This window comes from Desulfuromonas sp., assembly GCA_002869615.1.
Taxonomy (GTDB): domain Bacteria; phylum Desulfobacterota; class Desulfuromonadia; order Desulfuromonadales; family UBA2294; genus BM707.
The window spans coordinates 1-115343 of record PKUH01000095.1; the positions used below are offsets into that span (position 1 = coordinate 1).

General features: G+C 49.7%; 114 protein-coding genes, 3 tRNA genes, 5 pseudogenes and 1 riboswitch (1 of these 123 running past the window's edge). Of the genes and pseudogenes, 23 read left to right on the forward strand and 99 right to left on the reverse strand.

Going from position 1 to position 115343, the window contains the following annotated elements; genetic code table 11:
• The 22 genes and pseudogenes from C0623_09330 to C0623_09435 all read right to left on the reverse strand — a co-directional run.
• Positions 1-246: hypothetical protein (locus C0623_09330; GenBank protein ID PLX99273.1), on the reverse strand; the 246-nt coding region annotated here is incomplete at its 3' end.
• On the reverse strand, positions 243-929 hold the full coding sequence (locus tag C0623_09335; GenBank protein PLX99274.1) for a hypothetical protein: 687 nt from the start codon (positions 927-929) through the stop codon (positions 243-245). The genes C0623_09335 and C0623_09330, both read right to left, overlap by 4 nt.
• 456 nt (positions 930-1385) lie before the next feature.
• Complete coding sequence (locus C0623_09340; GenBank protein ID PLX99275.1) at positions 1386-2669, reverse strand: hypothetical protein; 1284 nt, start codon at positions 2667-2669, stop codon at positions 1386-1388.
• A 75-nt stretch (positions 2670-2744) separates the two neighbouring features.
• Positions 2745-3512, reverse strand: a complete 768-nt coding sequence (locus tag C0623_09345) for a hypothetical protein (protein ID PLX99276.1) — start codon at positions 3510-3512, stop codon at positions 2745-2747.
• Positions 3509-4015 carry a hypothetical protein gene (locus tag C0623_09350; GenBank protein ID PLX99277.1) on the reverse strand — a complete coding sequence of 169 codons (507 nt, stop codon included), beginning with the start codon at positions 4013-4015 and terminating at the stop codon, positions 3509-3511. Before C0623_09350 ends, C0623_09345 begins: the two co-directional genes overlap by 4 nt.
• Before the next feature lie 6 nt (positions 4016-4021).
• Positions 4022-4099, reverse strand: a riboswitch (cyclic di-GMP riboswitch).
• Positions 4100-4242: 143 nt separating this feature from the next.
• Positions 4243-4626, reverse strand: a complete 384-nt coding sequence (locus C0623_09355) for a hypothetical protein (protein PLX99278.1) — start codon at positions 4624-4626, stop codon at positions 4243-4245.
• 6 nt (positions 4627-4632) lie between these two features.
• Complete coding sequence (locus tag C0623_09360; GenBank protein ID PLX99279.1) at positions 4633-6216, reverse strand: DNA methyltransferase; 1584 nt, start codon at positions 6214-6216, stop codon at positions 4633-4635.
• A gap of 164 nt (positions 6217-6380) precedes the next feature.
• On the reverse strand, positions 6381-7814 hold the full coding sequence (locus C0623_09365) for a hypothetical protein (protein ID PLX99280.1): 1434 nt from the start codon (positions 7812-7814) through the stop codon (positions 6381-6383).
• Positions 7815-7885: 71 nt separating this feature from the next.
• Positions 7886-9595, reverse strand: coding sequence for a hypothetical protein (locus tag C0623_09370; protein ID PLX99281.1), 1710 nt, complete (start codon positions 9593-9595; stop codon positions 7886-7888).
• The gene (locus tag C0623_09375; protein PLX99282.1) at positions 9592-12504 is read right to left on the reverse strand and encodes a type III restriction endonuclease subunit R; all 2913 of its coding nucleotides are present in this window, start codon (positions 12502-12504) and stop codon (positions 9592-9594) included. Before C0623_09375 ends, C0623_09370 begins: the two co-directional genes overlap by 4 nt.
• 135 nt (positions 12505-12639) lie before the next feature.
• On the reverse strand, positions 12640-13410 hold the full coding sequence (locus C0623_09380) for a hypothetical protein (GenBank protein PLX99283.1): 771 nt from the start codon (positions 13408-13410) through the stop codon (positions 12640-12642).
• A gap of 330 nt (positions 13411-13740) precedes the next feature.
• Positions 13741-13820, reverse strand: a tRNA-Val gene (locus C0623_09385).
• Positions 13821-13882: 62 nt separating this feature from the next.
• Positions 13883-14605, reverse strand: coding sequence for a hypothetical protein (locus C0623_09390; GenBank protein PLX99284.1), 723 nt, complete (start codon positions 14603-14605; stop codon positions 13883-13885).
• On the reverse strand, positions 14590-14922 hold the full coding sequence (locus C0623_09395; GenBank protein ID PLX99285.1) for a hypothetical protein: 333 nt from the start codon (positions 14920-14922) through the stop codon (positions 14590-14592). Before C0623_09395 ends, C0623_09390 begins: the two co-directional genes overlap by 16 nt.
• 205 nt (positions 14923-15127) lie before the next feature.
• Positions 15128-15202: transfer RNA gene (locus tag C0623_09400), tRNA-Val, on the reverse strand.
• Positions 15203-15213: 11 nt separating this feature from the next.
• Positions 15214-15651, reverse strand: coding sequence for an acyl-CoA thioesterase (locus C0623_09405; GenBank protein ID PLX99286.1), 438 nt, complete (start codon positions 15649-15651; stop codon positions 15214-15216).
• A complete protein-coding gene (locus C0623_09410; protein PLX99287.1) occupies positions 15641-16930 on the reverse strand; it encodes a Fis family transcriptional regulator in 1290 nt (429 codons plus the stop codon). The genes C0623_09405 and C0623_09410 overlap by 11 nt, the downstream gene beginning before the upstream one ends.
• 55 nt (positions 16931-16985) lie before the next feature.
• The gene (locus tag C0623_09415; protein ID PLX99288.1) at positions 16986-17549 is read right to left on the reverse strand and encodes a hydrolase; all 564 of its coding nucleotides are present in this window, start codon (positions 17547-17549) and stop codon (positions 16986-16988) included.
• Between the two features lie 190 nt (positions 17550-17739).
• Positions 17740-18531, reverse strand: a pseudogene (locus C0623_09420) (4Fe-4S ferredoxin).
• Positions 18532-18660: 129 nt separating this feature from the next.
• Positions 18661-19023, reverse strand: a complete 363-nt coding sequence (locus C0623_09425; protein PLX99289.1) for a nitrous oxide-stimulated promoter family protein — start codon at positions 19021-19023, stop codon at positions 18661-18663.
• A 130-nt stretch (positions 19024-19153) separates the two neighbouring features.
• Positions 19154-19831, reverse strand: coding sequence for a Crp/Fnr family transcriptional regulator (locus tag C0623_09430; protein PLX99290.1), 678 nt, complete (start codon positions 19829-19831; stop codon positions 19154-19156).
• Between the two features lie 311 nt (positions 19832-20142).
• Positions 20143-20901 (reverse strand): hypothetical protein, encoded by a 759-nt coding sequence (locus C0623_09435; protein ID PLX99291.1) that lies wholly within the window; start codon positions 20899-20901, stop codon positions 20143-20145.
• Positions 20902-21367: 466 nt separating this feature from the next.
• Here C0623_09435 and C0623_09440 point away from each other — a divergent pair, with 466 nt between their 5' ends.
• Complete coding sequence (locus tag C0623_09440; GenBank protein ID PLX99292.1) at positions 21368-21646, forward strand: hypothetical protein; 279 nt, start codon at positions 21368-21370, stop codon at positions 21644-21646.
• Positions 21647-21689: 43 nt separating this feature from the next.
• On the opposite strand, the gene C0623_09445 is transcribed toward C0623_09440, so the two are convergent.
• Positions 21690-21776: transfer RNA gene (locus tag C0623_09445), tRNA-Leu, on the reverse strand.
• A 224-nt stretch (positions 21777-22000) separates the two neighbouring features.
• Between C0623_09445 and C0623_09450 the strand changes: the two genes are divergently transcribed.
• From C0623_09450 to C0623_09460, 3 genes are all read left to right on the forward strand, one after another.
• The gene (locus C0623_09450) at positions 22001-23290 is read left to right on the forward strand and encodes an O-acetylhomoserine aminocarboxypropyltransferase (protein ID PLX99293.1); all 1290 of its coding nucleotides are present in this window, start codon (positions 22001-22003) and stop codon (positions 23288-23290) included.
• Between the two features lie 117 nt (positions 23291-23407).
• Positions 23408-24295 carry a hypothetical protein gene (locus tag C0623_09455; GenBank protein PLX99294.1) on the forward strand — a complete coding sequence of 296 codons (888 nt, stop codon included), beginning with the start codon at positions 23408-23410 and terminating at the stop codon, positions 24293-24295.
• Position 24296: 1 nt separating this feature from the next.
• Positions 24297-24773: a tRNA (uridine(34)/cytosine(34)/5-carboxymethylaminomethyluridine(34)-2'-O)-methyltransferase TrmL gene (locus C0623_09460; protein ID PLX99295.1), complete on the forward strand. Its 477-nt coding sequence runs from the start codon at positions 24297-24299 to the stop codon at positions 24771-24773.
• Here the strand turns inward: C0623_09460 and C0623_09465 are convergent.
• Positions 24766-25266: a cysteine methyltransferase gene (locus tag C0623_09465; GenBank protein PLX99296.1), complete on the reverse strand. Its 501-nt coding sequence runs from the start codon at positions 25264-25266 to the stop codon at positions 24766-24768. The two genes, C0623_09460 and C0623_09465, sit on opposite strands and share 8 nt — an antisense overlap.
• Positions 25263-26828: a murein biosynthesis integral membrane protein MurJ gene (gene mviN / locus C0623_09470; GenBank protein PLX99297.1), complete on the reverse strand. Its 1566-nt coding sequence runs from the start codon at positions 26826-26828 to the stop codon at positions 25263-25265. The genes C0623_09465 and mviN overlap by 4 nt, the downstream gene beginning before the upstream one ends.
• Positions 26829-27064: 236 nt before the next feature.
• On the opposite strand from mviN, the gene C0623_09475 reads away from it, so the two are divergent.
• Positions 27065-27328, forward strand: coding sequence for a 30S ribosomal protein S20 (locus tag C0623_09475; protein PLX99298.1), 264 nt, complete (start codon positions 27065-27067; stop codon positions 27326-27328).
• A gap of 75 nt (positions 27329-27403) precedes the next feature.
• On the opposite strand, the gene holA is transcribed toward C0623_09475, so the two are convergent.
• The 21 genes and pseudogenes from holA to rnc all read right to left on the reverse strand — a co-directional run bounded on the left by holA (position 27404) and on the right by rnc (position 48934).
• Positions 27404-28405 (reverse strand): DNA polymerase III subunit delta, encoded by a 1002-nt coding sequence (holA, locus tag C0623_09480; protein ID PLX99299.1) that lies wholly within the window; start codon positions 28403-28405, stop codon positions 27404-27406.
• Positions 28405-28926, reverse strand: a complete 522-nt coding sequence (locus C0623_09485) for a hypothetical protein (protein PLX99300.1) — start codon at positions 28924-28926, stop codon at positions 28405-28407. Before C0623_09485 ends, holA begins: the two co-directional genes overlap by 1 nt.
• The gene (locus C0623_09490; protein ID PLX99393.1) at positions 28923-31475 is read right to left on the reverse strand and encodes a leucine--tRNA ligase; all 2553 of its coding nucleotides are present in this window, start codon (positions 31473-31475) and stop codon (positions 28923-28925) included. The genes C0623_09485 and C0623_09490 overlap by 4 nt, the downstream gene beginning before the upstream one ends.
• A 119-nt stretch (positions 31476-31594) precedes the next feature.
• Positions 31595-31813 (reverse strand): translation initiation factor IF-1, encoded by a 219-nt coding sequence (locus tag C0623_09495; protein PLX99301.1) that lies wholly within the window; start codon positions 31811-31813, stop codon positions 31595-31597.
• A 32-nt stretch (positions 31814-31845) separates the two neighbouring features.
• Positions 31846-32220 carry a response regulator gene (locus C0623_09500; protein PLX99302.1) on the reverse strand — a complete coding sequence of 125 codons (375 nt, stop codon included), beginning with the start codon at positions 32218-32220 and terminating at the stop codon, positions 31846-31848.
• A 16-nt stretch (positions 32221-32236) separates the two neighbouring features.
• Positions 32237-33067 (reverse strand): diguanylate phosphodiesterase, encoded by an 831-nt coding sequence (locus C0623_09505; protein PLX99303.1) that lies wholly within the window; start codon positions 33065-33067, stop codon positions 32237-32239.
• A gap of 84 nt (positions 33068-33151) precedes the next feature.
• Positions 33152-34216, reverse strand: a pseudogene (locus C0623_09510) (chemotaxis response regulator protein-glutamate methylesterase).
• A complete protein-coding gene (locus tag C0623_09515) occupies positions 34213-35091 on the reverse strand; it encodes a chemotaxis protein CheR (protein PLX99394.1) in 879 nt (292 codons plus the stop codon). The pseudogene C0623_09510 and the gene C0623_09515 overlap by 4 nt, the downstream one beginning before the upstream one ends.
• Positions 35092-35098: 7 nt before the next feature.
• Positions 35099-37123 carry a hypothetical protein gene (locus C0623_09520; protein PLX99304.1) on the reverse strand — a complete coding sequence of 675 codons (2025 nt, stop codon included), beginning with the start codon at positions 37121-37123 and terminating at the stop codon, positions 35099-35101.
• Between the two features lie 9 nt (positions 37124-37132).
• The gene (locus C0623_09525; GenBank protein ID PLX99305.1) at positions 37133-38062 is read right to left on the reverse strand and encodes a hypothetical protein; all 930 of its coding nucleotides are present in this window, start codon (positions 38060-38062) and stop codon (positions 37133-37135) included.
• Between the two features lie 27 nt (positions 38063-38089).
• Positions 38090-38620: a chemotaxis protein CheW gene (locus C0623_09530; protein ID PLX99306.1), complete on the reverse strand. Its 531-nt coding sequence runs from the start codon at positions 38618-38620 to the stop codon at positions 38090-38092.
• Positions 38617-38988: a two-component system response regulator gene (locus tag C0623_09535; GenBank protein PLX99307.1), complete on the reverse strand. Its 372-nt coding sequence runs from the start codon at positions 38986-38988 to the stop codon at positions 38617-38619. Before C0623_09535 ends, C0623_09530 begins: the two co-directional genes overlap by 4 nt.
• 22 nt (positions 38989-39010) lie before the next feature.
• On the reverse strand, positions 39011-39808 hold the full coding sequence (locus tag C0623_09540) for a chemotaxis protein CheW (protein PLX99308.1): 798 nt from the start codon (positions 39806-39808) through the stop codon (positions 39011-39013).
• Between the two features lie 27 nt (positions 39809-39835).
• Positions 39836-40639: an ATPase gene (locus C0623_09545; GenBank protein ID PLX99309.1), complete on the reverse strand. Its 804-nt coding sequence runs from the start codon at positions 40637-40639 to the stop codon at positions 39836-39838.
• Positions 40632-42680: a chemotaxis protein CheA gene (locus tag C0623_09550; GenBank protein ID PLX99310.1), complete on the reverse strand. Its 2049-nt coding sequence runs from the start codon at positions 42678-42680 to the stop codon at positions 40632-40634. The genes C0623_09545 and C0623_09550 overlap by 8 nt, the downstream gene beginning before the upstream one ends.
• Positions 42681-42689: 9 nt before the next feature.
• Positions 42690-43073 carry a response regulator gene (locus tag C0623_09555; GenBank protein PLX99311.1) on the reverse strand — a complete coding sequence of 128 codons (384 nt, stop codon included), beginning with the start codon at positions 43071-43073 and terminating at the stop codon, positions 42690-42692.
• 16 nt (positions 43074-43089) lie between these two features.
• Positions 43090-44838 carry a hypothetical protein gene (locus tag C0623_09560; GenBank protein PLX99312.1) on the reverse strand — a complete coding sequence of 583 codons (1749 nt, stop codon included), beginning with the start codon at positions 44836-44838 and terminating at the stop codon, positions 43090-43092.
• 107 nt (positions 44839-44945) lie between these two features.
• Positions 44946-46265: a ribosome biogenesis GTPase Der gene (locus C0623_09565; GenBank protein PLX99313.1), complete on the reverse strand. Its 1320-nt coding sequence runs from the start codon at positions 46263-46265 to the stop codon at positions 44946-44948.
• A 42-nt stretch (positions 46266-46307) separates the two neighbouring features.
• Positions 46308-47207, reverse strand: coding sequence for a GTPase Era (locus C0623_09570; protein ID PLX99314.1), 900 nt, complete (start codon positions 47205-47207; stop codon positions 46308-46310).
• A gap of 2 nt (positions 47208-47209) precedes the next feature.
• Positions 47210-48226: a radical SAM protein gene (locus C0623_09575; GenBank protein ID PLX99315.1), complete on the reverse strand. Its 1017-nt coding sequence runs from the start codon at positions 48224-48226 to the stop codon at positions 47210-47212.
• 3 nt (positions 48227-48229) lie between these two features.
• Complete coding sequence (gene rnc / locus C0623_09580) at positions 48230-48934, reverse strand: ribonuclease III (GenBank protein ID PLX99316.1); 705 nt, start codon at positions 48932-48934, stop codon at positions 48230-48232.
• A 193-nt stretch (positions 48935-49127) separates the two neighbouring features.
• Here rnc and C0623_09585 point away from each other — a divergent pair, with 193 nt between their 5' ends.
• From C0623_09585 to C0623_09605, 5 genes are all read left to right on the forward strand, one after another.
• The gene (locus C0623_09585; GenBank protein PLX99317.1) at positions 49128-49778 is read left to right on the forward strand and encodes a dTMP kinase; all 651 of its coding nucleotides are present in this window, start codon (positions 49128-49130) and stop codon (positions 49776-49778) included.
• Complete coding sequence (gene holB / locus C0623_09590) at positions 49775-50743, forward strand: DNA polymerase III subunit delta' (GenBank protein ID PLX99318.1); 969 nt, start codon at positions 49775-49777, stop codon at positions 50741-50743. Before C0623_09585 ends, holB begins: the two co-directional genes overlap by 4 nt.
• Before the next feature lie 86 nt (positions 50744-50829).
• The gene (locus C0623_09595; GenBank protein PLX99319.1) at positions 50830-52011 is read left to right on the forward strand and encodes a hypothetical protein; all 1182 of its coding nucleotides are present in this window, start codon (positions 50830-50832) and stop codon (positions 52009-52011) included.
• 16 nt (positions 52012-52027) lie between these two features.
• Positions 52028-53560 carry a methionine--tRNA ligase gene (locus tag C0623_09600; protein ID PLX99320.1) on the forward strand — a complete coding sequence of 511 codons (1533 nt, stop codon included), beginning with the start codon at positions 52028-52030 and terminating at the stop codon, positions 53558-53560.
• Positions 53561-53625: 65 nt separating this feature from the next.
• Positions 53626-55008 carry a radical SAM protein gene (locus C0623_09605; protein ID PLX99321.1) on the forward strand — a complete coding sequence of 461 codons (1383 nt, stop codon included), beginning with the start codon at positions 53626-53628 and terminating at the stop codon, positions 55006-55008.
• A 234-nt stretch (positions 55009-55242) separates the two neighbouring features.
• Here the strand turns inward: C0623_09605 and C0623_09610 are convergent, their stop codons facing one another.
• Positions 55243-55422: a hypothetical protein gene (locus C0623_09610; protein PLX99322.1), complete on the reverse strand. Its 180-nt coding sequence runs from the start codon at positions 55420-55422 to the stop codon at positions 55243-55245.
• A 145-nt stretch (positions 55423-55567) separates the two neighbouring features.
• Between C0623_09610 and C0623_09615 the strand changes: the two genes are divergently transcribed.
• A complete protein-coding gene (locus C0623_09615) occupies positions 55568-56209 on the forward strand; it encodes a hypothetical protein (protein PLX99323.1) in 642 nt (213 codons plus the stop codon).
• A gap of 38 nt (positions 56210-56247) precedes the next feature.
• Here C0623_09615 and C0623_09620 read toward each other — a convergent pair whose 3' ends face one another.
• The 6 genes from C0623_09620 to C0623_09645 all read right to left on the reverse strand — a co-directional run bounded on the left by C0623_09620 (position 56248) and on the right by C0623_09645 (position 61623).
• Positions 56248-57561, reverse strand: coding sequence for a uracil permease (locus C0623_09620; protein ID PLX99395.1), 1314 nt, complete (start codon positions 57559-57561; stop codon positions 56248-56250).
• 26 nt (positions 57562-57587) lie between these two features.
• Entirely contained in the window at positions 57588-58214 is a 627-nt protein-coding gene (locus C0623_09625; protein PLX99324.1) for a uracil phosphoribosyltransferase, read from the reverse strand.
• 20 nt (positions 58215-58234) lie between these two features.
• Positions 58235-58576, reverse strand: coding sequence for a pilus assembly protein PilZ (locus C0623_09630; GenBank protein PLX99325.1), 342 nt, complete (start codon positions 58574-58576; stop codon positions 58235-58237).
• Between the two features lie 87 nt (positions 58577-58663).
• On the reverse strand, positions 58664-59158 hold the full coding sequence (locus C0623_09635; protein PLX99326.1) for a hypothetical protein: 495 nt from the start codon (positions 59156-59158) through the stop codon (positions 58664-58666).
• Positions 59159-59205: 47 nt separating this feature from the next.
• Complete coding sequence (locus tag C0623_09640; GenBank protein ID PLX99327.1) at positions 59206-61116, reverse strand: hypothetical protein; 1911 nt, start codon at positions 61114-61116, stop codon at positions 59206-59208.
• 18 nt (positions 61117-61134) lie between these two features.
• Complete coding sequence (locus C0623_09645; GenBank protein ID PLX99328.1) at positions 61135-61623, reverse strand: EVE domain-containing protein; 489 nt, start codon at positions 61621-61623, stop codon at positions 61135-61137.
• Between the two features lie 162 nt (positions 61624-61785).
• Here C0623_09645 and C0623_09650 point away from each other — a divergent pair.
• The 4 genes and pseudogenes from C0623_09650 to C0623_09665 all read left to right on the forward strand — a co-directional run bounded on the left by C0623_09650 (position 61786) and on the right by C0623_09665 (position 66432).
• Positions 61786-63417, forward strand: a pseudogene (locus C0623_09650) (hydroxylamine reductase).
• Between the two features lie 120 nt (positions 63418-63537).
• Positions 63538-65250, forward strand: a complete 1713-nt coding sequence (locus C0623_09655; protein PLX99329.1) for a hypothetical protein — start codon at positions 63538-63540, stop codon at positions 65248-65250.
• A 108-nt stretch (positions 65251-65358) separates the two neighbouring features.
• Positions 65359-65826, forward strand: coding sequence for a hypothetical protein (locus C0623_09660; GenBank protein PLX99330.1), 468 nt, complete (start codon positions 65359-65361; stop codon positions 65824-65826).
• 12 nt (positions 65827-65838) lie between these two features.
• Positions 65839-66432, forward strand: a complete 594-nt coding sequence (locus tag C0623_09665; protein PLX99331.1) for a MarC family protein — start codon at positions 65839-65841, stop codon at positions 66430-66432.
• Between the two features lies 1 nt (position 66433).
• On the opposite strand, the gene C0623_09670 is transcribed toward C0623_09665, so the two are convergent.
• A complete protein-coding gene (locus C0623_09670; GenBank protein PLX99332.1) occupies positions 66434-67069 on the reverse strand; it encodes a lysine transporter LysE in 636 nt (211 codons plus the stop codon).
• Positions 67066-67353 carry a hypothetical protein gene (locus C0623_09675; GenBank protein PLX99333.1) on the reverse strand — a complete coding sequence of 96 codons (288 nt, stop codon included), beginning with the start codon at positions 67351-67353 and terminating at the stop codon, positions 67066-67068. Before C0623_09675 ends, C0623_09670 begins: the two co-directional genes overlap by 4 nt.
• A gap of 150 nt (positions 67354-67503) precedes the next feature.
• Between C0623_09675 and C0623_09680 the strand changes: the two genes are divergently transcribed.
• Positions 67504-67785, forward strand: coding sequence for a hypothetical protein (locus C0623_09680; protein PLX99334.1), 282 nt, complete (start codon positions 67504-67506; stop codon positions 67783-67785).
• 96 nt (positions 67786-67881) lie between these two features.
• Here C0623_09680 and C0623_09685 read toward each other — a convergent pair whose 3' ends face one another.
• The 19 genes from C0623_09685 to rimI form a co-directional block, all read right to left on the reverse strand.
• A complete protein-coding gene (locus C0623_09685) occupies positions 67882-68583 on the reverse strand; it encodes a CidB/LrgB family autolysis modulator (protein ID PLX99335.1) in 702 nt (233 codons plus the stop codon).
• A complete protein-coding gene (locus tag C0623_09690; protein PLX99396.1) occupies positions 68573-68926 on the reverse strand; it encodes a CidA/LrgA family protein in 354 nt (117 codons plus the stop codon). Before C0623_09690 ends, C0623_09685 begins: the two co-directional genes overlap by 11 nt.
• Positions 68927-68951: 25 nt before the next feature.
• The gene (locus C0623_09695; protein PLX99336.1) at positions 68952-69458 is read right to left on the reverse strand and encodes a hypothetical protein; all 507 of its coding nucleotides are present in this window, start codon (positions 69456-69458) and stop codon (positions 68952-68954) included.
• Between the two features lie 6 nt (positions 69459-69464).
• Positions 69465-69740: a hypothetical protein gene (locus C0623_09700; protein ID PLX99337.1), complete on the reverse strand. Its 276-nt coding sequence runs from the start codon at positions 69738-69740 to the stop codon at positions 69465-69467.
• Positions 69741-69755: 15 nt separating this feature from the next.
• The gene (locus C0623_09705; protein ID PLX99338.1) at positions 69756-71051 is read right to left on the reverse strand and encodes a DUF512 domain-containing protein; all 1296 of its coding nucleotides are present in this window, start codon (positions 71049-71051) and stop codon (positions 69756-69758) included.
• Positions 71052-71133: 82 nt separating this feature from the next.
• Entirely contained in the window at positions 71134-71367 is a 234-nt protein-coding gene (gene hfq, locus C0623_09710) for an RNA chaperone Hfq (GenBank protein ID PLX99339.1), read from the reverse strand.
• A complete protein-coding gene (locus C0623_09715; GenBank protein ID PLX99397.1) occupies positions 71348-72319 on the reverse strand; it encodes a tRNA (adenosine(37)-N6)-dimethylallyltransferase MiaA in 972 nt (323 codons plus the stop codon). Before C0623_09715 ends, hfq begins: the two co-directional genes overlap by 20 nt.
• Entirely contained in the window at positions 72319-74115 is a 1797-nt protein-coding gene (locus C0623_09720; protein ID PLX99340.1) for a DNA mismatch repair protein MutL, read from the reverse strand. The genes C0623_09715 and C0623_09720 overlap by 1 nt, the downstream gene beginning before the upstream one ends.
• Positions 74116-74178: 63 nt before the next feature.
• A complete protein-coding gene (locus C0623_09725; protein PLX99341.1) occupies positions 74179-75081 on the reverse strand; it encodes an AAA family ATPase in 903 nt (300 codons plus the stop codon).
• A 25-nt stretch (positions 75082-75106) separates the two neighbouring features.
• Positions 75107-77278: a hypothetical protein gene (locus C0623_09730; GenBank protein PLX99342.1), complete on the reverse strand. Its 2172-nt coding sequence runs from the start codon at positions 77276-77278 to the stop codon at positions 75107-75109.
• A gap of 78 nt (positions 77279-77356) precedes the next feature.
• Positions 77357-78730: a glucose-6-phosphate isomerase gene (locus C0623_09735; GenBank protein ID PLX99343.1), complete on the reverse strand. Its 1374-nt coding sequence runs from the start codon at positions 78728-78730 to the stop codon at positions 77357-77359.
• A 1-nt stretch (position 78731) separates the two neighbouring features.
• Positions 78732-79460 (reverse strand): pseudouridine synthase, encoded by a 729-nt coding sequence (locus tag C0623_09740; protein ID PLX99344.1) that lies wholly within the window; start codon positions 79458-79460, stop codon positions 78732-78734.
• 34 nt (positions 79461-79494) lie between these two features.
• A complete protein-coding gene (gene scpB, locus C0623_09745) occupies positions 79495-80091 on the reverse strand; it encodes an SMC-Scp complex subunit ScpB (GenBank protein ID PLX99345.1) in 597 nt (198 codons plus the stop codon).
• Positions 80078-80848, reverse strand: coding sequence for a segregation/condensation protein A (locus C0623_09750; protein PLX99346.1), 771 nt, complete (start codon positions 80846-80848; stop codon positions 80078-80080). Before C0623_09750 ends, scpB begins: the two co-directional genes overlap by 14 nt.
• Entirely contained in the window at positions 80849-81532 is a 684-nt protein-coding gene (locus tag C0623_09755) for a site-2 protease family protein (protein ID PLX99347.1), read from the reverse strand. It lies immediately after the preceding gene.
• 117 nt (positions 81533-81649) lie between these two features.
• A complete protein-coding gene (locus tag C0623_09760; protein PLX99348.1) occupies positions 81650-84292 on the reverse strand; it encodes a polya polymerase in 2643 nt (880 codons plus the stop codon).
• 37 nt (positions 84293-84329) lie between these two features.
• On the reverse strand, positions 84330-85271 hold the full coding sequence (locus tag C0623_09765; protein ID PLX99349.1) for a dihydroorotate dehydrogenase: 942 nt from the start codon (positions 85269-85271) through the stop codon (positions 84330-84332).
• A complete protein-coding gene (locus tag C0623_09770; protein ID PLX99350.1) occupies positions 85271-86125 on the reverse strand; it encodes a dihydroorotate dehydrogenase electron transfer subunit in 855 nt (284 codons plus the stop codon). The genes C0623_09765 and C0623_09770 overlap by 1 nt, the downstream gene beginning before the upstream one ends.
• A 37-nt stretch (positions 86126-86162) precedes the next feature.
• On the reverse strand, positions 86163-86621 hold the full coding sequence (gene rimI, locus C0623_09775; GenBank protein PLX99351.1) for a ribosomal-protein-alanine N-acetyltransferase: 459 nt from the start codon (positions 86619-86621) through the stop codon (positions 86163-86165).
• Between the two features lie 164 nt (positions 86622-86785).
• Between rimI and C0623_09780 the strand changes: the two genes are divergently transcribed.
• The 5 genes from C0623_09780 to rpmB all read left to right on the forward strand — a co-directional run bounded on the left by C0623_09780 (position 86786) and on the right by rpmB (position 90590).
• The gene (locus C0623_09780) at positions 86786-87835 is read left to right on the forward strand and encodes a phosphoribosylformylglycinamidine cyclo-ligase (protein PLX99352.1); all 1050 of its coding nucleotides are present in this window, start codon (positions 86786-86788) and stop codon (positions 87833-87835) included.
• A gap of 11 nt (positions 87836-87846) precedes the next feature.
• Positions 87847-88506 carry a phosphoribosylglycinamide formyltransferase gene (locus tag C0623_09785; protein ID PLX99353.1) on the forward strand — a complete coding sequence of 220 codons (660 nt, stop codon included), beginning with the start codon at positions 87847-87849 and terminating at the stop codon, positions 88504-88506.
• 8 nt (positions 88507-88514) lie between these two features.
• Positions 88515-89012, forward strand: coding sequence for a DUF523 domain-containing protein (locus C0623_09790; protein ID PLX99354.1), 498 nt, complete (start codon positions 88515-88517; stop codon positions 89010-89012).
• Positions 89013-90308, forward strand: coding sequence for a hypothetical protein (locus C0623_09795; GenBank protein PLX99355.1), 1296 nt, complete (start codon positions 89013-89015; stop codon positions 90306-90308).
• 87 nt (positions 90309-90395) lie between these two features.
• Positions 90396-90590: a 50S ribosomal protein L28 gene (rpmB, locus tag C0623_09800; GenBank protein ID PLX99356.1), complete on the forward strand. Its 195-nt coding sequence runs from the start codon at positions 90396-90398 to the stop codon at positions 90588-90590.
• A 746-nt stretch (positions 90591-91336) separates the two neighbouring features.
• Here rpmB and C0623_09805 read toward each other — a convergent pair.
• From C0623_09805 to C0623_09850, 10 genes and pseudogenes are all read right to left on the reverse strand, one after another.
• On the reverse strand, positions 91337-91726 hold the full coding sequence (locus C0623_09805) for a hypothetical protein (GenBank protein PLX99357.1): 390 nt from the start codon (positions 91724-91726) through the stop codon (positions 91337-91339).
• A 20-nt stretch (positions 91727-91746) separates the two neighbouring features.
• A complete protein-coding gene (locus C0623_09810) occupies positions 91747-93900 on the reverse strand; it encodes a GTP pyrophosphokinase (protein ID PLX99358.1) in 2154 nt (717 codons plus the stop codon).
• A gap of 78 nt (positions 93901-93978) precedes the next feature.
• Positions 93979-94185, reverse strand: a complete 207-nt coding sequence (locus C0623_09815) for a DNA-directed RNA polymerase subunit omega (protein ID PLX99359.1) — start codon at positions 94183-94185, stop codon at positions 93979-93981.
• Between the two features lie 24 nt (positions 94186-94209).
• Entirely contained in the window at positions 94210-94851 is a 642-nt protein-coding gene (locus C0623_09820; protein PLX99360.1) for a guanylate kinase, read from the reverse strand.
• Positions 94844-95210: pseudogene (locus C0623_09825) on the reverse strand (four helix bundle protein). Before C0623_09825 ends, C0623_09820 begins: the two are co-directional and overlap by 8 nt.
• A 76-nt stretch (positions 95211-95286) precedes the next feature.
• Positions 95287-96165, reverse strand: a complete 879-nt coding sequence (locus C0623_09830) for a YicC family protein (protein ID PLX99361.1) — start codon at positions 96163-96165, stop codon at positions 95287-95289.
• A 14-nt stretch (positions 96166-96179) separates the two neighbouring features.
• A complete protein-coding gene (locus C0623_09835; protein ID PLX99398.1) occupies positions 96180-96770 on the reverse strand; it encodes a D-glycero-beta-D-manno-heptose-1,7-bisphosphate 7-phosphatase in 591 nt (196 codons plus the stop codon).
• Entirely contained in the window at positions 96763-98235 is a 1473-nt protein-coding gene (locus tag C0623_09840; protein ID PLX99362.1) for a bifunctional heptose 7-phosphate kinase/heptose 1-phosphate adenyltransferase, read from the reverse strand. The genes C0623_09835 and C0623_09840 overlap by 8 nt, the downstream gene beginning before the upstream one ends.
• 12 nt (positions 98236-98247) lie before the next feature.
• On the reverse strand, positions 98248-98820 hold the full coding sequence (locus C0623_09845) for a phosphoheptose isomerase (GenBank protein PLX99363.1): 573 nt from the start codon (positions 98818-98820) through the stop codon (positions 98248-98250).
• A complete protein-coding gene (locus C0623_09850; protein ID PLX99364.1) occupies positions 98817-100151 on the reverse strand; it encodes a UDP-glucose 6-dehydrogenase in 1335 nt (444 codons plus the stop codon). Before C0623_09850 ends, C0623_09845 begins: the two co-directional genes overlap by 4 nt.
• A 179-nt stretch (positions 100152-100330) precedes the next feature.
• Here C0623_09850 and C0623_09855 point away from each other — a divergent pair, with 179 nt between their 5' ends.
• Complete coding sequence (locus C0623_09855) at positions 100331-101410, forward strand: glycosyltransferase family 1 protein (protein PLX99365.1); 1080 nt, start codon at positions 100331-100333, stop codon at positions 101408-101410.
• Between the two features lie 9 nt (positions 101411-101419).
• On the opposite strand, the gene C0623_09860 is transcribed toward C0623_09855, so the two are convergent.
• Positions 101420-102163 (reverse strand): 3-deoxy-D-manno-octulosonic acid kinase, encoded by a 744-nt coding sequence (locus tag C0623_09860; protein ID PLX99366.1) that lies wholly within the window; start codon positions 102161-102163, stop codon positions 101420-101422.
• Here C0623_09860 and C0623_09865 point away from each other — a divergent pair.
• Positions 102139-103221, forward strand: coding sequence for a glycosyl transferase (locus C0623_09865; protein PLX99367.1), 1083 nt, complete (start codon positions 102139-102141; stop codon positions 103219-103221). The genes C0623_09860 and C0623_09865 overlap by 25 nt on opposite strands.
• Here C0623_09865 and C0623_09870 read toward each other — a convergent pair.
• The 14 genes and pseudogenes from C0623_09870 to lpxK all read right to left on the reverse strand — a co-directional run.
• A complete protein-coding gene (locus C0623_09870) occupies positions 103197-104279 on the reverse strand; it encodes a glycosyltransferase (GenBank protein PLX99368.1) in 1083 nt (360 codons plus the stop codon). The two genes, C0623_09865 and C0623_09870, sit on opposite strands and share 25 nt — an antisense overlap.
• Positions 104276-105364, reverse strand: a complete 1089-nt coding sequence (locus tag C0623_09875; GenBank protein PLX99369.1) for a hypothetical protein — start codon at positions 105362-105364, stop codon at positions 104276-104278. The genes C0623_09870 and C0623_09875 overlap by 4 nt, the downstream gene beginning before the upstream one ends.
• 145 nt (positions 105365-105509) lie before the next feature.
• On the reverse strand, positions 105510-106490 hold the full coding sequence (locus tag C0623_09880; protein PLX99370.1) for a hypothetical protein: 981 nt from the start codon (positions 106488-106490) through the stop codon (positions 105510-105512).
• Positions 106491-106609: 119 nt separating this feature from the next.
• Entirely contained in the window at positions 106610-107509 is a 900-nt protein-coding gene (locus C0623_09885; GenBank protein ID PLX99371.1) for an alpha-1,2-fucosyltransferase, read from the reverse strand.
• Between the two features lie 45 nt (positions 107510-107554).
• Positions 107555-108484: a hypothetical protein gene (locus tag C0623_09890; protein PLX99372.1), complete on the reverse strand. Its 930-nt coding sequence runs from the start codon at positions 108482-108484 to the stop codon at positions 107555-107557.
• 116 nt (positions 108485-108600) lie between these two features.
• Positions 108601-109335: a methyltransferase gene (locus tag C0623_09895; GenBank protein ID PLX99399.1), complete on the reverse strand. Its 735-nt coding sequence runs from the start codon at positions 109333-109335 to the stop codon at positions 108601-108603.
• 108 nt (positions 109336-109443) lie between these two features.
• Positions 109444-110151 (reverse strand): hypothetical protein, encoded by a 708-nt coding sequence (locus C0623_09900; GenBank protein ID PLX99373.1) that lies wholly within the window; start codon positions 110149-110151, stop codon positions 109444-109446.
• 146 nt (positions 110152-110297) lie between these two features.
• Positions 110298-111086 (reverse strand): annotated as a pseudogene (locus C0623_09905) (FkbM family methyltransferase).
• A 360-nt stretch (positions 111087-111446) separates the two neighbouring features.
• Complete coding sequence (locus tag C0623_09910; protein PLX99374.1) at positions 111447-112322, reverse strand: glycosyltransferase; 876 nt, start codon at positions 112320-112322, stop codon at positions 111447-111449.
• Positions 112323-112368: 46 nt separating this feature from the next.
• A complete protein-coding gene (locus C0623_09915; GenBank protein PLX99400.1) occupies positions 112369-113382 on the reverse strand; it encodes a CDP-glycerol--glycerophosphate glycerophosphotransferase in 1014 nt (337 codons plus the stop codon).
• A gap of 17 nt (positions 113383-113399) precedes the next feature.
• A complete protein-coding gene (locus C0623_09920; protein PLX99375.1) occupies positions 113400-114200 on the reverse strand; it encodes a glycosyl transferase in 801 nt (266 codons plus the stop codon).
• 27 nt (positions 114201-114227) lie between these two features.
• The gene (locus tag C0623_09925) at positions 114228-114554 is read right to left on the reverse strand and encodes a hypothetical protein (protein PLX99376.1); all 327 of its coding nucleotides are present in this window, start codon (positions 114552-114554) and stop codon (positions 114228-114230) included.
• Positions 114555-115022 (reverse strand): hypothetical protein, encoded by a 468-nt coding sequence (locus C0623_09930; protein PLX99377.1) that lies wholly within the window; start codon positions 115020-115022, stop codon positions 114555-114557.
• A 6-nt stretch (positions 115023-115028) separates the two neighbouring features.
• Positions 115029-115343 carry the 3' portion of a tetraacyldisaccharide 4'-kinase gene (gene lpxK, locus C0623_09935; protein PLX99378.1) on the reverse strand. Its footprint extends 933 nt past the window's final position, so 315 of the gene's 1248 nt are visible here — the last part of the coding sequence; its start codon lies off the right edge, out of view; the stop codon is at positions 115029-115031.

Below are 115343 nucleotides of genomic sequence, written 5' to 3' on the forward strand. Positions count from 1 at the left end.
AAATGCCGAAGCGGTGAGAATCTCGGCCTCGCTCTGGCCGGCCGCTAACTCAGCAGTGACATCAAACTGACTCTTTTGACCGAGCACACCGGAATCAGCTTGCTGAACATCGAGCGCCACAACCTTGAGATCAAGATTGTTCTGCAAGCCGAGCACCAGTGCCTTCTTCAGATCCAGCGGTTCGGCACAGACCGGATTGGCAACCAGCAGCAAAAATACAAGTATCAGACTTTTTTTAAGTCTCATGACTCAAACTCCAGTTTTCGGCGCTCCAGCACCGCCTGTTTGAATTCATTCCAACGCTCGGAATCGGACTCTTTATATGGTTTGGCAGCCGGCCCCTGCAGGGTCTGCAGGACCAGCCCGTTCAGCATCAATTCCGCCTCCTCCAACGTTTCGAGATCGCCCGTGTAGAAGGCAGACAGCGTCACCAGGTAAACCGCGTGCAGGTGGCCGATCAGCAGCAACAGGTCTGCCTCCTCCGGCAACTCTCCCGCTGCCTGGGCCTGACCGAGAACTTCGCCAACTTTACTAAAGTAGCGCATATCGAGTTCGCGGCTGGTACCAACCGTCCTATCACTCGGGAAGGTCATTTCACGGGCAAATAACCGGCCGAACTCGTGGTTGCTGGTGACATAGCTCAACTGAGCGAGCATCTGGGCAACGAGCTGCTCATGCAAGGGGGCAACCGCATCCCGTTTGGCATCGAGCTCGCCAAAGGCGTGCTCGACTTCGTCTTCGAGAAAAGCAATCAGGATTTCGCTCTTGGTATTGAAATACCCATAGATCGTCCCTTTACCGACGCCGGCTTCGCGGGCGAGTTCTTCCATACTGGTCTGCTCATAACCCTTTTCACCAAACAACTTCATCGCAGCGTCGATGATCGCCTTATGTGTTTTACGTTTTTTCTGTGCACGTATACCTGGCATAATTCCTCCGCAAAAAGTCGACTGCGGTCGGAATTATACCTGACGACACTGCCCTGTCAACAAGAATCCGACCGCAGTCGACTTTTTTGTTGTTATACGAATATTTCCACTGTGCGTAGGTAAAAATATTTCCAGGTAAAATTTTGTGGGATTGGAATAAAAGCCCGGTACGACAAGAGCGTAATCGCAATAGTCTTGACACTGGACAATGAAATTTTGGCAGGGAGTGTTGATTGTGACAGGTTGCAAAAATTTAAAACATGATACCGTATTTATTATGGACTTGATTCAAACAAAGGTTTGATCTTCTATCTGTCAAAAGTGCAAATGCGACATTAATTCTGCCGGGACATTCCTGAAGAGTGTCCCGGATATCACACGGAAATTGATAGTTGGTTTATCTGGGATAGCTATTAACTCTAATATTCAGAACCTGAAATAATGACAAAGCAAAACTTATTTGCCGGAATACCCTTCACTTTGTCTATGCACCACCTTATTACGTCCCGTCTCCTTGGCCTGGTATAGCGCCTCGTCAACCCGGTTAAGAGTAACCTCAATGGCTTCCCCTGCTTCATATCTGGTCACGCCGACACTGGTCCTGAGTGGGATTTCATCTCCATTCGGAGCAGTCGCCTTCGTTACATAGCAGGACTCACGAATACGCTCCGCCACATCAATTGCCAAGTTAAGGCTGGTCCGGGGCAGAACTGCAACAAATTCTTCACCGCCGAAGCGGGCAACAATGTCATTACCACGCAATTCCTGCTGGAGAATAGTGGCGGTGGTTTTCAACACTTCATCGCCGGTCAGATGGCCATACTTATCGTTAATGCGCTTGAAGCGGTCGAGGTCGAACATCAAGATACAAAAAGAGGGGACGCCTTTACTGACTTGTTCAATTTCCGTGACCAGACGTTTCATCAGCACGCGCCGGTTGATCATACCTGTCAATGGATCCTGCGTCGACTCTCGGTAAAGTTTTAACAACATTAACAGCTGACTGGCTTGAATCCATAAGGATATGCCGCCGAGGATAAAAAATATCCATAACATATTGAGGGTGTCCAGAGTCATCAATTGGCCGAGTGCAACTTGCAGCCCCAGGTAGACAATCATAATCAACGCGATCAATATGACACCCCAGGCCACCGTAAAAGGAAATACCCCCAGCATTGCAACCATCATTAAAGGCATGAACTTGTATCCGGCGAGTGAAACTTCGGTGGCACCCTGGTTAAGAACCCACATGGACGCAAAATAGAACATACCGGCAGCCAGGATGGTCAGCAAAAAAACAACATGCACCTGGATGTTGGTCAGTCGGCGCAAGGTGAGCAGCCCGAGCGGCAACAGGGCAGCCGAAAGTAACAGCTTGAGGATGGTCAAATCAGCGAAATGCTCCTGATTAACGAGCAGATAGTCGATGGGTGTCCACAACGGAACAGCGATGACGTAAAAAAATGTCATGAACCGCAGGCGTACAAGAATATATTCAGCGCGGGTTTCGATAAAATCCCCGGAGTGTTGTCCGGCGCTAAGAATGTCGTAAAGCTTGAATCGGCCCATGAGCAGAAATGACTGGGACTGATTGCGTGTGGTATTTTCTGTCGCGGTCGGGAACTTTCGTCTTTCTTTCATGGGCTGCTTCTCAGTGGACATGGTTGGCAATGGACTCTCCTTTGAATCGATTCTGGGGACAGTATATTTAGCAAACCTCATAAAACAAAAAAGAGTCATCCACAATTAAGAAGACGACTCTTTTTTACACCGAAATTTCAATAGCGGGTCATAGCCACAGATAAATACATCAGATTATACTTCAATTTTTGTAAAGGGTTGCGACTCATCCCTCATTACCAACACCAAATCGTTACCCTCTTTTGAGTATGATTGGATCGGATTGATATTAATCCCAAGTTGCAACTTGTTATTCGGTGAACTTTCAAAATCAATTTTATAGAACTCTCCTTCAACTCTTGATTGGAGCAAATCCTTGAGTTGCCAGATTATTTCGCTGCCAGATTCTTTCGTTAATTCATCTATTTTCTTGCCAAGAATATCGGAATCGACATTCAAAAGCTGCATCGCCGAATAGTTTGCATCTATAATTTCAAGATCCGAGTTAAAAACTAAAATCCCTTCCTGCACACCCTCAAAGATTGCTCTTAACCTTTTTTGATATCGTTCATTTTCATCCAAAGCATTTTTATATTGGACGGCTCTTTGCGCATGCCTAATAATCTCATTCTGAACGAGCGGCTTTGTTAAATAATCAAAGGCTGACAACCTTACAGACTCGGCAGCGGTGTCAATACCAGGTGAACCTGTAATCATAATAACAGGACAGTTCGGGTTCAATTCCTTCGATGCTTTCAGGATATCTATCCCGCTGTCCTGACCAAGGAGGATATCCAGAAATAAAGCATCATAAGTGTTTTCCTCCAGAAAATTCTTCGCCTGTTCAAAAGACTCGGCAACATCAACAACATAACCTTCCTGTGTAAGAAATTCAGAAAACGAATAACGAATACTTTCCTCATCATCTACAATTAAAATTCGATGCGGCATAATCCCTCTCATGTCGTTACGGATAGCTCTGTCAGTTTCCTGGCCGGATCTATCCTCTTTTTTGCTTCCTCTATTATTAACTCAAGTTGTGTTAAAGAAATCGGTTTGTCAAGAACAGAACAACCCAGCTTCCGGGCTTTTGCCATGTCAATGTCGCTCGTGTTTCCAGACATGATGAATTTGTTTTCGGTCGCCCCTTTACATCCCCTTTGCGCCATCTGATCAATAAATTCAATCCCGTTCATGCGGGGCATATTGTAATCAACAAGAAGGACATCACCACATGCGTCGTCATGATCACACTGATGTCCCTGGTAAACCGAACAAAGTAGCGGCTCAGGAGCCGTCAGGACTTCATGGCCAAACGATTCCAGATGCCACTTAAACGTGTCCCTGATACATTCTTCGTCATCAACAACAAATATTCTTAAGTTCATAAATAATATATACCTGTACCTGAAATAAAAAAAGTCTATCCCCAAAACCGAAGATAGACTTTTATAAGTGACTAACATTTTCTCTTCGGCAACCGGGCTGACTCATTATTGAGCCCCCTAGCTTTGCGTCCTTGGGTCACCCCAAGTTTGCTCTTATCGGATGTAATTACCTTGTATTATTTCAGGGAGGAATTGTCAAGATATATCAAACAAAAACAAACATCGGGGTCAGCCCTTGACTTGAAACATGTCCAATGTCAAGGCTGACCCCGGATCTATAGTCTTAATAAGTTCGGCTTATGAAATTATCCGGCAAATTTTGCAATTTCCTCAAATTCGAGCTCACTCAAATACCGACCAAACTGAAATCCAGTGATGTTTAAATTAGATAACTTCACTTTGTTTCGATACAGAATAGACTTCGCAATACAATAAACCTGTTTTACCTTCGGATAAGCCTGAATGTCATGAGGACTTGGAGCATCCATTGAACTCACGACAAAATGGCCGTGGGCAAACCCTTCCCGTGAAAGGACTATAATGTCAGCCTTCTTTTTTTGGGTAAACCGATAACGGCCACCTTCATCTGAAAATATCCCTTCAGCAATGTAATGCCGAAAATGCTGTTCTGTTGGAAAACCGAGTTCAGTTCGATCAGGATTACCGTAAACGATTATCTTCCTTTCCATACTCTGTTATTCCTCCTCTACTTCCTCACCCAAATCCTCAGCAATCTCCCGGAACTGCTCCAGTGCCGCCTGAAGGTCTTCAATGATCTCCGCAGCAAGCACACCTGGTTCCGGGAGGTTCTCAGAATCCTCCAGGGAGTCGTCTTTGAGCCAGAAGATATCCAGACTCGCCTTATCGCGGGCAATCAACTCTTCATAGTCGTAACTGCGCCACCTGCCGTTTGGATTTTTTTCGCTCCATGTGGGTTGGCGGCTTGCCTGCGCGGAGCCTCGCGAGGCAGGCAGGTAGAGCTTGACGAACTCGTCAAGGTCGCTGCGCTTGAGCGGGTTAGTCTTGAGGGTGAAGTGCATGTTGGTGCGCAGATCGTAAATCCACAGTTTCTTGGTCCACGGGGTTTCGCTGGCCGGTTTGCGGTCGAAGAAGATCACGTTCGCCTTCACGCCCTGAGCGTAGAAGAGACCGGTCGGCAGGCGCAGGATGGTGTGGACGTTACACTCGTGCAGCAGCTTGCGGCGGATGGTCTCCCCTGCCCCGCCTTCGAACAGTACGTTGTCCGGCACGACTACGGCGGCGCGACCGTGCTGCTTGAGAAGGGTTTTGACGTGCTGCATGAAGTTGAGCTGCTTGTTCGAGGTGGTCGCCCAGAAGTCGTCGCGCTCGACGGTCTCCTTCTCCTTGGCGACCTTGCCATCTTCGCCGACGATGGTGGTGCTGCTCTTCTTACCGAAGGGGGGATTGGTCAGGATAATATCGAAGCGGTCACCCGGATCGGCGGCGAGGGAATCGGAGACTGCCAGTGGCAGGTCGCTGTCGAGGCCTGCCTGCCCATCGGGCGCAGGTAAACCACTGATACCGTGCAACATAAAGTTCATTGCACAGAGCCGCGCGGTCGATTGCACCAACTCCCATCCCTTGAAGGTTCCTTCCTTGAGCGCCTTGCTCTCGGCCTTGGTCATGTGGGGATGATTGGAAACAATGCTGTCATGGGCCGCGAGCAGAAAGCCGCCGGTACCGCAGGCCGGGTCGCAGATCGTTTCTCCCGGTTTGGGTGCAATACAATCGACGATCGCCTGGATCAACGGACGCGGGGTGAAGTACTGCCCGGCACCGCTCTTGGTGTCCTGGGCGTTCTTCTCCAGCAACCCCTCGTAGGCATCGCCCTTGACGTCGGCACTCATCACCGACCAGTTTTCCTTGTCGAGCAGATCGACGATCAGGCGACGCAGCTTGGCTGGGTCCTGGAACTTGTTCTGCGACTTGTTGAAGATCAGCCCGAGCAGGCCCTTTTCGTTGCCGAGATTTTCCAGAGTGTGGCGGTAGTGGTCGAAGAGTTCGTCGCCGTCCTTCTTGAGCAGCGTCGGCCAGGAGTATTCGGCGGGGACGGTGCTCGGTTGCTTGTGTGCGCCTGCCTGCATATTCTGCGCAGGCGAGCCCGAGGCAGGCACATACGGCGGTTTGGTCCGCTCATCGGCCATCTTGAGGAAGAGCAGATAGGTGAGCTGTTCGACGTAATCGCCATAGCTCATGCCGTCATCCCTCAATACATTACAAAAATTCCAAAGCTTACTAACTATCGCTGCGGGAGTCATAAATCACTTTCTTGATATGTCACGCTTGCCTGCCTGTCTGCGTGCAACGCACAGGTAGACGCCGAGCCTGTGAGGCAGGCAGGGAGAACGTTACAGTAGTTACAGTTTATCTGCGCACGAAGTGCAGGCAGGAGTTTGGATACAATTGCTGCTGGTGTCATTATTTATTCACCATTACCGGAGATAGTGTCGAATCGTTTTTGAAGGATTTTCACTAAGTAATTAAGTACAGGATTAGGAGATTTTGGTGTTACTTTATTCGAGTGGTAGTCAGGTTTTTCTGCAAGACCAACGAAGGCAGTTCCCGCGATTTCCTCCTTAAATTGTGGAGCTTGTCGCTGAAAACCATCGACACTCATTGCTATTGCAGCTTTGAAGGAATATTCTCTGTGCAACTGAAATAAAGACGAATGACGATGCGCTGTAAAAGAAGTAAGCCAAACTGTTGGCAACAACAAAACACCTCTTGCAATTACACCGCCCAGAGTTACACCACTATTTATCTCCATCGCGGTGCCATCAATCCCGGGTATTTTGAAAACATAAAGAGCCAGTGGCAGTGCTGACCCGATTAAAAATGCAATTGCCCAATAAAAAGCTTTCTTTGCGTCAATAGCTTCACTGCCATATTTTTCAGCCGCATCATTAAAAGCTTTTGCTAAACCAGCATTCGTAGCACCTTGAAGCATCCCGTCTGCTTTTTGCAGCAGTGCATCTATTTCATTACCTCGATCCTCATTCTCTTCTAGGACTTTTGAAGTCAGAGTTTCAAATTCTTCCATTTTTGTATTTTTTTTAGACAGATCTTCTTCAAATGCATCAAACTCCTCCTGATAAGAAATAACGGACTCTTTAAGAGACTCTGCACGAGTCTTGATTTCCTCAATAAGCCCTACTTTTTCAGTTATCAGATTTCTTGCAGATTCCGAATGGTCTAATACTTCTTTTGCAGTAACGTGTGTTTCCTCTATTTCCTCCAGAATCTGTTTGGAGGAAGATAGCTTTTCTTCAATTGAGACATTCCAACTTTCAGCATTTGCTAGTAAAGGTTTGATTTTTTTATTTATGGTTACTACTTCCTCAGATAAATCCCGAAATTTTTCAATTCGATCGGCAAGATCCGAGACTCTTCCACTCAATACCAAGTCTTTAAATAGTGCAAATTTGGAAATAAAACTACCTGCGCCACTTCGGATTTCTTTCAATGATTGCCCATAATTGATTTGTCCGGCTGTAGGGTTATCTGCTCTGTTTAAATCAATAAACCTTACCCCTTGACCGGATTCTTTTGCTTTTATAAAAAATCCGTTTATAGCATCAGCTTGGCTTTTGATATTTACTAAAGAATCGTTAACCATCTTGAACTCTGGGGACAAGCTCAATGCTGACAAAAGAGCCTTGCTGGCATTCTTTTTAGGAGGGCTAACCAGACTAAGAGCAGCGTTGAACTTGGCGTCAAACTCTGCCAGTGGCATACCCAAGGAAGGGTGCTCAGTAGTCCAATCGAATGAAAGACTTTCTAGAAATTTGACTGTAGTAGCCCATGATTTCTCACAATCGGCTGCTAGTTTTGGCAATTTTTCAAAATGGTTATCCATTCCCGCCTCCCTCAAGTAAATTATTAAAACATCAACCTAGCAAAATATATTCAAAATATTTCCCACAAGAATCAACTACAGAGCTCACCTGAAAATGCATTTTTCAGAATCGACTGGCGCAAACGATCAGAGCGCTGTGAATTTGCCTCAATTCCTTCAACCAAGCCTGCCTCAATTGATGCAATCCGATCAAACTCTTCAAGAATTTTGGACTGTTCACTCACTGGTGGCAGGGGTATGGGTATCCCCTTAAGAATACCTAAGTTCAAAATGTCCATAGTTCCACCATGTGAAGCTATGGCGAACATGGCCTTTACAGAAGTTGATTGCAGATAAATCTTAATAAACAACGGGTTGATTATTTCTTTATTCAGGCTGATTTTTACTAACCGCGGATTTATTATTCCGGGCTCAATACCATCTGGGAGAATCAATACTCGCCCTATGGTACCCACTAGGCTAATAAGCAAGTCTCCTGATTTTACAGCACAAGAAAGAAGATCTTGATATTTTTGCTCATCAACATAATAGTCTCCATAATAGGGATCTTCCCTGATTACTTGCTCTTGGCCATAAATCTTATAGCCCTTCTGAACGTAGAATAACTTTTTAAGGGCTGACCCAAATGGGCCAGCCTTTATTGCATTTGGAATTCCTTCAGCAAGTTGTTCGAAGTTAGTCCAAACCCACCCCTCCGGCAACTCCGGCAAACCATCCGTATCCGGCGCAACAGGCTCCTTGTACTTCCCCCTCCCCTGCCAATTCGCACGCCGCTCTTCAAGAATCCGCTCCAACAGCTTGTCGGCAGGTTCAACATCACCTGCCTGCCTCGTTCTCCCGGCTGCAAGCTCTCGCTTCAACCATTTGCGACCAAAGCCGGTCTTGAGCCATTTTTCTCTTTCAGCAGCCTCAGCTCTCGTGTCGTGTTCTTCGTAATGGGCGATCTTCACCGGCTTGTGCTTTTGAGTCCATTCGGCCCCTTGCCCCTGGCGGTGTTCCTTCCAGCGACGCTCGATGTCATCGGTGTGCCCGATATAGATGCTGTCATCGTCACACAGGATGGCGTAGGTGTAGAACTTGCCGGGAACCGAACTCGGCGCAGGTAAATGCTGCTTGCGCCATTCTTCGGTGAGCTTGCCTTCGACGGAGGCTTTGAGGACGGAGGCTTTGTAGCGCTTGAGATTGGCCTTGACGCGCTTGAGGTTGGCGACGGCTTCATCGAGGCGGGAGAATTGCTTTTCGATCTCCGCGACGATGCGTTTTTGTTGTTCAAGGGGAGCAATGGGTATCTCAATCGGATAAATCTCGCCTTTGTTAAAACCATTTTGCGCTGACCGCGAGATCATGTGAATAGGAGTTTGAAACAATGGGGTCTGAAGCAAATAAAATAGATATTTGGGGAAGATTATTTCCTTATCGAAAATAGTCTTGGCAAGGGCGACGTTATATGCGCCCTCCATACCCGTCAAGATCCTGCCAAGTGAAGCTCCATAACGAGCAATTAAGACATCATCTTTTTCACAAAATTTAGTAACTTTATTTCTTGGAACGTAAGTTGGTACAGGTTTCTTTCCAAAATCTCTAATTTGGAGGAGTCGAACATAATCGTCTTTCGGTTCATATATAAAATTACTTTTAGGAGGCTGACTACCACCTTGAATATCTATCACATCACCGAGTTGAACAACTTTCCACCCTGAAGGAAAGGTCTTCACATCAAGCTTGATGATTCTCTGACCTACATTTTCGGCCTTATATTGTGATTCTGCTATAACACTCACGCCGCCAAAACCTCATTCAATTCATCAATAATCAAATTCAAATCTTCCCCAAACAGTTGCCACACCTTGCCAATGCCTCCCTCCTGCGCAAACGGCGCATAATCGAAATCATCCGTCTCAATCTGAAGGTTGGCGGCAATGTGATCACGAATCATCTCCAGCCACTTGCGCTGCTCGGCGGTAAAACCTGCCTGCCTCGCTCCGCTCCGCGCAGGCAAGCTCTCTTGTTGTGCCATCCACGCCTTAAAGTTGACATTAACCCGTTCCGGGAACGGCACCAGCTCATTATCCTGATGCATGGCAAACCGCACCAGCGAGACCAGATCGGTCAAGATATGATTCGCCGCAGCTCCCCGCACCTTGCCCGCCTCCAGCTTCTGGTAGGCCGCCCACAGCTCATCGGGCACCCGCTTCTCCCACCCCTGCGGATGGGTCTGGTAGATGCGGAGCTGCTCGACCTGGGCCACCAGCTTCTCGGCCAAGTCTTTAATATGGCCGTAGGTGAGACGTTTGCCTGCCTGCGTCACGGTGTGACGCGCAGGTAAACTGTAAAGAATCTGCAAGGCGGTGATTTCGTCTTTATTCTCTTCAATAAACTGCTCGAACGATTCGACCACCCCCCTGGCCTTCTCCTCGGTGAAGCCGGAGAAAATCACCGTATCGGTGCTGACCGTATCGATAATCTGCTCGTTCTTCTTCTTAATCTCCAACAGCAGCTCACGCAACTGCGGGTTGCAGAGTGGCTTGACCGCTTCACCAATCACCTGGGCTGCCGCCTGTTTCATTTCCTGATCGGTTGGTTCACTTCTGTCCGCCTGCCTGCCTTGCTCCACGCGGCGCAGGTAAACCCGGGCCAGATGATTATCCGGATCGAGGGCTTCGACCAGGTCACCGTTCAATTCCTTCAAACTCTTGCCGTCGAGAAGCTCCGTCACCTCGGCCTGCTCGTCTGCCGTCAGCTTCTTCTCCATCCGCGCCAGTCGTGCCGCGACCGATGAGACCACATCGATCTCGGCATTGCCGAAGGCGACCGCCTGCAACAGCTTCTCGAAGCCGACATTCTTCTTCCGCTCCATGGGGAGCGAATCGGTCTGGTCCATCTCACAGACCCCGACCGCATAGACGATGACGAAATGATCCTTGGTGACGGCGTCAGGAGTAACCGCTTGCAGGTCGTTGTCGTTGATGATGCGGACCCCGCGCCCTTTCATCTGCTCGAAGTAGGCGCGCGACTTGACGGTGCGCATGAAGAACACGCACTCGCAGGCCTTGATGTCGGTGCCGGTAGCGATCATATCGACGGTGACGGCGATACGCGGGAAGTAACTGTTGCGGAAGGCGGCGATCAGATCTTCCGGCTTCTGCCCAGTAGTGCGGTAAGTGATCTTCTGGGCGAAATCGTTCCCCTTGCCGAACTCCTCGCGGACAATCTTGACGATATCCTCGGCGTGAGAGTCGTCCTTGGCGAAGATCAGAGTCTTCGGCACCTCGGTCCGGTTCGGGAATATCTCGGTAAAGAGCTTGTCGCGGAAGGTGCGGATAACGGTGCGGATTTGGTCGACGGCGACCACGTCACGATCGAGCTGCTTGGCCTCGTAGCTGACATCGTCGTCGAGCTGCTCCCAGCGCACCTCGCGGGTCTCGCGATCGCGCTTATCGACGTAATAGCCTGCCTCGACCTCGCCCCCCTGCTCGCTGATGGCCGTCTTGATGCGGTAGACGTCGTAATTGACATTAACCCCATCGGCAACGGCGTGCGGATGGCCATATTCCATAACCAGGTTCTTGTTGAAAAAACCAAAGGTCTGCTTCGAGGGAGTCGCGGTCAGGCCGATCAGGTAGGCATCGAAATATTCGAGCACCTGGCGCCAGAGGTTATAGATCGAGCGGTGGCATTCGTCGGTGACGATGATATCGAAGGTGCCGATCGGGAAGTCGGGGTTGTACTCAATCGGCTCCGGCTCCTTGAACAGCGAGCCGAGTTCATCCATCGACTCTTCGTCCATCTCCTCCGGCAGCTCGCGACCCTTGAGCATCGAGAAGAGCCGCTGGATGGTGCAGATGGTGACCCGCGCGGTGGTGTCGAGTATGTTGCTGGTCATATGCTGGACGATGTACTCCTCGCTGAACTTGAAGTTGTTATACGGTGAGACGAACTGCTGGAACTCCTTGAGGGTCTGCCGCCCGAGGTTGCCACGATCGACCAGGAACAATACCCGCCGTGCGCCGGCGAACTTGATGAGCCGGTAGATGAAGTTGATGGCGGTAAAGGTCTTGCCTGAGCCGGTCGCCATCTGGATCAATGCACGCGGACGGTTCTCCTTGAGGGAGACTTCAAGATTCTCAATTGCCTTGATCTGTGCCGGCCACAATCCTTCGGTGATCAACTCCGGCATCTGCTGCATGCGTGAGAGAAAGGTCGCCGGTTGGCCATAAGCAGAAAACGAGTCAGCCGCTACTTGACCGATTTCTGGCGAGACAGTAAGAGCGCTATCCAGCAGACTTGCTAGCATCTCCGGTCGATGGAAAGCAAAGACATTACGTGAGCGGGGCTCTGGATCGAGACTATTGGTGAAGCGGGTTTCAATCCCAGTCGATTCATAGCAAAATGGCAGCGGGTTATGCCAAGCAGGGAGACTTACTGGCAAGCCTGTAGTGTACTTGGCAGACTGCACCTCAACACCTGTCAGTGTTGAGCCGACCTTTTTTGCCTCAATGACTCCTGCAGCTTTTTGATCGACATACAACAGGTAGTCAGCAAAACCATAACCAGAAAGCGGAAACTCTCGGATCGCCACGCCACGACCAGCATGAATGTTGGTAGCAGAGACATCCTGCACCTGCCACCCACATGCTGTGAGCATAGCATCAATTTGTTTTCTGGCTTCAGCTTCTGGTGCGGGAGTCATAATAAATTTTCTTCATCAATAATAAATTTGATTTCTGAATAAGAGTAAGATATAAATTGCTACATGGAGTTGGGATGAGACCTGCCCGGTCTCAATGAGGTCCTTCCCGGACTGGCCCTGACTCCTTTTTTATTTCTACCATGTCCCTCTGATTGTGTATTTCACTTCCCCATCAACCTTCTTTTCATCGTATCTTACAAAACCAAATCGCTTCCCATCTTTCGATTCCCATTGTAATTTGCACATTGATTTATAAAGGCTCATAACGGCTTGCTTTTTCTGCGCTCTCTTTGAAAGCAGATGCGCCATAATATCTGCTACTTGCACTCCTGGACTCACATTCGAAACGGCGAAATAAGGGTAACTCGATATATTTTTCAAGCCCATACCATTTATGTAATTGTGTATAGCGATTGCAATCCCCTGCTGCGCCCCAAGTCTCTGATCAAAAACCAAATTAACCTTCTTCCCTTTGTGATCCTCACGAGCAGCTTGAGAAACGTTTTCAAGCATTTCTTTAAATGGTCTTGAAAGTTTCTTTGGGTCCGGGGAAAGTAAAGATGGATTTGCGTCCTCTCTGAAAACAGTTGAGGCAAAGGCTTTAAGGTAGAAATCTCCATGGTCTACTATTGGAAATGAGAGAATCTCTTTTACAATACTGATGTTGTTAGGAAATGGTTTCCCCGGCGTAATCATTTCCAAAACTTTTTTAGATAGTAGTTGTTTCCCTTTTAAATCCTTCGTCTTGTCTTTGGCGTTTTCTTTACCAAAATATTTCTTTCTGGTGTCATATAAAAACTTATCGAGCCGCATCAGCTGGTTTTCTAGAACCAGGATTCCAAACAACACACCAAAATGCGGATTATGGTTTTCCGGCGGCCAGCTTTCATCAACAAATAGCCACATTCCACCCCTCCCTCAAAAAACAAAAAACCGCCTGGCCATCACACCGGCCCAAGCGGTCATCCTCAAGTATTCAACTAACCCCGCCTCCAGCAAACCCATCTGAAACTCCAGTAAAACCAGTTGTCAGATATCAGTTGGCAGTCATCAGTGAAACCAACCGAAACAACCCAAATAAAAACAATAAATATTGATCAATCAAAGCCGATCAACTCAAAATAATTAACTTAAACAAACTACAGGTTTTTCATTCAAAAAGCAAAGCTGGATTGCCGATCAAGTCGAGAATGAAACACAAAAAAGGCCCCGGAATAATCCGGAGCCTTTTGTTTCTGGTGGGCGTTACTGGGATCGAACCAGTGCCCCCTGCCGTGTGAAGGCTTTTTCGACTTTCACCAATCTTTCAAAACCCCTATTTTTAGGGGCTTCTGAGATTTCACCACCTTATTTTTGGTATTTACATCATCCATAATAGTCACTTTTTAGTCACTGTATCCTTCAAAATTATATGGGATGGTTCGAAGCCGATAGCCTTGCAGGATTCTCGAATCATGTACCGGGTCTTCTTGCTCATCCTGTATCCCCCGGCCATCGCCTCAAGCACCTTAATATCCAATTGCCCGGCAAGAAGACCACATTGCTCCAGATCTTTCTCCTTTTTCCACTCTTGAGGACGCCGCTGGGCGACGATCAGTTTTTGGAAAAAGAGTGCTTCCGGCCGGGGAATGCGAATCAGGCAGCCCGCGAACTCAACCTCGATCGGATCGATAAACAGAATATCAATGAACGGCATCGCCTGGGCAATGACATTGAATTTCCGAACCATCTTGACCTCTTCTCGTCCACCCGGGCGATGCACCAGGAATTCAACCTCATACAAATCGGTCAAAAACTTCTGCAAGCCGGTTTCACTGTCAGTGACCGGCTCCATCCCCAGAGCCTTGAATTCTGCTTCGAGGTCAATCGCTCTGGCTTCCTTCAAAATCCCCGGCACCAGTGCAAAGTCTATATCGCCAGTCCGCAGCACATACTTTATACCGAGCACCTCTTCATAGAAGAGCATTGCCCAGCTACCGACAAGCAGACCGTCATTAAAGAAATCGGCTTTATCGAGAACTTTCAGCAGTTCGAGGATTTCGGCAGGCAACCCAAGGTCACTATCAACTTTGTACTTGGCCAACTTCAAACCTTTAACAATTTCTCAAGATAGCGTGACCTGTCGGCAAACTTCTTCAACGAGGCATCCTTCTTCCGGCGAGCTTCAATCTGCTCTTTCAGGTGGTCCAACTGATCCGCAGGAATATGCTCATAAACGCTTTTCCCCGCTTTGCGGAACTTGCGATAGTGATATACGGATACCTTGCCTTTGTAGTTTCGTTCCCGCTGGTGGATTGACCCCTTAGGCAACTCGGCGATATCCGCACGCAGGGAATCCATCAACTTCTGGCATCGATCCAGTTCATCCCGAAGCATTCCCTGCAAAACTTCATCATTTTTTTTGTGCACCACTTTCATATTAATTACATATCATGTGGTGCATACATTGGCAAGATTATTGTACACCACATAAAACAAAATAACAGCTATTGTGGTGCACAAACATTTAGGTGGCGGGAATCGTATCAATATATTAAATAATAATCTTTGAATTATTGATCGGCACAAAAAAGGCACAACGAAAAAAGGGTTACAGCATCTTAGCTGTAACCCCTTGATTTTATGGTGGGCGTTACTGGGATTGAACCAGTGACCCCTGCCGTGTGAAGGCAGTGCTCTCCCGCTGAGCTAAACGCCCTTTGCTTCAGTTTAAAGTTTATGGTTATCAGATGCCAGTTTTTTATCCCGCGCCTGAATCTTCTCCAGTTGTTCGATAAAGGAATCGGGCAAGGCTGTCGGTCGTTTATCCGGCCCGACGACCACATGCGCCGTCTCCCCTTCGGCCCTCACTTTCCCGTCTTTGTCGAGAACGCGGTAACTGAATTTCATGATCCGGCTCCGGAACGAGGTCAGAGTTGTTTCGATTGTCAGCTGATCTTCATAAAAGATCGGTGCCTTGTACCTGACATTTGCCTCGGCAACGACGAGAAAATAGCCGGCTTTTTCAAAATCGGTATAATGCAGTCCATTCTGCCGCAGGGCATCGGAACGCCCCTCTTCGAACCAGATCAGGTAGTTGGCATGATGCGCCACGCCCTGCGCGTCGGTTTCAGCGTAACGGACAATCAGGGGCATTTCAGTTTTCATTAAGGGGTCGGCTTTCATAATTCCTCACCAGCAGTATCTTTTTAACGATTTGTTCGAGTTCACTGATATTACCGGGCCAATGATAACCTGGGCGCACATGATCATGCAGTCCTTCAATCACCCGGCCGACCAGGTTGTCTGAATCCTGTCCGGTGAATTGCCTGATCACGTGGCGGATCATCATTTCAAATTCATCCGGCAGTTCCTTGAAGCGTTGACGTAACGGCGGGATATGGATTTCATTGACGCAGAGTTGGTAGTAGAGATCTTCGCGCAACTGTCCGGCCTCGACCAGTTCCTTCGACGAAACCCGGCTCGACGCCATAATCCGGCCAGCGAAAGACTGGGAGCTATGCCCTCCGACCGGGGTGAAGTTGCGGAACTGCAAAACCGATGAAAGCTTGGCCTGAACCGGATCCGGCATCTTGCTGATTTCATCGAGGTAGATAACGTCATAACTTGAACAGCGGCTCAGAACTCCCTGATAATTTTCCACCGCTTCGGAATAGGCACCCTTCTGATGACCGAACAATTCCGACTCGAGCCGAACACCTGAATGCTGGGCCAGATTGACCACCTTGAAAAAATCGGTAAACGGTTCGACAAAGGTCATGGTTTTGTCTTCGAATGGGACAAAACCGGAGCAGACGACCGCTCTGGCTGCGGTCGCCTTGCCGACCCCGGATTCACCGGTAAAAACGGTCGAGACACTCCTGATACTCTCCCAGAGGAACTGCTCATACAGTTTGAAGTCATAGGTGAAGATGGTATTCCATAGATCGTGACGCAACTTCATCATCGATGAACTCTCGCCGATCAGGGTTCTATTGAGAAAATAATGAGCCCGATGTATCTGGTAGAAGAATGCTAAGTGGCGCTGGGCAATCTCAGACGACATTCCGGCCCGGGTCATCATCCCCAAGGCATCAGCAGCGAAAGGAACCGGAACATTGAGCGAGCCTTGCCGGAACTGCTCAGTGATCAGTTTTTCAAAACCGGACTTGAACCGATTAAGACAGAGAAACAGAACACCATGATGCAGCAGCCAGCGATCCTCTTCGCTGTACTGTGCCAGGTCCATGTTGTTTTCATTCTTGAGACGCCCGAGAAGTTGATCGACTTGCCGGGATGCTGACTCAAGCAAGTCAGGTGGGGCCGCGATCTTGTTGTTGGAAAAATCGAGACAGGCCTGCCGGCATTCCTCACCATAAGGATTACTGAATGCGATTTTCTGGATTGTTCCGAGAAAATTCCTCTCGGTTGCCGTCAAGCTCTTCAAGTAATGCCCCTTCCGTATTTCATTGCAAAGTCATTTTAATTATATCAGCAATTTATCAAAGCCCAAGATCATCTGCGATTTCCTGCATCGCCTCAAGACAGAGATTACAAAACTCATCGAGCGGAATGCCGATCCGCTCGCACTCGCGGATGATATCGCGGTTGGCTCCGGCGGCAAAAGCCTTCTCCTTGATCCGCTTACGTACTGACTTCGGTTTGACCGAAGCGAGTTTTTTGTCGGGATAAACCAGGGCGGTGGCAACGATCAGGCCGGTGATGGTCTCGCCGGCTGCGAGGGCATGTTCAAAGGTCGATGAACGTTTACGATCACGGGCCGTTTCGTTATGCATGCCGATCGCTTCAATGATTTCCGCATCGACACCCTTCTCACGCAGAACCTCTTCGGTCTCCCGGGTGTGGATTTCAAGATCGGGCTGGGTTTCGGCATCCAGGTCATGCAGCAAACCGGCCAGCCCCCATTTTTCGGGATCTTCATTGAATCGGGGCGCCAGAGCCCGCATCACCGCTTCGGTCGCCAGGCAGTGTTTGATCAGGTTGTCGTTTTCGAGCGTGTCGGCAACCAGTTTGAACGCTTCTTCGCGGCTTATACCGTATGACATACAACCTCCTTCAATATGCACAAATGAATTCAATTTACGGCAGCGCAGGAAGCCTGTCAAACGGTTAATCTTGGTGTGAAAAGATGAATTAACAGTCAGAGGTGAAATAGCTGATATGCAAAATAAAGGGCAGCCGTTTCGGGCTGCCCTGCTTACTATCTTCATGCTCATGACTGATTAAAGTTTCGATTCACTTGATATTGCCCTGGATTCCAACCACGATCGTCTCCAGCGGAATGTCGCGGCCGCTGTTGGCAATCGCCTGCTTGGCCATGGCGAGCAGGCCACCGCAACAGGGAACTTCCATCAGCACTACGGTCAGGCTCTTGATTCCGCTTTCGGTGATCATTGCCGTCAGCTTATCGACATACGGCGAGGTATCATCAAGTTTCGGGCAGGCAATCGCCAGCGCCTTGTCCTTGAGTATATCCTTATGGAAGTCGGCATAGGTAAAAGGTGCACAGTCCGCTGCGAGCACAACATCAGCACCATGGAAAAACGGCGCGGTCGGCGGTACCAGGTGCAGCTGAACCGGCCACTGACGGAGTTCCGAGGGGCGCTGTCCTTCTACATTGCCTGCCTCTTGCGGCTTTTTGTCAAAGTTCATCATCCGGGCCGAAGGACATCCACCGCCGGCTGCAGCTTCCGGCTTGGCAAAACTCTGAACACGGGCCGAAGGGCAACCGCCACCGGCCGGAGCGTTCTGGTGCTCGGCATGGAACGCCTCCAGCTTTTCCGGAGCGGTCTGTTTGAGATGTTCCTCGACCGCCTATTCATCAAACTCATCCGCTTCGCGCTTGACGACCTTGATCGCATCTTGCGGGCAATGGCCGAGACAGGCTCCGAGTCCGTCACAAAGATTGTCGGCGGAGAGTTTGGCTTTACCATCAACAATCTGGATCGCGCCCTCGGCACAGGCTGGCACACAGAGTCCGCAGCCGTCACACTTGTCTTCATCAATCAATACAATATCGCGAATCATTTACATTCTCCTTTTATCTGAAAAATATCCGTAATGCGTCGAAGTTGACCCGATGATAACAAAGAGAAACTGACTCGACTTTGACCGGGGTCAAAAAACAGCTATTTAATATAAAAACACAGATTGCGGTTAAAAGAAATAATGCCAGAGCAGATCGATTCGTCCACGCTTCAGCAGGTATTGGCCGGAAAAACGCATGATCTCGCGCACCTTCCGGCGATATTCCTCTTTGTAGCAATGAACATGACAATGCTTGCAGACCGGACGCGGGTCCAGCGGGCAGCGCAGGCGCCGTTCAATAGCGTAATCGAGGAAATCACGACAGGCATCGCAGACCGGGTAATTTTCGACTTCGAGCCCGGGAATATTGGCCGCCAAGAAACCTTTTCCCGGGTGCTGGTGTGCCCGGCAGTAAACGGAAGTAAATTGTGCCAGAACGCGCAAATCCTTGATCTCTTTACGGCTTAGATCTGGCAATGTCTCTACGGTCATGACGGTCCCGCGTAAACGGCTGCATATCATTGAAAGAGGCAGCAAGTGTAAAGTGGATTTGTATTTTTAATAGTTGATTTTATACGCAACAGGTATTACGCACATTGACGCAAGTCAAAAAATGCGCGCATCAGCGTTCCTTGGTACTTTCCGAAAGATCTTCAAGCCGGTCGCGATCGTCGATCGTGATCACCTTCCCCTTAACCGTGATCAGGCCTTCACTTGTCATCTTGCGGAAGGTTCGTGAAAGCGTTTCACTGACCGTGCCGAGGTTGGAGGCCAATTGGCCTTTCGGTATCGGCAGGGTCACCTCTTCTTCCTCGTCGCCGGCAAGATCGAGAATATAGCGGGCCAGGCGGGCCGGCACGTCCTGGAAAGTCAACTGTTCAACCTGACTGGCAAACTCGCGTAAAAACCGGGAGAGGCCACCGATCATATTGATCGCAATCTGTGATTTGCGATTCAGCAGATCAAGGAAATTACGTTTCGGAAAAAAAAGCAGTCGTGACGGTTGTAACGGTTCGGCATAGGCCGGATAATGACCATCTCCGAAGATCGCTGCTTCGGCGAACGAGGTTCCCGGTTGAACGATATGCAGGATTCTTTCTTTCCCTTCGGCCGAGAGCTTATAAACCTTGACCCGCCCCTCGGCCAGGATATAGAAACCGTTTGCCTCGTCACCTTCGGAGAATAGCAGTTCACCCTGCTGACAGTTTTTCAGTCGGATAATTTCGGATAATGAATTGATATCCTCGTCGGTCACTCCGGAAAACATCGGACATGACAACAGATCATCTTTAAGAGTCATACGACCTCCCCTGACACAATCAATTGCTAATGTTAAATCTAGCTATACTGACACAAGATATTGATATAATAATACTTAAAATTCTGAAAAAACACTCTCGGCAAGACTCAATTTTTTTCGCAGGTGCAACAAAAACCCGACAGCGTGCCTCCGCAGGAAGACAGGCCTATCAGTTGCAAAATAAACACATGCAGCACCCTGGATATGATCGCGAATGATATCACAACTTGAGATCAAACAAACAGAAGGGTAATAAAAAAGCCGCATTCACCAAGTGGATGCGGCTCAATGTATATTTCACAGGTATTCGTTTAACTGGATTTGGTTTTGACTGGCTTGCCTTCAAGAATCCATTGCTGCATACCCCCCTTGATTGAAAGCAGATCGGTGAAGCCTTTGGCCGTAAGATATCGAATAGCGGTCGGGGAGCGCTTGCCTTTCAGGCAGATAACGGCAATCTTTTTATCTTTCGGGATTTCGTTAATACGGGCTTCAAGTTCATCCAGGGGAATGTGAATCCGTTTCGGCGAATCAATCCAAAATTTTTCAGCATCGCGTTTCAGGCAGACATCAAGAACAACGATATCATCGTCCCCTTCTACCATGCCGTAAAGTTTATCGGTCGAGATCTTCTCGACATCGACCTTCGGCAACTTCACTGTTGAAACCGTCGGATAGCCGGCGGCAACCCAGGCCGGAAGACCAGCCCTGAAGGCGAAAACATTGCTGTACCCAAATTTCACAGCTTTTTCGGCGGCCCGCCAGGAAGCCGTGCATTTCATACCAAGACAGTAAAAAACCAGAGTTCGCTCTTTATCTGTCGGTAGCTGTTCATTAAGTGCATGTAACGGAATATTAACAGAACCGGCTATATGAAGATCATTGAATTCGATTGAACTTAACGGAAAAACAACGAGAGGGTCACTTTCATCCATTATTGTTTTCAACTTTGTCGCATTGATTTCCTGGTAACCGTTGATCAGATTCGATTTGGCGACCGCCGGAACCGAGGCGATTGCGATAATCAGAAGAACCAGCACACCGACCTTGACCATTCGCTCTATTATCATCACAGAACTCCCGAGGTTAGGATTTTCCAATAAAATCTCACGGCTCGAGCGCTCAAGTCAAGACAAAAACCACAACCAGAAATCGCTCACATCAAGCACTTTGTAGCTTTGTAGCGAGTCGGTATATACGATGCTGTCAGGAACAAGTATGAAAATTCATTCAAACACTCAGGTACAGTCAATAAAAAAAAGTTCTTCGCAGATGAGAGTGAATACAGCATTAAACTCCCCCTTCAGCTGACTCAGGACAGGCAAAAAGAGTCAGGTAGGGAGGACACGATCCGACTTTCAGGGAAGTGTCCCTGACCTGAAGACTGAAGATAGTAAAACCGCGCGGTCGCGGCCGCGCACTCCGCCATACTCTTTTATTGAGCCATAAAAGAGTATGCAGAAAACGGCTCCCTGGCCGGGGGCTTTTTTTCCGACTTAAATATTTCTGTTCAACTGTGTTATCAGGGAGTTTGCCTTGAGGCAAACGCAGTTCGACTCCGTGGCGGTTGCGGTCGGGCTGCGGTGCAGTGACCGTGCTGCCGAAAGCGACCTCAAGAGCAAAGGGGGTGAGTCAAAATCATCAATCGGCCCCCAAACGGAGTCGAAAAGTTGGTGGGGACACTACCCGAAGTTCAGGGAAGTGTCCCCTGAAGACATGAGAACTGCGCGGTCGCGGCTGCGGCTTTCCGGATGCGATTGGAAAAGTATGGAGGAATTTGAGTACGCACCACTAATTCCCGGTAAAGTGCGATGAACCTAAAAAAAGGACCGGCTTTACAGCCGGTCCCGTTTTCAACTGGTGCTCTGGGGGAGAGTCGAACTCCCACGTCCCTACGGACACTAGACCCTGAACCTAGCGTGTCTACCAATTCCACCACCAGAGCCAAGAGAGAGTTTTTATATCAAATGGATATACGCAATGCAATAAAAAAAAGACTGGGTTTCATGATACGATCTGATATCTTTTAAGAGTCTCCTCTGACCACTCGGGCCAATCAGTTTCCATGAACAGCGGCAGGTTCTTCTTGACAATTACAATAAAGTATAAATATTATCTAAAACCTGATATGCACATTAACTAATAAAGAATTTTTCGGGAGAAACGCTTATGTCAGATGAAAAAAAACTCGGCCTCGGCACTAAAGCTTTGCATGCCGGCCAGGTCCCGGACCCAACGACCAACTCGCGGGCTGTTCCGATCTACCAGACATCATCCTATACCTTCGATTCTTCGGAGCATGCAGCCAACCTTTTTTCACTGGCCGAAATGGGCAACATCTACACCCGGATCATGAACCCGACAACCGATGTCCTTGAGAAGCGACTGGCCGAACTGGATGGTGGGGTTGGCGCCCTCGCCCTCGCCTCGGGATCATCTGCCGTTTCCCTTGCCATCCTCAACCTCGCCAGGGCCGGCGACAATATCATTTCGAGCAGCTACCTGTACGGCGGCACGCACAACCTGTTCAGCCATACGTTGCCGCGGCTGGGAATAACCGTCAAGTTTGTCGACACATCTGATCCTGCCAATATTGCAAACGCTATTGACGATAAAACCCGCGCCGTCTATACCGAATCGATCGGCAACCCGAAGAACAACGTCGATGATTTCGAGATGATCGCCAAGTTAGCCCACGACAATGGCCTGCCGCTGATCGTTGACAATACGGTGACCACGCCGCTGCTGTTCCGGCCGATCGATCATGGCGCCGATATCGTCGTCTACTCATTGACCAAGTTCATCGGCGGTCACGGTACCAGTATCGGCGGCGCGGTCGTCGACAGCGGAAAATTTGACTGGTCGAGCGGCCGGTTTGCCGAGTTCACCACGCCCGACCCGAGTTACCACGGTCTTATCTACCACGAAGCCCTGGGCGAACTTGCCTATATTCTGAAGATGCGACTGACCCTGCTGCGTGACCTCGGGCCCTGCCTGTCGCCGTTCAATGCTTTTCTGTTTTTGCAGGGCCTGGAGACGCTGCACGTCCGGATGCCGCAGCACTGCAACAACGCTCAAAAGGTTGCCGAGTTTCTCGATGCACACCCGCAGGTCGAATGGGTCAACTACCCCGGCCTGAGCAATCACCCGGATCATGACAGGGCCCGCAAATACATGCCGAAGGGCCAGGGAGCCATTCTCGGCTTTGGCATCAAGGGCGGCGCGGCGGCCGGTTCGAAATTTATCGACAGCGTTGAGCTGTGCAGTCACCTGGCCAATATCGGTGATGCCAAGACGCTCGTTATCCATCCGGCGACCACGACCCACCAGCAGCTTTCTGAAGCTGATCAGATTGCGGCCGGGGTCAGCCCTGACTATATTCGGGTCTCAGTCGGGATCGAGGACGTCGAGGACATTATCGCCGACCTCGACCAGGCTCTCAAGGCGAGCCAGGCTTAATCACAACGCGCATTACAAAATCACCAGGCGGACTCCTTTGAGTCCGCCTTTTTATTGTCGATTGCTGCCCGATCATGCTAGAATTCTTCCGTTTTCGATCCCTGAACAGAGGCAGCAATGGCCCGCAACCGTACCCTGCAAAACAAGCTCGAATACCTGGTTTTTTTACCTGTCGTTGTCTTCTTCAGAGCCCTGCCGCGAACCCTCTCCCTGCGCTGTGGCGAGCGACTCGGTTCACTCGCGCTAATCCTGATGGCCGGCCGCCGGAAACTGGTCCTGCGCAACCTGTCCCGCTCCTTCCCGGAAAAAAGTTCAAGCGAGATCGAAACCCTCTGCAAGAAAACATTCCGTCACATTGGCATCAGCGTTGCCGAGATGATCAATATCGACAGGTTCCACGGCAAACAAGACCTTGATCGATACTTTACCTTTGAAGGACTTGAGCACCTCGAGGCGGCAAAATCCATGGGGCGGGGCGTTCTGCTTGCAACCGGCCATGTCGGGTTCTGGGAAATCGGCGCATTTTTCCTGCCGGAACTCGGGTTCAAGCCGGCCTTTGTAGCCAAAAAAGCAAAGAACCCATACATCAATGACTACATGATCCGCTTGCGCGAACATGGCGGCGCCCAGGTGATCGATGCCAACAAGGGAGCCCGGCAGATCGTCAAGAACCTGATGGAAGGGAACTGCGTCGGCGTTTTGATCGATCACCACATGCACGCCAGGGAGGCCGTTCAGGTGCCGTTCTTCGATCGTCCGGCCTGGACCACCCCGATTATCACCCAGATCGCCATGAAACGGAACATCCCGGTCATTCCGATTTTTGTCTACAGAACTGAAGATTTCAAGTATCGGGTTGTTATCGACGCGGCAATCTTTCTCGAAGGCGAGATCAATGATGAGAATGTCACTGCCAATACCGCTCGGCTGACCAACATCATCGAGGATGCGATCCGGGTCGAGCCGAGCCAGTGGTTCTGGGTCCACAAACGATGGAAACAATAACATGCCGACCGTAAGCTGCCCCTTTCACATCGTTTTGATCGAACCGGAAATCCCGCCCAACACCGGAAATATCGCCCGTCTCTGCGCCGCCACGGGAAGTATTCTCCACCTTGTCGGCAAGCTCGGGTTTTCCCTTGACGACAAGCACCTCAAACGGGCCGGCCTTGATTACTGGCCATCGGTTCAACTCAGGCGGTGGACGTCTTTCGAGGAGTTGCGGATCAACTATCCGGATGGACGGTTCTGGTTCACTTCGAAGAAGGCTGAAAAAAGCTATGCCGGGGTCGGCTATAAAACCGGTGATTTCATCGTTTTTGGCAAGGAGACTCTCGGATTACCCGATACAATGATCGAAAATAACCGGGAACGGGCGATCCGGATACCGGTGAACAGCGACGCGGTCAGGAGTCTGAACCTGTCAACGGCGGCAGGGATTGTTCTTTATGAAGCACTCCGACAAACCGGCGTACTCAAATGACAGCATGTTGCCGTTCAAACGCCAGCAGCCATTCCTTGGTGGCAATTCCGGAACCACCCGAATAACCGGTCATCTTGCCGGTCGAGCCAACGATACGATGAAACGGCACAATAATCGGTATCGGGTTGGCGGCCATTACCCGCCCGACAGCACGGGCCGCTTGAGCATGCCCGGACAGCTCGGCGAGGGCACCGTAAGAGAGGATCTGACCAAACGGAACACCTTGCAGGCAGTCCAGAACGTCGCGTGAAAATGGCGACAATCCATCAAGACATAGCGGCAGTTCAAAGACGAAACGTTCACCGGAAAAGTACTCCTGCAGCTGCTTAGCGGCCTCTTCACTGACCGCATTGGCGGACTGCTCACTCTGAACCTCGAACCGTGACAACTTGGCATTGCTGCCGGGGTTGAATCCAACCGCGACAACGGCATTTTCATCGGCAATCACCCGGAGCAGACCGAGCGGCGTAGCAACATCACTCAGAGACTTCATCGATCCTTCTTTCTTCGCAAAATACTACCGAGCTCATTAAGGGCGTTCACCCCGAACAGCCTGCAGATGACCAGATATATCGCACCTCCGGAAAAGACAGCGGTCAGAAGGACAGCGGAATTGCGAATCCGTTCAGTATCGGCATTCCAATGACCAAACTGCAAGACCGCCCAGACGACCACAGACATGACCAAAAGCGCGGGAGCCACCTTGACAAGCATCACTGAAAGGGATGACAGCCGCAGCCCGCCGATGCGGCGCTGAATCAACCAGAGGAGAACGATGGCATTAAACAATGATGCCAGGGTCAGGGCAACAGCGAGACCGACATGAGCCCAGAACTGCATCAGGAGAAGTCCGAGCCCGGCGTTTGCCAGCAGTGTCCAGAAAGATACCCAGACCGGTGTCCGCGTGTCCTTCATGGCGTAAAAGGCCGGGACGACGACCCGGCTCAGCCCGACACAAATCAATCCCGGTGCATAGGCGACCAGCGCCAGGCCCGATTGGCGGACTGCAGCGGCGGTAAACTCGCCGCTCATAAAGAAAACCGAATAGACCGGAACGGCACAGAGCATAAGGCCGAGCGTTGCCGGCAGAATCAGAAACAACAACAGTTCAAAGGAATAATGCAAGGATTCCCTGAAACCATCGAGATCATCATCTGCAAGTTGCCGACTCATCGCCGGCAACACCGCCTGGGCCAAAGAGGCAATGATGATTCCCTGGGGAAACTCGAAGAGACGTTGTCCATAGTAAAGATAAGAGACCGAACCTTCGGGCAGAAATGAGGCCAGCAGGCGGGTCACAACGACGTTAATCTGGTAAATTGCCACCCCGGCAATACCGGGGAGCATCAGCAGTGAGATCTGCCGAATCGCCGGATGGGAAAAGTTAAACGATGGCTTGAGGCTGTAGCCGAAGCGGAACAGGAGCGGAAACTGCATCAGTAATTGCAAAATACCACCGAGCAGTACGCCGATGGCCAGTGCTGCTATCGGGGTCTCAAGCCGGGGCGACAACAGAACAGCCGCCCCGATCATCGACAGGTTGAGCACAACCGGCGAAAATGAGGGCAGAAAATAATGGCCTCGAACATTGAGGATGCCGGTTACCAGCGCCAGCAATGAAACAAATAATATGTACGGAAACATCAACCGGTTCAGCATGTCGGTTAATTCAAGCTTCCCCGGAACCGCTTCAAATCCAAAACCGATCAAGCGTACAACTTCCGGCGAAGCAACAATACCGATAACCGTGACAGCCGCCATGATGACAAACAACAGCGTAAAGCAGATAGAGGCGACCCGGCGGGCTTCTTCCTCACCCTCTTTATGGTAGATATCGGAGAAGGTTGGAACGAATGCTGCGGTCAACGATCCTTCAGCAAAAAAACGCCGTAAAAGGTTCGGGATGGTAAATGCCATGAAAAAAGCATCTGTGACAAAACCGGCACCGAACAGTCTGGCGACGACAATATCGCGTACCAGTCCGGCGACACGGCTGACGCCGGTAGCGGCTCCCATTAAACCTGTAGCCATGGCTATTCTGTGCTTCTCTGACATTCTGAATGATTTAACACACCGATATGGCGGTCGCAACGAATTTCATGTAGCAGACGTTTCGGGCCATGCGACTTTCAAGGATTATATTATTTTAATCCTGATTAAAAGGGCTACAATCCCAGCATTTCAGGGGGTTTACGTTTCCAGATTAGCATATTTTAACTTGACTGCACGTTTCGACAATGGTAAAAGAACGCTCCGTTAAACAATCAATCAATTTTCTGGAGGAATCAAGAGTGGCCAACCATAAATCTGCTATCAAGAGAAATCGTCAGAACGCAATTCGCAATGCCCGCAACACTCATGTCCGCACGACCATGCGCACGTATGTCAAAAATTTCCGTACTGCCGTTGCTGATGGCGACAAGGAAGCAGCAACTGCGGCGCTGAAGGTTGTCGTACCATATATTGACAAGGCTTCAACCAAAGGCGTTATTCATAAGGCGACTGCCAGCCGCAAGATTTCCCGCCTGAACAAGCTGATGAATACCCTCGACTAGACGGTATAACAAATTATATTTAAAAGGCCTGAACATCTGTTCAGGCCTTTTTTGTAGTTACTCGCTGCTATTGAATCAGGCCTCGAGACCGGAAATCTCGAGCAGCAGCTCCTCGAGAAGCGCCCCGGGATTATTGCCGGTCGACTTGAGGGCGATATCGGTCGTCAAGAAAAGCTCAAAAGAACGGCGATACTGTTTGTGATTAAACAGTTTGGCCTGCTTGAGCAAACCATCGATGAAATATGGGTTTACGCCGATCCTCTTGGAAATATCCTTGCGTCCGACCCGCTCATCAATCAGCTCTCGCGACATCCAGAGCTGGCGAAAGTGGCGCGCCAACATGCTCAGGACAACCAGCGGAGCGATCCCTTCATCGAGCAGTCGACCGAGCAGGCGGAGGGCCTCCCCGGCATCGCGCTGCCCGATCGCGTTGACCATATCGAAGATACTGTCAACCCGGGTATCAGAGACAATCTCCTCGACATCAGAAACATCGACCAGGGTGCGCTCCTGCCCGACGTACTGAAAGAGTTTCTGCAGTTCGCCGTCGATCTCCATCAGGCTGGTTCCGGAGCGTCGACAAAACAGTGCCAGGGCATCTTCGGTAAAGCGGTATCCAGCCGCCCCAGCCTGATCCTTGACAAAAGACGGTATCTGGTTTTCATACAACCCCCTGAATTCGACCAGGGCACCTTTCTTTGCAAACTGCTGAAAGAATTTCTTTCTTTTGTCAATTTTATCTCCAACCATAACCAGGCATGTCTCAGGAACCGGTTCTTCGACATAAGGAGACAGGGCATCGAGGTCAACCGCCGGCAGCTTATCGGCCTCCTTGACGACGACCATCCTTTTCGGCGCAAAGACCGGGAGCGTGCGGATACTATCGAGAAGGTCCTCTATCCTGGTCTCTTTGCCATGATAAACCTGGAAATTGAAGTCACGGGCATCTGCGGCAACAATGGCATCGATGAGTTGTTTGAGGGTGCGCTGAATAAAGAACGATTCCGAGCCATAAAGATAAATCAAACCAGGGATTTCGGCCGACTTGATTTTTTTCTGCAACTCACCGGGCGTCATCATTCCCCTCCGAAACCTGTGGCCATCTGCCAGGCGAGGTCTTCTGCGATCCGCTCTGAAAGCGCCTTCTGGGCTGCTGATTCCCGATCTTCCTGGGCGATAATTGACGTGCCATAAGTGACAAAGTCATGATAACGAACAATCTCACCCCGCCAGAGGATTTTACCATCACTCAGTCTTTTCAGGCTGGCGCCAACCCGCACTGTCATACGGTATGATTGAATATTATCGAGTGAATCATAACTGATGGCCGCCAGACGGTACTGCAAAATCTGGCCCTGCAGAACAGCTTCGGCCGCCTCTTGAGACTCAACCAGAACGACCTCGGACTGTCGCATCAACCTGAGATTCGTACTGGCGGTGATATAGCTTTCAAGATAGGGCTCGGCGGTCAGATTTTCAAACAGGTTAACCTTGATCCGGGAGATATCACCGGGCAGAGCATGAGTTGCTCCGCTGAACTGATAACCACACCCTGCAACGAACAACAGGAGCGTAAAAATGTATATTCTGATGATCAAGAGACAACCACATTCACAAGGCGTCCTGGAATAACAATAACTTTCCGGACGGTTTTGTCAGCAATAAAGCGAGCGACATTCTCTTCTTCAATTGCGGCTTCTTTCAGATCATCCTCGGCAATATCGGCCGGCACCTTAACCTTGCCGCGAACTTTGCCATTGACCTGGACAACAATCAGCTTACTCTCTTCAACCAGCGCTGCCTCATCCCATTGCGGCCAGGATCCGGTCGACAGCCGATCTTCATTTCCAAGCAGGCTCCACATCTCTTCGGCAACATGCGGTACGAACGGTGTCAGCAGAACAACAACGGTTTCCAGTGCCTCGCGCATAACCTCAGGGTGCTGATCTTTTTCAGCAAAACCATAGATAGCATTGACCAGTTCCATAATCGCGGCAATAGCCGTATTGAAATGGAATCGGCCGTCAATATCGTCGGTGACTTTTTTGATTGTCTTGTGAACAATCCGCCGGAGATCACGACCTTTCCCTTCGGCCGAAGTCGCCGGTGCAACATCACGAATCAATTCGAAGTTATCAAAAACACCACGCCAGACCCGGTTCAGGAAACGATAGCACCCCTCAACACCCTGTTCGTTCCACTCAAGGTCCTTTTCCGGCGGTGACGCGAAAAGAGAGAATAACCGGGCCGTATCAGCGCCGTAATGCTGAATCAGGTGGTCCGGGTCGACAACATTCTTCTTCGACTTACTCATCTTTTCATTACGCCCGGTGACGACGCTATTCTGACATTTGGTACAGGTACCGTCGACAATCTCTTCCGGATAGAGCCAGCCATGCTCGGGGCACTCCTTGGTCTCCATACAGACCATACCCTGGGTCAGCAGGTTGGTAAAAGGCTCGTCGATATCCATCAACCCGAGATCGCGCAGAACCTTGGTATAAAACCGGGCATACAGAAGATGCATGACGGCGTGTTCTACTCCGCCGATATACTGATCAACGGGCATCCAGTACTCGGCCCTCGATTTATCAAGAACGCCCTGATCGTAATCAGCACAGGCATAGCGGGCAAAATACCAGGAACTTTCAACAAACGTATCAAACGTGTCGGTCTCGCGCCGGGCTGGCTTGCCGCATGCCGGACAATCGGTTCCGGCAAAAGACTCGAGGGCGGCCAGCGGGCTCCCCCCCCCGCCGGTAAATTTGACGTCGGTCGGCAGAACGACCGGCAACTGATCTTCCGGGACCGGAACCACTCCGCAGGCATCACAGTAAACAACCGGAATCGGCGTCCCCCAGTAACGCTGCCGGGAAACACCCCAGTCACGTAAACGGAAATTGACCGCTTTTGTTCCAAGGCCTTCAGCCTCGAGATAATCTGCTATTTCTTCCTTGGCCGTCTCATTATCAAGCCCGTCAAAGCTTCCGGAATTCGCCATCGTACCGGGTCCGGTCCACGCTTCGGACATTGAGTCGACATCCAGAGCCTCATCCGGCTGGATAACGACCACCATTGGCAGGTCATATTTTTTCGCAAACTCAAAGTCACGCTGATCGTGGGTCGGAACAGCCATAACCGCACCGGTTCCGTAATCCATCAACACAAAATTGGCAATATAGACAGGCATCTTCCGACCGCTGACCGGGTTGATGCAATAACTTCCGGTAAAAACACCCTCTTTTTCGTAATCCTCGCTGGTTCGCTTGTTTTTATCCTGCTTGCCAACCTTGGCAATAAAGGCTTCTACGTCCTTCCTGTTATCTCCGGTTGTCAGTTCAAGGGCTTTTGGATGTTCCGGTGCAAGGCTCATGAAGGTTGCGCCATACAGAGTGTCCTGTCGGGTGGTGAATATCCGGATCGATTGCTCACTATTTTCAAGCGGGAAGTCTATTTCACAACCGATACTTTTACCGATCCAGTTGCGTTGCATGGTCAGAACAGATTCCGGCCAGCCATCGAGTTGATCTATACATTCAAGCAACTCTTCGGCGTAGTCGGTGATCCGAAAGAACCACTGCTCAAGCTCTTTATCAACGACCTCGTTGTCACAACGCCAGCAGCAGCCATCCTCAACCTGTTCGTTGGCCAGTACCGTCTCACAATCGGGGCACCAGTTCACCGAAGAGCTTTTCTTGTAGGCCAGGCCCTGTTCCAGCATTTTCAGAAAGACCAGTTGTTCCCAACGATAGTAATCGGCATCGCATGTCGCAAATTCCCGATTCCAGTCATACGACAGGCCCATGCGTTTAAGCTGAACCCGCATGTTATCGATGTTTTCATAGGTCCACTTGGCCGGATGGGTGCCATGCTGGATCGCCGCATTTTCAGCCGGCATGCCGAAAGCATCCCATCCCATCGGATGGAGGACATTGAAACCCTGCATTGTCTTGAAACGGGCGACAACATCGCCAATCGAGTAATTACGAACGTGCCCCATGTGAATCCGGCCTGACGGATAAGGGAACATTTCAAGGACATAATATTTCGGACGGTCCGAATCCTCGGAAACAGCAAACGATTCTTCCGACTCCCAGATCTGCTGCCATTTCTTTTCGACAGCAGCGGCATCATAACGCTCTTGCATAAAAAACACCTGTAGGTAATTAGAAACAGGAATACCGGCAACAGCCGGTATCAACACTGACAGATTCAAATTTACCAGCCCGGCATTGCGACGCATCGCCAGACTGGTGATCGTTCTGCTTATTTCTCCCGATAGGTAATACGGCCACGGGTCAGATCATACGGCGACAACTCAACGGTCACCCGGTCACCCGGAAGAATCCGGATATAATATTTCCGCATTTTTCCCGAAATGTGGGCCAGAACGACATGGTCGTTGTCGAGTTTAACCCGAAACATTGCATTCGGTAGCGGCTCAATAACTTCACCTTCAACTTCAATCGCTTCTTCTTTAGCCAAAAGACTTCTCCTTCACATGCGCTTTATTATAATCAGATATTCAGTAACCGCCTGGTCACATCAATGATTTTGGTCGTCTGGATCGGTTTGGTGATATAGTCGTTCGCACCGATTGCCATGGCCCTTTCCTTGTCCTCATTGGCACCCTCGGTCGTAATGATAACGATGGGGACATCCTTGTAGTTCGGATCATTCCGAACCAGGCTAACCAGTTTCAAGCCATCCATAATCGGCATATTGATATCGGTCAGAATGAGGTCAAACTTTTCCGCTGAAATCTTCTTCAGACCATCAACACCATCGTTTGCTTCGGTGATATTGAGGCCTCGAACCCTCTTTAACGCAAACACAATAAGTTGACGCATAGTGGGTGAATCTTCAACAACGAGGACATTGAATGTCGACATTTATCCCTCCGGTACCTTACTTGGTCATCAGATCTATGAAGCCCTGAATCGTCGAGAGTTTTCGCTCCGATTCCGTATAGAGCTTCGAAGAAAAAATTGCGGTCGCAGCATGACCGGCCATCAACGTGAAGAGCTCATAGTCAACATCGCTGAATTTTTCCTTCTGAACCAATATTTTATATATGACAATAACGCCAATGACGTGTTCCTTGATTTTCAGGGGGATACAGACGAGAGGATGATGGAAATCCCTTTCGTACCCTTCGAGATCATCATTAAAGTAGTTTTCACCGGTCTTGGCCATTTCGCCGATAATCCCCTCACCCAGTTCAAAAGAAGGCAATTCGCTGTTCTGCAAGCCTTCACTGGCAACGGCCTGGAGTTTATTGGTCTTTTCGTCGAGCAGAAGGACCGAAAACTCTTCTGCCCCGATCAGGTTAATGACTATTTCAAGAATAACCTGAAGGACCTCCTTGAAATCTAGCGTCGAATGCAGCTGATAAGAAGCAATGTAGAGATTTGCCAGCATGTTGTTTTCATTTTCAATCTCAACATAGCGGTTGGCAAAGTCGACATTTTCTGCTTCTACCTGCTTGATCCGGCCGAGAATTTCATTTTTTTCGTCTTCAAGCTTCTTGATTTTATCAAGCAGTTCACTCGAATCAGCAGAACCTTCCGAGCTTTTGAGTGCCTTCATCTGCTCTTCAATTTGCACAACCTGATAACGCAGACGTTCATTCTCTTTGAGCAGGTCGTGGGTAAAATCAGCCCCCTTCTTGAAAACCTGAAGAAACTCCTCAGCCCTTTTTTCCTGATCAGGCACTTGTTCTTTATCCTTTTCTGTCATTTACCTCTCCTCGTAGCAGGAAAATCTAATCAGGACATCCTAACAGTCTCATTTGAAAATTTCCACAAATTACCACAGATTATTCTAAAAACCACATTCATTGAGAATAGCATCGCACATCCCGTCAAGATCGACAACACGACTCACTTTTCCGGTTGCGATCGCCTCTTTCGGCATCCCGAAGACGACGCTACTCTCCTCGGATTCAGCAAGAACCTTGCCTCCCGCCTCACTGATCCGAAAAGAACCGGCTGCGCCGTCATTACCCATTCCCGTCAGGACAACACCGAGGGTGGCCAGCCCGAAAAAACCGGCAACCGAATCAAACATTTTGTCGACAGAAGGAACATAGCGCTGGCCGGGGTCAGGATCCTGAATATGGGCAACGATTGTGTTGCCGCGCCGCCTGAACGTCATATTGGCGCCACCCGGAGCTACCAGAACCCGTCCCGGCCGAACTTCATCGCCATTTGCAGCTTCCTTGACTTCTAGTGCTGAAAACTTGTTCAGCCTATCAGCAAACGCCCTGGTGAAGCCGGGCGGCATATGCTGAGAAACAACGAAGGCGATCGGAATCGGATCCTGAATTTCAGAGAAGATCTTCTGCAGGGCCGGCGGCCCGCCAGTCGATGCTCCGATCGCAACAAGTTCGAATGGACTTTTTTTGCGGCCCTCCTTCAGTGCGCTTCGGAGTCTCTGCGGTTTGGGTACCCCTCCCTCTTGCGAACGACGCAGAACCTTGTCCATGTCAGTTTCGACGATCGCCGCTACCTTCGCGTGCAGATCGTCACGGATATTGAACAGCTCGGGCTATATCCTGGCACTCGGCTTCGGAATGAATGTTACGGCGCCGAATTCCATTGCGCGAAAAACGTTTTCATCGTCAGACCGGGAGGAAACGACAATGACCGGAACCGGCCGATTCTGCATAATAATCCGCAAAACGGTAAAACCGTCCATGCGGGGCATTTCAAGATCCAGGGTAATCAGATCAGGCTTCAGGTCGATGGCCTTGCGCAGCGCTTCTTCACCATCACATGCATAATCAACAACCTTAACCCCCGGGATCTCCTCGAGCATCCGGATGATGGTACGACGATTATAAGCCGAGTCGTCAACAACCAGGACTTTTATCGTGTTTTTACTCATGGCTGCACCATAAAGCTTTGCGGGGCCGGACGCTGGTAGACCATGTCATTGATAAAATGGCGCAGGGCAAAGGCACTGGTTATGTTCATCAGGGATTCGGAATGGCCGAGCAGAAGAAATCCCTCAGGCCGTAATCGCTGAAAAAAACTTTCAATGACTTTCTTTTTCGCAGCGACATCGAAATAGATAATGACGTTACGGCAGAAGATGACATCCATTTTACCTAGGAGTGACACCCGGGGCGCATCAAACAGGTTCAGATGGCTGATCGATACCAGATTCTTTATTTCGTCGTTAATTCGGAACTTATCGTCAACCGGAGTAAAAAATCTTTTTTTGATCGCCTCATCGGTCGATCGGAACGAGGCGTCGCCATAAACTCCCTTACGAGCAACCTGCAGGACGCGATGGCTGATATCAGTACCGACAATTTCAATCTGCCAATCCTTGAATTCCGGTTTATCGAATATCAACATTGCAATTGTATAAGGCTCTTCACCGGTTGAACATCCGGCACTCCAGATGCGGATTTTTTTCTCTTCGTTGTTCGCTTCCTTGCGTATCTTCAATTCCGGCAGAATTTCATCGGTAAATGTTTTGAGCTGAAAATCTTCACGAAAAAAATAGGTCTCATTGGTAGTGATGATATTGATGACTTCGTTGAGCTCCTGATCTTTCACCTTATTGTAACGCAACAGGTAGTAGTAATCCTTGAAATTGGAGAGGCGATGATATTGCAGGCGCTTGCCGATACGTCTCTCAAGCAGGAACTTGGATCCTTCATCAAAGAAAATTCCACAATGCTGATAGATGAAATCCCGCAACAGGCGGAACTCCTCATCATTCATTTCTATTTCCGGACCTGAAAACAACATCTCGTGGTTATTCAATCCCCTGTTTCAAGCCAGAAAGAAGATATTGCAATTCCTGACGAACGATGTCGTTATCTTCATTCTGCATCATAATTTCCAACCTGTTGCAGCAAGCAGGACCTTCTATTTCCGCCAGTACCCGCGCCGCTTCGAGTCGTATTTCCTGATGTGAGTGATTCAGTAATTTCTCTTCAACACCCCTGATCCAGTCTCTGCTTCCCGAATACTGAAGGAACTTCAGTGCTGCACTGACCACTTCATCATCATTATGTTCGAGGGCACGCAATAAATAATCCTGAAAATCACACAGGCCGAGGGTATCCAGGGTCTCCAGGACAGCAATACTGACCATACCGACCGGATCCATCAACACCGGAGCAATCATCGGCGCGGCATCGGCACCACAGAGTCGACCGAGTGAACGGACTGCCGCCGACCTGACCCACATATCTTCATCCTGAAGAGCCAGACAGAGCGGATCGACGACCTCATGATCGCCGGTCAGTCCGAGGGTCTCGGCTGCAAGGGCCCGTACTTCATTTTCTTCATCGGTCAGGGCTAGCATCAGGGCGGGAAGATGCCCGGCACCTGTTTTCCCTTCGATTGACCTGATCGCCGCACTCCGCACCTGAGCTGATTCATCCTTGATGGCAAAGGCAAGATGTTCCTCGATCTCATCTCCGTCGAGGCGCCCAAGAACCGTAACGGCATACATTCTGATTTGTGGATCACTATGCTCGAGTAGCGGGCTCACACTTTTTACCGTTTGCTCCCGATAACGCTCGCCAAAAAGCGAAAGGGCCTGAAGTGCCGTTTCACAGATCTCCTCGACATCGTCGCCGAGGGCTTCAATCAATACAGGGAGCGCCTTTTCATTACTGACCTTGCCAAGCGACTGGATTACAACCTGCCGCATTTCAGGATCAGGGTCCTTGCTGACCGACAACAACAGATCTACCGCCGAGGTTGCCCCGACTTCGCCATACAGATATGCCAGATAGGCCTTGGCCCGACCTTCGACTCCACCCCAGGCACCGAGAAGTGCCGCCGTATCCATCCGGCCAAGAGCGACAAGGGCGCTGACGGCATCCTCACGGAGATCAGGATCATCGATTAACCCGAGCAAACTCGACACACTGTCCTTGTTGCCGATACAGGAAAGCAGAGATATCGCGGCCTTCTGAATCGACGGCCCACCATCTACGAGCAACTCTTTGACCGCTGCAGTAACCGACTCATTAGAGCGCATCACCATGACATTGCCGAAAAAGTCACGGGCCTGATAAGAAATCTGTCCGAGAGCCATGACGGCGGCCTCGCGCACATTCTTCATTTCATCTGACAGGCTCTGAACCAGAAAAGGAATAGCCGCAGCATCGCCGACCCGGCCAAGACAATCGAGCAGGGCTTTGCGCAACAACTTATCATCACTGTAATCAAGTAATCGATCAACCGGAACCGAGGCATCAATCTGCCCCAGGGCTTCGAGAATGGTGAAGCGGAACAACAGATCCGGCTTCTCCATCGCCTCGAGCAACGGCGTAACCGCTTCGGAGGCACCAAGCTTGCCGAGGTTTTCGGCCGCCGCCGCCCGGACATTGCTGTCATCATCCTTGAGGGCTTCAATCATCGCCGGGATGGAACGATCATCCGGAATCTCACCAAGTATATCGAGTGCGAATTTACGAACGTCCTGATCTTCGGATTTAATCTCACGGATCAGCGGCGGAACAGAGAACCGGCCGAGGCGGATCAGAATTTCCACGGCGGTATTACGCAATCCGGCATTGTCCTCAGAGTAAAGAAACCTGATAATTTCCTCGATATGCTCTTCGACCCGAGGAATCAGCAGGAAAATCTCGGTTGCTTCCTTGCGAACCCGCCAACTGGAATCGGTGAAAGCAGTATAAAGTTGTGCCAGATACGAGTTTGCATTTTTCCGGTCAACCAGATGTAAAGCACCGAGCCGCTCTTCTTCCTGCTCCGACTTCAGCAACTGTTGAATTTTTGCGATATTGTCCGACAGCTCTGCCATCAATAACTCCTACGGGGCTCCTTCAGCTCGTCGACGGGCGATAAATGCCTCAAATTCGACCTGCAACACATCGTTGCCATTCTCGACAAGGCCCGGAAAACGTTCCTTGAAAAGTTTTCTGCCCTCGTTTATCTCTTTGGCCAAAAGATCAAAAAAGGTGCCGGAATGAATCCCCTCTTCAACTTTCTCCTGATTATACAGGGCTATATCAGAGACGATATTACGGGCGAGGCGGTGCGCCTTTTCCGGGACTTCAGCTTTTTCGGACGCCGAAATCTCATCTTCTTCAGCCTGCTGAATCTTGTTGTTCATTTCGTCGGTGAATTGCCTGGCTATCTGCTCCTCGCCCGGTGCGGGAACTTCGCCGGGAACCTGTACTTCAGAGGGGTCAGGTGGTTCGGAAGTCGCCGGTTCAGCACCACTGACCAATTGGTGGATATAAGCAACCAGATCATTCGGAATATGATGTTTTTCGATATAGGCATCGGCACCGTACAATGACGCCGGCGTCCGCTTGTAAGCCATCTTGTTGTAGACAGAAGAGAGAAGAATGATTTTGACATTTTCAAGGCCGGGAATTGCCCGGACCTTTTCGACTACCTCAAAAGCGTACAATCCCGGCAACGCAACATCGACAATAATCGCCTGAGGCGGCTTTGCCTTCATCAGGGTCAGAGCGCTCGGCCCGTCGTGACTGATGTGGCAACTGATTTCCGCCTTCTGCAGAATAGCACTGATCGTTTCACACAGAGCCTGATCATTATGCGCGATCAGAACATGGATCGAGACTGCCGGTTGTGATAATGCCGGGACCTGTGCCTGGAAAACCTTTTGGCATTTAACGCATTTCAAAGTGACCTGTTTACCGCCAAACTTCTCCTTATTCAATCGGTACTGGGAAGAACAGGTTGGACAATTGGTTATCATATCTATTTCCATTTAAATGATTTATTGAATCCTATTTCTTTAATCGACAATCTCATTGAGATTCGTGCGGATCTGGTCGAGATCAAGTTTTTCATCGGTTGAAAGGATTTTCTCAAGATTAAGGATCATGACCAGGTCTTCATCGCGCTGACATACGCCGAGAAAATAGTCGGCCTCCTGTCCTTTCAAAAACCTTGGTGCCGGCTGAATCTCCTGCCGGGTAAAGGTCCTCACTTCAGCGACCTCATCCACCATCAGACCGATAACCTTGCCGGCAAGGACAGATATGATCGTCCTGTTTTTATGGCCGCCATCGACGACCGGCTGATCAAAGCGACGACGCAGATCAACAACCGGGATCACAGCCCCACGCAGGTTGATTACCCCTTCGATAAATCGAGGCGCTTTCGGAACAGGAGTCAGCTTCTGCGGCCTGATTACCTCCTTGATCCGGAGGATGTCGAGTGCATACAACTGATCGCCAACCTGAAAACAGGCAAGCTGAATCTCCTTCCGCGAGGTTTCTTCCGATTCAGATGCTGCATCGGAGTGAGAAAACTCTTTAATCATTTTGCCAAAAACCGCTGTATTGTCTCGATAACCATAACCGACTTGAATGGTTTGGTGATGTACCAGTCGGCTCCGACTTTTTCACCGCGAGCCATATCTTCCCGGCTTTTCTTCGCAGTCAGCATAATCACCGGGATGTCGGTGGTTTCCGGATCATCCTTAATGCGCTGGCAGACTTCAAAGCCATCAATTTCAGGCAACATGATATCGAGCAGTACCAGGTCCGGCTTCTCTTCGGCAATGGCATCCAGCGCTTGCTGCCCGTTGGAAACACCGCGAACATCATACCCCTTCGATGTAAGAAGAATGCTTTCCAGTTTGAGCAAGCTCTCTTCATCTTCGACAATCAGAATCTTCTTCTTAGCCACGGGAGACTCCTTTCTCCTTCAATCAAACGAGTTCAGCATCCATAACGCTTGATAAATGCAATAAAATCAACATCTTGCCATCAACCCTGCCAACTCCTTCAACGAAGTCACGATCAAGGCCCGACAAAACCGTTGGTGGCGGTTCAATATTTGCTAATGGAACATTTACAACCTGATTAATCCTGTCAACGATAAAACCGGCCAGACGTTCGTTATTCTGGCAAACGATAATTCTCGACGAAGAACTGACTTCGGTCTGATCAAGGTTCAAACGGCGGTTCAGATCAAACACCGGGACAATGATGCCACGGAGAGAGATAATGCCCTTGATAAAATCAGGAACACGTGGAATATCTGTCACTTCACGGGGTTTTATAATCTCACTCACCGAATCAATCGTCAGCGCATACTCTTCATTGGCCAGAGCAAACGTCAACCATTGTTGAACATCCTGATCGACGCTATCATCATCGTTGGTCAGCGCCTGCAGATAGTTCGCCTCAGTTGCCAGGCCACCGTCGACAGTGAAAGCGAAAAGGGCATCGAGAGGATCGTTTTCCACCGGTTCTTGCTGCTCCGGTTCGGTTGCAACCGGGTCTTCGATAAAAGGCTCGTCGGCAACCTTAACCTCTTCCCCGGCAACGGCATCTTCCTGCATCGGCTCTTCGTCCGGTTCGATTGGAGGAGGCTCAGCTACAGGCGGTTCATCAACCGGCGGCTGATCAACCTGATCCGCGACCGGCTCACTGACCGGTTTTTCCGAATCACGTTTATCCTGCTGTCTGACTTTCGCTTTTTTTCTGATCTCAACAAGATCCATCTGTCACTGCTTTCACTTATGTAGAATCTAGTTCATATCAAGTTCAGCCATCACGGCCTGCATGACAGAGCCATCAATGGTCGAGACATCCCTGCCAAATCCCTCGAGCAGGGCCAGGGTCGCAGCATGATTAATTTTGCGGGGAATCCCGTCGGAATACTCATAAATCCGGTCAATCGCATCCGGTAGAAAAATCCCGGATGGACCACCCGCAATCTCGATCCGGCAATCGATATAGTCTCCGATCTCTTCCCGATCAAGAGGCTTGAGATCATACTGCATGCCGAAGCGCTGCCTTAAAGGTTCATAAACACGATGTGCCAGGCGTTTGCGCAACTCGGGTTGTCCCATCAGAACAACGCTGATCAGGTTTTGATCGTCGAGTTGATAATTGGTTAACAACCTGATTTCATCAAAAGTCTCCTTATGCGGAACCAGTTGGGCTTCATCTACAATTAAAACCGGACAGACTCCCGTTTCATAAAGACCATATAGCTGACCACCAATTTGTTCAAGGAGATCAACCTTGAACCGGGCCGGTTCTTCAATCCCGATTCGCACCGCCAATGAGCGCAGGAATTCCATCGGAGACAACCGGGGGTTAATCAGAAGAATCACCTTATATGATTCATCGAGCTCATCAATCAGGGCACGGGACAGTGTTGTTTTACCACAGCCAATCTCGCCGGTCAGAAGAATAAGATCCCGCTCTTCAACCGCATAGACCAGGCGGGAAAGAGCCTCCTTGTGCTTCTTGCTGAGATACATGAAGCGAGGATCCGGTGTTTTACTGAACGGCTTGTCAGTCAGTCCGTAAAATGCCTCATACATTGACGTTACTGTCTCCACGCAGCGCTTCAGTCATCAGACCGCCAACATCAAGAACCAGAATAGTTTTCTGGTTTCCGAGATCGGCAGCACCGGCAATCCCCTTGACAAAGGATAACGTGTTGCCAAGAGACTTGATCACTACATCCTGTTGACCCAGCAGATCATCGACAACAATACCGAGCCGTTTTTCGGCCAGGCCGACAACGGCGACGAAACAACGACCATCCTGACTCTCTTTTTTCGGTAAATCGAAAATCTCAGCCAAACGGAGCAACGGCAAGGTATTCTGGCGCAGTTCAATAACTTCCTTGCGTTCAATCGTCTTGATCGAGGATTCTTCTATCATCAGGGTTTCGAGAACCGAGTTAATCGGAACTGCGTAGGTTCTGTCGGAAACGTCGACAATCAGAGCCTTTATAATCGCCAGCGTGATCGGTAGAGTAATTGCCAACGAAGTACCTCTGCCAACTTCACTGTCAATTTCAATCATGCCGGAGAGTGCGGCAATATTGTTTTTGACGACATCCATACCGACACCGCGCCCCGACAGCTCACTGACCTCTTCCCGGGTTGAAAATCCGGGCATAAAAATTAGATCGTAGACATCTTCCCGGGTCAATTCGGTATTACTGCTGATCAACCCCTTGCTGACTGCTTTTTTCCGGATGATTTCCTCGTCTATGCCGCGGCCATCATCCTTTATTTCAATAACGACATGATTACCCTTCTGCGAAGCCCAGAGGCAGATTGTCGCCTGCTCCGGTTTGCCGGCTGCCTTGCGCTCGGCCGGTGACTCAATACCATGATCAATCGCGTTGCGGATGATGTGTTGCAAAGGATCAGAAAGGTCTTCAACAATCAGCTTATCAAGCTCCGTATCTGCGCCCTGAATATCAAGTGCGACTTTTTTATCCTGGGATTTGGCGACCTGGCGGACGATCCGCAACATCTTATCGAATATCTGGGCAACCGGAACCATACGGACATCCATGACCCCTTTTTGCAGATCCTCGAGTTTACGTTCAAGTTCCCGGGTCGCCTTCTGTATTTTATTGACAATTTCATCCCGACCGCTCGATTTCAGTCGATCAACAATATCGATGAATGCCCCCTTTGAAAGGACAAGTTCACCGACGATATTCATCAGCTCGTCGAGTTTGTCGATATCAACCCGAACCGTGCGACTGATCGATCGGAGACTACTTCCGGCATCCTGTTGACCCGGTGCAGCAATATCGACCTCGGGCTCGACATAACCTGCAGTATCATCCACAGAAGTATCGGCCACAGATTGTGAGGTGCCACCGATGATCGATTCTACAACAATTTCGTCGTCGGCGATCAACTCGACAACATCTGCGACACTGCGGTCCGTTCCGAGAAGGAGCTGGAAAGCAATTTTTTCGGCCAGGTCACCGGCATAAGGCAGCGTACTGATAACCTCACCAAGCTGTTTTAGCAGATCAGAGACCGATGCCAGTCCCTGATCAAAATTGGAAAGATCAAAACTGACCTTGACCCGGTAAAGATTGTTCCCTTTTTTCAGGTTTTCGAGTAAACGATGTTCTTCATACTCGGTCAGAACATTAAGAATTTCCGGATCGATATCGTAGTCAGCCAGACCTGAACCGCCAGCGGCGTTGCCTGACATAACCAACTGTATACGGGCGATAACAGATGATATATCGCAACTGAAAGATTCATCTTCACTTTTGCCGTGAACAAGCTGGGTCAGAAAAGAGAGGGACTCGAAAAGGGTTTCAATCAGGTTGTCACTGAGCGGGATTTTGCCAAGTCGGAAATTATCGAGCAGATTCTCCATATGGTGCGCCAGGTCGGCGACATCGCTGAAACCGAACATCCCGGCCAGCCCTTTGAGCGAGTGCGCGCCACGGAAGATACTGTTGATCAGCTCAGGATCGGACTCACCCTGCTCTACCGAATCCCCGAGGGTTACGAGATCAAGATTGAGCTTCTCGATTATCTCTTCAGCCTCGCCAAGAAATTCTTTTAGCGCTTGTGAGGACGTGTCGCTGGACAAAGAGGCCTCCTAAACAAGGTATTGCCGGATGAGCGCCTGCAATTCCTCGGGATTAAAAGGCTTGACCAAGTAGGCATCAGCCCCGAGAGAAATTCCCTTTTCGCGGTCTTTTTCACTCCCCTCCGTACTGATAATAAACAGAGGTGTTTCCTTATAATTCGGATTGTTTTTGATAAAACTGATCAGTTCGAGACCATTAATATCCGGCATATTGATGTCGGTAATAACCAGATCAACCTTTTCCCGCGGCAGGATCCTGAGCGCCTCGAAACCATTGGCCGCTTCGATCAGTTCATAACCACCCATAACAGAGATTGTCGAAGCGATCAGCGACCGCATCGTCTGGGAATCTTCAGCAATCAGAATTTTTTTGGACACCGATCCAGTCTCCATTGCAAATCATATTTCATTAAACTGCCTGGCCATCCTTCATCCGCCGCTCAAGCAGGGCACGCTCCATTGCCATACCTGCCTGCGACAAAAAAATCTCAAGTGATTCGGTATCACCAACCGGTTTATGCTCCGGCAGGTTGTCGCCGTAAATAACCGCGACAACGCTCCCCTCACTCAAAATCGGACCGACAAAGATATCATTCGGCCGTTCTCCGCCGAGTTGACTGACCAGGTAATTGTCCCACTCGCCTTCGCCAAAAGCTGTATGTTTTGGCGTACGCTCCTGCAATGCCCTCTGGAAGATCGAATCAACGTTTGTTGGCACCTTGATTCGACGAACCATATCATCGGGGTTACCCTTTTCGAGATCGAGACCGAACTGACCGAGACCGACAATTTCGTCAGCTTTGACAAAGAAGATAACAGCACGATTCATCAACTCGCTGGCAAAACGGAGTACCAGAAGGATAATCCCACCGCCGAGCGCCGGGTTATTCAGTTCCTGTAGCATGCCACCGAGCAGATGAATTCCGGGGGTCGGCTCGATCCGGGTTGGCTTGGCCTGAAGCTCCGCATCGTTGACCTCCTCAAGCAATTCAGCGCCAAAATTGATGCCGGTTTCGGCAGACCGTACGACTTCCTGGGCTGAAGCCAGCGGCATATCGTCTGTGCCGATAACCTGCGAAATCAATTGCGCCATTTCGGCAAGAACCTGCTTGCCCTGATCATCGCCAAGATGGCTTTTCTTTGGCTTGAGAACGAGCGCCCCGAGATTGAGCGGCACGAGTTTCTGTTCGAGTTCGGAAGTAACCTGATCGCTCATCAGCATAATAACCAGATCAGGATATTTCTCGCGAACAATCTTGACAACTTCAATGCCGCCTGAAATTCCGCTCCCATCGAGCTTTGGCATAATAAGGTCAATCAGCAGGTAGGGCTTTGCGCCATTGGCAACAGCAGATTCGAGCGCCTTGAGATAGTCCTTCGATGAGGTAAAGACCGAAACATCAAGGTTCAGATCGCGCATCTGACGAGCGACCACCTGGGCGGTCAACTGATCGTCATCAACAAGAAAAAGGGGTGGACCGGTCGGCTTTTCCTCTACTGCAGGCTGATCATCAACCTCCAGATCTTCAACCGACGAAGCCGCCGGTGCCGACTCCTCGGAGATTTCAGCCGCCAGTTCATCGCCAAGCAGATCTACAAGATCAACGATTGACTCTTCTTCTTCTATTTCGACCGACTCGCCAGCATGCCGTTTTTCGTCAAGCAGACGGCTCCCCTCCATGGCCAGCCATTGCGGATTCAACCCCTGGTCCAGCATGAGTTGCAGCGGATTGACACTACCTGAAGCGAGCTCTGCCGGCTCACCTAGCTGGAATGAAAAGGTTCCTTCATTCCAGGCAAAAAAACCGTAAACAATTTTCTCGATCTGCTCTTTGGCAACTTCCTCTATTTTTTCGGCCGAAACACCGAACTTTTCTGAAAGGATCGCACCGAGACGAGGCGGGCTGTCAGAGTTTCGCTGGATAAAGAGAGCCTTCTTCAGCGTCTCCAGGTCAACCAGGTTGTGCCGGACCAGCATATCTCCAAGATTAACCTTACTGGCACTGGTCGTCGCACGAATAACCTGACCCTCAAGGAAAGTCACCTTACCTTCCCGGCCAACACTTTCGAGGGTTAAAATACCCGATTTGCGGCTGAGGCTGACAATCTGAAGAATTTCACCCAGACCCAGGTCCTCAAGGTTTCCGACCAAACTCATTTCTACTCCTGGCAACTGACTCCGTGTCCGGAGGAAAAACAACGCCTAAGAGGCGGATATTAAACAAGAAAACATAATAATACAGCAAACAGTGCAAGTAAAGTAAATTAACCGGCCCTTTCCCGGTCACGGTAATGCACCCGAAAAGGCACGCCGCTAAAGCCGAACGCCTCCCGAATCTTATTGTCGAGATATCTTCGATAAGAGAAATGAACCCCTTCAGCCTTGTTGACAAAAACCATGAATGTCGGAGGCCGGACTGCGGTCTGGGTGATGTAAAAGAACTTCAACCGTTTCCCCCGATAAATAGATGGTTGATGGGCTTCGACCGCATCCTGCAAAACCCGGTTCAGCTTACTCGTCGATACCTTTCGGTTAAACTCTTCAGCGACCGCTTCGACTTCAGCCATGATCTTGCTGACGCGCTGGCCGGTCAACGCCGAAACGAAAAGAACCGGGACGTCACCCAGAAACCTGAAGCGGTACCGCAAATCCTTGAGATAGCTCCCCATTGTCTGATGATCCTTATCGAGCAGATCCCACTTATTGACGACCAGAACAACTGCTCGCCCTTTCTCGTAGGCATATCCGGCAACCGTCAGGTCCTGCTCCGAAACCCCCTCTGAAGCATCAACAACGGTCAGAACGACATGCGCCCGATCCATTGCCTTCAACGCCTGTACGACACTGAACTTCTCGAGCCGCTGGCTGACCTTTCCCTTGCGCCTTATGCCGGCAGTATCGATCAGAACATAATCCTTTTTATTATAAGTAAAGACCGAGTCGATACTGTCCCGGGTGGTTCCGGCAACCGGATTGGCCACGACCCGCTCCTTGCCGAGCAACCGGTTGACGAGAGAAGACTTTCCGACATTGGGCCGGCCGATGATAGCCAGCCTTGTCTCACTGTCACGCTCATCATCCTCATCTCCCGGCGGCAGACTGGCAAGAACCTGATCCATCAGGCCGTGAATTCCCCGGCCATGTTCAGCCGAAAGAGGATACAACAATTCAGCACCGATCTCATAAAACTCGGCAACATTCTCCTCCTGTCGATCACCGTCAATTTTATTCACGACATACAGCACCGGTTTCTCGACCCGGCGCAGCATGTTAACAACCTCGTGATCGGAAGGTGTCACCCCCTCGCGGCCATCCATGACAAACAGAATCAAATCCGCTTCTTCAATTGCCAACTGCGACTGCTCGCGCATCTGCACCAGAAGCCTTTCTTCGCTGACTGGCTCAAAACCGCCGGTATCGATCAACGTAAATGACCTGTCATAACGATTGACATCAGCATAATTCCGGTCTCGGGTCACACCCGGAAAATCTTCGACGATAGCGCGGCGCTCACCGAGTATCCGATTAAAAAGAGTCGACTTGCCGACATTTGGGCGGCCGACGATGGCAACAATTGGTTTCATTGAGTTTACTCTACCTACTCTTTCAGTAAAAATTCCAGAATACTACTCATAACCGAAGCGGCGCAGCTGCCCGACCGAATCGGTCCAGTTTTTCTGAACATGGACAAAAAGCTCCAGATAAACACGACTGTCAAGAAAGGATTCAATCTCCTTCCGCGCAGACTGACCGACAGCACGTATCCGACTGCCATTCTTGCCGAGAATGATCCGTTTATGGGCATCACGTTCGACATGAATTACGGCACCAATGACAATCAGGCCCTTATCCATCTTTTCTTCAAAACTCTCGACTTCAACCGCGACACCGTACGGAATTTCGTCACGCGTCTGCAACAGTAACTGTTCACGAACCATTTCGGCGACGATAAAACGTTCCGGCAAGTCGGTGACCATATCATCCGGGTAATAACGTGGACCATTTGGAAGATATTCCATGCAGGTATCGATCAACGGCGCGACGCCCTCCCCGGTTGCCGCTGATATCGGAACAATTTCAACAAAATCATGAAGCTTTGAATAATGATCGATCAGCGGCAATAAATTTTCCCTTTTAACGAGATCGACCTTGTTGATAACCAGAAATACTTTACAGCCGCTTTGCCGCAGGATATCGAGTACGAACCGGTCGCCGCCACCCGGCTTCTCCATCGCCTCTACCAGAAAGAAGACCAGATCAACGCCGCGGCAGGCCTGAAGGGCCTGGTCAACCATATACCTGTTCAGCTTGCCGGTCGGTCGATGAATACCCGGAGTATCAATGAACAGAATCTGCCCGTCGGCACGCGACTCTATCCCGAGAATGCGGTTGCGGGTTGTTTGCGGCTTATTACTGGTAATCGCGATTTTCTGGCCAAGAATCCGGTTCAGCAACGTTGATTTTCCGACGTTCGGACGGCCAACGATCGAGACAAACCCCGATTTATATTTCGTGTCATTTCCCATGTTCACCTTCTGAAGTTCAAACGGCTCACTTCGGCTACAGGTCGTGCCTGGCAACCGACAGCAATAAAGCCCTTCTCAACCTGTGAGTCACATTCTATCGAGAAGTTGTTCCCGCGCTGCTGCAGTCGTTCCAGATTGCAACGACGATGTCCGATTGCATCGGAAAAATCGTGCGGATGGACAGATACCGACGTGAACCTTTCGTTTGCCAGTGACTCGAGCGCCGACAGCCATAACCGCGACCGAACCAGTTGGCCGAATGCCGGATGATATGGCCCGGCCAATACGGCTTCCGAATCAAGTCCACTGTTCGACTGTAGGCCGAAGCGAATTATCGGCACATCAGCCTGCCGACAGATCAGCGCTATTTCAGTACAAATACTGACCGCCTCTTCGAGAGAAAGCGGCGTGTAACCTCCCTGCCGCCAGAGATTGGCCAGAGCCGTTCCGGCAAGAACAACGGTCGGGTAAATTCTGAGGAAATCCGGAGCCAATGCCAATGCCTGATCTAATGACGAAAGTGCTTCCGACCGGCTCGATCCGGGCAGGCCGGGCATCAGCTGAAGGCCGAGCTGAATGCCGCCGGTACGAATCATGACAGCGGCCCGAACCGAATCAGCGGCGCTGTGCCCACGTCCGGAACTGTCAAGGACCTTATCAGAGAATGACTGACAGCCGAGTTCAATCGTCGTGACCGATGCTGATTTCAACTGCAAAATCATCGTCTTATCAAGTGCATCAGGTCGGGTTGAGAGGCGAATCCCGCCGACAACGCCACGTTTAATGTAGGGCTGGACCAGACCGAGCCAGGCGGCTATTTCATCAGACGGCAAAGCGGTGAAAGAGCCACCGTAGAAAGCAACCTGATCGATCGGTCCGGCGACCAGGGACTGTTCAATAAGGTTTCTGGTCTCTTCAGGATCCGGCATGCCGGAAACGGCGCTGGTCCGGGTCTGACTACAGAAGACGCAGGCCTCGGCGCAGCCTGCGTGGGGGATAAATATCGGAAGGATTCTCATCAGTTAACGATCCAGTTCTGCCTGAGCAGCCCGGGCCGCGTCCTTTTCTGCAAGTTTTTTTGAGCGACCTTCCCCGCTACTGATTTTTTTGCCCTTAAGATGCACCTCAACGGTGTAGTGGCGCTGATGATCAGGGCCGGTTTCATCGACCAGAACATAATCGGGGGTTTGACGATGGATCCGCTGACAGAACTCCTGCAACCTGGTCTTATGATCAACATCAAATTCGTTCCGCACCGCTAAGACAATCTCATCCCGGAATACACTCTCAATAACCGATTGCGCCTGATCGTACCCGCCATCGAGAAACAAGGCACCAAAAAAAGCTTCGACCGCGTTGGCGAGGATACTATCCTTGTCCACACCGCCGCTCCGGCGCTCGCCCCTGCCCATTTTAAGACAGCTACCGATCTCAAAACGACGACCGACATCAGCCAGGTTCTTTTCACGAACCAGTTCTGCCCGAATGCGGGTTAATTCACCCTCTGGCAGATCAGGGTAATCGAGAAAAGTCCGTTGACTGATGACAAGGTCAAGTACGGCATCGCCTAGGAATTCGAGACGCTCATTATGCACCTGGGCAATGTCCGGACGTTCGTTGCTGAACGACTTGTGCGTCAATGCCTCGAGCAAAAAACCGGGTTGCCGAAAACGGTATCCGACCCGGTTCTGGAGTCTATCGATATTCGCGTCGAAATCAATCAGCATGAAAATCCGTTTTTTGATGTTAATACAGACATTTCGATCAGTATACTGATACTTCCTCCGATGTTCAATAGAAGCCTTGTCCGGAAAACCTTTCCTCTTGCTTCAGAAACTTTCGCTACATATAATGGCTGACCGGATATTTCCCAAACGACGGCCAACGCCACTCCGTACAGCCGGAGAGCAAGAGATACAGATGTCTTTTTTTATAACCTTTGAAGGGATCGAGGGTTCGGGCAAAACGACCCAGATTGAGCTGGCCAGGCAATGGCTCGAAAATGAGTTTGAACGCCCCATCGTGGTGACACGTGAGCCGGGCGGCTGCCCGATAGCCGATCAGATCAGAAGCACACTTCTCGATTCAGCCAATAAGGACATGGATGAACGAACCGAGTTGCTGCTCTACGCGGCGGCCCGGGCCCAGCACATGGCCGAAAGGATTCAGCCGGCACTGGCCGAAGGCAAACCGGTTTTATGTGACCGCTTCACCGATGCAACCCTTGCTTATCAGGGTTACGGACGCGGTCTTTCAATCGAGCTGATTGAAGAACTGAACCATTTGGCAACCCGCGGTGTAGCGCCGGACCTGACGATCCTGCTCGATTTCCCACCGGAAAGCGGAATAAAAAGAGCCCGGCAGCGCAACGCCGACACGACCGGTCCCGACGAAGACCGATTTGAAAAGGAAGCCCTTGCGTTTCACCACCGGGTGAGGATCGGCTACCTGGCCCTTGAACATAAGTTCCCACGAATCCGGAAGGTTGAAGCCGACGGCCCTGTTGAAGAAGTCGCAGCGCGGATCAGAATCGTTTTACAGTCATTCCTTGAGGATATGAAAACCGTATGACCTTTGCTCAGATCATCGGACACGATCGGCAGAAAGATATTCTGCGCCGGGCATTATCCTCCGAACGCCTGGCACACGCTTATCTTTTTGAAGGCCCTGAAGGTATTGGCAAGCGCCTGATGGCTCTTAGCCTGGCCCGGGCTGTATTCTGTGAGAACAGGAATGGCTGCGGCGAATGCCCGCCGTGCCGAAAGGTAGACCATAACAACCATCCGGACTTGCATATTTTCGAACCGGACGGCCCACAAATCAAGATAGACCAGATCCGCAATTTACAAAAAGACCTCTCATTCAGGCCCCTGGAAGCCGAGAAGAAAATTTGCCTCCTTGATGATGCCGACCGGATGAACCGGGCCGCCGCCAACGCACTTCTTAAAACACTTGAAGAACCGACCGCCAACACCCTGATTATCCTTCTCTGCTCACACCCGGAAGCCATGTTGTCGACGGTCCTTTCTCGTTGCCAACGGCTACCATTTTCAAGACTGCCGCAACAACGCATTGAAGAGGCGCTTCTTGAAAAAAGAGACATCGGCCCGGATGCGGCACATATACTGGCGGCTCTAGCTGAAGGAAGCTTTCACAGCGCCCTCGGCCGGGATGACGATTTCTACCTGGAAAAAAGACGGGAAATTCTTAAAAGCGTAACCGGGCTTTCCCGCGGGAGCATCCTGCCGCTCCTCGAACTTGCCCGTGAACTGGCGAGCGACAAGGAACTTATCCCGGATCTGTTTGAAATTCTGATTTCGTTCTATCGGGACCTGTTACTGTACCGGATGGGACGACCCGACGATGCCCTGGTCAACATAGATCTGCTGGAAAAAATACGGCGGGTCGGTGGACGTGAAGACACCCCGCAACTGTTACGCAAACTGGAAGCGCTTATGACCGGGCAAAAGAACCTTGATCGCAATGTTAATGCCCAGCTGAACCTTGAAGTTTTACTCCTTCGCCTTGCGGCCTAGATTACGCTGACGGGTGTTGACAATCAGTCGGCAAAATGGTCTTATCTCAGGTTCAGAATTCAACTAATCAGAAGTGAAGATTTGATATGACGCGTGTTGCAACAATTAAATTCCGCACAGCCGGCAAACACTACAACTTCAACGCCCGGGAGATTGAGCTCAAAGCAGGCGATCAGGTTATTGTTGAAACCGATCGCGGGCGAGCCCTCGGGTCCGTTGTCGTTGAACCGACCGAGATCGACCAGACTTCCGAAAACAGAGAGCTGAAAAATGTCCTCAGAATAGCCACAGAGGAGGACCTCCAACTGGCTTCGACCAATGCTGAGCGCGAAGAAGATGCCTTGCGTTACTGCAAATCCAAGGTCATTGAGCGAAACATGGCGATGAAGATGGTCAAGGCGGAATATCTTTTTGACGGCTCAAAGATCATATTCTACTTCACCGCCGACAACCGTGTCGATTTCCGTGAACTGGTCAAGGACCTTGCCCATCATTTCCATACACGAATCGAAATGCGCCAGATCGGGGTTCGGGACGAAGCAAAATTGATCGGCGGTCTCGGGATCTGCGGACAGGCTCTTTGCTGCTGCAGCTTCCTGACTGATTTCACGCCGGTTTCGGTCAAAATGGCCAAAGAGCAGCAACTGGCGCTCAACCCGAACAAAATCTCCGGCCAGTGCGGTCGACTTCTCTGCTGCCTCAGTTACGAATATGAAACATACCGCATGATGCGCAAGGGGATGCCGAAGAATGGACTTAAATTAACAGCAGACGGTCTGAATGCCCAGGTCACCGAGCTCGATATTCTGAGGCAGGTAGTAAGCCTGAGGATTGAAGATGGTCGTTTCCTCAAGTTGAGCAAAGAGCAGTTCACTGAACTCCAGTCGACCGGGAAATTGCCTGAACAAGAAGCTCCCCCCGAGATCATGGTCCGGAACGAGCCAAAACCGAAAGCCGAAAGCAAAAAGGAAATCCCGGCAGACGATAATGACGACAGCGACAGACCGAAAAGAAAACGCCGGCGGCGGCGGCGCAAGCCATCCGGCGGCGGTGGCAATTCGCCCGACAATTCCGGTAAAAGCGGAAAAGAGAACAAACCGGAACACAAGGAAAAATCGACACCGTCTGAAGAGACTAAACGGCAGCAAAAAAATGAGGATAAGCAGGCAGACAATAACAACTCTGCACCATCGGGAGAGCAAAAGAAGCGTCGGCGCAGAAGGCGCAGGCGGAGCGGACCAAAACCGGAAAACAATGACAAGTCCTGAAGCAGGAGCAGATTAAATGGACAAGCATTTTTATATTACAACACCGATATATTACGTGAACGACGTGCCGCATATCGGACACGCCTACACGACAATCGCCTGCGATGTCCTGTCCCGCTACAAGCGTGAGCGCGGCTACAAGGTCTTTTTCCTGACCGGCACCGACGAGCACGGCCAGAAGGTAGAAAAAGCAGCCCAGGCCAACGGTGAAACCCCGCTTGAACTCGCCGACCGGGTGGTCAAGCGGTTCCAGTCGTTATGGGATAAACTCGATATCGACCATACCGATTTCATCCGCACGACCCAGGAACGGCACAAGAAAGCGGTTGAGGAAATCTTCCGACGGATCGAGACAAAAGGGGATATTTATCTCGGCGAATATGTCGACTGGTATTGTACTCCATGCGAAACTTTCTGGACCGAAACACAGTTACTCGATGGGAACTGCCCTGATTGCGGTCGCAAAACCGACAAGCTTAAAGAAGAATCCTATTTCTTCAGGATGAGCAAATACCAGGACGCACTGCTCAGGCATATCGAGGAGAATCCTGAATTTATCCAGCCGCGATCCCGTCGCAACGAAATCCTCAGTTTTATCAAGGAAGGGTTGCGCGACCTGTCGATTTCACGGACAACGTTCAACTGGGGGATACCGGTACCGGGCAATGACAAACATGTTATCTACGTCTGGTTCGACGCCCTGACCAACTATATTTCGGCGCTCGGTTTTCCGGACGATCCGGACGGGAACTTTAAAGATTTCTGGCCCTGTACTGCCCATGTCATCGGCAAAGACATCCTCCGCTTTCACACCGTTTACTGGCCGACCTTTCTGCTCGCCGCAGGCCTCCCCTTGCCGGAAAAAGTTTTAGCCCATGGCTGGTGGACAGTCGAGGGCCAGAAAATGAGCAAATCGCTGCGCAACGTCGTCGAGCCGAACATGCTGGTCGACAAATACGGTGTCGATGCGATTCGTTACTTTCTGATGCGCGAAGTTCCGTTCGGCCTTGACGGTGACTTCTCCCACTCGGCCCTGGTACATCGCATTAATTCCGACCTTGCCAACGATCTGGGTAATCTGGTCAGCCGCTCGACGGCGATGCTCAACAAGTATTTTGCCGGGGTTTTACCAGAATCAGGCCCGGTCGATGAAATCGACCAGACACTCAGCCAGAAGTTTGCCGATACGATTCCGGTTGTCGATAAACAGATGGATGATCTCGCCTTCAACAAGGCATTACAGTCGATCTGGGAACTGGTGTCAGCAGCGAACAAGTATATTGACGATACCGCCCCCTGGGCCCTGGCCAAGGACGATACACAAAAAGAGCGCCTCGGAACCGTCATGTACAACCTGCTTGAGGCTGTTCGGTTGATAGCCCTGTTCACAACTCCGTTCATGCCGACGACCGGTCAAAATATTATCAGCATACTCGGTGGAGATCCTGACGCCATTCGTGATGACGCCCTCTTTGAATGGGGCGGGCTGCAGGCCGGCACCAAAATCGACAAGGCCCTCCCCTTGTTCCCACGGATTGAAGCGGACTGAACCGAAACAGGAATTATTCTTACTAAAGAGGGGTGCCGAGGCGCCCCTTAGTTATTGGTGCAGGCATGAAATACACCCTCGTTGATTCACACGCTCATCTTGACGGCAGTAAATTCACCGACGACCTTGATCAAGTCATACAGCGGGCCAGCGAAAATGACGTCGAATACATCCTGACGATCGGTTGTGACCTTGAAAGCTCACGTAAAAGCATCGATCTGGCGCTACGCTACCCCAACATTTACGCTTCGGTCGGAATTCACCCGCACGACGCCGCAAACGCCGATGACAAGGCAATCGAAGAACTTAGGCAGATGGCAACCTCGATCGGAAAAGTTGTTGCCATCGGCGAAACCGGACTCGATTTCTTCCGGGATAATGCACCCAGACCGGCTCAGCGCGAAGCTTTCCGCAAACAGGTTCGCCTGGCCCGCGACCTCAAGTTACCCCTGATTATTCATGACCGCGACGCCCACGACGAAACCGTCGCGATTCTCAAGGATGAAAAGGCCAGTGATGTCGGCGGTGTTCTCCACTGTTTTAGCGGCAACCTGAAGATGGCCCGAGCCTGTATCGATCTCGGCTTTTATATTTCATTTCCCGGGACCCTGACCTATCCGAAGAATGATGAACTCCGTGCCATCGCCCGGGCCTTGCCGATCGATGTGGCGCTGGTGGAAACCGATTGCCCTTACCTCGCACCCCAGAAATGGCGCGGCAAAAGGAATGAACCGGCTTATGTCAGGACGACGGCAGAGCTGCTTGCCGAAATCAAGGGCCTGACTTTCGAGGATGTTGCGCGCGTCACATCTCTGAACACACATCGACTTTTCGGAATTGGCCGGATAGACCAGTCGGCAAAGATCGCCTACGTCATCCGGCATTCGCTGTACCTCAACATTACCAATCGTTGCACCAACAAGTGTACGTTTTGCGCAAAATTCAGGGATTTTACCGTCAAGGGGCATCAACTCTGTCTAGAGCATGAACCGGACCTTTCCGAGGTTATTGCCGCCATTGGCGACCCGGCGCAATTTGACGAAGTCGTCTTTTGCGGCTACGGCGAACCCCTGTTAAGACTTGACCTGGTGAAAGAAATAGCCGCCTGGCTGAAAAAAGAAGGGAAAAGAGTCCGGATCAATAGCGACGGTCAGGCCAATCTCGTTTATGGACGCAATATCCTGCCGGAGTTGAGTAGTCTGGTCGATGCCATATCGATTTCACTCAATGCCGCCGATGCAACAACTTACCAGAAGTATTGTCAGTCAGATTTCGGAGAAAAAGGCTATGAAGCAATCAGGGCGTTTCTCGTCGAGGCGAAGAAAACAATCCCTTCAGTAACGGCAACCGCAGTCGCCCTGCCCGGCCTCGACATTGATGCTTGCCGCAAAGTCGCCGATGAACTTGGCGTCGCATTCCGACCAAGGGAATATAACGATCTCGGATAAAGATGGTTGGCTATTTCTTCCTTTTCCGGATAAAGGCGCGGACCCCGAAAAAAAGACCGATCAACGTCATCGACCAGATAAGAACAAGCAGAGCTATTTCACTGACACCGTTCATGCTTTCATACTAACAGAATATCAGTTCCCGACATTGATCGAAGTCAATTTCCGCAAAACAAAAGGGCTGCCCCGGCAAACAACCCGGGGCAGCCCTTTTTACGCGTGGACGGGACTGGCTTATAATTCTTTAGGGACACAGACATTGGCCGCCGAATGCACCTTGACCCCGCAGTTGGCACAGGCGAATTTCGGGTCTTCAAATCGCTTCTCAATCTCGGGATTCATCTCCTTGTACTGCAATTGGCATGCATGAAGATCACAATGTTCTTCAGGATTAGTACAACTGTTTTCTGTCATTTTTAACCTCCTCTTTTTGTATAAGATTAACGTCTATTCGATCAAGGTCAATTCGTTTAATACAGATTCCCTTAAATCATCGATTGAACCCGGCCGGGAAATCCAGTAAACTCGTCGGAATATTAAAGAGTCGGGAGAGTTCGTTATGATCATTGGCTTTGCCGGAAAAGCAGCCTCCGGAAAAACGACTGCAGCAAAACACCTGGCCCCTCTCCTGACCGGTCCCTTTCAAATAATTCCGATGGCCCAACTCTTGCGCGAGGAAGTAGAAAACTTCCTTGAGCTGATCGGGGCGACGGAGTACACGCCCCTTGTTTACGGATGTCAGGACGACAAGGTCAAAACCTTTTACGTTGACACCAGCCGGGCCCTCGCTAACTGCCCCAAGTGGAATCACTTCATCTCGGAACATCAGGAGATTCAGGACCGGGACGACCGGACGGCGATAACTGTCAGGCGTATTCTCCAGTGGTGGGGAACCGAATACAGGAGAGAGCAGGATCCCGACTATTGGACCTCGGCCTGGGCCAACAAGGTAAAAAGTTACGACCTCGAAAAAACCAACATTCTGGTCGATGATATCCGCTTCAACAATGAACTGAAGACCCTCAAAGGATTGGGTGGATTGATTGTCAAGATTGAGCGCCCCGGATTCGCCGGCGCCGGCAACCACGCCAGTGAAACGTCTCTTGATGATTACTCTGAATGGGACCACATTGTACAGAACGATGGCACCCTCGAACAGTTCCTTGACAAAATATCTGACCTGCGTACAAAGCTGCCTTAAAAAAAGCTGCAGAACGGCAGTTTTCCAAGATTGAATCGCTACCGCGAAGCGCTCTTTGGCAACACCAGGTTGAGTATGACTCCGACAATGCCCGCAAGACCAATTCCGCCCAGCTTGACAACTGCAAAATCAAAGCTCATGCCGCCGATGCCGAAAACCAGGATAATCGCCACAATCGCCAGGTTGCGCGGCTCCATCAGATCTTCTCCGGCCCTGACCAGGGTGTTAATCCCAATCACGGTAATTGCACCGAACAACAAAACCATGATTCCGCCCATCACCGGCACCGGGATGGTATTGAGAAAACCGCCGAGCTTCCCGATGAATGCAAGAAGGATTGCGGCAATCGCCGCCCAGGTCATGATCGCCGGATTAAAAGAACGGGTCAGGGCAACAGCACCGGAGACCTCGGAATAAGTTGTATTCGGAGGACCGCCGAGAAAAGCCGCCAGGCTCGTCGCCACACCGTCACCCAGCATGGTTTTCTGGATGCCCGGTTTTTCCATATAATCCTTTCCGGTAATATTGCCGATCGCAAGAATGTCGCCAAAATGCTCAATCGCCGGAGCAATGGCGACCGGAACGATAAACAGAATCGCCTCGAAATTCCATTCCGGAAAAGTAAAATCAGGCATCGCAAACCACGGAGCCTCGGCAACTTTCTGCAAGGAGATCAGAGCCGGGCCGGTCCAGTTCTTAAGATCACCGGGATTAAAAGTCCCCTGTATCGATGCCGAAACGCCGGAAACGTCAAGAACAATTGATGCAAGATAGCCGGCAGCAATACCGCAAAGGATAGGAATCAGTCTGAACAGACCTCTCCCCAGCAGAGAAACAAGAATTGTCGCAACAAGAGAAATGCCGGCTATGATAAACGCAGTCGTCTCCGGCACCAGCCAGGCCGAGCCGTCACCGGTCCGTCCCGAAGCCATGTGAACCGCAACCGGCGCCAGCACCAGACCGATGACCATAATGACCGGGCCGGTCACAACCGGGGGTAAAATTTTATGAAGAATTCCGGAACCGAAAACGCGGATAACCGCACTCAACAACATGTAGAGGAGACCGGCCGCCAGCAAACCGCACATAGTTCCCGGAATGCCCCAGGTATTCACTCCATGGATTATCGGCGCAATAAAGGCAAAACTTGAAGCGAGAAAGATCGGAACCTGTCCCCGGGTAATCAGCTGAAACACAAGTGTTCCGATACCGGCAGTGAATAGTGCCACGTTCGGGTTAAGCCCGGTCAGTAATGGCACCAGGACCAGGGCGCCAAAAGCAACAAACAGCATCTGGGCACCGACGATACAATCCCTGCCCCTGAAATTATATTCTGTGGATGAAATTGGGATCTGACTCATAATTCCTCTACTCCTGTTTATTTGGTACCAAAAATTTTATCGCCGGCATCACCGAGGCCGGGCAGAATATAACCGACATCATTGAGACAATCATCGATCGAGGCGACGTAAAGATCAACATCAGGGTGGGTTTGATCAAGACGGGCGATCCCTTCCGGTGCCGCGACCAGGAAAAGCCCCTTGATGTTCTTGCAACCAGCCTCCTTAAGCATGTTGATGGTTGCGATCAGACTGCCACCCGTTGCCAGCATCGGGTCGAGGATCAGGGCTGTCCGATCTTCCATCTTGCCGGCCAGTTTTTCAAAATAGGTCACCGGTTCAAGGGTTTCTTCGTTGCGGTAGAGCCCGACGACGCTGACCTTGGCGCTCGGGATCAGATCGAGCACCCCGTCCATCATGCCAAGGCCGGCCCGCAAAATCGGAACAACAGTGATCTTTTTTCCTTTAATTTTATGAACCGTGACCGGTCCGGCCCAGCCCGGCACCTGCTCCTCTTCGGTGGGCAGATCGCTGGTCGCCTCATAAGTCAGAAGTCGAGCGACCTCGGAGGCAAGTTCACGGAAATTTTTCGTACTGATACTTTCACGCCGCATCAGACCAAGCTTGTGCCTGACCAGCGGATGTTTCACTTCATGAACGGGCATGTAAAATCTCCAGAAGATTATTATAGATTTCTACGATACTCACACAGCAGACGATAGATCTCTTCATTCTCAATAAATTCGGTAATCAGGAGCCCCATCCCGCCTTTGATGCGGTGCATCATGTTCTGCGGGACCTTTTTGGCCCACATAATGCGCCCTCTAAGAAGAATTTTTTCCTCTTTTAGTGTCGTAATTTCGACTGTCAATATCGTATTAGGTGCAACCGGAGCTGTTGAGCGAATAAAAATGCCCGTCTCGGAGATATCTTCTGTAAATCCGACCCGGCTAACATCATCGCCTGTACCGAATTTAAGCGTCAAACGTTTGCGATAACGAGCATCTTTTCTTTTGTCGTGCCCCATAAACACTCCTCATAAAATTAAATGACGATAAACATACTACATCATTAAAAAAAGTACAAAAAAAGAGCGCTCAATGCGCTCTTTTAATTATCTTTCGGCAAGAATTTTCTCCTTACGTTCCCTGAGAATGGCGGCATGTCGGTCTTCTTCTTTAGCCAGCCAGTGAAAAGCTTCACGACCTTCCGACGTACGGGCGTGTTTTGCTGCTACATGGAAATATTCAGAAAACTTCTCCTCTGCCTCAATCGCCAGACCCAGTGCACTGATATCGGGGTCGTTCTCTTGCAGGGCTTGCTCGAGGCGTTCGGCTGACGGAAAAATCTCCTTGTCCCGGAACCGTTGTAGATATGGCAGAAATTCCTCCTCATCGTCCCAGAACGCACCATCTTCATACTTGGGAACCAATGATTCAAGCGTTTTTAGATGCTGAATTTCATCCTGGGCCAGAGATGAGAAAATATCCCTGGCGAGTTCATTAACAGCTTTTTCAGACATCGTTGAATAAAACCGATGTCCGTTATTCTCAACTTCCATGGCAGCGCGAATCACTTCAAATCCACTAAATTCTGTCAAACCGGACATACAGACTCCTTCATTAAAAGATGGGTTAAGGCCCAATAGGTAATAGTTTACTTGCCGAATATATCTTGCAACCTGTTTTGTAACTTCTCTTCCAGTTTTTCCTGAACCTTCTTCCTGACTACTTCTTCCGCCTGTTTTTTAAGGCCGCTGCGGTCAAGACTGACCTCAGGGGAGCTGTAATCGCCCTTGATCCGGAGCGGCACCGAAGTCCAGCCATTTTCATCTCCGAGATAACGGGTCAGCTTTCCATTTTCGTGCAACCGTCCTCCCAGTTCGGGAGACAGGGCAACGCGTGAATGGATGTCCATACGCCCGCTCAAACCGATAATCCCGGAAGTTGACAATCGTGTAGTCGGTCCGTCAATCATACTGCGAAGTTCCACCTCGCCGTTTTGAATCGTCAACGCAATATCACCGTCATCCAAGATAATCTTGCGCATCTCGCCAATACCGAGCAGCGTCGCAGTTGAATCGAGTGCCGGGATATTCTGCAGTTTGCCCTGAGCCAGGGTAAACAGCCCCTCTCCCGAAATCGTTTTCTTGATCGTTTCCGGTACCGTTCCCGTTCCGGCAAGATTAAGCTGGCCGGCCAGCACACCTTCAACAGAATCGGCCAATTCGGGCTTGACCAGCTTTATTATTTCCCCACCATTGACCCCCTTGAGGTCGATCCGGGTATCATAGACAAACCCCTTTGCGCCAAGATTGATTTTTGCCGTTTCTTTAAATTCTCCATCGGCGACAGCCGCTGAAAGGTTATTGATCAGCAGAATGTTGTTTTTCAGAGTAACATTAAGCTGTAAATTCCTGAGAGGGATCTGATTATAAACGATACTGTCTATGCGGACATCCCCGACCAGATCGACCGGGATTGAAAAGGGTCCGATCTCTTCAGCTTTGCTATTTGATTCACCACCGGAACCGGTGGCAGGCCCCTCATCAGTCGGCGGCAAAATTTCATCAATATTTATTGACTCGCTATTACAGGAGAACCGGATCTTAATGATCTCGTCAAAGAGGTTACTGGCTGACAGTTCAAGTTTAAGAACCTGACCATTGATCCTGGCAACAAAATCGGAAGTTTCGACGACATCATCATCGATCCGGATCAGGACCTGAATACTCCCCTTAAAGTCTGCAGTATCAATATCGGGAGCATACTCATCCGGAATTGATTCGAAAATGTCGGCAAACGTTGTTTTCGGAAGTTCAACAGTCGCCTTGATTTTTTGATTTGACATGGCACCGGCAACAAGGACCTTGACCCGATTGAAAGTTGCTTCAAGATCACCGCCTGCGGCGACCGGGTTGATTTTCCCATGCAACCCGAGCGTATTTTCATTCCAGATGGCGCTGAGATCAATCGGAAAGGGGCTGTCGACGGCCACGTTGCTGGCGTTGAAATTAAACGCTGACACCTCGTGCCGGATCGGGCCGCCGACAGCTGCATGGTCGATAAAAAGCAGACGGCCATCAGTTACACCGATGCGTGAGACCTGGACATCGACAGGCGCACTCCCCGTTTCCGGCGTTACCGTCCCCGGAGAAACCTCCCCGGAATGATTTTTTTCATCGATCAGGTCACTGAAGTTGAATGAACCATCGTCATAACGAACAACTTCAAAGCGGGGCCTGACCAGGGAGGCTTCGTCAATTTCAACCTTCAGCATGAGCAGGGAGAGCAGACTGTAACGCAAAACCACGTTCTCGGCGGCAATAAAAGATCCGTTGCCATCCTTCCTGGCGATATCAAGATCTTGCAGGGTGATTCCGGAGAAAAGGCTGATCTGAATGTCACCGATGGAGACCTTGCGCTGGAGTGCATCCTCGGCCAGCGGCAGCACGGTTTCACGCACCCGTTCCGGGGTAATTAAAACATTTACCAGCAGAATCAGGGCAACCAACAGCACAACCAGCAGGCCGCCGCTGATCAGGAGGATTTTCTTTATTTTTTTCATTCACGTAACTCCATCAACTCATCCGAGTGGATCTGTAATTCCTGCGGTTTCGAGCACCGCCCGCCATTCCTGTTCGGTAACCGGCTGAACCGAAAGCCGGTTACCCTTGCGCAACACCCCCATGCCTGACAACACCGGGTGCTGGCGAAGAAAATCGCGCGTCAGTGAAAACGGCAGGTGACAGAGGTACTGGACATCGACCATGAACCAGCGCGGCCTGTCAGGATCGGATTTCGGGTCAAAATGTTTCTCCTCGGGATCGAACGCGGTGTGATCCGGATATCCCTCGCGCACAACCCGTGCCAGTCCGACAATCGACGGCTCGGCCGTGTTGCTGTGATAAAAAAGGACACCATCACCAGGCTTAATCTCGTCACGCAGCAGGTTGCGGGCCTGGTAATTACGCACTCCGTCCCAGTGCTCGATTCCATCCGGCATCGCCTTGAGATCATCGATCGAGAAGCAATCCGGTTCGGATTTCATCAGCCAGTAACGATGCTGGTTCATGAGTTTGCACCAAAAAAATGGATAATTTTGACTTACATCAAAGTTATGTTTAGCTAAGCAGTATATGTTGCGACACATCATCTTTGTGTCGCTTTTATTATACACATTTAAAGCACCCAGAACATAATCGTCAACACTAACAAGGAGAAAAAAATGGAAAACATGTTTTGTTATCAATGTGAACAGGCTGCCAAGGGAACCGGTTGCACCGCCATGGGCGTTTGCGGCAAGACTCCGGAGGTTGCCAAACTTCAGGATCTGCTGGTTTACGCGGTGAAGGGTATTTCTTTCTGGGCCAACCAGGCCCGGGAAAAAGGGGCCAGCAACGCCGAGGTTGACCATTTCGTTATCGAATCACTGTTTTCCACAGTCACTAACGTCGATTTCGCCGCCGATTAGATCGTCCACATCATCGAGGAAGCGATTGAACTGCGGGAAAAAACCCGTGAGATGTACGAAGAAGCTGCCGGCGGCCCCTACCCGGATGCGGTTCCGGAAGCGGCCCAGAACTGGGCGCTGCCGGCCGAGCGATCGGCCCAGCTTGACCTTGCGGCGTTGCATGGCGTTAAAGATCCGAAGATCGATACCGACATTCAGTCAATCCGCGACGTCATCCTCTACGGTATCAAGGGCTATGCCGCTTACGCCGACCACGCCATGATCCTGGAGCGGGAAAACGACGAAATCTTCGCCTTTACCCACCAGGCTCTCGCCGCCCTGCAGGACGACAGCCTGGACCTTATGGACTATATCAACCTGGCGATGGAGACCGGCCGCATCAACTTTGTCACAATGGAGCTGCTCAACAAGGCCCACACCGACGCCTACGGCCACCCGGAACCGACCCCGGTCCAGCTTGGCACCAAATCCGGCAAGGCGATTCTCGTTTCCGGTCACGATCTCCGCTTTCTCGAAGAGCTGCTCAAGCAGACCGAAGGGACCGGCATCAATATCTACACCCACGGAGAAATGCTGCCGGCTCACTGCTACCCCGGTCTCAACAAGTACGAGCATCTCGCCGGTAACTACGGCGGCGCCTGGCAGGACCAGCACAAGGAATTCCAGAACTTCCCCGGAGCGATTATCTTCAACACCAACTGCATCCAGAAGCCGGCTGACAGCTACAAGGACCGTCTTTTCACCTGGGGCCGGGTCCAGTGGCCGGATGTCAGGCATATCGAAGGCTGGGACTTCACTGAAGTCATCGCCAAGGCCCAGGAGTGCGCCGGGTTCGAGGATAATCCGGGTCAGGAAATCCTCACCGGGTTCGGACATAATGCAGTCCTTGGTGTTGCAGACAAGGTGATCGAAGCGGTCAAAAGCGGTGCGATCAAGCACTTCTTTTTGGTCGGCGGCTGTGACGGCGCCAAGCCGGGGCGCAATTACTACACCGAGTTCGCCGAGCAGGCTCCGGAGGATACTGTTATCCTGACCCTTGCCTGCGGCAAGTTCCGTTTCAACAAGATGGATTTCGGCGACATCGGCGGAATTCCGCGCCTGCTCGACGTCGGCCAGTGCAACGACGCCTACAGCGCCATCCAGATTGCCGTTGCCCTATCAGAGGCGTTCGAATGCGAGGTTAACGACCTGCCGCTTTCGATGGTCCTTTCCTGGTACGAACAGAAAGCGGTCACCATTCTGTTGACCCTGCTCTACCTCGGAATCAAGGACATCAAGATTGGTCCGAGCCTGCCGGCATTCATGACGCCTAACGTGCTCAATTATCTTGTGGAAAATTTCAATATCGGGCCAATCACTACGGCCGAAGAAGACCTCAAGGCGATTCTCGGTTAACAGCAACACCCGAAATGAACAGACAAAGGGGCAGGTTTATCCTGCCCCTTTGTTGTTATGAATAAAATTAAGCTGTTGCACTCAATATCATTGACAGGGGCAACGGCATCAGGTTAAATCATGCATCCGGTCACCCCGACCGATACCATTACCAATTCAATAAAATACAGAGTCAATAAAATCCTTATGTCACCGGCAGAAATGACTATAGACCGGCTTTACAGCCTGAAAAAAAGAATCCTGGTGTCGATCCTGATTGTCCTGATCATCTCGATTCTGGTCACCATGTTCTTTATTGCTGCAAAGCTGCGCTCAGCTCTGGTTGAAGATAGCCGGGACAAGACCGTTGAGATCGCAACAACCATTAATGCCAACCTGCATCACCTGATGATCCTGCGGTCACCGGGGGCACTGCAGGACACTTTGCAGAAAGTTGCCGATCAGAGCGAATCGGTCAAGAAGGCATTTATCCTGAACAATGACGGCCGGATCGTCTACTCCTCGACCATAACGGATATCGGCAAAAGCATTGACCGGTTCAAAGACGCAACCTGCCGCGATTGTCATCTCTCCAGCGAAGAGACGCTGGCACAGAGTTCGGTCGTCCTCGATGCCGACCATTCAACCCAGCGTAACATCACGCTCATCTACAACGAAGAATCGTGCTACGAATGTCACGATCCGTCGAACCTGATTACCGGCAAGCTGGTTATCGATCGATCCCTGGAGAATGTTAACGAGCTGATCAGTTCGATCGAACTGATCCTTTTCGGATCGGGCCTGCTCTGCCTTGTTATCCTGGTGCCTGTTGCATCGCGGGTCCTCTCTCGCGGCATCGACAAATACATCATCGAGATCTTCACACGTAACGAAGAATTGCGTTTGCTTTACGTTATGGTCGGGCGCCTGAGCAAAACACTCGACATCGATGTTTTGCGGGAAATTGTTGTCGAGGTCTTCCGCGAAGTGCTGAATGCCGACGACGTCGAACTGGTCCTGCCGCGGGGAGAGCACGACTACAGTGCCTCGGCGTGGTCTCATTCCGAGGGTGACATCGCCCGCAAAAAAATCACCGAAGATGACCCGCTCACTCCGGTCTTGCAGCTCTGGCTCGACGGACTGTTGCTGGAGACAGAAGTCAGTGATGACGGACGCATGATTTCGATGCCGATCGTCAAGGGAAGCCACCGCTTTGCATTGATTGTGGCGCGAAACGAGTCACGCTTTGACCGGACACGACTCAAATTGAGCGAGATCATTCGCAGCCATATCGAAGTCGCCTTCGAGAACGCCAGACTGTACTATATTGCAATTACTGATGAATTGACCAATACATTCACCAAAAGACATTTCCGTTATTGCATCGATCTGCAGTTTGAAGCCTTCACCAAGTATGGCACCAAATTTTCCCTGCTGATGATGGACCTGGATCACTTCAAACAGGTGAACGATATCCACGGCCATGTCTTCGGAGACACGGTCCTGCAGGAACTCGGTGAAATCATCAGGCTGGCAGTACGTGAACAGGATCTCGTCTTCCGCTATGGCGGCGAAGAATTCGCCGTCATCCTGCCGGAAACCGGCAGCAAGGGAGCGCTGCTTGTTGCCGAGCGCATACGCGAAACAGTTGAGCAAACCGACTTTACTTCGGACGACAAATCGGTCCGCATGACCATCAGCATCGGATTTTCGACCTGCCGCGAAGCAGAAGTTGTAAGAGATGTCGTCGTTGCTGCCGACAAGGCCCTCTATGCGGCAAAAAATCAGGGTCGGAACCGCGTTCTCAGCATCAAGGACATCTCTTTCGAAGCCGAAGGCGATTCTTCTGATTAGCCGGTGAGGCATCCCGATTAACAAGCAAAGCAGGCCCCTGAAAAGTACTTTGATAAATTACGGTTAGTCTTTTGATGTAAAGTCCCAATAATTCGATACAATAGCAGAATGTATCGACTCGAACGCAACCTCACCCTCGATATCGACCCGATCGTCCTCTGGGATTTCATAGCGACGCCGCGCAACCTGGACCAGATTACCCCGCCTAATCTTGGATTCAAAATCCTCTCGAACGTCCCGGATGAAATGTACGACGGGCTGCAAATCCGTTACGAAATCTCCATCCCTCTGTTCGGTCGACACGAATGGCTGACCGAAATATCGGAAATCATTCCGGGCGAATCTTTTGTCGACATGCAGATCGAAGGTCCTTACCGGCATTGGCGTCACTACCATCAACTACTGCCGGTCGGCAATAACGCATCGTGCATGATTGATCGGATCGATTACCAGGTGCCATTTGGAATATTTGGCAGCGCCACCCATGCGCTGGTCATAAAAAAACAGCTTGATGAGATTTTCAACTACAGGGAAGAGGCTTTACTGGATATCTTTGGATTAAATAAAGAGACCTGAACCGGACAACCGATGGAAACCTACCTGCTTGCCTTGACATCCTATTTCGTCATTATCGACCCGATCGGTACCGCGGTGATCTTTCATGGTCTGACCGGCGACGATGACCGCCGTTACATTCTACGGATGGCCATCCGCTCGGTCATCATTTCGACGCTGATCGTTCTGATATTCGGGTTCTTCGGGGAAAAGATCTTGACCAGCCTCGGCATTAGTATTGAGTCGTTAAGGGTTGCCGGCGGGCTGTTGCTATTCTATACCGCCTTCCATATGATTACCCGGAGAAGAGACGAGCAGGAGGTAAAGAGCCTGCAAGTTGATATTTCAGTCTATCCGCTCTCAATACCACTGATCGCCGGGCCCGGCTGTCTGACACTGACCATCCTTCTTTTTTCACATGAAAACAGCCGCAGTATTGTACCACTGGTCGCCGCGGTCATGACGATTTACCTCTTCACCCTTGCCTGCTTTCTCGGCTCCGGGCTCATCAGGAAAATAATCGGGCAGACCGGCGATGATATTCTAAGAAGACTTCTTGGTGTGATTCTCGCGGCGCTGGCAATTCAGTTTATTGCCGACGGCGTCAAGCAGATAGCGGCAATGTGATTCAGCCAAGGAAGAGGCGTTCCAGTCCTTTGCCACCGAAATAAATCCCAAAACCGAGAATAAAGATCGCACAGATGCCAACCATAATCCGGTAGCCGCGATCGGACAGGAACCGTTTGCCATAAGCGACGGTACCGGAGACAAAACAATACCAGACCAGGTCGGAGAGAATGTGACAGACGTAGAAAACAATGACGCCGACGAGACCGGCCTCATGGGCGACAACCAGGTAGCTGAGGCCGATGGTCGCCCACCAGATCGTAAAATAGGGGTTGGCCAGGCTGATAACGGCTCCGGCAACGACCGGATGCAGCCCCGCTTCTTTCTCCGCTTCAAGGTTGAGGTGCAAAGACGACAGGCTTTTCAGCATACCGTAACCCATCCAGAGCATCATGCCCCCCCCGAGGATGGCGACGGAAGCAAAAACATTCGGATGCTGTATGATTTCAGCCGCTCCGAAAAAAACAAGGAAGACGACAATCCCTTCCAGAATGGCATGTCCGAGAATCAATAACGGGCCGGCAATCGCTCCACGGCGAACGGTTTCGGCAATAGTCAGGGTCAGTAGCGGGCCCGGCATCATCGCACCCGAGAATCCAAGGACAAAGGATGTGCCGGCAATGACAGCAAGATTCATTCTTCGCTCTCGTCACACAATTGGGGTGCGTTGTAGTTGACGAGCTCAGACACATAAGGGCAATCGGCAGGAAGAATGCCGCGATTAAGGGCAGCCTGATCAAGCGCCAGGCATTCGGCCTTCTCAATGTGGCGATGTTCGTAAACCGAACAGAGCATAGTGCCCAGATCGAGTTTATCGCATGGCCGATCCGTATAATAGACCCGCCCTTCGTATTCTATTTTTTCATAACAGCACCGCCCGCAACGGCGGCAACGCGCTTCCCATTCGGCATTCGTTTCCATGGCAACTCCTGCCGGAACCTTACCCGACAGCTTCTATTCAGGTCAAGAAGAGAAAAACAAAATTAACTATTGACATTGAACCGCTGGTTCGTTCAGAATGCGACGTTCTAATCTGTAAACAGAAAAGTTCCATACGAGGAGGCATTCACAATGCAGTGTCAAACAATTCAACCCGGTGTTGAATGTAATTTCTGGACGAAAAACGGTTGTACCTTTGTGGGCAATGCCTGTCACAATGTTGTAGAAGCCTGTGAAGGCTGTGAGCGTATTGTCGACAGTGAGATTGGCCCCGTATGTACTGACTACCCTGCACCTGAAAAAAAGTGGACCGGCGGTCTTTGCAACTTTGCAACCCATCAGAAAATCAAAATTGAAAACGTCGAGCAGAAGGTCAACCCGCTCAAGGCTTCGAAACGAGCCGCCGGACGTTAATCGATATCACATTCAACGACAAAAAAGGCAGGTTCCTTCAGGAACCTGCCTTTTTTGTGATTTACCAATAGCACACCTGTTCGTAGTACATACTGATCAAAAATACCTGAAAACCACAAACAACAGTGGAAGAATAAAAGCTGTCACCAGACCGTTCAGACCGATGGCCAACCCGGCAACGGCTCCGGCCAGTTTGTCGACTTCCAGCATCCGCGCCGTGCCGATCCCGTGCGATGCCGTGCCAACGGCAAGCCCGATCGCGGTCGATGATTTCAATCCGATCAGACGGCAGAATTCCGGACCGCAAATTGCCCCGATACAGCCGGTCAGGACAACGATTGCAGCAGTCAACTCAGAGATCCCGCCGATCTTTTCAACAATGCCGATAGCAATCGGCGTTGTCACCGATTTCGGGGCCATTGAAAGGACGATATCCCCGGTCCCGCCCAGGACCCAGGCCAGGCCGCTGGCGCTGACAATGGAAGTCACTGCGCCGCAGAAGATCCCAACCATAATCGGAAGCCGGTTATGATTGATTTCATGGCGTTTGCGATAAAGCGGCAGCGCCAGAGCAACAACCGATGGTCCGAGCAGAAAAAGGATCATTCGGCCGCCGTTCAGGTAGGCTTCATACGGCGTAGCCGTAAACAGGAGGAACAGAATAATAAAGGCAATCGAAACAGCGACCGGATTCAGAAAAAGACTGTGCGTCCGACGATAAACGATCTGGGCAAAATAATATATGGCGACTGTCAATCCGACCCCGAAAAGAGGAGTTGCCGTCAGCTCATTCCACATCGGTCCGCTCCCCTCTTTCGAGTTTCTCCTCGACCCATCCGGTCACGGCCATCACCACAAACGTACTGATCACCATTGAGACACAAATCGGCAGCCATTGTGATGCGATTAGATCAAAATAGACCATGACACCTACACCGGCCGGCACAAAAAACAGCGCAAGGTGCGACAACAGCAGATCGGCTGCTTCCTCAATCCACTCGACCTTGAAAATGCCGGCCAGGAGAGACAAAAGAAGGATGACCATGCCGGCGACATTGCCCGGAATCGGTATTCCGGCCCAACTCACCAGCAGCTCGCCGGCAAATTGCACCATCAGAAGAATTGCAAACCCTTTCAGTATATTGGTCATAGTTAAAATCTGAATATCAGGAATCGAGTTCGGATTTCAGTCCATCGACAACTGCCGCTACTTCGGCCCTGATATCTTCGGCAGCCGGGGAGTTCTCACGGAGCAGAAACTCCTGGAAATGATGCAGGGCCTTGCGGCCATCATCCATGTCGAGATACAGATTGCCAAGCGTCAAATGGGCATAAGCAAAGTCCGGGTCACATTTCAATGCTTCCAGGCAGGCCTGCTCAGCCTCATCGATCTCATCGTTATCATAAAACATCTCCGCCAGGTTGTAATGCGCCTGCGGATCATCGGGATCAAGATCGATAACCGAGCGGAAGATTTCAAGGGCACCGGTGATATCACCGGCAGAAAACCTGGCGTCGCCCAGAGAGTTGAGCGCAAAGGTCGAATCGGGGCTGATCGCCAGAGCTTTTTCATAACATTCAACAGCAGCCTCAACACGACCTTGATGAAAATCAACCAGACCTGCACTGACCAGAGCGTCGGCTTCATCGGGAAAGCTTTTATTAATCTGCACGTAGGTCTACCGGGCCTGCTCAAACAGGTTCATTTCGAACAGCAGGTCGCCAAGGGAATAACGAGCATCGACTTCTTCCGGTGACTTCTCGGTCACGACCCGCAGCACATCGACAGCCGTCTCAATCTGCCCTGAAGCTTCCAGCGCTTCGGCGAGGAGCATTTCAACCTCGGCCGAATAACCACTGGTCGCTTTCGCCTTTCTGAAAAAATCAACAGCCTTGGCAGCATCCCCTTTTCCCAGCGCCGCTGTCCCCTTTCCGATCAAACTGTTTGCATCCATAAGTACACCTCATTTTCATTGATTCAGTTCCTCGATTGCATCGATAATGCCCCAGGGGGTTGATGGCACAACCATCACCCGGCATCCGAGCTGCTCGCCGAGTTGTTCCGGAGTCAGATCATCGAGAAAACGATGATCGCCGTCACGCATCATAACATCCGGAACCAGTAAAGCCGAACCCGGATTCCGGTTCTGCAACTGCCGTACAATATCCTGACCGGAAACCAGCCCGGCGACTGTAACCATCGGCCCGAAAAGTCTGTTCTCTACTGCATAAACATCGCAGGAACAGCCGACCGCATCTTCGAGTTCCATTACAAAACGTTGCAACTCGGGATGGAAAGCAACCCCGGTCACTATTGAGAATTGGACCGGGCAGTTCAACTCGCCAACTTCACTGAGCGTCTCTTCGGACAGCGCCCTGAATTGTGCGATCATGCCGACTCCGTTTTCCAGCTGATCCAGATCCTCATACTCTGTCAATTCCGGAATCGCCCCTTCTGCCTTGAGATAAAATTCATCGGCAGCAAAAACAATGCGGCTGTCATGCTCGCCAAGAAAACGCTGCTGCCAGCCCCCTAGTTCAGCCAGGATCTTCCGGGCATCATCCTTGGTAACCGGCTGCAGATTTTCCAGATTCTGTCGATGTTCGGTCAAACCAACCGGGACCAGAGCCAGGCTTTTGATTCCGGGGTAATAGGCAGCAAGCGTTGCGACGGTTTCACTCAGAACGGCATTGTCATTGACACCAGGGCAGACAACGACCTGGGTATGCAGTTCGATTCCGGCGGCTACAAGTTGCTCAACAATTGGCTGTATTGGTGAGACGGCACGCCCAAGCATTCTTGAGCGAACGTCCGGATCCGTTGCATGAATCGAAACATACAGTGGCGAGAGCCGCTGGTTTATGATCCTTTCGATATCTTCTTTGCTGACATTTGACAGGGTAACATAGGCACCATAAAGATAAGAAAACCGGTAATCTTCATCCTTAACATACAACGTCCGCCGCATCCCTTTTGGCATTTGATGGACAAAACAGAAGATACAGTTATTGCCGCAGCGGGCCGGTTCCGGGTGTTTGAGGACGAATCCGAATGGTTCCCCGGCCTCCTTTTCTATCTCCAACGCCCACAATTCGCCATTGCCGCTTTTTTCGACAACCAGTGTGACCTCTTCACGCAATTCGGCTATCAGCACATCAAGAAAGTCACGAGCCGGATCGTCGTCAATTGCGACAATGCTGTCACCTGGCGCCAGTGCAAGCTGATCAGCAATCCCGCCAGGAATGATTTCGATGATTTCTACCATGTCTCATCAAGGTGAAACGTAAAATCCCCGAAACAGCAGAACTGTTCGGGGACCTACGGTTTCAAACAGATTTGCGGGAAAGTTATTCCCGGCCACCATGCAGCCGGAAGCTTCCGTCGGAAGATGTAATAACGGAAATAGCATGCTTGTACAAAAGAACATCACAATCAGCCTCAATGAGAACACAGAAACTGTCGAAAGATTTGATATGACCTTCGAGCTTTTCACCAGACATCATTGTGATTGCAACTTTGACCCGTTCCTTACGTGCCTGATTAAGAAATTGATCCTGAATATTAAATGGTGTCTTGCCCATAACCGCTCCCTTTCTTCAATAGAAAACATTCAATTAACGGCTGAATTCTATCAATTTCTGACAAGGAATCAACTGTAATTATTGATTTTTCTTTTTTAAACCAGGTTTCCTGCCTTTTTGCGTAGCGTCGGGTTTCCCTTTTGATCAACTCAATAGTCTCATCCCGGCTGCGCTCCCCGGCAAGGAATGAAATAATTTCCCGATAACCGATCGCCTTCATCGATTTCAAACCGGCATTATAACCGGTCGCAAGCAGACTGGCGACCTCATCGATCAGGCCAGCCGCAATCATCTGATCAACCCGGGCGTCGATTCGTTCATTGAGAATGGTCCGGGGCACATGCAAATAAAGTTTCAGTACCGAAAAAGGTGATTCGGAAAATCCGTGCCGATGCTGATACTCTGACATCGGAATGCCACTTGACTCATAAACCTCAAGAGCCCTGATAATCCGAACCAGATTGTTCGGGTGGATTTTATCCGCCTGAACCGGGTCGACCGAATGCAGTCTTGAATGAAGTGCCGCAGCACCATGTACTGCAGCATATTCCCTGAACTTTTCACGCAGGTCTTCATCGGCAGATGGGAGATCGGCCAGCCCTTCGGTTAACGCCCTGATGTAAAGTCCGGTGCCGCCGACCACTAAAGGCAACCGGTTTCGTTGGGAGATCTCGGCAATAACGGGTCGGGCATGCTCGACATAATCGGACACGGAATAGTCCTCATCGGGATCGGCAACATCAATCATATGGTGACAGACCCGGTTCTGCTCATCAATTGTCGGTTTCGCCGTGCCGATATCCATCTGCCGATAAATCTGGCGGGAATCAGCAGAAACAATCTCCAGATCGAAGTTATCAGCAAGAGAACAGGCCAATGCTGTTTTACCCGAAGCGGTCGGACCACATATAACAACGACCGGGCTAGACCTGTTATGTCGTTCTGCAGGGATCACGTTCTTTTAAACATTCGCTCGATTTCCGGTTTACCGAGGCGACAAAGGACAGGTCGACCATGAGGACAATGAGCGCTGAAATCGACTGAATCAATTTCAACAAGTAGAGCCTGCATCTCGGCAAGCGACAGCTTCTGATTCGCCCGGACTACTGAATGGCAGGCCATGGTCGCCAGAAGGTCCTCATAAGCATCGTCGAGAACGGCAGTTTCACCCAACTCGGCAAGCTCAGATGCGACATCCCTGACCAGGCGTTCAGCTTCTGAATCCTTGAGTAACTGTGGCGACGCTTTCAATATATAGGAATTACCGCCAAAAGGCTCCAGTTCAAAGCCGAGCGTGGAGAGATGGTCAAGACTCTGACCAACAACGGTGGCTTCACGATAATCAAAATCGATGACAACCGGAAACAGCAATGATTGCTGCTCAACTCCGGCACTGACAAACTGCTTTTTCAATCGTTCAAACGCGACCCGCTCATGCGCCGCATGCTGATCAACCAGAACCAGATCATCACCATCCTGGCAAATAATATAGCTGTCAAGATACTGTCCGAGCACCACCATCGATCCGGCCGGACCGAGGGCAAACTCTTTTCCCGGCAAGTGAAAAAGCTCCCCCCTGTCAATCGAGACAGGTCTTGCGAATGGCTCCGACCGTTCCGACGACCGATATGCTTCAGGATGATCACGCACTCCGGCAGGATTATCTGTCGTGACATCAGTATTGACTCCCCGGAGGGATGATGGCTGTTGGTAACTCACCGGGGGCATAATCGAATCTTCAATGCCAACGGCAGTTGTCACTACCGGGCGCAAGGAATTGCGAACGGCACCGGCGATAAAGCCGTGGACCTGGCTCTGTTCCCGGAATCGGACCTCGTGCTTGGTCGGGTGGACATTTACATCGACTAGTTCGGGTGGAAGATCAAGGAACAGGGCTACCACCGGGTAGCGGCCCTTCATCAGCAGATTACGGTACCCCTCCATCACCGCATGCTGTACGACCCGGTCACGGATATAGCGACCGTTGATATATGTATAGATCGAGGTTGTTGCTGAACGGTTATAAAGCGGCTTTGACAGTAAACCGTAAAGTGCCAGTTCACCGACCTCGCTGGTAACCGGAACCATTTCGCGAACCGCTTCGCGACCGAGAATTGCGGCAACACGTTCTTCAATAGTCTCGGCCTTTAAAGCATCGATCATTGTCCGGCCATTATGTGTGAGACGGAAACGAACCTCCGGCCGCGACAGTGCCTGCCTGCTGACGACATCGCCGACATGTCCAGTTTCGGTTTGATCCCGCCGCAAGAATTTGCGCCGGGCCGGTGTGTTAAAAAATAAATTTCGGACTTCGATACTGGTGCCGACCGGCATCCCGGTTGCAGCCGCATCGGCCACCGACCCGCCATTGACCCTGATCCGCCATCCCGACTCGGATGAGTTATCGCGCGACTCGACAGTCATTTGTGAAACCGCGGCAATCGAAGGGAGTGCTTCCCCTCTGAAACCAAGGGTCGTAAGTTTGAAAAGGTCGTCGTCCGATTCAATCTTACTGGTGGCATGCCTTTCGAGGGCAAGAAAGGTATCATCTTTTGACATTCCGGATCCGTTATCCTGTATCCTGATCAGCTTCTTGCCACCCGATTCGATATCGATGAGGATCTCATCGGCTCCGGCATCGAGGGAATTCTCGATCAGTTCCTTGACAACAGAGGCCGGCCTTTCAACAACCTCGCCAGCTGCAATTTTATTGCACAGATTTTCCGAAAGAATCCTGATTTTGCTCATCTTCAATTCAATTCAAACAAAAAAGGCCGGACAAGCCGGCCATAAACGGATGTGGTTAGCATTCTACTTCTGCTCGAGCTGGTCAAGCATATCCTCAATTTCGTCAAAGTCATCATCGTCACCCAGTGAATCAGGCAAATTAGCGGTGGGACGATGCAGCAAGCCAAGATCTCCTGCGACGCTTTCAACTATTTTTGGAACAACCTGATTCCCTTTTTGCATGTGGGTTTCAAACAGGCAGTTATCACAGATTGTATTAATCAGGCGCGGCACACCACCGGCGTAATTATGAACCGACTGAATCGCCATCGGATCAAAAAGCGGGCGCCTGGCGCCTGCCACCGACAGCCGATGGTTGATATAGCGGGTCGTTAAATCAAGGGTAAAGGATCCGAGATTATACTTGACGGCGACACGTTGGGCCAGCGGTTCATCAAGACGAAGACAATCCTCAATTTCAGTCAGACCGAAAAAAACAATGTTAATCAGCTTCTTGCCGGGAATTTCGAGATTGAGCAGACCGCGAAACTCTTCCATCAATTCACGGCTCTGCAGCATCTGTGCTTCGTCTATCAGTATAACCGCCTTACGCCCCTGTGAATCGATTTCGAGCAGACGTTCATAGAGCTGTTTCAGAACCGCCAGCCGGTCGCTTGCCGGCTCCTGGATTCCAAGCTGCATCGCGATACGGGTTAAAATCCACTCCGGATCGATTCCGGAATGAACCATGACCAGCATCGACGACTCATATCTGGATTCATCCAGAGTGTCGAGCATTCTGCGGGCAAGGGTTGTCTTGCCGGTGCCAACACCACCAACAAGAACGGCCAGCCCCTTGTTGGAGTTGACCGCGTACATCAGGCGCACCAACGCCTGGCTATGTTGATCACTGTCAAAGTAGAAACGTGCATCCGGAGCGTTGGAGAACGGCTCCATCTCCAGTTCAAAATACTCGATGTAACTCATTTGCCCCCACCTGTTAAATAATCAATCAGATGTAGGATACACGGTCTTTACTATTTTTTCCAGAAGAACCTTCGGCGGACGCCGATTTACCAGATTTGAGGTCTTCGAGTTTTTCACCGGCATCACGGTAGCCGGGATCGATGGCAGAAACTTCTTCGATGACAGTGATCGCTTCGGCTATTTTCCCAAAGTTTTCATAAAAGAGCCCGAGTTCAAACTGGATGCCCAACTTCTCGGCCTCGCCGAGACCGGGCTGTTCGAGAACTGACCAGAAATATTGTTCAGCCTCTTCAAAAGCACCCGTTTCTGCCAGACACATTGCTTTAAGCGCAAGGCTGTCAACCAGCCGGGTCGGGTTTTTCATTGCTTTGTCAAACTCGGCAATGGCGTCATCAACCAGTCCCATCTCCTTGTAAGCAATCCCGAGGTTATAATGGGATTCGGCATCCTCTACACTGATGGCTTCGACTTCGACCTCTTCGGCTTTTTGTGAGAAATCGGAACTCAGATCAAATTCATTGACTTCTTCAGCCAGAGCTTCGTCTGTTTCCGTCATGACTTCGGAAGCGATATCGATAAAGTCACCCGAATCATCTTCTACCGGAGCTGAACGCTGTTCCCGAATATTTGAAAGTTTTTCGTTTGCCTCGGCATTATCGGGAACAACTGCAAGAATTTCCTGACAAACTTTTTCAGCCTCATCGAGGAGCCCTTGCTGGACATAAAACTCGACTTCTTCGAGAGCTGATTCAAGATCAAAGAAAGTCTCGTCCTGAAGATCGTCTTCGCTGATTTCAAGGACAGATTCATCCTCGGCATCGTCGAGATCAAGCTCAATCTCAAGCTCCATATCGGCTTCGGCACTGACATCGATGGAAACTTCTTCAGCTTCTTCAACTTCTTCAAGTTCCTCGAGTTCTTCAATCTCCTCAAGTTCCTCGAGCTCTTCAATCTCTTCAAGCTCCTCGAGCTCCTCAATCTCCTCTGCTCCTTCGAGGATATCAAGTGGAACTTCTTCCTGATCATCAAGAAGATCGCTCTCTGCCAGCTCTATTTCCTGGAGATCTTCGGTAATTCCATCCATTATTGAGTCATCAATAACTTCATCATCTGAGGTCTGGAACATATCGAGTTCCGTACCGGCCTCCTCCGTTAGCGATGACATCACTCCGGATAATTTGTCAGCTTCGCCGGTTTCCTCATAGATCAACTTGAGAGTCCGGGCAACCTTCTCTTCGTTAGGCAGTTTTTGATGCAGGCGTTCGTAGCACTCCTTGAGTGCTTCAACTTTTTCAGCTTCAAAAAAAGCTTCTTTCCACTCTTCAAGCTCATGCAGTGCCCGGTCATACTCGCCCAGATTCATGCAGCAACGGATATACTTGAGCCGATGACCGAGATTCTTGCTCGACAACTTGAGCAGATGCTGAAGGGTCAAACGCTCGTTGTTAAAGTCTTTTTGCAGCCGGTAACCCTCAGCCAGCATCTGTAACAAGTTTTTATCATTCGGATTTTTTTTGATCGAGCCCCTGAGAATTTTAAGGCTCTTCTCAACTTTTCCGGTGCGGAGATACGCCTCGGCGAGACCGCTTCCCATTTCAGGCTCATTCGGGAAGAGTGGCAGGAAAACTTCATAGAGCTTGAGAATCTTGTCAAAATTATTGCTCTTTTTGAGGAACTCAAGAACCTCGAGAAACTCTTCTTTACCTTTTTCCGATTCATCGAGGGAAGCGTGCAATTCGGCTATTTTGACCCGCACATTCAGATTCTCGGGATCAAGCTCCTTCATCTTCTGAAGAATGTTGATCGCCTCACCCGGCATTTCATTTTTTTCATATTGGGTTGCGAGAGTACGGTATTCGGCGAGAGCATTTCCGGTCAGACCCTGCTTCTCATTAAGCTCAGCCAGCTGGGCATAGATGTTCAGCTGGGAAGAGTCGACCTTCTGCATCTGTTTGTATACTGCGATGGCCTTGAGATAGAAACCGCTATCGGCGTAGTTTTTAGCGACGACTTCATACGCTTCGAGCGCTGCCTCTTTAAGGCCCGCTTTGGCACAGAGGTCCGCCAGTTTTTGCCGACTGCGATAATCCTTCTTATCGAGTTCGACTATCTTCTGGTAGTCCTTGATAGCACGGGTTGTTTTCCCATTGGCAAGAGCCTTCTGGGCAGATGCGAGTAGTTTATCTTTACTGGCCAAAATCTATCCTTTATAAAGCTTGAAAACGCAAGCTTTCACTCTATGACATCACATAATAAACTGTCAAGAAATAAGCTTTTAAATGACATGTAGAACCTTCGGGTCTGCACGCCTTTCCCAGTCAATAATCTCCTGTCGTTCTTTATCGAAGCCGGAACGACCCATCAACGCAGAAGTGATGATTTTACCCGCTTCAACCCCTGGCTGATCAAGAGGATCGACACCGAACAATCCTCCGGAAAAAACGGTTTGCACTTCAAAGATATACAATAAGGCGCCGATGCTTTGCGGCGTAATCTCTGCCAGTCTGATAGTGCAATTCGGCCGCCCGGCGCGAGCCAGGGCAATAGCGCTCGCTTTCTGTTCAAACGAAAGGAGCGCGGAAAGTTTCTTCCCCCCGAGATAAGCCAGATCGGGGATATCATCGGCATTCGGTATACTGACAGGCTTCTGGTTATCAACAGTAATAAATGTCACAACCTTGTCAAACGGGCCCTCCATGTACAACTGCAACTGTGAATGCTGATCAGTCGCACCGAGAGCATTGACCGGTGTCGGTCCGGTAAAAATCTCTTCACCGGAGAGACTCACCCTCTTGCCGAGGCTTTCAGCCCAGAGTTGCCGATACCAGTCAGCGACATCACGCAGACGATCACTGTAGGGCATCATGACGCTGATCGTCGCCCCTTTTTGATAAGAGAGATATTGCAACAGACCGTTCAGGTAGGCCGGATTTTCGAATAAATCCGGGTTCGAGATCTGTGGTTCGACTTTGGCGGCACCGGCCAGAAGCGAACGAACATCAACACCGGCAACCGCCAAAGGCAGCAATCCAACCGGGGTAAATATGGAAAAACGGCCACCGACTCCGGCTGGCACCGCAAGATTTTCGTAACCTTCCTCTTCGGCCAGCTTACGCAACACTCCGGTCTCAGGATCGGTTATGAGAACGAAATGATCCCGATAGTTGTCTCCACAGGCATTTCTCACCCACTCACGAGCAATCAGAAACTGGCTCATGGTCTCAACCGTTGTACACGACTTACTGATGACACAGAAACAGGTCCGTGTCGGGTCGAGACTATCAAGAAGCCCCCCGACCCCGTCAGGGTCTACATTATCAAGGACAAAAAGCCGGGGCCGGGAAGATGTGGCGTATAGCGGCAGCAAGGCGCGAGCCACAGCTGTCGTACCGAGTGCCGAGCCGCCGATGCCAAGAACGACAAAAGCATCGAACCGGGAAGCTATGCCATCGGCCATTTCGATCAGATCATCGACTCCCGTTTGAAAAGGCAAGTCATAAAACGGAAGATCGCCCGATTCACGGGCGTCTTGCAGGCTGACATGAATTGCCCGGACCCGATCAACCGCCTGTTCCAACTCGGATGGAACAACACCGAGTTTCGATCCGACAACATCCGCCATCATCTGGGTATAATCAAATTGCAACATTTTACGACCTCCCGTCGGCAAGGTGTTTCAGTTTTGCAATTTCGCCTGGTTCCAGGTGTCTGAAATCCCCCGAACCGAGATTTTCTTCCAGGAGAAAGGCATAACCGATTCTTTTCAGGCGACTGACAGAAAAACCGAGCGCTTCACACATCCGCCTGACCTGACGGTTCCGCCCTTCATGGATCGTGATCTTGAGCCAGGAGTGGCTGCCGGTCTTACGGGTGCATTCGGCCCGGGCCGGCGCCGTCAGCCCGTCATCAAGCTCAACTCCTCGTTCAAGTTTCCTGAGGGCATTATTATCAATCATACCCCGAACCCGGGCCAGATAGGTTTTTTCAACGTGGAACCGGGGGTGCGACAGTTTTTGAGCCAGATCCCCGTCATTGGTCAACAGCAGAAGCCCCTCAGTTGTCAGGTCGAGCCGGCCCACCGGCACGACCCTTTCAGAAACGCCTTCCAGCAGATCGGTAACAACGCGCCTCCCTTCCGGATCGCGCATGGTTGTCACATAACCAACCGGCTTGTTCAAGAGAATATAGGTTTTTTTTTCCGGGCGTCCGATTGCAACGTCGTCGACAAGGATATTATCGACCGCGGGATCGGCTTTTTCACCGAGATTCGCCGGGTTACCATTGACCGAGACACGTCCCTGTTCTATCCACTTTTCGGCCTGACGCCGCGATGCCAACCCGGCTGCAGCGATTATCTTTTGCAATCTCTCTTGCGCCATAAAATAAAAGCCGGGCAGAATTCCCGGCCAACTCCTAGTCCTGAATTCCTTGAGCCGTACTTTCCGTCACCAGCTTTGCATTGGTACCGGTTTCTGTCTCCGGCAATTCTTCGGCGAGATCACTGAACTCCTTGAGGGTTGGCAAAGCCGACAGATCACGCATGCCGAAAAACTCGAGAAATTCCTTGCTTGTCCCGTAAATCAGCGGTCGCCCCGGAACATCTTTTTTGCCGAGAATCCGGATCAGCTGTTTTTCGAGCAGTGTCTTGAACACGCCCCCGGAATCGACGCCGCGTAGATATTCGACTTCGGCCCGTGTCACCTGTTGACGATATGCGACAATAGCCAGTGTTTCCAGGGCGGCCCGGGAAAACCTGAACGGTCTGCTTTTTATCAATTGCTGAATCACATCGGCACATTCCTGTCGCGTCCTGAACTGAAACCCTTCACTGACTTCCTCGAGCAAAATTCCGCGATCGGCATCGACGTATTCATTCTGGAGTTCCTGAAGAACCTGTTTGACGTCACTCTTTTTCATCTCGAGAATCTCGGCGATCCGGTCAACCTTGATCGGCGATTCTGAAACAAAGACCAGCGCTTCGATGTTTTTCCTGATATCAGATGTAGCCAAGACTTTCCTCTCCAAGGTCAAAAGGTGATATCTCGTCGTCGATAACAGCCGGATAGAGCCAGATATTTCCACAGCGGCTATTCTGCATCAGGCGGACCATCCTTAGCCGTACCAGTTCGAGCATGGCCAAAAACGTAACAACAATTATCGACCGATCCGGCTTTTCTTCAAAGACATCGAGAAAAGAGAGGCTCTCTTTGCCGGAAAGCAGGCTCAGAATTGAGTTAATCCTGTCGGCAACGGTCAATCGTTCGATATTGACTTCATGAATATAGGGATCGGATGTTTCCTTTAAAAGCTTCTGGAAAGCATCGACCAGTTCAAAGATCCCGACAGCGATCATCTCCTCACCTTCTTCCGAGACAACCAGCTCACGCGCCGGGAATTTGCGGGCGAAAACATCGCGCTGCAGCCGCGGCATGGCATCAAACTGTGCCCCGGCCTCCTTGTACTTCTGGTACTCGAGCAGCCTTCTCACCAGTTCGGCCCGCGGATCAAGTTCTTCTTCATCTCCTTCTTCTTCATCATGCACCGGCAACAGTAATTTTGATTTGATATGGAGAAGAGTCGCGGCCATCAACAGAAACTCGCCGGCAACATCGAGATTGAGGCTTTTCATGGCATCGAGTATCGAGAGATATTGGTCGGTAATTGCCGCGACCTGGATATCGTAGATATCCATTTCATTCTTCTTGATCAGGTGGAGCAGAAGATCGAGCGGTCCTTCAAAATTCTCTATTTTTATTTCGTATGCCATCTACATACTACCAAACAGAAAACGCATGGACTGATTAACGACCACGGCCTGTTGCCCGGCCATGACACCGACAATTGCAAATATAATCGGGCCGAGTACGGCTGACCAGATGTTGGTGTAGAAGATAACGATCAACAGAACAATGAATCCGAAAGGTTCAATTTTGGACAGGAATGCCGCCTGCTTCGGCGGTAGCAGACCGCTCAGCACCATGCCTCCATCGAGCGGCGGAATCGGAATCATATTAAAAACAGCCAGAATGATATTGATATATAACCCGAAACCGGCCATCAGGCTGATCGGCTCAACAATCATTGTCATCTGTGTCGAGACACGGTCTTCAGGAATCAGGGCCAGACCATGCAGCAAAAGAGCAAAAAGCCCGGCCAGAAAAAGATTGCTGGCAGGGCCGGCGAGGGCAACAGCGATCATCCCCTTTTTCGGCTGCTGCATGTTTCCGAAATTAACCGGCACCGGCTTGGCCCAGCCGAAGCCGAAAAAAAGAACCGCCAGCGTTCCGATCGGATCGAGATGCTTGATCGGATTGAAGGTCAAGCGGCCGAGCAGTCTCGCTGTCGGATCACCGAGTTTATCTGCAATATAACCATGAGAAACTTCGTGTACGGTCACCGCCAACAGAGCCGGAACCAGCATGATTGAAATCTTAGAAAGAATACTTTCCATTTATCCCGCGCAGTTGAATGTGGAAGTGCAAGTCATGTGTCTTTGTAGCAGATCGATTCGACACAAGTCAATGTCCGTCGACACAGTTGCTGAATCTCGAAAACGCTGCAAAAAAAATCACGCGTCGATAAACTTTGCGTACTTTTTTTTAACAAGACTGATTTCCTCTTCACGGTTCGCAACGCGACCGTCAAGACGGGCATCAAGAAGTGTATCGAGAATTTTCTTATAATGCGGCCCGGCGCTGATTCCCAATTGCAGAAGATCGTCACCCCGCAATTTTGTTTTTACAGTCCGCAGCTGTATATAATATTCCGAAACCCACTGACGCACCTCATCGGGGTCACAGAGGGTCATGAGATAAAGCAATGTTTCGACCGACAATGGTTTGAGCCAATGAAAAATTTCACTGTTTTTCGGCCGGAGCGCTTTCCGGTGCCGCCTGAGCAGATGCCGATATACATCGTGAGCGATTTTCCTCTCCTCGCAAAAAATCCTGCTGATTTTTGGCGGAACGCCGAGTCGGTCAGAAAACTCACGGACATGTTTGCCCGTTATTTCGCTCAGCAGGCAGAGGAAATAGATAATCCATGAACGGCATGGCTCACCGGTGTAAAGCAATTCGTACCAATCAATTGCGCGGCCGGCTTCATAAAATCGGAGCTCAACTGCATCGCTCCATTTCAAAGATTTGTGAAGACAGGTCAACAGTCCAAACTCGGACATTCGGTGAACGGAAAGGATCGGATCAGGTTCCTTGAAGATAATCACCAGTTCATTATAGACGCGCGGTCCGGCTACTTTATCGACGAACCCCATGCGGACAGCGCTGCGCAAAAGGGATTCAGTGTGGCGCCCGAGACGGAAACCGAGCCGTTGTTCGAACCGGATTGCCCGGAAGACCCTGGTCGGATCTTCAACGAAGCTGAGATTATGCAACACCCGGATCGCCTGCTGTTGAAGATCTCGTTGCGCCTGATAGTAATCGAGCAGTTCGCCGAAATCATCCGAATTAAGGGAGACCGCCAGAGTATTGATTGTGAAATCACGACGATAAAGATCGAGCTTGATTGATGCATGCTCAACATCAGGCAACGCCCCGGGCTCGACATAGTACTCCATTCGGGTTGAAGCGATATCAATCTTGAAGTCATCCGGGAAAACCACTACCGCCGTCCCAAACTTTGCATGCGAACGGACCCGGCAATCCCGACCTTCTGCAAACGATTTGGCAAAGCTGATACCATCTCCTTCGACGACAATATCGATATCGAGATTCTTTTTGCGTAACAGCATATCGCGGACAAAACCGCCGACGGCGTAAGCCTTGACACCGGCGACTTCGGCACACTCACCGAGTTCCCTGAGCAGAAGAAAAATCCGTGCTGGCAACTGCGACTTCAACAATTTAACCAGCTGTTTTTTCCGGAGAGAATGCTGGCCCCGACCCTCGTCGTTCCTCGACATAACCCGGCCGTCAGTGACCAGATGCCTGAACAGATCGGTCCGGGTGATCACACCGATCAAATCACCCTGATCAACAACCGGGACAATCCGTTGACCGGACCCGATGATCATCTCCTGCAGGCTATCCATCGATACATCCGGCCCGACGGATTCAATGTCGCTGCTCATATAGTCGCGAACCGGTTCCGAGGCAAGGGCATGATGAACGGCCTTGTCGACAACCTGCCGGGTAATCACCCCGGCGACATCCTCTTGATCCAGTACCGGCAGGGCATTCAGATTATAGCGGGTCATGATTTTACGGGCATCACTGATCCTGTCATCGGCATTGATGGTCTTGGCCGGTGTTGACATCAGATGGCGTCCCTGCCATTGCGGATTGACATGTTTTTGCAAAACAACCGGAATTTTTTCAAGAATCTGGACAAGCGTCATGTCACGTACCGTCCCGGAAGAGGCAAAGGAGTGTCCGCCACCACCGAATTCACCGAGAATCTCGCCAACGTGAACTTCCGGTATCCGCGAGCGGCCAACCATGAAGATCCGGTCACCCATTCTGACGGCGATGATCAGGGCATCGAGGTTTTCCATATCTTTCAATTTATGGGCAAGTACAGCCAGATCACCGACAAAATAATCGGTCGAAGCATGGGTTATGGAGATATCGATGCCATTGGCTGTCAGGACAGTATGATTCTGGAGCAGGTCATTAAGAAGAGAAACCTGGTCTGCCGTCAATTCCTGGGTCAGAAAATCAGCAACGGCATTAAGATTGGCGCCACAGGAAAGGAGAAACGCCGCAGCCTGATAGTCCTGTTCCGTAGTCGAGTTGAATAGCAGGCTGCCAGTGTCTTCATAGAGCCCGAGCATCATCAGGGTCGCCTCGTCGGCGTCAGGGCGGATTCCCTTCTCCATGAAGATACGGGCAAAAATGGTGACCGTCGCACCGACCGAATCGAGTTCCGTCAGCTCGGCCTTGAGAGATGTATCAGCCGGATGATGATCATAAACATGGATTTCGACATCGCCCCGTCTCGCAACATCGGCAAAAGGGCCGATCCGGTCGACCTGACTGACATCGACCAGGATCAGACGCGTGATCCGGTCAAAATCTATATCCTTGATTTTCTTGAAATTATAGGCGTAGACCGTACTCTGCAGAAAGAATTCCCTGAGGTTCTTTTCCTGGGCTCCGGGGAACACCATCTCGGCATGCGGATAGAGTTTCTTCGCCGCGATCATTGCGCCGAGACAATCAAAATCGGCATTTATGTGGGTAGTTATGACGTCCATAGCCGGCGACGCTCCCGCAAAGGGACGACAGCCGGCGTCAAACCTGCAGGCTGCCGATCACTTCAGTGATATTCTGAAAACCTTCTTCGATACAGAACTGTTCGATTCCCTCGATCACGGTAATCATTGCCGCCGGGTCAACAAAATTGGCAGTACCGACCTGAACCGCCGTGGCTCCGGCAATCAGAAATTCCAATGCATCCATGGCACAGACGATACCGCCTACACCGATGACCGGAATTTTAACACTTTGCACAACCTGATGCACCATGCGGACGGCAATCGGCCGGATCGCCGGGCCGGAGAGGCCACCCGTTTTGTTTGCCAGTCGCGGCTTGCGCGTATGAATATCGATCGACATACCGGTCATGGTGTTGATGCAGCTGATCGCATCAGCGCCGGCCTCTTCGACAGCACGGGCAATCACCGTGATATCGGTAACATTCGGCGTCAACTTGACAATCAGCGGCTTCTTAAGATTTTTACGCACCAACTTAACGACCTCACTCGCTGCCAGGGGGTCGGTTCCGAAAACGATTCCCCCGGCCTTGACATTCGGACACGAAATATTAAGTTCGGCCCCGGCGATAACATCAATATCGTTGAGCCGGGCAGCAACCTCACCATACTCCTCGAGAGTATTGCCAAAAAAATTGACGATCGTCGGGGTGTTAACTGACTGCAAGAAAGGCGTTTTGTGCCTGATGAAGGCATCGACACCGACATTCTGCAAACCAATCGCATTGAGCATACCGCTTATTGTTTCGGCGATCCGTGGCGTCGGGTTGCCAGCTTTCGGTTTCAGGGAGAGTCCCTTGGTGACAATAGCGCCTATCTTCTCGAGGTCGATAAAGGGCTCGTATTCTTCACCATAACCGAAGGTACCGGATGCCGGCATGACCGGATTACGCAGTTTAATTCCGGCAATGTCCACTGAGAGATCGGGGCGACTTACTTTGATATCAGCTTTACTGGTCATCACGCACACCCTCCACCCGGCATATCGGATTCGCCGATAGCATCCCAGTCGAGCCGTTCAGCCTGGAAAACCGGACCAACCTTGCAGGTACAGAGATAGCTCGGATTCTCCTCCGTGTGGCCGGCGCCTTTAACAACGCAGCCGAGGCAGGCACCAACACCGCAAGCCATGAATTCTTCGAGCGACACCTGTAGTGCGACCTTGTACTCAGTGCAGATTTTATTTACTGCTTTCAGCATCGGTGTCGGGCCGCAGGCAAAAACCTCGGCTTCCGGATATTTAGTCAGCTTGCGCTCCAGCACCCGGGTGACCAGCCCTTCCTCTCCGAGGCTGCCGTCATCCGTCGACACATATGTTTCAACACCGAGGCGTTCAAATTCAGTCACCGCCAGGATATCGTCCCGGGTCCGGCCACCCATCAACAAGCGCACACTGTATTTCCCGACAAGTTCACTGGCCAGCATAAACAGCGGCACCAACCCGATGCCGCCGCCGACCAGGATCTTCTCCTTTTTTACCGGATTTTCCTTAAACCCCTTACCGAGCGGACCAAGCAGCTCGACATGGTCCCCCTCATGCAGCGCGGCCATGATTGTCGTTCCCCGGCCAGCTACCTTGTAAAGAATTTCAACATACTCCTTGGGTGGCAAGCCTTCACAGTCTGGCGGCAGAAAACCGACCTTGAACACCCCGAACGGGCGACGCAACAGGGGTGGCAGAGACCGCTGCACCCGGAACATCAGAAATTGGCCGGCGGTTGCCTTTGCCCCGAAGCCGGGAGCGAGTATCCGCATCCGAAAATAGCCGGGAGAAATCTCCTGGTTCGAGAGGATAATGGTTTTGAAATTCTTCATTGCAGACCCTTTTTTTCCGTCAAACGTGAAACATCATCTATTGATCAAAATCGAGTAACATCAGAAGCGCATCTTCATTATCCGAATAGTACCTCGGCCGGACGCCGGTGATAGAAAACCCGAATTTGAGATATAACTGACGGGCAGGAAAATTCCCCTTGCGCACTTCCAGGAAAACCTTTGCGACTCCTTCGTTCCTGGCATTGAGCAATGCATGATCCAGAAGTTGTGCCGCATAGCCACGACGCTGCTCGGCCGGAGCCGTCGCGACGTCCTGTATCTGCATCTCGTCAGCGACAATCCAGGCGCATATAAAAGCGGCGATCCGGCCATCAGCAATAAGCAAATCGAACCGGGAGGCCGGGTTCTCCAGTTCGGCGCGGAACTGGGCAACTGTCCAGGGGCTCGGATTTGTCAGCTGTTCGATATTGGCAATTGTTGCAATATCTTGTACCGATAATCGACGAATCTCGGTAACCGGAATCGGACCCTCCATAAACAAACAGATCTGAACAGGCAGTTTTTATTACCAACAAGGCGTACATAATAAGTCACATCGACCGTTTCGTAAAGAATTTACTCCGGCTTTTCCGACTTAGACATTGACAAGGCCCATGGGTTGATTTATTAAATGTGCAAGCTGCTGAAAAGGAGTAAAATTTGGCTGACAACAATAAAACAACCTACAAGGATGCCGGCGTTGACATCGATGCCGGCAATCGTTTTGTTCAGATGATCAAGCCGCTGGTCAAGGCGGCGTCACGACCGGAAGTGATGACCGATATCGGTGGATTCGGCGGTCTGTTTTCTCTGAACACCGACAAGTACAAAAATCCAACCCTGGTTTCCGGGACTGACGGTGTCGGCACCAAGTTGAAGCTCGCCTTCTTGATGGACAAGCACGACACGGTCGGCATCGACCTGGTCGCAATGTGTGTCAACGATATCATCGTTCAGGGCGCCGAGCCCCTTTTCTTCCTTGATTACCTGGCCACCGGCAAACTCGCACCGGAAAAAGCGTCTGACATCGTCAAGGGCATCTCCGAGGGTTGCATCCGTTCCGGTTGTGCCCTGATCGGAGGCGAAACGGCTGAGATGCCCGGCATGTACAGCGCCGGCGAATACGATCTGGCTGGCTTCACCGTCGGCGTCGTCGATCGCGACAACATTATTGATGGATCGAACATTACCGTCGGCGACCGGGTGATCGGCATTGGTTCAAGCGGTCTGCATTCGAACGGATATTCGCTGGCACGCAAGGTTCTGCTTGAAAAAATGAACCTGCCGTTGGACCAGCCGACCGGAGACCTCGAACGAAATCTCGGTGAGGAGCTTCTCGAACCGACCCGCATCTATGTAAAAACTGTTCTGAACCTGCTTCGCGATTTCAACATCAAAGGGATGGCCCACATCACCGGTGGCGGCTTGATAGATAACGTTCCCCGGGTCCTGCCCGACAACTGTCGCGCTATCATACATAAAAACAGCTGGGAGATTCCCGCCATCTTCAACCTGATTCGCGAAGGCGGCAACATTGACGAGCTCGAAATGCTCCGGACCTTCAATTGCGGCATCGGCATGGTCCTGATCGTGCCGAAAGAAGAAAGCGAAGATGTCCTTGGCCGACTGTCCGGTCTCGATGAAAAGGCATGGCTGATCGGCGAAATCGACCAGATCGATAACGGAGAGCAGGTCGCGCTCATCGATTAAGTGAGGAAACCGTGAAGAAAAAGCTGCGCATAGGCGCTCTCGCTTCCGGCAGTGGAACCAACCTTCAGGCTATTATCGATCGTTGCGCCGATGGATCGATTGATGCGGAGATTGTTTTACTGGTCTGTAATAATCCGGAAGCCGGCTGTCTGCAAAGAGCAGAAAAGGCCGGCATAGAAAGCGTCGTTATTGATCATCGCAGTTTTTCTGTGAGAGCTGATTTTGACCGGGCGATTGTCAGTGCACTCAAAGATGCCGGGGTCGAACTTGTTGTGCTGGCCGGATTCATGCGGATCGTCACCGAAACAATTCTCGATGAATTTCCAAACCGGGTAATGAATATCCACCCGGCCCTGTTACCGGCATTCCCCGGGTTGAATGTACAGAAAAATGCGATCGAATATGGCGCCCGATTTTCCGGCTGCACCGTCCATTTTGTCGATGCCGGCGTCGATACCGGCCCGATCATTATTCAGGCGGTTGTGCCGATTCATGACAGCGACAGCGAAGAGACCCTTTCCGCCAGAATACTCGCCCGTGAGCACCAGATTTATCCACGGGCGATTCAGCTTTTTGCCGATGGGCGGCTTAAACTCGTTGATCGCAGGGTTATCATTGACCCTCCACTGGCTGAGGTTGAAGCCGACATCATTAATCCGCCCCTGGCCTGATACGCAAAATGAAACAACCACCACGCCAACCTGTTCTTGTCAGCGCCTGTCTTCTCGGGCTCGATACTCGCTACAATGGCGTCTGCAAGAAAAACATGAATGTCCTCAACGTTCTTGCCCCGGAAACGTGGACAATTATCCCGGTTTGCCCTGAGCAACTTGCCGGACTGCCAACACCGCGACCGGAGAGCGGATTTGCTGAAGGTGATGGCCAGGCTGTGTTGGCCGGCACCGGTAGCGTCACAAACTTGGACGGGAGAAAAATAACCGATTACTTCATCAAGGGAGCAGAACAGACACTGCAAATTGCCAGACTGAACAACTGCAAGCTGGCGATCCTGAAAGAACGAAGCCCCTCCTGCGGCGTCCATCAGATCTACCGGAACAGGAAGACGACGACCGGACAAGGGGTCACAACGGCCATGTTGAGCAACAACGGCATTACGGTATTCAATGAAGACGAACTGGACCGGTTCGTCAACAACAGCAACAGGAGTCATCAATAAATGCCGGCAGCAAATAAAACCGATAAAACTCATTATGATGTTATTGTTCTGGGGGATTCGCTGGCCGCCAGACTTACAGCCGCACTCTGCGCCAAAAAAGGTTGTCGAATTCTGACCGTACACGAGAATAAAGAACTTCCCGTCCCCTGGTTGACCTCATCATTTCTGCTTGAGCGGCTCCTCGATTTTCTCGATGGCCGCTCATGCAGTACAAAGCCGCTTCCGTTCCAGGTTATTACCCGTAACCAACGGATCGATTTCAACGGATCGAGCCCACTCAAAGATGAGTTACGCCGTGAACTTTTATCCGAACATTCTGAGGTTGCGACTTTTTTCGAGGATATCGAGTCCCTCGGCAACCAGCTGGAAGAACTGTTGTGGGAGTATGGTGGATTGCCTAAACCGGGGCTGGCAAACCGTTTCAATTTCCGCAAACGCTGCTTTCGCGCAGATATCCCGAAGCGGGTTTTTCGTCAGTCACTCCGTGACCGGCTTTCCCGGTTCACTGAACCGGGCGCGCGTAAAGTCCTGACATCCCTGTTCAGTGGATTTTCGTTTACCCCCGCAAACAGACTGACCCTGGCCGAGTGCGCGCTGATCTGGAGTGGTCTCGGGAGCAAAACCGGGGTCTTCAAAAACGGTCTCGAGGAGTTGCTGCACCATCGCTACAAACAGTTTCACGGTGATGAGATCGAACTGCATCGGCTGGCCCGGCTACGGAGCAGCAAAGACGGCTCCTGCAAACTTCTGTTTGATGATGACACGATTGCTACCGGTGACCATCTGGTCTTTGCTGACAGAGAGAAGATACACCTTTGCGAGGGGCTTTCGGCACCACCATCCGGTCGCATGACCCGAAGTCACCTGAGTGACAACATTGGCGGCCGGATATCACCCTTGCTCGCCGACCATCTGATCCTCGACGGTAAGCCACCCCTTAAAATCAGTATTACAAAAGACGACAACAATTCGCTCTGCCGGGTTGAAAATGCCATGCTTGGCGATCAGGGATTGACCTCACCTGAAAAGATAGAAAAAAGACTCGGGAAGCTCTTCCCGTTTATCAACCTTAATCTGCAACCGGTGGTACAGGATGCGGGTACCGATGTCACCATCCGCTCCGACGGACAATCAGCGTTGATGACCGCTTATGAAAAAATCGACTTCGACCATGGACGGAAATACCTCTGCTGCGCCGAGTCAGTGATACCTGAACTCGGAACCGTCGGAGATGTGCTGGTTGCCATCACAGTCACCAACAATCTGCTCGAAGCAACAGGCAAACCGCTTCTTTGATTTTCAGCAAAAGAAAAAGAAAAAAGCTTGCATTGTCACCTGAGTCATGGTAGAAAATCGCGTTCGAAACAACAGGAGGACAAGAGAATGGCCAAAGTTTGTGAAGTTTGTGGAAAAAAACCGATGACTGGGAATAATGTCAGTCATGCACATAACAAAACCAAAAAAGTGTTCAACCCGAACCTGCAGAAAATCCGGGCAGTTGACAACAAGGGTTCTGTTCGCGGCATGAAGGTTTGTACCCGCTGTATCCTTAGTGGGGCTGTGCAGAAAGCTGTCTGATTCGGTATAGATATCTCAAGAGAAGGCGGACCTGATTATCGGGCCCGCCTTTTTTTATGGTTCTTCGCAGATTAGAGTGAATACAACGTTAGACTCCTTCTTCAGCTTGCCCAGGACAGGCAAAAAAGTCAGGAGCCGGTCGTTCGATACCGGCGGTCTTGATTGATTGGATAAGAATACTGACCTGAATGCAGGAGACAGGAGAACCGCGCGGTCACGGCCGCGCACTCCGCCATACTCTTTTATTGAGCCATAAAAGAGTATGCAGAAAACGGCTCCCTTGCAGGGGGCTTTTGTTCTGTCTGAATTATTTCTGTTGAACAGTTCAATTCGGGAGTTTGCCTCGAGGCAAACACTGCACGTCTCCGTGGCGGTTACGGTCGGGCTACGGTTTGGTGATCGTGGTACCAGAGGGCGACCTCAAGAGCTCCACGGGTGAGTCAAGGGCTTTGCTTTTAAAGTTTTGAGACTTTTCCTGGTTTTCTCTGACAGCTGACAGCTTAAAACTTACAGCTGTCTTATATGTAAGACCGCCGAGCGAGCGGATTTTTAATCCGGTGTTCAGGTAACGATAGTGACTGCCGGATTGGAATCTGCGCAGTGAGGGAACCTGATCATCAGGCGGGCTCGCTGGGGTGTCGTTCTCTTGATTTATGCTTTCATGGTGCGAGTGGAAAAGTCTGGCGGTATTTGTGTGCGCACCATCTAATTCCCGATAAAACGCGATGAGCCTATTTTATTGCACTTTATTTCTGCCTCCCGCTCCAGGCAATCCATTCAATCTCGATCGATACCCCCTTCGGCAATCCGGCGACCTCAACACAGGCCCGCGCCGGAGCCGGCTCATCAAAATATCCGGCATAGACGTCATTAACGGTAGCAAAATCATCAAGATCGGTCAGGTATATCGTCGTTTTGACGACGTCTGAGGTGGTCAGTCCGGCCGCTTCGAGCACGGCCCGCATGTTTTGCATCACCTGCCTGGTTTGAACCTCAATCGCTCCGGTCACCACCTCGCCGTCCGGAGTCAACGGGATCTGGCCAGAGAAAAAAACAAACTCACCGGCCCTTATCCCTTGTGAGTAGGGGCCAATAGCCGCCGGTGCGGCCGTCGTCGCAATCTCTTCCATGCTCATTGCACCTCCTCTGGCGTCGATCAGGAATGCTTGATGCGCACCACCTTGTGCACACCGTTCAGTTTTTTTATTGATGAAATCACCTTGTTCAGGTGATCAACATCCCGAATGTCGATTTCGAAGTCGTTGATCGCCCCCTGATCCGGATTCGACTGCACGTGCGCGCTGAGGATGTTTGCCTCGTTATCGGTGATCGCCGATGAGATAGCAGCCAGCATGCCTTTCCTGTCGGCACAAACGATCCGGATAGTGACCGCCCGTGAGGCTTGCTTGCTGATGTCCCATTCAACTGAAATCCATCGATCCGGATCAGAATCGATAACATGCGGGCAGTCCGCCGTGTGGACGGTGACGCCGCGGCCGCGGGTAATAAAACCGGTAATCGGATCGCCCGGCACCGGATTACAACATTTGGCGAACCGGACCAGGATGTCGTCGACCCCCTGGATCTTGATTGCACTTTTCGGTTTCCTTCTGAGTTTATCAAGGACTTTCTCAAAACGACCGGCTTCGACATCTTCGGAAATCTTCTCCTTTGGCACAACCCGGTTGACGACCTGGCCAACGGTCACCTTGCCATAACCGACATTCGCAAGCAGATCATCAATTTTACCGAATCCCAGGTCAGCAAGAAGTTTTTTCTGAACGTCGCCGCTCAGCGCACGGTTCATGCTGTAACCGTGCTTGCGCAACTCTTTTTCCAGCAGGTTCTTGCCAAGGTCGATACTTTTTTCGCGCTGTTCGGCCTTGACCCACTGCCTGATTTTATTACGGGCCTTACTTGTCTTGACAAAGGCGAGCCAGTCTTTCGAAGGTGAGTGCTGCTTTGAAGTCAGGACTTCTACGATATCACCATTGTTGAGCGTTGTTCTTAATGGCACCATTCTGCCGTTGACCCTGGCACCGACACAACGATTGCCAACGTCGGTATGGATGATATAGGCAAAATCAACCGGGGTTGAACCTCGCGGCAATTCCTTGACATCGCCGCCGGGAGTAAATACATAGACCTCTTCCGGGAACAACTCGATCTTGACAGTATCGATGAATTCCTTGGAATCCTTGACCTCCTGCTGCCACTCGAGCATTTGCCTGAGCCAACGAAAGCCGCTGTCTTCCCGGGTGGTTGCGACCGACTTCCCCTCTTCCTTGTATTTCCAGTGCGCGGCAATCCCTTCTTCTGCAATCCGGTGCATCTCCTCGGTCCGAATCTGTACTTCAATCCTTCCGCCGTAGGGCCCGATAACCGTGGTATGAAGGGACTGGTACATATTTGCCTTCGGCATGGCGATATAATCCTTGAAACGTCCCGGAATCGGCTTCCAGGCCGCATGGATGATCCCGAGGACGGCATAACAATCACGAACCGAATCGACAATGACCCGAAAAGCGGTCAGGTCGTAAATCTGGTCAAAATCGAGTCCCTGACGAACCATTTTAAGATAGATCGAATAGAGATGTTTTGAACGGCCCGAGACCTCGGCCGTGATGTCATTTTCTGCCAGCATTTTATTGATGATGCCACGGATATCCTCGATATATGAATCCCGTTCTTTCTTCTGGCCGGCCGCCCGATTAACCAGATCTGCATAAAATTCCGGCTCTATGTAGCGAAAGGCAAGGTCTTCGAGATCACTTTTGACCCAACTGATACCGAGCCGATTCGCCAGCGGTGCAAAGATGTCCAGCGTTTCACGGGCGATCCGTTTACGCGTTGCTTCCGGCTGATGTTCAAGGGTCCGCATGTTGTGCAGCCGATCAGCGAGTTTAACGATAATTACCCGCAGATCACGGGCCATGGCAAGCAACATCTTGCGGAAGTTTTCGGCCTGTTTCTCTTCACTGGTCCGGAAGGTAATACGACCGATTTTGGTCACACCATCAACCAATCGGGCAATCTCCTCGCCGAACTCCTCTTTCAGTTGGTCGAAGGTGACATCGGTATCTTCGATTGTATCGTGGAGCAGACCGGTTGCTATGGTCGGAAGATCCATCTTGAGACCGACGAGAATCGATGAGACTTCAACCAGGTGAGTGAGAAAAGGTTCGCCGGAAAGGCGGGACTGGTCCGAATGGGCTTCCGCTGCACGGTTGAAAGCCCTGCGGATCAGATCAAGATCGGCATCAGGGTAAAGCTGCCGGATTTCTTTGAGGAGTTTGTCCAGAAGGACCATGGCAATTAGTAAACGGCCGGCACAATAACGCCGGTGTCAGGACACCGGCGCAGTATTTGATAGCGGCTGCAGTTAAAGTCAGTTCTTGCGGGAAGGAATATCGTATTCGATCTTGCCATCGGCAATTTCGCGTAACGCGAGAACAACTTTTTTGTTGCCAGATTTGTTCTCAATAAGAGGATAGGCTCCCTTGTACAACTGCTTGGTTCTTTTTGAAGCAATCATAACCAGAAGGAAGCGATTCGGAATCTGGTCAAGACAATCTTCTACGGTAATACGTGCCATTTTATAAAAACTCCTTTTTCTGGATCAATTCAGCATATCCTGCATCGCAGGAAGAATGAGGGTGGTTCGACATGATTCGGCAGACAGTATAGCCTTTAGCTGCTGCAATGCAAAGTCGAAATTATCGTTGACGACAATATAATCGTACCATTTCGCCTCCAGAACTTCCTGTCGGGCGTTTTCGATACGCCGAATTATGACCTCTTCCGGGTCGCTGTTGCGTTTTTCAAGCCGCTGTTGCAGCACGGCAAAATCCGGCGGCATAATAAAAATATAGACCCCGTTATCAAGACACTTTTTCAACTGCGCAGCGCCCTGGTAGTCGATATCAAGGAGGATATCCTTGCCGGACCGGCTCATTTCCTCGAGCCGGCGGATGCTCGTCCCGTAGTAATTTCCGTGAACCCTGGCCCACTCGGCAAACTCCCCCTCCTCTATTCTCTTCTCGAAGTCGGCAATATCCACGAAATGATAATCGACCCCATCCTTTTCGCCGGCGCGCATGGGCCGGGTCGTGTACGAAACCGAAAGCTGAAGATCGGGACTCGCCTCGAGAAGTGCCTTGCAGAGTGTAGTTTTACCGGCTCCCGATGGAGCCGAAACGACGAAGACAGACCCGGAGTTGGAGCCTGGGGACTGGGGGCTGAGGGCTGGTTTTTTAGGCATCAATATTCTTTCGTAAAGATTTCTGCAAACTTCTAATTCTCTTCCCAAGCCTATCAGCAAGACTCAAGGTTTTATCAGATTCAGATTCCGAAACATAAGCCAGTTTTTCAGCAATTGTCAAATGTGTCTCCAGTTCGGCCAATGACCCGAGGGATATGGCCAGAAAATGAAGAAATTCCTTCGTTGAAGTGCGAGCATGTCCTTCAGCAATATTCAGCAGGTACTGAAACTGATGCCCTTTGCATTTGACTACAAAGAGCGTAGCGCTCCTGATTTGGGAACTGTTTGGTCAATCTGTAAATTTGCATGACAAGATCGATTCCTTCGCTCCATACTTCCAGATCACGATAAGATTTCATGACTCCCCCCAAGAAGTAGAATAAATATATCTGTTGAATTTAACAAGATCCCAGCCCCTATACTCTAATAACGGCCTTATTCAATGTTCTGAATCTGTTCACGCACTTTTTCCAGCTCGGCTTTGGCGGCAACAACGAGCTGAGTCAGGTCGGCATCATTCGATTTCGAACCCATGGTATTCGCCTCGCGGTTCAGTTCCTGGGCAATGAAATCCATCTTGCGCCCGATCGGTTCATCGGAATCAAGAAGTGCTTCATACTGATCAAGATGACTGGAAAAACGGGCCAGTTCTTCGCTGATATCACAGCGATCAGCAAAAATTGCTATTTCCTGGGCGACACGCTGGGGATCGACGGCAACATCATCCGGCAATCGGGCGAGTCGTTCTTTCAGTTTTTCCTGCCACTCGTTAACAACCAGCGGTGCCCGGCCAGAAATATCCGCGAGCAGGCCTCTCAGATTACCGAGACGCATGGCAACATCAGCCTTCATCGCCTCACCCTCAGTCTGCCGCATCTGCTGCATAGCATCAAGGGCTGTTGCAAGTGCCTGCATGGTCAATTCCGGTAGTACCGAATCCTCGACTGAAATTTCCTTGACGCCTATAACGTCCTTCTGCCCGACCAAAAGCTCGAGCGGAATCTCGGTTGAAAGCCCATATTTTTCGGTCAGTGACTTGAATATTTCAACGTAAGAATCGGCCACCGCAAAATTGACTTCCGGAGCGCCCCCCGCAGCATCGTCCTGGCCCACCTGAACAAAAAGATCGACCTTGCCACGATTGACCACTTCCGACACCCGCTTCCTGATACCATTTTCGAGAGGCAACATAAAACGCGGAGCCTTCAGGGAGATATCACTGAAACGGTGATTAACGCTGCGGGCTTCCACTGATACTGAAAAACCGCCGCCCTCGGCTTCACCCTTGCCATATCCGGTCATACTTTTAAGCATAAAAATCCTTCACACTATGATTGTAGAGTGTTATCCAAGATATTCTCAGTCGCATCAATAAGCGTATCAAACGTCAATAAATCTTCGTCAGCCAAGTCAAGGAGCTGCTCGCTTCCGTAGCCGGTCCGAACCAGCATCGGAGTACACCCGGACGCACGGGCCGCATCAATATCGGCCATCTTGTCGCCGACCAGATATGAGCACTTCAAATCGACTCCGAGCTCATCAGCTGCCTGGGTAATCATTCCGGGCGCCGGCTTGCGACAGGCACAATCTATCCGATATTGGCCCTTACCCTCGGTTGGATGATGCGGGCAGACGTAAAATGCGTCGATTGCGGTCCCGATAGCAGCTAACTCTTTCTGGATATGCTGGTGCAGCCTTGTCACAGCCTCAAGCGAATAATAGCCGCGACCAATGCCGGACTGATTGGTGATGACAATGACCAGAAAACCGGCATCCTTCAGCCTCCGGATCGATTCCGGTGCTCCGGCAATAAACTCGAAGTCCTCAATTTTGTAAAGATAATGTTTCTCGACGTTAATTGTCCCGTCACGATCGAGGAACACTGCTGGTCTCAATGGCCGGCAATGTGGACTATTCATGCCCATATTGATCAAGGACTTTTTTTATAATATTGGTCGTCGACTTGCCCTCTTCAAAGGTGACCAACTCAACCCGGCCACCGTAGCTCTCGACAACATCCCTGCCGACAACATCTTCTACTGCGTAATCTTCACCCTTTGCCAGAATATCAGGCTTGATCGCGGCGATCAGCTCGTAAGGCGTATCTTCACTGAAGAGTACGACATGGTCAATACAGTCGAGTGCGGCCAGAATATGAGCTCGTTCATCTTCACAGATCAGGGGACGGTTCTTACCTTTGAGGCGTCGGATCGATTCATCAGAATTGAGACCAAGGACCAGCAGATCACCTAGTTTGCGTGCTTTTTGCAGATATTTGACATGGCCAACATGCAGCAGATCGAAGCAACCGTTGGTAAAGACGATTTTGCGCCCACCGGCCCGTTCCTGTTCGAGTATTTTAGCCAGAGCCGGAAGACCCTTGATCTTGCGATCTGAATCGGTGTGCCGTTGTCCGGCCGCTTCGAGAATTTCATCGGGTGATACCGTGGAAGCCCCGACCTTGCCGACGACGATGCCGGCAGCGACGTTGGCCAACCACGCCGCATCAGCAATATTCAGACCTGCGGCCAGACCGACCCCGAGAAGGGTCATCACCGTGTCACCGGCACCGGTCACATCATAGACCTCGCGCGCTTCGGCTGGCAGGTGAACCGCATCTCCCTCCGCCGAGAAGATACTGATCCCCTCTTCGCTTCGGGTCAAGGCCAGGTATTCAAGATCGAGATCTTGAATCAGTTGCTGTCCGGTGGCGAGGATCTCGCCTTCATCGGCCAGCGAACATCCGGTCGCCAGCATCAGTTCCTTGCGATTCGGGGTCAAAAGTGTCGCACCTCGATATCGGGAAAAGTCATGCCCCTTGGGGTCGACGATAACCGGCAGTTTTTTTTGCCGGCAGTGTGAAATAATTTCTGACAGAACCTTGGCGCTTAGCACACCCTTCTGATAATCGGAGAGCAACACCAGATCGACGTTATCGATTCTGTCAGCAACAACCTCGATCAGGGCGCTCTCGGAACCGGTATCAATCGCATCGCGGCTTTCACTGTCGATCCTAACGATCTGCTGATTGCTCGCCAGAACCCGGGTTTTGCGGCTGGTCAGCCGTCCGGCTTCGGTCAACACACCGGAGTCATCGAGTTCGCGCAAGGCCAGACGCTTGCGCAACAGACCTGCGTTATCGTCATCTCCAATAACGCTCGCCACCGAAACCTGGCAGCCGAGAGCGCGCAGGTTATTGACAACATTGCCGGCACCACCAAGCCGCAGATCACTCCGTTTCAAATCGATGACCTGAACCGGCGCTTCGGGGGAAATCCGTTCGGCGCTCCCCCACAGGTACTCGTCCAGCATCAGGTCGCCAACGACCAGAACCCGTAAAGAGGATAGTTTTTCAATCAAGGATTCAACATCGACTCGCTTCATAATCCTGCCTGTTCAATTTTTACCGGAGAAAGCCTGATCGACGATCCGGCAGAGCAGATGGACAAGAACGCCATGGGCTTCCTGAATATGGGGCGTCTGCTGCACCGCAACGATCAGTGGCAGATCAACCGCTGCGGCGATATCGCCACCGTCGCGGCCGAGCAGGCCGATGGTCCGGCACCCGTTTCCCCTTGCTGTTTTAACAGCCTGCAGCACATTCGGTGAATGGCCGCTGGTCGAGATGCCGATCACCACATCACCCTTGACCGCCAAAGCCTCGACCTGACGGGCAAAGACTGCCTCGTAACCGAAATCGTTACTGACTGCCGTCAGAATCGAGGAGTCGGTGGTCAGCGCCAGCGCCGGCAGTCCTGAGCGTTCAGCCTCAAAGCGCCCGACCAGTTCGGCTGCCAGGTGTTGGGCATCGGCCGCGGAGCCGCCATTGCCCATGACGAGAATTTTATGACCCTGCCTGAGGGTATCGACCAGCAACTTTCCGGCGCGGTCGATGTTATCGGCCATACCCTCAATCAGTCCGATCGCCTGGTTGTGTCCGGCAAGATACTGCTGAACTGTTTGATTCATATCCAAGCCTGCCCCCGACCGATTCCGTAGTAAGTGAAGCCTTCTTGTGCCATATAAGCCGGATCATAGATATTCCGACCATCGAAAATATTCGGTTGACGCATCGACTCTTTCATCCTGGCCAGGTCTGGACTGCGGAAATTTTTCCATTCGGTCAACACGGCCAGTGCATCGGCCCCCTGCAGGGCCGCATAATCTGATTCGACCAGGCTCAATTCAGGCCGGTCTCCGTAGATGCGGGCGGTCTCTTCCATAGCTTCTGGATCGTAGGCGCGAACCGTCGCTCCGGCCTGCCATAACTGCTCCATCAGGACCCGGCTCGGGGCTTCACGCATATCGTCGGTATTCGGCTTGAACGAAAGCCCCCACAGAGCTATCACTTTTCCGTTCAGGTCTCCTTTGAAATGAGCCTTGATCTTTTTGAAAAGGAGTTCCTTCTGCTCGGCATTGACCTGTTCGACAGCTTTCAGCAAATGAGCGTCATAATTATTCTGCGCGGCGGTTCGTCCGAGTGCTTGAACATCCTTGGGAAAACAGGAACCGCCATAGCCGGCGCCAGGATAGATAAACGAATAGCCGATGCGCGAATCGGAACCGATCCCCTGTCGCACCATTTCGATATCGGCCCCCACCCGCTCGGCGATGTTGGCGAGTTCGTTCATGAAACTGATTTTGGTTGCCAGCATCGCGTTCGAGGCGTACTTGGTCAATTCAGCCGAGCGGACATCCATGACCAGCATCCGGTCATGGTTCCGGTTGAACGGGGCATAAAGGGTCTTGAGCAGTTCGGCCGTCCGCGGGTTGTCGGTGCCGACAATAATCCGGTCCGGCTTCATGAAGTCGCCGATGGCATCCCCTTCCTTGAGAAATTCGGGATTGGAGACGACATCGAAATCGACACTCAGGCTTCGGGCATCGAGTTCCTGTCTGATGACCGCATCGACGGTATCGGCTGTTCCGACCGGAACGGTCGACTTGTCGACGATGATCCGGTAATCGGTCAGACGTTCGCCGATACTTTTGGCGACCGCCTTTACATACTGCAGATCAGCAGAGCCATCTTCATCCGGCGGTGTCCCGACGGCAATAAACTGGAACAGTCCGTGCTCGACCGCGGCATCGATATCGGTCGTGAAGGTGATACGACCGGCCTTCATGTTCTCTCCGATCATGTCCGACAGACCCGGCTCGTAGATCGGCACATCGCCGCGATTCAGCATCTCGATCTTGGCGGTGTCGACATCGACACAGAGGACATCGTTACCAGCATCGGCCAGGCAGGCCCCGGTGACCAGACCGACATAACCGGAACCAAAAATCGTAATCTTCAAAATCCAATCTCCGTACTAATAATTATTTTGGCAAACGGCATAAAGGTGTTAAATATACTACGAATTTTAATTGTCCACAACTTAAAGACATAAAGAAAACGTCCGTTGACAGGATTGACAATTAGCCTCTTGTTCCTTATGATTCGGACGCATTTAACCTTATCAATTAAGTGACAATTATGAAAATACTCAGCCTGACCGATACATATGATCGACCAGAAACTGAAATATACATCAGTTTAAAAAAATCCGGAATTGATATTGAGCTGCTCGTCCGACCAGAACCAGAGTATCCAAGAGTTCAAGAGGCAGGAATTAAGACAACTGACTTTTATGTCAATGGTCGATTTGACCTGAAGGCAATTATGGCACTCCGCAGGATTTTAAAAAAAGAAAAATACGACATCCTCCACGTCTGGAACAATCGGGCGGCATCGGTCGGAGTGCTTGCATCAATTGGCTTACCTGTAAAAATCATTGACTATCGGGGAATTGTAGGAAACGTCAGTTTTTTCAGTCCCAATTCCTGGATAACTTACTTCAACCCCAAAGTTAAAAAAGTTGTTTGCGTCGCCGATGCTATTCGTCGTTATTTTGTTCAAATGAACTTTCTCGGATTTAAGCTAAACCCGGAAAAGTTCAAGACCATCTACAAAGGCCACGACCAAAGTTGGTACACAAAAGATCCCGTTGATTTGAAACAATTCGGGATTCCTCAAGGATCCTTTGTCGTCGGATTCGCTGGCAGGGACCGACCGCGAAAAGGAATCGAAAATTTGGTTGAAGCCGTCAATCTACTTCCGGAGGATGTGGACATTCATCTTCTCCTGGTCGGTAAAATTCACCGCAGATCACTTTTGAAATTGATTGAGAGCAGCCCGCGTCGAGACAGTATTCACCTGGCAGGGTATCGCAATGACGCACCGGAAATCGCTGCAGCCTGCAGTACTTTTGCCTTGCCATCACTTAAAGGTGAAGGGTTTCCGCGCGCCGTGGTCGAAGCAATGTCCTACGGAACAGTCCCTATCGTCAGTGACCGAGGAGGCAATCCAGAATTACCCGTTGACGGCGTAAGTGGCTTTATCATTCCGGGAGGAAATTCAAAGGGGATGGCTGAGGCGATATTGAAACTTTACCACGACCCTGAATTGAGAAAAAAAATGGGAGCGGCCGCACGTCAGAGAATCATTGATAATTTCAACCATCAAAAAACTGTTGAAATCACAATTGATCTGTACAAAGAGGTTGTTTCGATGTGAGCGCTCTTTTCACCCATTTTCATAACCGGTCAGTAAAGCGTCCCAGTCATTTGGCCTGATATTAAGCTTTGGATTCTCATCTGCCAATTTATTCAAGGAACGTAACAATCGTTTTAGATTGGTATCTTGCCAGCGACCCGGTGCCCGTATCTCCCCTTTGTCGAAATCAAGGATATAAATATCCTGTTGACGGTCCAGCATGATGTTATGCGCATTGAGGTCAGCGTGATAAACACCACGCTGATGGAACCGTGCAACGCAGCGACCAATTTCGGCCCAGACCGCATCCGGTAGCGGACCTTGCGAAAGCGTCTCGGCCAGGGTCCGGGTTTCCGGAAGATATTCGGTGATCAGGGCCGCCCGGTAATACCCGCAACCGGGCCAGTAAGATGCGGCAACAGGACGCGGTACGGGGAATCCTTCCCGGAAAAGTTGATGCAGCAACTGCCATTCGGACCAGGAACGACATTTCTCACGATTCAAACCGAAATATTGATCATTGAGAACTTTACTGACCAGGCCGCCTCGACGATAATGGCGCAAGACCCAGGTCCGGTCCGGGAAACGGATGATACAGCTGGCACCACGACCACCAGTCGTCGCACCAATAACTCCTTGACCTTTGAGGCGTTCAACGTTAAAAAGGTCGGCCGATGGCGATTCGCACAATTCAGGATCGAACAGAATGTGGAACTGACCATCAATAACTATTTGAGGTTCGCTGCTTAATGACAATTTCCCTACCCTCTCCACCTGAAAGCATCTGCATTCTCAGGCTGTCGGCGCTCGGCGATGTCAGCCATGTCCTGCCGACCTTGAGGACCCTGCAGAAGACCTGGCCGGACTGTCGAATCACCTGGGTGATCGGTAAAACCGAACATGCACTGGTCGGTGACATCCCGGAAGTGGAGTTCATTGTCTTTGACAAAAGTAAAGGGGTCAAGGCTTATCTGCAACTCGCCAAGGATTTAAAAAGGCGCGAGTTTGACATTCTTCTGCACATGCAGGTCGCTCTGCGCGCCAGCCTGGCCAGCCTGCTGATCAAGGCACCGATCCGTCTCGGCTTCGACAAGTTCCGGGCCCGCAACGGCCAGGCCCTCTTCACCAATCACCAGATCGCAGCGGTTGAAAAGCAGCACGTTCTCGACAGCTTCCTCGAATTCCCGAAAGCGCTCGGCATTGAAGAGGCTGTCCTGGAATGGAATATTCCGATCCCGGAGCAGGCAGAACAAAAGGCAGCCGACCTGCTTCCGGCCGACAAGAAGATACTTGCCATCAACCCCTGCACCAGCAACCGCGCCCGCAACTGGCGCAACTGGAGCGTCGAGAATTACGCCTCGATCATCGGGCATGTCTTTGAGAAATACGGGATGATCACTGTGCTGACCGGCGGGCCTTCTAAAATGGAGGTTGATTACGCCGAAAGGATTGAAAGAGCGTCACGGCACAAGCCGATCAACCTGGTCGGAAAAACATCGGTCAAGGAACTACTGGCCGTGCTCAAACGGTCAGACCTGATGATCTCACCCGATACCGGCCCGGCCCACATGGCCAACGCTGTCGGCACCCCGGTTGTCGGCCTGTATGCGACCTCAAATCCTTATCGGACCGGGCCCTATAATTCGCTAGATATTACAATCAATAAGTATCCGGAAGCGCTAGATAAAGAGTCTGGCAAGTCGGTGGAAGATGTGCGTTGGGGGAAGCGGGTACGAAACCCGGAAGCGATGGAATTAATATCAAATAAGGATGTTATTTCAAATCTGAATAATATAGTTTTTAAAAATCAAACCGACGAAAATATTTCATAATATTTTTCTGCAGCGAATTTTTCGCTGAATTTATGATCGAGTAGAGAAATATATTTTTGCGGTTCACATAATGCGTCCTGGATTGCCTCGGTCAGTGCCTCTTCTTCAAGTGGAACAAGTGAAGGGGAATCCCCTCCTACAATCTCTTCTATTCCGCCCGGACAGTTTGTTGCAACAACTGGCACCCCCAAACTAGCTCCTTCCAAAACAACTGTAGGCAATGCTTCAAAATCGGAGGAAAGAACCAATAGACTTGCATTTTTTATGTAAGGATACGGGTTTTTCTGGAATCCGGCAAAAACGACTCTACCTTTAAGCCCCATATCCTGAGCCATTTCAAAGACACTTGACTGCAACTTACCCTCCCCAAGTAATACTAGTTTGGCGCAGGAATTGATTTTTGCGAAAGCTTTAAGCAACCTGTCATGTCTCTTTTCACGATTAAAGCGCCCTAAATGAAGAATGTACTTGCCTTCAATATTGATTTCATCCTTCTCAGCAAGTTTGAGCAGTTCATCTTGATTAATCGGATTGTAGATCACATATTTTGGAACATTCGACTTGAAATTTTCGCAAAAACTTTTGCATGCCCCCTGTGAAACAAAAACCAAAGGATGAGATCCATAAACGTTTTCCAGGTTTTTTTGAATAAAGAACTTTCTGATGATGTTTTTTCCCGAAAGTAATGATTCTCCATAGACACTGTGAATGATGTGAATGACGTTATGTCGACTTTTCGACATAACCTTATCAGCAAACATCATATTGGAGAGAACGATACAACCCTTCCCAAAATTATTCTCAATATAATCATCTACAGCAAAACAAATTTTCTTTCTGTAGGTAAGTCTTTTAAAACCTTTTTTACTGACTTTCTGAACTTCGTTAAGATAGTGAATCCGGCAGCCAGGATCTACTTCATGGGAAACACCCGAACTCAGCGTCACGATATGGCATTCATAGTCGAGATGCGATTCAAATACTTTATATAAATTCAGGACAGCCTTTTCCGCTCCCCCGCCGCTGAGATCAGGTAATACAAATATAATTTTCTTCATAGCCCGACATTCTTGACCAAAGTATGAAAAACCCTTTCATCCAGAGCCTTTTCACTTGCGCGCCAGTTATCAAAAACCTCGGCCATCCTTTCAGATTCATCATCCGCGATCAGTGTGAGTCGATTACAGAACTTCTCAAATCCCATCCCGGCAGTTGAATAAACCGAAATAATGTTGCATTTCGATTCGTTTCCAAAAATCAGCAACTCAAGAGGGATTTTACTTTCAACCATTTGCAAATCTGGAAAGGCTTCCTGATATCGGTTCATACTTTCACGTGGATGAACCTTGAAGGCAGGGCTAATTCCCTGGTTTTTCAAGAATTCAACAACCTTTCCATAAATCACCAGATCAAAATTTGAACCAGTTAAGTTGCCTGCTGTGATCGGTTGTGTTGCGATAATATAGAGGGTGCCTTCTTTTATGGCATCAGATTTCAAACCGAAAAATGAACTGCAAATACCGGAAACACGGGCAGGATTCAGGAAGTTAATTTTTTCCGTTTTTTCCCGGATTGCATCGGGAGCATTTTCAGGATTCAACAGATATATACGCTTACATCTTTTATCGTCTCCGATATAACGCTTTTTAAGTTTATGGCCGGTTAAAAAACGCCAAGTAGATTCCAAAGGTTTAAGTTGGACACCCGAGTAGTTAGAGATACCATCTTCGATTACCTCGTAATCGCGAAAGGCAAGCCTGAAAAGACGGGCAACCCTGCTTCTATCGTTGAAGAGAACCAATTTACTCGGCAACTGAGTCAAGCACAACTCTTGCGACAATGTGTTCAACAACCATTTCCGGTATCGTGAACGAAATGAAGAATTTGTTTTGATATTTAGAGAAGCCAGGAGGCGAAAGAAATGACCGACTGGGCTACCATCTACTAGTTTACGAATATTGTTACGATAAATAAAGTTGACCTGAACGTTTCGAGGCAACACTTTTTTATTGAATATCGAGGGATCAATATGCTGCTGATCAACAATCATCAATATGATGCTATTCACATCAGATTCTTCTGCAGCCCTCAATACTGAAAACATTAAATTTCGTATTGTAGAACAAATATAAAGGTTCATCATCAACCTGACTATATGATTCCATCGTGCTTAAACACTGTATTGAAATACCTGCAATCCTGTTCTGAAAACTCATATCCTTTTTGACAATATCCTGCAATAAAACACACCTTCAGAGTTCACCGATCAACAGAGGACCGATGCCAGTCTAATGCCTAACAAAAAACAGATACATTTCACTGCCATTTTTTTCAGATTTATTACTTGCCCACTCTTGACGTGCTTTTCGTTTCCAATAAATATCAACTGGCCCAGAAAACAGGTATAACGGTGAAATCAAGAAAAGCAGAAGATAGTGTCTCGTCTTTTTATCGTTTTTATTTAATAATTTCCTAATCTTCCTGGCGGGCGACCGCAGTTTATTAATCAAAAGTAAGCGTTTTCTTTCTTGCATCAATTGTTTTTTGGATGCGGCATCTTTTGCATTAGAAATATCTAAAAACTTGCGCACAAACTTTGAACTGGAGTCGGTAATCCATTCAATTGCACCAAAATACTGATTTGCATAATATTCTTTTTCAAGCTTGTAATTTCCCGGTCGACACAAGGCCTCAAATTGGTTTGTTGTAAGCCTGCGAAGATGTCCTTCATCTTCAAAAAAGAACCTGTTACCCAATTCCGGATTAATTCCATCATTGCGCAATAAACATATTCTATGTTCATAACTCCCAACATTGCCGCAGGGCAAAATATGAAACATAAAGCATTCCGGTTTCATAAACCCATTCATAAGTGAGAACACTTCTTCAAGGTCATAAACATGCTCGAAAACATGGTTGGAAAAAACAAAATCAAAGTAATCGTGATAATTCACTGACTCGTGTGATTTGAAAAAATTGCATTCGGGAAATCTCTTCCTGGCATTATTAACTGCCTCATCACTAATGTCAGTGCCAAACAAAGTCCACCCAGGAAGGGCCTGGAGCACAATATTTGTTAAGACACCATTACCGCATCCGAAATCGAGTGCTTTCCCGGTTTCAGGAAGATCTAAAGACTGTATTATTTCAGTTATTCTGGCCTTTCGCTCAACGGGCCACTCTCTTAAATAACCCTGTTCATACCGGGCATCATAAAATTTTTTAGACTGGTCTTGATTATTAATATTTGGAGTATCGAGTCCAGACATAACATTCCTTTATTGCTTTAAAAATTTTCAGTCGCGGCCAAACTATAATCTACAGTTAATGTTAACGTTGATTAAAATCTCAACATGTAGGTACTGATATTTTAGTAAAATGCAATAATTCAGCTATTGGGAACCAACAGCCACTCAGCTGGACAAAGATCTGATGTATCTAAATGAGACACATTAAACCAACGCTCCGGACGAACAACTATTTTATCAGGATTCCTTCCCAACCAAGCCCCCCACCAACTAAACGAACTATTTGCGATAATATGATGTTTACAATGCGCCATAAGAAACAAATCCTTGTATCCCATGTCATGGTTGTGATCGACATAAAATCCCTGGCCCTTTACTTTAATGTTTTGCTTAACCCACTCAATATCATCAGAAAAAAAACAATAGCATGGTGTCTCTATTGAATCTTCAATCGCCTGAAACGCACGTCTGTAATATTCTAAAGTGCAATGCCCATGCGCTTCAGCAATTTTCGGAGCTGTTACATAATCACCACGACGAACATGGACAGAAACCACATCAAGATTCCTGAATTCATCAATCAGATCCTGATTTATTTTACCGACAGGTTCTCTCGGAGAAAAGTCATTCAACAATTGAGGACGAATGTCTTTGAAATATTTTTCTGACTGCCAATAACCTTGCAGATAACTATTATTTCTTGCAGATAAAGCCTGTGGCTGAAAAGCAAATCCACGTTCTTTTATTAGATTGGGCGCTTTCAGAGAGAAACCTAATTTTCTTTTTGTTTTTGCAAGATTAAATTTAACCCCTCCGACTTCCTGAAACAATTCCATGAAAATATCTTGCGAAGTTCCTGTAGATGCGTCAATTGAGAAATGTTTCAGCTCATATTCCCTGAAGGTTGTATTAGGTATTTCAACACCGAGAGCAGAAGTATCAAGCATTAAACTGGTGCCATGCTTTAATGCCAACTTACGCCCCAAAGCATATTGAAACATCTGATTACCCAGACCGCCCATCAACTTAACTGCAATCATCTGGACCACCAGGCATGATATATTCTTTCACACTATTCCTCGCTATTAAGAGTTTGATTCAATGAACTTGTCTCTGCGATGAGCCACCATTTTATTAAACTCTTTAATGTCATAAACTTTTTTATCAGTATTAAAACGGCACAGTTTGGAGACCCAAAGCTTTACCATTTCACAAGTTACATTATCTTTTGAATTCAGGTCGGCCATTAACGCTAAATGAGTTTCCAACTCGGCCTCTGATATGTTCGGTACGAGCTCACGAACAAGTGTTTCGCGAATAATGTTTGCGTTAGCAGACTGGATATCAGCGTACTTTGTAGAAATTTGGTCTCGGTGCCGCCTGTAATACAGTAGAGGCCGGTTTAAAATATGAAGTTTCCCATATTGCATAATCCGAAACCAAAATGCATAGTCTTCACAGAATTCAAATTCGGGTTCATATTTCAAATTATTCTCAACAATTACACTTCTTCGAATAATCGAGGTTGGATTGCCTATAGGCGAGTTCCGAAGCATTAATACTCTGATTTTTTCATCCGGCACGTGGAAGTAATGACGCGATGAAAAAGTAGCTTTACCATTGATAAGTTTTCGATAATGGGTTCCACATGCGACGTATTCAGGATTTTTCTCCATAAAACGGAATTGGAGCTTTAATCTGTCCTTGTGACAAATATCATCAGCGTCCAAGCGACAGATGTACTTACCTTTACATTGTGTCAAACCATTATTTACGGAATCAATGATGCCCAAATTCCCCAGATTGTTGATTAGGCGAATACGGTCATCTTGAAAACTTGAGATAACCTTCTCAGTCCCATCTTCCGAACCATCATTGATAATAATGAATTCAAAATTTCTAAAACTTTGAGATAAGACACTTCCTATAGTTTCCTTTATAGTTTTTTCAGCATTAAATGCTGACATCAATACTGATATCGGTATCTTATATTCTGTCATTTTTGGCTTATTCATAGTTACTTCAATTACACATGATTAATATCTGCAAATTTTTGAACGTAAAAAGCATGATTATAAAAACAAACTAATACCGGATAGGTACTGATCAGATAGTATTCAAACTCTTACATTTAAAATTTTACGTACCAGTCATCAAACTGGGAGAGAGCTTCGAATTTTCTTTTGTAGCCATTACTAGTCAGCAACTCATAAATTTTATCTCGATCCTTTGTATAATTATGTTCGCAAGTAATGACTCGAAACTGATACCGATTAAAGTCAAAATTTTCCAATATTTCATACTCGCTGCCCTCAGTATCAATAGACAAGTAGTCGATTTCACTTGGAGCGTTATATGTTTCAAGCATATCTAAAAATGATATTGTTTCGACATCATATCTAACACCTGATTTACGGGACTCAGAATGCATATCTCCAGAAGAATAATTATCGATTGTCGAGAACTCTCCTATTTCAGTTTCGTTAAACTTAATTACTTCCCCAGATTTCGACCAGACACACTTCGTTTCAACCTTACAAGACCTATTACTATTTAGTTCGGCATGCCACTTTCTTGCTGGCTCAGCGACAATCCCATCCCACTGAAATTCTTTTTCCAGTAAGTAAGTATTGGATAATGTCAGCCCATTCGTGGCTCCAAACTCTACAAAGTATCCGTTCTTTTTAAAATTTAATTCACTCAAAACAAACAAGTCTTGTCTGATTTGCGACCGAGACTTATCTAATAGGTCGATACATGAACTTCGGGAATCAGAACGAATAGTCTTTAAAAACTCGAGAACCTGGAGGCAATCGGAGCTTTGCGCGGCATTTTGTATTCGCCTCTCAACGGATGATTTTCTCATCAATTTATAATCAAAAATTTTCTGTAAAATCTTTTTCATAAGTACGTCCTATCCAAGGTTATAAAAACCTTTCTAAATAAGCAATGTGACCATTTTCATTACTTCTTATCAATCGAATGAAACGTAGTTAAACCCCTCCCAGCTATCTCTAATAAAGAACAAATCCATTTGCCATAAAGAATTGTCGTATTTTCGATGGCATATATCTACTAAATCAATAACACGAAACCCTTTATCTGCGAGAAAAGCACAAAGCTCCCAAAATAGAAGAGCTTCGTCTGTAAATTTATAATTATACGCCTCAATAATTAACGCTGTTGTCCTTTCGAGAGTTTTACTAGCCCCTTCAAGAATACTTTTTTCATATCCATGCGTGTCCAGTTTCAAAAGAAAAGGTTCTTCACATTGCAATTTTGATACACTAGAATCAATTGAGGTCATATCCACCTCTATTGTTACATCTGTTTTTTTTGCAGATAATGCGCCACCAAATGGATCTGCCGCATGAAAAAAAGTTATTCCCTCAGAAGGGCCAACTGCCTTTTTCACTATGGTAGTGTTCTTGTATTGACTATTGAATGAATCTAAGGCCTCACCATGAACCGGTTGTGGTTCAAAAAGCACATAGTCTGCTTCTGGGAAAAAGTCCATACATTCTTTAGACCAACAACCGTTTGAAGCGCCGACGTCAAGAACTGTTTTGATATTGAAATTTTGAAGGCTCAACCATTCTATCCCTTTTTGACTGGTTGCACGAGGCAGCCTGCGCACCTCGTATCCTCTCGCTTTGAATAAGTACTTAATGAATTTATTCATTGGTGCTCCCTGCAATTCAAATATTTTAAAAATGACAAATGGTCACGTATGTATTTCCTCTGGATCTTTAAAATCAGTTATTCCAAAAATCATTACTACAATCGGGTTAAATCAAACACCCATCAAATACACTAACTTCTTTTGCTCTATTTTAATGCAAGATAGTTTGTCGTAACAAATTGCTCATATCTTTCACTATAATTAGTTATTGGTAATAAATATCCGGATGGGGTAATTCTGAATAACTTGTAATTTCTGCTACTAAAAAAATCCCAAAAATCCTTAAAAAAAGTTCTCGTGTCGATGTTGCATCCGCCGAATTCAAACATAACTGCAGATATCGTCTTTTCCTTGAATACATCAAGAGCACCTTGCAGAACATCAAGTTCATGACCTTCAACATCCATTTTCAATAAATCAATTCTCTCTATATTGTTTTCGGCACAATAAATATCAATAGTATTGATTTTGACTGTTTATGATTTATCAAACTCAATACCAAAGTGCAATAAATCCCGCTTTGTCAAAGAGGCAAGTCCTGAGCCGGATTCGTCATAATGCAATACAGCTTCTTCCTTTTTCTTTCCCATTCCAAAGTTATTTTTGACTACCCTGTTGTCCTCGCATGACGAAAGCAGTTTACTGAATGTCTCCTTGCTCGGCTCAAAACAATGAATCGAAAAATCTCTATCGCCCAGTTTATCAAGCGCTAAGCCTAAAAATTGACCTTTATTTGCACCGACATCAAAGATGCAGAACGGCTCTTCAAGCTTTGTCTTCAATAATTTAAAGACACTGAACTCTCCACTTGAACTGGCAGAACTTGCAGAGCCAATACCCATCAAGTTTTGACAGAATTTAACACGTTTTTCCAGAAAACTCTGTATCAGTCTATTCCCGGACAACTGAAATAATATTCTTTTTTTCAAATTCATTGAAATAGACCTTCCCTCTCTGTCACAAGAAAACTATAAGGACTCTTAAACATCACCCAATCGCTCGATACGTATTCGTCAAGGTAGTCACCAGACATTAACTTTATGATCCCCCGAAGTGACTCCACAGGACTCGTAAGATGATTCACGTACTATCTAACGGGTTATGTACAATAGTAAAATTCGTAACCTGCAATGGGCTGTTAGCGTTACCACATTTTGACCTGATTACCCTCTTGACGATCATCCAATACTCAAACCGTTATTAATACAGTTGTAATAATTGACAATTTATACTCTATTCCCTAATACAATTGAAACAAAGTCACTTCTGAGCGTCTGAGCTAAATTACCGTCAAATCAACGAAGATTAAACGGTAACAGTTTTTCTTCCCACTCATCTTCGTTCCATAAAATATGTTTATACATGGTAGCCCTATTAATTCTACCCATTTTCTTTGACATAGATCGACTTCTAAAAAACAAGTGTTTATTGATTAAATATAATATTTTCAGAAGAGTATAGTTTCGCCTAACGCTCCGATTACACGATTTCCTCATATCACTAATTGCACGCATCATTTCACTTATAGTCAATTCTTTGTTTAGTATTGCTCTATTGGAGTTATGTTTTCTATAACCACCTAAGACACAGCCAACAGAATATAAATCAGCATGTAGAAAGAAACGGCTCCAGAGTTCGCCATCTACCATTAATTTATAAGACTGATTAACGAATCCCCCTGTTTTTTCCCACAAAGACCGTTTCCAGAAAACCGATTCTTGCTGAATCCAATTATAATTCCCTAAAAGGTAATCATATATATTTTTATGAACATCAAAAGTGTGCGTCATCGCCCCTTTTTTATTCCAAGAAGTGGGTATACACATTATCCACTCGACATGCTCAAATTGATTGAAAATTTCAACAACAGCACTAAAAGACCATGGTGTATATTTATCGTCACTGTTAATCCACGCCATGATTTCACCAGACGATTGCGCAAACCCCTTATTCAGCGCATCGCCATGACCTTTATCTTTTTCACTCACCCAGTAATGCAACTGATCCTCATATTTTTTTATAATATCGACGGAACCGTCTGTACTGCCTCCATCAATAATAATATATTCCAGGTTTTCATATCCTTGACTCAAAACAGACAGAATCGTTTCCTCAAGATAATCGGCCTGATTATAAGATGGTGTAATGATCGATATTTTAGGTTGTTGCATTAAGACTCCCCTCAGATGTTCATAAAAATTTTTATACTAAAAACAACTAAAGGCTAAAATAGCCTAATCGCTTGCAGACCTTGTACTTCCGCAGCAGGTTGAGCGGTTTCTTCTTCAGATGTCCCAGCCCGCGCTCGATCAGACCATCGGCCGCATCGAGCACCCGTTCGCTCGACCTGCCGTCATGGTAAGGATGGATAAGGTCCGTATACTTCCTGATTTCCTCCATGATCTCCGGCGGTTGAGTCAATGCGTATTCAATCGATGCCTCGAGCTTTTCCGGGTCGTCAATATCGATCATGTGCGGCCCTGGCGCCTGGTTCCTGAAGGTTACGACAGGCTTCTGCTGTAGCATAAACTCGGACAGGATCGACGAGGTGTCGCAGACCATGACATCGGCAGCACGCAGCAGCGGGACGATATCGTCGGTATCGGGAAAATCGAGATATTCCCCCTGGATCGCCTTGTAGGAAGCCACTACTTCCGGGGCCATCTTCGGATGCAGGTTGATCAGCCATTGCCACTTGCCGGTTTTCGACAACCGGGTGATGGTCTCGAGCAGCGGCATGGCGCAGCTCATGCGCGGCGTGAAGGTCGATCCGAGCATCACCACCGGCCGGTCGTACTGCGGGATATCATCCCTTTGCCAATACATCGGGTCCATTTTCGGCCAGCCGGTCTCGACCACTTCGAAGTAGCCGTGTTTTTTCGCCAGTTCGTTGAACGGACCGGTCGTATCGGCTCCCTGGGTCACATAGAGATCGAAGAAACCGCGGATCCGGAAGTGCCCCTTGCTATCGGAGAACTTGTTGGCAATAAAGCCGTGGTTGACCTGGACCTTGATCCCGGGAAAGAAGTGCGGCACCCAGTTGCCGGGAACGAAAACGGCATCCGGTTTGTAGGCAAGTACCTCCTCGACCGACGACAGCAACCGCTCGTTTTCGGTGAGGTGTTCCGCCCCATCCTTCTCGAAAAACCAGGCGACCTCGGCGCCGCGCGCCCGGGCCGCCTTCTGCATCGGCCGGAGTATCCCGAGAGCATAGAGTTCCGAGACATACATCAGGTATCGCTTGTGGCTCATTTCAACATCTTCCCGTTTCCTCGAAGCTTTTCCATGCGATACAATGTCCACAAACCAGCATACTTGTTAAATGCTCCCTGGCTATACATAACGGCCATAATGAAGCCGACGCGGCCATCGAGAAAGCCTCCCCTCAGGATGTAAATTTGGATAAAAACCAAAATGCCCCTGACCGTTGCACCAACCAACCCGCCCTTTTTTCCTTTTTGGTATCGTTGTTGTGCACCAAGCCAGGCATAGTGGGCATTCTTGTACAATGTCTGGCCGAAATCCCGATGTGTAAAATGAAGTAAACGCCCCTTCATTTTTCCGGCTTTCCCTGGAGCGGTTATGACTGTTTCATGAACCATTGCATCGGTAAACCTTGCACCTTCACGTTTAAACAACCGCAAAGGGGCTCGAGCACTACGCCCATAATCGAGGCGCTTCCCAAAAATAGTCACCGCCCAGGGCAGAAAATAAGCGACTTCCTGAACATCCCGCGCCAACATGTCTTGAATTTCATCTTGAAGTTCGGGGGTCAATGCTTCATCTGCATCAATAGCCAGAACCCAGTCGCAACTGGCCTTTTCCAGAGCTCGCTGCTTCTGTTTGCCATAGCCAGGCCAATCAGTGACAAATACCTGTTCGGTATATTGTCTGGCAATCTCTACGGTCCGATCGTCGCTACCACTATCAAGGACGATTATTTCATCGGCCAGATCTTTGACCGAATCGAGGCAGACTGGAAGACGGTCCTCTTCGTTCTTGGTGATAATAGTTACCGATAATGTCTGTCGAACAGAAGAGTTATTCATTCATTTCCATCCAATATAGAATGATGGTTATTTTTTGGCCCAAAGAACGTTTTCATTTTTTTGAACTTGATCCAGATATCCCCGATCAGTCACAGTCAGGCCATTGCTTGAAAAAAGGTGTGGTTCGTATTCATAATCATACATAAAGTCGAGGAACTCATCCGGAGAGACCCCGGCCTGCCTCATGAAATGCGGAGAAAATTCAGCCATGATCAATGGGCACACCCCTAAAAGCGCTTTGGCTCCCTGCAGGACTTGAAATTCATAACCTTCCGTGTCGATCTTGATCAAACGAGGAAAAAGTTCGGGAGAAGTATTTTTATTCCAGTAATCATCAAGGACAACTGTACTGATTTAGATAGAGTCTCCATCATTGATTGGCAACAAGGAATGACGACCAAGGTTACGGTTAGAGTATCGATATAACCTTTTCGTCCCTTCCTCATTCGATAAAGCATATTTTTCAGCCTTTATCCTACGACAATTGTTCAACTGAATGTTCTGGCAGAATAGATCGTAGTTCATATCATCTGGTTCAAATGAAAAGACTTTCTTACAGGAAGGATGATATTTATCAACGAGAACCGAGTACCAGCCAATATTTGCACCGATATCTATAAAAACATCATTTTCCTTGAATTCGACTCCCTTTAAAAACCACCTGGTTATTTCCGGTTCATAAATCCCCCTCTTGAAAATCGACCTTCCGACCACATCAAAAGCAGCGATATTAAATGCCAAGTTCAAGTCGGGAGCACAAGCCCTGAGTCTTTTTTTTCTCAAAACCTGTGTCTGAATTAAATAACTAAGAGATTTCAGCATCACTTATTATCCATTAATCTCGAACGCTTCATCCACCAGCATCACCGGGATACCGTCACGAATCGGGTAAGATAAATTGCATTGGTTACAGTTGATCTTTTCATCTTTTGCACTGTATTCGACATCTCCCTTGCACTTCGGGCATGCAAGAATATCGAGCAGGGATTGATCGAGCATCAGTTTCTCCTTGTGATACATGATGGTGTCATCGATGACAGATTCAAGTGATTCCAGACCCTCGACAACATCGAGTTCGAGCGGAATAGACCAGCAGTCGCACGGTAACTTGGCATTGCCCAACTTGACAAGGTCTTTTTCCGT

Coding starts and splice junctions, on each gene's coding strand:
- C0623_09885 (PLX99371.1), bottom strand. CDS start 107,509: ATGATTGCAGTTAAGTTGATGGGCGGTCTGGGTAATCAGATGTTTCAA.
- C0623_09700 (PLX99337.1), bottom strand. CDS start 69,740: ATGGATGCAAACAGTTTGATCGGAAAGGGGACAGCGGCGCTGGGAAAA.
- C0623_09565 (PLX99313.1), bottom strand. CDS start 46,265: ATGAAACCAATTGTTGCCATCGTCGGCCGCCCAAATGTCGGCAAGTCG.
- C0623_09455 (PLX99294.1), top strand. CDS start 23,408: ATGGCCCGCAACCGTACCCTGCAAAACAAGCTCGAATACCTGGTTTTT.
- C0623_09380 (PLX99283.1), bottom strand. CDS start 13,410: ATGTGGCTATTTGTTGATGAAAGCTGGCCGCCGGAAAACCATAATCCG.
- C0623_09720 (PLX99340.1), bottom strand. CDS start 74,115: ATGAGCAAAATCAGGATTCTTTCGGAAAATCTGTGCAATAAAATTGCA.
- C0623_09920 (PLX99375.1), bottom strand. CDS start 114,200: ATGAATAACTCTTCTGTTCGACAGACATTATCGGTAACTATTATCACC.
- C0623_09895 (PLX99399.1), bottom strand. CDS start 109,335: ATGAGAAAATCATCCGTTGAGAGGCGAATACAAAATGCCGCGCAAAGC.
- C0623_09465 (PLX99296.1), bottom strand. CDS start 25,266: ATGAAGTCTCTGAGTGATGTTGCTACGCCGCTCGGTCTGCTCCGGGTG.
- C0623_09555 (PLX99311.1), bottom strand. CDS start 43,073: ATGGAGACTGGATCGGTGTCCAAAAAAATTCTGATTGCTGAAGATTCC.
- C0623_09890 (PLX99372.1), bottom strand. CDS start 108,484: ATGAATAAGCCAAAAATGACAGAATATAAGATACCGATATCAGTATTG.
- C0623_09640 (PLX99327.1), bottom strand. CDS start 61,116: ATGAAAAAAATAAAGAAAATCCTCCTGATCAGCGGCGGCCTGCTGGTT.
- C0623_09345 (PLX99276.1), bottom strand. CDS start 3,512: ATGAGAGGGATTATGCCGCATCGAATTTTAATTGTAGATGATGAGGAA.
- C0623_09830 (PLX99361.1), bottom strand. CDS start 96,165: ATGCTTAAAAGTATGACCGGATATGGCAAGGGTGAAGCCGAGGGCGGC.
- C0623_09915 (PLX99400.1), bottom strand. CDS start 113,382: ATGTATGTCTCGGAACTCTATGCTCTCGGGATACTCCGGCCGATGCAG.
- C0623_09560 (PLX99312.1), bottom strand. CDS start 44,838: ATGAGTTTGGTCGGAAACCTTGAGGACCTGGGTCTGGGTGAAATTCTT.
- C0623_09855 (PLX99365.1), top strand. CDS start 100,331: ATGAAAATACTCAGCCTGACCGATACATATGATCGACCAGAAACTGAA.
- C0623_09340 (PLX99275.1), bottom strand. CDS start 2,669: ATGACTCTTTTTTGTTTTATGAGGTTTGCTAAATATACTGTCCCCAGA.
- C0623_09430 (PLX99290.1), bottom strand. CDS start 19,831: ATGACTCTTAAAGATGATCTGTTGTCATGTCCGATGTTTTCCGGAGTG.
- hfq (PLX99339.1), bottom strand. CDS start 71,367: ATGGGCAAGACACCATTTAATATTCAGGATCAATTTCTTAATCAGGCA.
- C0623_09585 (PLX99317.1), top strand. CDS start 49,128: ATGTCTTTTTTTATAACCTTTGAAGGGATCGAGGGTTCGGGCAAAACG.
- C0623_09790 (PLX99354.1), top strand. CDS start 88,515: ATGAAACAACCACCACGCCAACCTGTTCTTGTCAGCGCCTGTCTTCTC.
- C0623_09615 (PLX99323.1), top strand. CDS start 55,568: ATGATCATTGGCTTTGCCGGAAAAGCAGCCTCCGGAAAAACGACTGCA.
- C0623_09760 (PLX99348.1), bottom strand. CDS start 84,292: ATGGACGTCATAACTACCCACATAAATGCCGATTTTGATTGTCTCGGC.
- C0623_09675 (PLX99333.1), bottom strand. CDS start 67,353: ATGGAAACGAATGCCGAATGGGAAGCGCGTTGCCGCCGTTGCGGGCGG.
- C0623_09870 (PLX99368.1), bottom strand. CDS start 104,279: ATGAAGAAAATTATATTTGTATTACCTGATCTCAGCGGCGGGGGAGCG.
- rnc (PLX99316.1), bottom strand. CDS start 48,934: ATGCTGATTGATTTCGACGCGAATATCGATAGACTCCAGAACCGGGTC.
- C0623_09810 (PLX99358.1), bottom strand. CDS start 93,900: ATGGTCCTTCTGGACAAACTCCTCAAAGAAATCCGGCAGCTTTACCCT.
- C0623_09530 (PLX99306.1), bottom strand. CDS start 38,620: ATGATTAAAGAGTTTTCTCACTCCGATGCAGCATCTGAATCGGAAGAA.
- C0623_09610 (PLX99322.1), bottom strand. CDS start 55,422: ATGACAGAAAACAGTTGTACTAATCCTGAAGAACATTGTGATCTTCAT.
- C0623_09880 (PLX99370.1), bottom strand. CDS start 106,490: ATGTCTGGACTCGATACTCCAAATATTAATAATCAAGACCAGTCTAAA.
- holA (PLX99299.1), bottom strand. CDS start 28,405: ATGACGCCCGGTGAGTTGCAGAAAAAAATCAAGTCGGCCGAAATCCCT.
- C0623_09750 (PLX99346.1), bottom strand. CDS start 80,848: ATGGCATACGAAATAAAAATAGAGAATTTTGAAGGACCGCTCGATCTT.
- rpmB (PLX99356.1), top strand. CDS start 90,396: ATGGCCAAAGTTTGTGAAGTTTGTGGAAAAAAACCGATGACTGGGAAT.
- C0623_09600 (PLX99320.1), top strand. CDS start 52,028: ATGGACAAGCATTTTTATATTACAACACCGATATATTACGTGAACGAC.
- C0623_09365 (PLX99280.1), bottom strand. CDS start 7,814: ATGGATAACCATTTTGAAAAATTGCCAAAACTAGCAGCCGATTGTGAG.
- C0623_09355 (PLX99278.1), bottom strand. CDS start 4,626: ATGGAAAGGAAGATAATCGTTTACGGTAATCCTGATCGAACTGAACTC.
- C0623_09770 (PLX99350.1), bottom strand. CDS start 86,125: ATGAAGAATTTCAAAACCATTATCCTCTCGAACCAGGAGATTTCTCCC.
- C0623_09395 (PLX99285.1), bottom strand. CDS start 14,922: ATGAAAGTGGTGCACAAAAAAAATGATGAAGTTTTGCAGGGAATGCTT.
- C0623_09805 (PLX99357.1), bottom strand. CDS start 91,726: ATGAGCATGGAAGAGATTGCGACGACGGCCGCACCGGCGGCTATTGGC.
- C0623_09645 (PLX99328.1), bottom strand. CDS start 61,623: ATGAACCAGCATCGTTACTGGCTGATGAAATCCGAACCGGATTGCTTC.
- C0623_09435 (PLX99291.1), bottom strand. CDS start 20,901: ATGATAATAGAGCGAATGGTCAAGGTCGGTGTGCTGGTTCTTCTGATT.
- C0623_09835 (PLX99398.1), bottom strand. CDS start 96,770: ATGAATAGTCCACATTGCCGGCCATTGAGACCAGCAGTGTTCCTCGAT.
- rimI (PLX99351.1), bottom strand. CDS start 86,621: ATGGAGGGTCCGATTCCGGTTACCGAGATTCGTCGATTATCGGTACAA.
- C0623_09595 (PLX99319.1), top strand. CDS start 50,830: ATGACGCGTGTTGCAACAATTAAATTCCGCACAGCCGGCAAACACTAC.
- C0623_09625 (PLX99324.1), bottom strand. CDS start 58,214: ATGCCCGTTCATGAAGTGAAACATCCGCTGGTCAGGCACAAGCTTGGT.
- C0623_09930 (PLX99377.1), bottom strand. CDS start 115,022: ATGCTGAAATCTCTTAGTTATTTAATTCAGACACAGGTTTTGAGAAAA.
- C0623_09655 (PLX99329.1), top strand. CDS start 63,538: ATGCATCCGGTCACCCCGACCGATACCATTACCAATTCAATAAAATAC.
- C0623_09575 (PLX99315.1), bottom strand. CDS start 48,226: ATGAGAATCCTTCCGATATTTATCCCCCACGCAGGCTGCGCCGAGGCC.
- C0623_09335 (PLX99274.1), bottom strand. CDS start 929: ATGCCAGGTATACGTGCACAGAAAAAACGTAAAACACATAAGGCGATC.
- C0623_09505 (PLX99303.1), bottom strand. CDS start 33,067: ATGACAGAAAAGGATAAAGAACAAGTGCCTGATCAGGAAAAAAGGGCT.
- C0623_09765 (PLX99349.1), bottom strand. CDS start 85,271: ATGACCAGTAAAGCTGATATCAAAGTAAGTCGCCCCGATCTCTCAGTG.
- C0623_09415 (PLX99288.1), bottom strand. CDS start 17,549: ATGTCATACGGTATAAGCCGCGAAGAAGCGTTCAAACTGGTTGCCGAC.
- mviN (PLX99297.1), bottom strand. CDS start 26,828: ATGTCAGAGAAGCACAGAATAGCCATGGCTACAGGTTTAATGGGAGCC.
- C0623_09350 (PLX99277.1), bottom strand. CDS start 4,015: ATGTTAGTCACTTATAAAAGTCTATCTTCGGTTTTGGGGATAGACTTT.
- holB (PLX99318.1), top strand. CDS start 49,775: ATGACCTTTGCTCAGATCATCGGACACGATCGGCAGAAAGATATTCTG.
- C0623_09520 (PLX99304.1), bottom strand. CDS start 37,123: ATGGCAGAGCTGTCGGACAATATCGCAAAAATTCAACAGTTGCTGAAG.
- C0623_09820 (PLX99360.1), bottom strand. CDS start 94,851: ATGCCTAAAAAACCAGCCCTCAGCCCCCAGTCCCCAGGCTCCAACTCC.
- C0623_09540 (PLX99308.1), bottom strand. CDS start 39,808: ATGGATCTTGTTGAGATCAGAAAAAAAGCGAAAGTCAGACAGCAGGAT.
- C0623_09900 (PLX99373.1), bottom strand. CDS start 110,151: ATGAATAAATTCATTAAGTACTTATTCAAAGCGAGAGGATACGAGGTG.
- C0623_09845 (PLX99363.1), bottom strand. CDS start 98,820: ATGAATCAAACAGTTCAGCAGTATCTTGCCGGACACAACCAGGCGATC.
- C0623_09490 (PLX99393.1), bottom strand. CDS start 31,475: ATGCAAGAGCGTTATGATGCCGCTGCTGTCGAAAAGAAATGGCAGCAG.
- C0623_09680 (PLX99334.1), top strand. CDS start 67,504: ATGCAGTGTCAAACAATTCAACCCGGTGTTGAATGTAATTTCTGGACG.
- C0623_09450 (PLX99293.1), top strand. CDS start 22,001: ATGTCAGATGAAAAAAAACTCGGCCTCGGCACTAAAGCTTTGCATGCC.
- C0623_09375 (PLX99282.1), bottom strand. CDS start 12,504: ATGACTCCCGCACCAGAAGCTGAAGCCAGAAAACAAATTGATGCTATG.
- C0623_09405 (PLX99286.1), bottom strand. CDS start 15,651: ATGAAAACTGAAATGCCCCTGATTGTCCGTTACGCTGAAACCGACGCG.
- C0623_09460 (PLX99295.1), top strand. CDS start 24,297: ATGCCGACCGTAAGCTGCCCCTTTCACATCGTTTTGATCGAACCGGAA.
- C0623_09670 (PLX99332.1), bottom strand. CDS start 67,069: ATGAATCTTGCTGTCATTGCCGGCACATCCTTTGTCCTTGGATTCTCG.
- C0623_09665 (PLX99331.1), top strand. CDS start 65,839: ATGGAAACCTACCTGCTTGCCTTGACATCCTATTTCGTCATTATCGAC.
- C0623_09360 (PLX99279.1), bottom strand. CDS start 6,216: ATGACTCCCGCAGCGATAGTTAGTAAGCTTTGGAATTTTTGTAATGTA.
- C0623_09500 (PLX99302.1), bottom strand. CDS start 32,220: ATGTCGACATTCAATGTCCTCGTTGTTGAAGATTCACCCACTATGCGT.
- C0623_09725 (PLX99341.1), bottom strand. CDS start 75,081: ATGAGTTACATCGAGTATTTTGAACTGGAGATGGAGCCGTTCTCCAAC.
- C0623_09605 (PLX99321.1), top strand. CDS start 53,626: ATGAAATACACCCTCGTTGATTCACACGCTCATCTTGACGGCAGTAAA.
- C0623_09910 (PLX99374.1), bottom strand. CDS start 112,322: ATGCAACAACCTAAAATATCGATCATTACACCATCTTATAATCAGGCC.
- C0623_09425 (PLX99289.1), bottom strand. CDS start 19,023: ATGACCGTAGAGACATTGCCAGATCTAAGCCGTAAAGAGATCAAGGAT.
- C0623_09735 (PLX99343.1), bottom strand. CDS start 78,730: ATGTTGCAATTTGATTATACCCAGATGATGGCGGATGTTGTCGGATCG.
- C0623_09875 (PLX99369.1), bottom strand. CDS start 105,364: ATGATGAACCTTTATATTTGTTCTACAATACGAAATTTAATGTTTTCA.
- C0623_09685 (PLX99335.1), bottom strand. CDS start 68,583: ATGTGGAATGAGCTGACGGCAACTCCTCTTTTCGGGGTCGGATTGACA.
- C0623_09755 (PLX99347.1), bottom strand. CDS start 81,532: ATGGAAAGTATTCTTTCTAAGATTTCAATCATGCTGGTTCCGGCTCTG.
- C0623_09840 (PLX99362.1), bottom strand. CDS start 98,235: ATGAAGCGAGTCGATGTTGAATCCTTGATTGAAAAACTATCCTCTTTA.
- C0623_09740 (PLX99344.1), bottom strand. CDS start 79,460: ATGGCGCAAGAGAGATTGCAAAAGATAATCGCTGCAGCCGGGTTGGCA.
- C0623_09660 (PLX99330.1), top strand. CDS start 65,359: ATGTATCGACTCGAACGCAACCTCACCCTCGATATCGACCCGATCGTC.
- C0623_09705 (PLX99338.1), bottom strand. CDS start 71,051: ATGGTAGAAATCATCGAAATCATTCCTGGCGGGATTGCTGATCAGCTT.
- C0623_09570 (PLX99314.1), bottom strand. CDS start 47,207: ATGGGAAATGACACGAAATATAAATCGGGGTTTGTCTCGATCGTTGGC.
- C0623_09630 (PLX99325.1), bottom strand. CDS start 58,576: ATGGGGCACGACAAAAGAAAAGATGCTCGTTATCGCAAACGTTTGACG.
- C0623_09865 (PLX99367.1), top strand. CDS start 102,139: ATGACAATTTCCCTACCCTCTCCACCTGAAAGCATCTGCATTCTCAGG.
- C0623_09635 (PLX99326.1), bottom strand. CDS start 59,158: ATGTCCGGTTTGACAGAATTTAGTGGATTTGAAGTGATTCGCGCTGCC.
- C0623_09795 (PLX99355.1), top strand. CDS start 89,013: ATGCCGGCAGCAAATAAAACCGATAAAACTCATTATGATGTTATTGTT.
- C0623_09545 (PLX99309.1), bottom strand. CDS start 40,639: ATGTATGAGGCATTTTACGGACTGACTGACAAGCCGTTCAGTAAAACA.
- C0623_09815 (PLX99359.1), bottom strand. CDS start 94,185: ATGGCACGTATTACCGTAGAAGATTGTCTTGACCAGATTCCGAATCGC.
- C0623_09525 (PLX99305.1), bottom strand. CDS start 38,062: ATGGAAATAGATATGATAACCAATTGTCCAACCTGTTCTTCCCAGTAC.
- C0623_09515 (PLX99394.1), bottom strand. CDS start 35,091: ATGTTGTTTTCAGGTCCGGAAATAGAAATGAATGATGAGGAGTTCCGC.